General features: G+C 54.1%; 101 protein-coding genes, 4 tRNA genes, 1 other RNA gene and 2 pseudogenes (2 of these 108 cut by a window edge). 39 read left to right on the top strand and 69 right to left on the bottom strand.

Annotated elements, in window-relative coordinates:
• Window positions 1-601 carry the 5' portion of a murein transglycosylase A gene (gene mltA, locus JBO43_RS15765; RefSeq protein WP_103946580.1) on the bottom strand. 497 nt of this gene lie to the left of the window's left edge, so only the first 601 of its 1,098 coding nucleotides appear in the window; it begins with the start codon at window positions 599-601; the stop codon falls past the left edge of the window.
• 208 nt (window positions 602-809) lie between these two features.
• On the opposite strand from mltA, the gene JBO43_RS15760 reads away from it, so the two are divergent.
• The 3 genes from JBO43_RS15760 to JBO43_RS15750 all read left to right on the top strand — a co-directional run bounded on the left by JBO43_RS15760 (window position 810) and on the right by JBO43_RS15750 (window position 1,137).
• Window positions 810-886, top strand: a tRNA-Met gene (locus tag JBO43_RS15760).
• Window positions 887-940: 54 nt separating this feature from the next.
• Window positions 941-1,017: transfer RNA gene (locus JBO43_RS15755), tRNA-Met, on the top strand.
• A gap of 43 nt (window positions 1,018-1,060) precedes the next feature.
• Window positions 1,061-1,137: transfer RNA gene (locus tag JBO43_RS15750), tRNA-Met, on the top strand.
• Window positions 1,138-1,228: 91 nt separating this feature from the next.
• Here JBO43_RS15750 and amiC read toward each other — a convergent pair.
• Window positions 1,229-2,482: an N-acetylmuramoyl-L-alanine amidase AmiC gene (amiC, locus tag JBO43_RS15745; RefSeq protein WP_103949221.1), complete on the bottom strand. Its 1,254-nt coding sequence runs from the start codon at window positions 2,480-2,482 to the stop codon at window positions 1,229-1,231.
• A 227-nt stretch (window positions 2,483-2,709) separates the two neighbouring features.
• Between amiC and argA the strand changes: the two genes are divergently transcribed.
• On the top strand, window positions 2,710-4,041 hold the full coding sequence (gene argA, locus JBO43_RS15740; protein ID WP_095283198.1) for an amino-acid N-acetyltransferase: 1,332 nt from the start codon (window positions 2,710-2,712) through the stop codon (window positions 4,039-4,041).
• Window positions 4,042-4,085: 44 nt separating this feature from the next.
• Here argA and recD read toward each other — a convergent pair whose 3' ends face one another.
• From recD to rppH, 12 genes are all read right to left on the bottom strand, one after another.
• Entirely contained in the window at window positions 4,086-5,906 is a 1,821-nt protein-coding gene (gene recD, locus JBO43_RS15735) for an exodeoxyribonuclease V subunit alpha (RefSeq protein WP_202674686.1), read from the bottom strand.
• Window positions 5,903-9,448 carry an exodeoxyribonuclease V subunit beta gene (gene recB, locus JBO43_RS15730; protein ID WP_202674685.1) on the bottom strand — a complete coding sequence of 1,182 codons (3,546 nt, stop codon included), beginning with the start codon at window positions 9,446-9,448 and terminating at the stop codon, window positions 5,903-5,905. The genes recD and recB overlap by 4 nt, the downstream gene beginning before the upstream one ends.
• On the bottom strand, window positions 9,445-12,327 hold the full coding sequence (ptrA, locus tag JBO43_RS15725; RefSeq protein ID WP_202674684.1) for a pitrilysin: 2,883 nt from the start codon (window positions 12,325-12,327) through the stop codon (window positions 9,445-9,447). Before ptrA ends, recB begins: the two co-directional genes overlap by 4 nt.
• Window positions 12,328-12,467: 140 nt before the next feature.
• A complete protein-coding gene (gene recC / locus JBO43_RS15720) occupies window positions 12,468-15,842 on the bottom strand; it encodes an exodeoxyribonuclease V subunit gamma (protein ID WP_202674683.1) in 3,375 nt (1,124 codons plus the stop codon).
• Between the two features lie 12 nt (window positions 15,843-15,854).
• On the bottom strand, window positions 15,855-16,178 hold the full coding sequence (locus JBO43_RS15715) for a prepilin-type N-terminal cleavage/methylation domain-containing protein (protein WP_095283203.1): 324 nt from the start codon (window positions 16,176-16,178) through the stop codon (window positions 15,855-15,857).
• Window positions 16,163-16,564 carry a DUF2509 family protein gene (locus JBO43_RS15710; protein WP_202674682.1) on the bottom strand — a complete coding sequence of 134 codons (402 nt, stop codon included), beginning with the start codon at window positions 16,562-16,564 and terminating at the stop codon, window positions 16,163-16,165. Before JBO43_RS15710 ends, JBO43_RS15715 begins: the two co-directional genes overlap by 16 nt.
• A complete protein-coding gene (locus JBO43_RS15705; protein WP_103949214.1) occupies window positions 16,561-17,121 on the bottom strand; it encodes a prepilin peptidase-dependent protein in 561 nt (186 codons plus the stop codon). The genes JBO43_RS15710 and JBO43_RS15705 overlap by 4 nt, the downstream gene beginning before the upstream one ends.
• Window positions 17,115-17,576, bottom strand: a complete 462-nt coding sequence (locus JBO43_RS15700; RefSeq protein WP_103946586.1) for a prepilin peptidase-dependent protein — start codon at window positions 17,574-17,576, stop codon at window positions 17,115-17,117. The genes JBO43_RS15705 and JBO43_RS15700 overlap by 7 nt, the downstream gene beginning before the upstream one ends.
• A gap of 184 nt (window positions 17,577-17,760) precedes the next feature.
• Complete coding sequence (gene thyA / locus JBO43_RS15695) at window positions 17,761-18,555, bottom strand: thymidylate synthase (RefSeq protein ID WP_202674681.1); 795 nt, start codon at window positions 18,553-18,555, stop codon at window positions 17,761-17,763.
• 6 nt (window positions 18,556-18,561) lie between these two features.
• Complete coding sequence (gene lgt, locus JBO43_RS15690; RefSeq protein WP_095283208.1) at window positions 18,562-19,434, bottom strand: prolipoprotein diacylglyceryl transferase; 873 nt, start codon at window positions 19,432-19,434, stop codon at window positions 18,562-18,564.
• 158 nt (window positions 19,435-19,592) lie between these two features.
• Window positions 19,593-21,839: a phosphoenolpyruvate--protein phosphotransferase gene (gene ptsP / locus JBO43_RS15685; protein WP_202674680.1), complete on the bottom strand. Its 2,247-nt coding sequence runs from the start codon at window positions 21,837-21,839 to the stop codon at window positions 19,593-19,595.
• 12 nt (window positions 21,840-21,851) lie between these two features.
• Window positions 21,852-22,382: an RNA pyrophosphohydrolase gene (rppH, locus tag JBO43_RS15680; protein WP_095283210.1), complete on the bottom strand. Its 531-nt coding sequence runs from the start codon at window positions 22,380-22,382 to the stop codon at window positions 21,852-21,854.
• A gap of 454 nt (window positions 22,383-22,836) precedes the next feature.
• On the opposite strand from rppH, the pseudogene JBO43_RS23010 reads away from it, so the two are divergent.
• The 4 genes and pseudogenes from JBO43_RS23010 to JBO43_RS15660 all read left to right on the top strand — a co-directional run.
• Window positions 22,837-22,914 (top strand): annotated as a pseudogene (locus JBO43_RS23010) (hypothetical protein); the annotation flags it as partial.
• Window positions 22,915-23,066: 152 nt separating this feature from the next.
• On the top strand, window positions 23,067-23,765 hold the full coding sequence (gene mutH, locus JBO43_RS15670; RefSeq protein WP_095283211.1) for a DNA mismatch repair endonuclease MutH: 699 nt from the start codon (window positions 23,067-23,069) through the stop codon (window positions 23,763-23,765).
• Window positions 23,766-23,887: 122 nt separating this feature from the next.
• Window positions 23,888-24,106 carry a YgdI/YgdR family lipoprotein gene (locus JBO43_RS15665; protein ID WP_095283212.1) on the top strand — a complete coding sequence of 73 codons (219 nt, stop codon included), beginning with the start codon at window positions 23,888-23,890 and terminating at the stop codon, window positions 24,104-24,106.
• Between the two features lie 132 nt (window positions 24,107-24,238).
• The gene (locus JBO43_RS15660) at window positions 24,239-25,279 is read left to right on the top strand and encodes an NADP(H)-dependent aldo-keto reductase (protein WP_095283213.1); all 1,041 of its coding nucleotides are present in this window, start codon (window positions 24,239-24,241) and stop codon (window positions 25,277-25,279) included.
• A gap of 101 nt (window positions 25,280-25,380) precedes the next feature.
• Here JBO43_RS15660 and lplT read toward each other — a convergent pair whose 3' ends face one another.
• Together lplT and aas are read right to left on the bottom strand one after the other, a co-directional pair.
• Window positions 25,381-26,574, bottom strand: a complete 1,194-nt coding sequence (lplT, locus tag JBO43_RS15655) for a lysophospholipid transporter LplT (protein ID WP_095283214.1) — start codon at window positions 26,572-26,574, stop codon at window positions 25,381-25,383.
• Window positions 26,567-28,726 (bottom strand): bifunctional acyl-ACP--phospholipid O-acyltransferase/long-chain-fatty-acid--ACP ligase, encoded by a 2,160-nt coding sequence (gene aas, locus JBO43_RS15650; RefSeq protein WP_202674679.1) that lies wholly within the window; start codon window positions 28,724-28,726, stop codon window positions 26,567-26,569. Before aas ends, lplT begins: the two co-directional genes overlap by 8 nt.
• A 625-nt stretch (window positions 28,727-29,351) precedes the next feature.
• On the opposite strand from aas, the gene galR reads away from it, so the two are divergent.
• The gene (galR, locus tag JBO43_RS15645; RefSeq protein ID WP_103949211.1) at window positions 29,352-30,368 is read left to right on the top strand and encodes an HTH-type transcriptional regulator GalR; all 1,017 of its coding nucleotides are present in this window, start codon (window positions 29,352-29,354) and stop codon (window positions 30,366-30,368) included.
• Here the strand turns inward: galR and JBO43_RS15640 are convergent.
• The 4 genes from JBO43_RS15640 to JBO43_RS15625 all read right to left on the bottom strand — a co-directional run bounded on the left by JBO43_RS15640 (window position 30,329) and on the right by JBO43_RS15625 (window position 34,444).
• On the bottom strand, window positions 30,329-30,805 hold the full coding sequence (locus JBO43_RS15640; RefSeq protein ID WP_202674678.1) for a GNAT family N-acetyltransferase: 477 nt from the start codon (window positions 30,803-30,805) through the stop codon (window positions 30,329-30,331). The genes galR and JBO43_RS15640 overlap by 40 nt on opposite strands.
• Window positions 30,802-31,575 (bottom strand): GntR family transcriptional regulator, encoded by a 774-nt coding sequence (locus JBO43_RS15635; RefSeq protein WP_202674677.1) that lies wholly within the window; start codon window positions 31,573-31,575, stop codon window positions 30,802-30,804. Before JBO43_RS15635 ends, JBO43_RS15640 begins: the two co-directional genes overlap by 4 nt.
• 96 nt (window positions 31,576-31,671) lie before the next feature.
• On the bottom strand, window positions 31,672-33,099 hold the full coding sequence (locus tag JBO43_RS15630; RefSeq protein ID WP_202674676.1) for a glycoside hydrolase family 1 protein: 1,428 nt from the start codon (window positions 33,097-33,099) through the stop codon (window positions 31,672-31,674).
• Between the two features lie 7 nt (window positions 33,100-33,106).
• A complete protein-coding gene (locus JBO43_RS15625; RefSeq protein ID WP_095283219.1) occupies window positions 33,107-34,444 on the bottom strand; it encodes a PTS sugar transporter subunit IIC in 1,338 nt (445 codons plus the stop codon).
• A 283-nt stretch (window positions 34,445-34,727) separates the two neighbouring features.
• Between JBO43_RS15625 and JBO43_RS15620 the strand changes: the two genes are divergently transcribed.
• Window positions 34,728-35,744, top strand: a complete 1,017-nt coding sequence (locus tag JBO43_RS15620) for a LacI family DNA-binding transcriptional regulator (RefSeq protein WP_095283220.1) — start codon at window positions 34,728-34,730, stop codon at window positions 35,742-35,744.
• On the opposite strand, the gene lysA is transcribed toward JBO43_RS15620, so the two are convergent.
• A complete protein-coding gene (gene lysA, locus JBO43_RS15615) occupies window positions 35,736-36,998 on the bottom strand; it encodes a diaminopimelate decarboxylase (protein WP_095283221.1) in 1,263 nt (420 codons plus the stop codon). The two genes, JBO43_RS15620 and lysA, sit on opposite strands and share 9 nt — an antisense overlap.
• Window positions 36,999-37,120: 122 nt before the next feature.
• Between lysA and JBO43_RS15610 the strand changes: the two genes are divergently transcribed.
• Window positions 37,121-38,041: a LysR family transcriptional regulator gene (locus JBO43_RS15610; RefSeq protein ID WP_095283222.1), complete on the top strand. Its 921-nt coding sequence runs from the start codon at window positions 37,121-37,123 to the stop codon at window positions 38,039-38,041.
• 4 nt (window positions 38,042-38,045) lie between these two features.
• Here the strand turns inward: JBO43_RS15610 and JBO43_RS15605 are convergent, their stop codons facing one another.
• Window positions 38,046-38,738 carry an aspartate/glutamate racemase gene (locus JBO43_RS15605; protein ID WP_095283223.1) on the bottom strand — a complete coding sequence of 231 codons (693 nt, stop codon included), beginning with the start codon at window positions 38,736-38,738 and terminating at the stop codon, window positions 38,046-38,048.
• A 135-nt stretch (window positions 38,739-38,873) separates the two neighbouring features.
• Here JBO43_RS15605 and JBO43_RS15600 point away from each other — a divergent pair, with 135 nt between their 5' ends.
• On the top strand, window positions 38,874-39,200 hold the full coding sequence (locus tag JBO43_RS15600; RefSeq protein ID WP_202674675.1) for a cupin domain-containing protein: 327 nt from the start codon (window positions 38,874-38,876) through the stop codon (window positions 39,198-39,200).
• Window positions 39,201-39,246: 46 nt separating this feature from the next.
• Here JBO43_RS15600 and wzz(fepE) read toward each other — a convergent pair whose 3' ends face one another.
• Entirely contained in the window at window positions 39,247-40,377 is a 1,131-nt protein-coding gene (gene wzz(fepE), locus JBO43_RS15595; RefSeq protein ID WP_095283225.1) for an LPS O-antigen length regulator Wzz(fepE), read from the bottom strand.
• Between the two features lie 548 nt (window positions 40,378-40,925).
• Between wzz(fepE) and JBO43_RS15590 the strand changes: the two genes are divergently transcribed.
• From JBO43_RS15590 to JBO43_RS15570, 5 genes are all read left to right on the top strand, one after another.
• Window positions 40,926-41,816: a carbohydrate ABC transporter permease gene (locus tag JBO43_RS15590; RefSeq protein WP_095283226.1), complete on the top strand. Its 891-nt coding sequence runs from the start codon at window positions 40,926-40,928 to the stop codon at window positions 41,814-41,816.
• Window positions 41,809-42,711 carry a carbohydrate ABC transporter permease gene (locus JBO43_RS15585; protein ID WP_095283227.1) on the top strand — a complete coding sequence of 301 codons (903 nt, stop codon included), beginning with the start codon at window positions 41,809-41,811 and terminating at the stop codon, window positions 42,709-42,711. Before JBO43_RS15590 ends, JBO43_RS15585 begins: the two co-directional genes overlap by 8 nt.
• A gap of 12 nt (window positions 42,712-42,723) precedes the next feature.
• Window positions 42,724-43,851, top strand: coding sequence for an ABC transporter ATP-binding protein (locus JBO43_RS15580; RefSeq protein ID WP_202674674.1), 1,128 nt, complete (start codon window positions 42,724-42,726; stop codon window positions 43,849-43,851).
• A 15-nt stretch (window positions 43,852-43,866) separates the two neighbouring features.
• Window positions 43,867-45,153 (top strand): ABC transporter substrate-binding protein, encoded by a 1,287-nt coding sequence (locus JBO43_RS15575; RefSeq protein WP_095283229.1) that lies wholly within the window; start codon window positions 43,867-43,869, stop codon window positions 45,151-45,153.
• Between the two features lie 66 nt (window positions 45,154-45,219).
• Window positions 45,220-46,347: an oligogalacturonate lyase family protein gene (locus JBO43_RS15570; RefSeq protein WP_202674673.1), complete on the top strand. Its 1,128-nt coding sequence runs from the start codon at window positions 45,220-45,222 to the stop codon at window positions 46,345-46,347.
• Window positions 46,348-46,502: 155 nt separating this feature from the next.
• On the opposite strand, the gene araE is transcribed toward JBO43_RS15570, so the two are convergent.
• The 3 genes from araE to kduI form a co-directional block, all read right to left on the bottom strand.
• Window positions 46,503-47,918 carry an arabinose-proton symporter AraE gene (araE, locus tag JBO43_RS15565; protein WP_095283231.1) on the bottom strand — a complete coding sequence of 472 codons (1,416 nt, stop codon included), beginning with the start codon at window positions 47,916-47,918 and terminating at the stop codon, window positions 46,503-46,505.
• Window positions 47,919-48,229: 311 nt separating this feature from the next.
• Complete coding sequence (gene kduD / locus JBO43_RS15560; protein WP_095283232.1) at window positions 48,230-48,991, bottom strand: 2-dehydro-3-deoxy-D-gluconate 5-dehydrogenase KduD; 762 nt, start codon at window positions 48,989-48,991, stop codon at window positions 48,230-48,232.
• A 63-nt stretch (window positions 48,992-49,054) separates the two neighbouring features.
• Window positions 49,055-49,891: a 5-dehydro-4-deoxy-D-glucuronate isomerase gene (kduI, locus tag JBO43_RS15555; protein WP_095283233.1), complete on the bottom strand. Its 837-nt coding sequence runs from the start codon at window positions 49,889-49,891 to the stop codon at window positions 49,055-49,057.
• Between the two features lie 417 nt (window positions 49,892-50,308).
• Here kduI and JBO43_RS15550 point away from each other — a divergent pair, with 417 nt between their 5' ends.
• Window positions 50,309-51,484, top strand: a complete 1,176-nt coding sequence (locus JBO43_RS15550; protein ID WP_202674672.1) for an oligogalacturonate lyase family protein — start codon at window positions 50,309-50,311, stop codon at window positions 51,482-51,484.
• 219 nt (window positions 51,485-51,703) lie between these two features.
• Here JBO43_RS15550 and JBO43_RS15545 read toward each other — a convergent pair whose 3' ends face one another.
• The 3 genes from JBO43_RS15545 to JBO43_RS15535 form a co-directional block, all read right to left on the bottom strand.
• A complete protein-coding gene (locus JBO43_RS15545; protein WP_095283235.1) occupies window positions 51,704-52,387 on the bottom strand; it encodes an oligogalacturonate-specific porin KdgM family protein in 684 nt (227 codons plus the stop codon).
• A 328-nt stretch (window positions 52,388-52,715) separates the two neighbouring features.
• On the bottom strand, window positions 52,716-53,894 hold the full coding sequence (locus tag JBO43_RS15540; RefSeq protein WP_103949205.1) for an acetyl-CoA C-acetyltransferase: 1,179 nt from the start codon (window positions 53,892-53,894) through the stop codon (window positions 52,716-52,718).
• A 94-nt stretch (window positions 53,895-53,988) separates the two neighbouring features.
• Window positions 53,989-54,855: a LysR family transcriptional regulator gene (locus tag JBO43_RS15535; protein ID WP_095283237.1), complete on the bottom strand. Its 867-nt coding sequence runs from the start codon at window positions 54,853-54,855 to the stop codon at window positions 53,989-53,991.
• Window positions 54,856-54,958: 103 nt separating this feature from the next.
• Here JBO43_RS15535 and JBO43_RS15530 point away from each other — a divergent pair, with 103 nt between their 5' ends.
• Together JBO43_RS15530 and JBO43_RS15525 are read left to right on the top strand one after the other, a co-directional pair.
• Complete coding sequence (locus JBO43_RS15530; RefSeq protein ID WP_103946597.1) at window positions 54,959-55,417, top strand: multidrug/biocide efflux PACE transporter; 459 nt, start codon at window positions 54,959-54,961, stop codon at window positions 55,415-55,417.
• Window positions 55,418-55,536: 119 nt separating this feature from the next.
• On the top strand, window positions 55,537-56,766 hold the full coding sequence (locus tag JBO43_RS15525) for an amino acid permease (protein ID WP_103946598.1): 1,230 nt from the start codon (window positions 55,537-55,539) through the stop codon (window positions 56,764-56,766).
• A gap of 39 nt (window positions 56,767-56,805) precedes the next feature.
• Here the strand turns inward: JBO43_RS15525 and JBO43_RS15520 are convergent, their stop codons facing one another.
• The 6 genes from JBO43_RS15520 to JBO43_RS15495 all read right to left on the bottom strand — a co-directional run bounded on the left by JBO43_RS15520 (window position 56,806) and on the right by JBO43_RS15495 (window position 63,922).
• On the bottom strand, window positions 56,806-59,019 hold the full coding sequence (locus tag JBO43_RS15520; RefSeq protein ID WP_237730077.1) for a TonB-dependent receptor domain-containing protein: 2,214 nt from the start codon (window positions 59,017-59,019) through the stop codon (window positions 56,806-56,808).
• 10 nt (window positions 59,020-59,029) lie between these two features.
• Window positions 59,030-61,129 (bottom strand): S9 family peptidase, encoded by a 2,100-nt coding sequence (locus JBO43_RS15515; protein WP_202674671.1) that lies wholly within the window; start codon window positions 61,127-61,129, stop codon window positions 59,030-59,032.
• A gap of 17 nt (window positions 61,130-61,146) precedes the next feature.
• On the bottom strand, window positions 61,147-61,917 hold the full coding sequence (locus JBO43_RS15510) for an energy transducer TonB family protein (RefSeq protein ID WP_202674670.1): 771 nt from the start codon (window positions 61,915-61,917) through the stop codon (window positions 61,147-61,149).
• Window positions 61,914-62,768, bottom strand: a complete 855-nt coding sequence (locus JBO43_RS15505; protein WP_202674669.1) for a ChaN family lipoprotein — start codon at window positions 62,766-62,768, stop codon at window positions 61,914-61,916. The genes JBO43_RS15510 and JBO43_RS15505 overlap by 4 nt, the downstream gene beginning before the upstream one ends.
• Before the next feature lie 154 nt (window positions 62,769-62,922).
• On the bottom strand, window positions 62,923-63,447 hold the full coding sequence (locus JBO43_RS15500; protein ID WP_202674668.1) for a GNAT family N-acetyltransferase: 525 nt from the start codon (window positions 63,445-63,447) through the stop codon (window positions 62,923-62,925).
• 10 nt (window positions 63,448-63,457) lie between these two features.
• Complete coding sequence (locus JBO43_RS15495; protein ID WP_095283245.1) at window positions 63,458-63,922, bottom strand: Lrp/AsnC family transcriptional regulator; 465 nt, start codon at window positions 63,920-63,922, stop codon at window positions 63,458-63,460.
• 114 nt (window positions 63,923-64,036) lie between these two features.
• Here JBO43_RS15495 and JBO43_RS15490 point away from each other — a divergent pair, with 114 nt between their 5' ends.
• Entirely contained in the window at window positions 64,037-64,648 is a 612-nt protein-coding gene (locus JBO43_RS15490; protein ID WP_202674667.1) for a LysE family translocator, read from the top strand.
• A gap of 31 nt (window positions 64,649-64,679) precedes the next feature.
• On the opposite strand, the gene JBO43_RS15485 is transcribed toward JBO43_RS15490, so the two are convergent.
• Complete coding sequence (locus tag JBO43_RS15485; protein ID WP_103946605.1) at window positions 64,680-64,952, bottom strand: GNAT family N-acetyltransferase; 273 nt, start codon at window positions 64,950-64,952, stop codon at window positions 64,680-64,682.
• A gap of 10 nt (window positions 64,953-64,962) precedes the next feature.
• Window positions 64,963-65,193: a 4Fe-4S mono-cluster protein YjdI gene (gene yjdI, locus JBO43_RS15480; RefSeq protein WP_095283248.1), complete on the bottom strand. Its 231-nt coding sequence runs from the start codon at window positions 65,191-65,193 to the stop codon at window positions 64,963-64,965.
• Window positions 65,194-65,518: 325 nt separating this feature from the next.
• Here yjdI and JBO43_RS23220 point away from each other — a divergent pair.
• A pseudogene (locus JBO43_RS23220) lies at window positions 65,519-65,956 on the top strand (hypothetical protein); the annotation flags it as partial.
• 295 nt (window positions 65,957-66,251) lie between these two features.
• Window positions 66,252-66,890 carry a hypothetical protein gene (locus JBO43_RS15470; RefSeq protein WP_202674666.1) on the top strand — a complete coding sequence of 213 codons (639 nt, stop codon included), beginning with the start codon at window positions 66,252-66,254 and terminating at the stop codon, window positions 66,888-66,890.
• A gap of 119 nt (window positions 66,891-67,009) precedes the next feature.
• Here the strand turns inward: JBO43_RS15470 and JBO43_RS15465 are convergent.
• Both JBO43_RS15465 and actS read right to left on the bottom strand, forming a co-directional pair.
• A tRNA-Gly gene (locus JBO43_RS15465) sits at window positions 67,010-67,083 on the bottom strand.
• 80 nt (window positions 67,084-67,163) lie between these two features.
• Window positions 67,164-67,907 (bottom strand): amidase activator ActS, encoded by a 744-nt coding sequence (gene actS, locus JBO43_RS15460; RefSeq protein ID WP_269154286.1) that lies wholly within the window; start codon window positions 67,905-67,907, stop codon window positions 67,164-67,166.
• A 159-nt stretch (window positions 67,908-68,066) separates the two neighbouring features.
• Here actS and idi point away from each other — a divergent pair, with 159 nt between their 5' ends.
• Entirely contained in the window at window positions 68,067-68,618 is a 552-nt protein-coding gene (idi, locus tag JBO43_RS15455; protein ID WP_202674665.1) for an isopentenyl-diphosphate Delta-isomerase, read from the top strand.
• Window positions 68,619-68,665: 47 nt separating this feature from the next.
• Here idi and lysS read toward each other — a convergent pair whose 3' ends face one another.
• The 5 genes from lysS to xerD all read right to left on the bottom strand — a co-directional run bounded on the left by lysS (window position 68,666) and on the right by xerD (window position 74,760).
• Window positions 68,666-70,183, bottom strand: coding sequence for a lysine--tRNA ligase (gene lysS / locus JBO43_RS15450; protein ID WP_095283252.1), 1,518 nt, complete (start codon window positions 70,181-70,183; stop codon window positions 68,666-68,668).
• 9 nt (window positions 70,184-70,192) lie between these two features.
• Window positions 70,193-71,291, bottom strand: a protein-coding gene (prfB, locus tag JBO43_RS15445) for a peptide chain release factor 2 (protein ID WP_103946613.1) whose coding sequence is annotated in 2 segments (ribosomal slippage) — window positions 70,193-71,215 and window positions 71,217-71,291 — 1,098 coding nt in all. Because the reading frame shifts where the segments join, the coding sequence is not laid out codon by codon here.
• 90 nt (window positions 71,292-71,381) lie between these two features.
• On the bottom strand, window positions 71,382-73,115 hold the full coding sequence (gene recJ, locus JBO43_RS15440) for a single-stranded-DNA-specific exonuclease RecJ (protein WP_095283253.1): 1,734 nt from the start codon (window positions 73,113-73,115) through the stop codon (window positions 71,382-71,384).
• Between the two features lie 5 nt (window positions 73,116-73,120).
• A complete protein-coding gene (dsbC, locus tag JBO43_RS15435) occupies window positions 73,121-73,834 on the bottom strand; it encodes a bifunctional protein-disulfide isomerase/oxidoreductase DsbC (RefSeq protein ID WP_202674664.1) in 714 nt (237 codons plus the stop codon).
• 29 nt (window positions 73,835-73,863) lie between these two features.
• A complete protein-coding gene (gene xerD, locus JBO43_RS15430; RefSeq protein WP_103949192.1) occupies window positions 73,864-74,760 on the bottom strand; it encodes a site-specific tyrosine recombinase XerD in 897 nt (298 codons plus the stop codon).
• Window positions 74,761-74,860: 100 nt separating this feature from the next.
• Between xerD and fldB the strand changes: the two genes are divergently transcribed.
• Window positions 74,861-75,382 (top strand): flavodoxin FldB, encoded by a 522-nt coding sequence (gene fldB / locus JBO43_RS15425; protein WP_095283256.1) that lies wholly within the window; start codon window positions 74,861-74,863, stop codon window positions 75,380-75,382.
• A gap of 10 nt (window positions 75,383-75,392) precedes the next feature.
• Here fldB and JBO43_RS15420 read toward each other — a convergent pair whose 3' ends face one another.
• Together JBO43_RS15420 and sdhE are read right to left on the bottom strand one after the other, a co-directional pair.
• The gene (locus JBO43_RS15420) at window positions 75,393-75,803 is read right to left on the bottom strand and encodes a protein YgfX (protein ID WP_103946617.1); all 411 of its coding nucleotides are present in this window, start codon (window positions 75,801-75,803) and stop codon (window positions 75,393-75,395) included.
• Window positions 75,784-76,050: an FAD assembly factor SdhE gene (gene sdhE, locus JBO43_RS15415; protein WP_095283258.1), complete on the bottom strand. Its 267-nt coding sequence runs from the start codon at window positions 76,048-76,050 to the stop codon at window positions 75,784-75,786. Before sdhE ends, JBO43_RS15420 begins: the two co-directional genes overlap by 20 nt.
• A gap of 266 nt (window positions 76,051-76,316) precedes the next feature.
• On the opposite strand from sdhE, the gene ygfZ reads away from it, so the two are divergent.
• Complete coding sequence (gene ygfZ / locus JBO43_RS15410) at window positions 76,317-77,297, top strand: tRNA-modifying protein YgfZ (protein ID WP_095283259.1); 981 nt, start codon at window positions 76,317-76,319, stop codon at window positions 77,295-77,297.
• A 132-nt stretch (window positions 77,298-77,429) separates the two neighbouring features.
• On the opposite strand, the gene trhA is transcribed toward ygfZ, so the two are convergent.
• On the bottom strand, window positions 77,430-78,080 hold the full coding sequence (trhA, locus tag JBO43_RS15405; RefSeq protein ID WP_095283260.1) for a PAQR family membrane homeostasis protein TrhA: 651 nt from the start codon (window positions 78,078-78,080) through the stop codon (window positions 77,430-77,432).
• 154 nt (window positions 78,081-78,234) lie between these two features.
• The gene (gene yqfB / locus JBO43_RS15400) at window positions 78,235-78,555 is read right to left on the bottom strand and encodes a N(4)-acetylcytidine aminohydrolase (protein WP_095283261.1); all 321 of its coding nucleotides are present in this window, start codon (window positions 78,553-78,555) and stop codon (window positions 78,235-78,237) included.
• Window positions 78,556-78,607: 52 nt separating this feature from the next.
• On the opposite strand from yqfB, the gene JBO43_RS15395 reads away from it, so the two are divergent.
• A complete protein-coding gene (locus JBO43_RS15395) occupies window positions 78,608-79,339 on the top strand; it encodes a MurR/RpiR family transcriptional regulator (RefSeq protein ID WP_095283262.1) in 732 nt (243 codons plus the stop codon).
• 116 nt (window positions 79,340-79,455) lie between these two features.
• The gene (bglA, locus tag JBO43_RS15390) at window positions 79,456-80,889 is read left to right on the top strand and encodes a 6-phospho-beta-glucosidase BglA (RefSeq protein WP_095283263.1); all 1,434 of its coding nucleotides are present in this window, start codon (window positions 79,456-79,458) and stop codon (window positions 80,887-80,889) included.
• 81 nt (window positions 80,890-80,970) lie between these two features.
• Here bglA and JBO43_RS15385 read toward each other — a convergent pair whose 3' ends face one another.
• The 8 genes from JBO43_RS15385 to JBO43_RS15350 all read right to left on the bottom strand — a co-directional run bounded on the left by JBO43_RS15385 (window position 80,971) and on the right by JBO43_RS15350 (window position 91,045).
• A complete protein-coding gene (locus JBO43_RS15385) occupies window positions 80,971-81,714 on the bottom strand; it encodes an SDR family oxidoreductase (RefSeq protein WP_202674663.1) in 744 nt (247 codons plus the stop codon).
• 70 nt (window positions 81,715-81,784) lie between these two features.
• A complete protein-coding gene (gene gcvP, locus JBO43_RS15380) occupies window positions 81,785-84,658 on the bottom strand; it encodes an aminomethyl-transferring glycine dehydrogenase (protein ID WP_202674662.1) in 2,874 nt (957 codons plus the stop codon).
• Between the two features lie 123 nt (window positions 84,659-84,781).
• The gene (gene gcvH, locus JBO43_RS15375) at window positions 84,782-85,171 is read right to left on the bottom strand and encodes a glycine cleavage system protein GcvH (RefSeq protein ID WP_095283266.1); all 390 of its coding nucleotides are present in this window, start codon (window positions 85,169-85,171) and stop codon (window positions 84,782-84,784) included.
• 25 nt (window positions 85,172-85,196) lie between these two features.
• The gene (gene gcvT, locus JBO43_RS15370; RefSeq protein WP_202674661.1) at window positions 85,197-86,291 is read right to left on the bottom strand and encodes a glycine cleavage system aminomethyltransferase GcvT; all 1,095 of its coding nucleotides are present in this window, start codon (window positions 86,289-86,291) and stop codon (window positions 85,197-85,199) included.
• Between the two features lie 447 nt (window positions 86,292-86,738).
• Complete coding sequence (gene ubiI / locus JBO43_RS15365; protein ID WP_202674660.1) at window positions 86,739-87,941, bottom strand: FAD-dependent 2-octaprenylphenol hydroxylase; 1,203 nt, start codon at window positions 87,939-87,941, stop codon at window positions 86,739-86,741.
• Between the two features lie 11 nt (window positions 87,942-87,952).
• Window positions 87,953-89,131 carry a 2-octaprenyl-6-methoxyphenyl hydroxylase gene (gene ubiH / locus JBO43_RS15360; protein WP_202674659.1) on the bottom strand — a complete coding sequence of 393 codons (1,179 nt, stop codon included), beginning with the start codon at window positions 89,129-89,131 and terminating at the stop codon, window positions 87,953-87,955.
• Window positions 89,128-90,441 carry a Xaa-Pro aminopeptidase gene (gene pepP / locus JBO43_RS15355; RefSeq protein ID WP_103949186.1) on the bottom strand — a complete coding sequence of 438 codons (1,314 nt, stop codon included), beginning with the start codon at window positions 90,439-90,441 and terminating at the stop codon, window positions 89,128-89,130. Before pepP ends, ubiH begins: the two co-directional genes overlap by 4 nt.
• 25 nt (window positions 90,442-90,466) lie before the next feature.
• Window positions 90,467-91,045 (bottom strand): YecA/YgfB family protein, encoded by a 579-nt coding sequence (locus JBO43_RS15350; protein WP_133159632.1) that lies wholly within the window; start codon window positions 91,043-91,045, stop codon window positions 90,467-90,469.
• Between the two features lie 168 nt (window positions 91,046-91,213).
• On the opposite strand from JBO43_RS15350, the gene zapA reads away from it, so the two are divergent.
• The 3 genes from zapA (at window position 91,214) to JBO43_RS15335 (ending at window position 92,389) form a co-directional block, all read left to right on the top strand.
• Window positions 91,214-91,543 carry a cell division protein ZapA gene (gene zapA, locus JBO43_RS15345; RefSeq protein ID WP_015960320.1) on the top strand — a complete coding sequence of 110 codons (330 nt, stop codon included), beginning with the start codon at window positions 91,214-91,216 and terminating at the stop codon, window positions 91,541-91,543.
• Between the two features lie 41 nt (window positions 91,544-91,584).
• Window positions 91,585-91,768: non-coding RNA, 6S RNA (gene ssrS / locus JBO43_RS15340), on the top strand.
• A gap of 24 nt (window positions 91,769-91,792) precedes the next feature.
• Window positions 91,793-92,389, top strand: a complete 597-nt coding sequence (locus JBO43_RS15335; RefSeq protein WP_202674658.1) for a 5-formyltetrahydrofolate cyclo-ligase — start codon at window positions 91,793-91,795, stop codon at window positions 92,387-92,389.
• 105 nt (window positions 92,390-92,494) lie between these two features.
• Here JBO43_RS15335 and serA read toward each other — a convergent pair whose 3' ends face one another.
• Together serA and rpiA are read right to left on the bottom strand one after the other, a co-directional pair.
• Entirely contained in the window at window positions 92,495-93,727 is a 1,233-nt protein-coding gene (gene serA, locus JBO43_RS15330) for a phosphoglycerate dehydrogenase (protein ID WP_095283274.1), read from the bottom strand.
• A gap of 264 nt (window positions 93,728-93,991) precedes the next feature.
• The gene (gene rpiA / locus JBO43_RS15325) at window positions 93,992-94,651 is read right to left on the bottom strand and encodes a ribose-5-phosphate isomerase RpiA (RefSeq protein ID WP_202674657.1); all 660 of its coding nucleotides are present in this window, start codon (window positions 94,649-94,651) and stop codon (window positions 93,992-93,994) included.
• Window positions 94,652-94,839: 188 nt separating this feature from the next.
• On the opposite strand from rpiA, the gene argP reads away from it, so the two are divergent.
• Entirely contained in the window at window positions 94,840-95,733 is an 894-nt protein-coding gene (gene argP / locus JBO43_RS15320; RefSeq protein WP_095283276.1) for a DNA-binding transcriptional regulator ArgP, read from the top strand.
• Between the two features lie 29 nt (window positions 95,734-95,762).
• Here argP and JBO43_RS15315 read toward each other — a convergent pair whose 3' ends face one another.
• Both JBO43_RS15315 and argO read right to left on the bottom strand, forming a co-directional pair.
• A complete protein-coding gene (locus JBO43_RS15315) occupies window positions 95,763-96,506 on the bottom strand; it encodes an oxidative stress defense protein (protein ID WP_103946629.1) in 744 nt (247 codons plus the stop codon).
• A gap of 88 nt (window positions 96,507-96,594) precedes the next feature.
• Complete coding sequence (gene argO / locus JBO43_RS15310) at window positions 96,595-97,230, bottom strand: arginine exporter ArgO (protein WP_095283278.1); 636 nt, start codon at window positions 97,228-97,230, stop codon at window positions 96,595-96,597.
• Window positions 97,231-97,414: 184 nt separating this feature from the next.
• Between argO and dctP the strand changes: the two genes are divergently transcribed.
• Window positions 97,415-98,464, top strand: coding sequence for a TRAP transporter substrate-binding protein DctP (gene dctP, locus JBO43_RS15305; RefSeq protein ID WP_202674656.1), 1,050 nt, complete (start codon window positions 97,415-97,417; stop codon window positions 98,462-98,464).
• Between the two features lie 49 nt (window positions 98,465-98,513).
• Here dctP and JBO43_RS15300 read toward each other — a convergent pair whose 3' ends face one another.
• From JBO43_RS15300 to tkt, 5 genes are all read right to left on the bottom strand, one after another.
• A complete protein-coding gene (locus JBO43_RS15300; protein ID WP_095283280.1) occupies window positions 98,514-99,374 on the bottom strand; it encodes a small-conductance mechanosensitive channel MscS in 861 nt (286 codons plus the stop codon).
• A 187-nt stretch (window positions 99,375-99,561) separates the two neighbouring features.
• Window positions 99,562-100,641 (bottom strand): class II fructose-bisphosphate aldolase, encoded by a 1,080-nt coding sequence (gene fbaA, locus JBO43_RS15295; RefSeq protein WP_095283281.1) that lies wholly within the window; start codon window positions 100,639-100,641, stop codon window positions 99,562-99,564.
• A gap of 92 nt (window positions 100,642-100,733) precedes the next feature.
• Entirely contained in the window at window positions 100,734-101,897 is a 1,164-nt protein-coding gene (gene pgk, locus JBO43_RS15290) for a phosphoglycerate kinase (RefSeq protein ID WP_095283282.1), read from the bottom strand.
• A gap of 49 nt (window positions 101,898-101,946) precedes the next feature.
• Window positions 101,947-102,966: an erythrose-4-phosphate dehydrogenase gene (gene epd / locus JBO43_RS15285; protein ID WP_103946633.1), complete on the bottom strand. Its 1,020-nt coding sequence runs from the start codon at window positions 102,964-102,966 to the stop codon at window positions 101,947-101,949.
• A 392-nt stretch (window positions 102,967-103,358) separates the two neighbouring features.
• A complete protein-coding gene (tkt, locus tag JBO43_RS15280) occupies window positions 103,359-105,353 on the bottom strand; it encodes a transketolase (protein WP_095283284.1) in 1,995 nt (664 codons plus the stop codon).
• Between the two features lie 271 nt (window positions 105,354-105,624).
• On the opposite strand from tkt, the gene loiP reads away from it, so the two are divergent.
• Window positions 105,625-106,383, top strand: a complete 759-nt coding sequence (gene loiP / locus JBO43_RS15275) for a metalloprotease LoiP (RefSeq protein ID WP_095283285.1) — start codon at window positions 105,625-105,627, stop codon at window positions 106,381-106,383.
• 84 nt (window positions 106,384-106,467) lie between these two features.
• Here loiP and speB read toward each other — a convergent pair whose 3' ends face one another.
• The 4 genes from speB to JBO43_RS23290 all read right to left on the bottom strand — a co-directional run bounded on the left by speB (window position 106,468) and on the right by JBO43_RS23290 (window position 109,986).
• Entirely contained in the window at window positions 106,468-107,388 is a 921-nt protein-coding gene (speB, locus tag JBO43_RS15270; RefSeq protein ID WP_002434404.1) for an agmatinase, read from the bottom strand.
• Between the two features lie 241 nt (window positions 107,389-107,629).
• On the bottom strand, window positions 107,630-109,606 hold the full coding sequence (speA, locus tag JBO43_RS15265) for a biosynthetic arginine decarboxylase (RefSeq protein ID WP_103946634.1): 1,977 nt from the start codon (window positions 109,604-109,606) through the stop codon (window positions 107,630-107,632).
• Window positions 109,607-109,614: 8 nt separating this feature from the next.
• Window positions 109,615-109,746 (bottom strand): acid stress response protein YqgB, encoded by a 132-nt coding sequence (gene yqgB, locus JBO43_RS15260; protein ID WP_133159635.1) that lies wholly within the window; start codon window positions 109,744-109,746, stop codon window positions 109,615-109,617.
• Window positions 109,747-109,833: 87 nt separating this feature from the next.
• The gene (locus JBO43_RS23290) at window positions 109,834-109,986 is read right to left on the bottom strand and encodes a small protein YqgG (protein ID WP_456237259.1); all 153 of its coding nucleotides are present in this window, start codon (window positions 109,984-109,986) and stop codon (window positions 109,834-109,836) included.
• A 423-nt stretch (window positions 109,987-110,409) separates the two neighbouring features.
• On the opposite strand from JBO43_RS23290, the gene metK reads away from it, so the two are divergent.
• The 5 genes from metK to rsmE all read left to right on the top strand — a co-directional run.
• On the top strand, window positions 110,410-111,564 hold the full coding sequence (gene metK / locus JBO43_RS15245) for a methionine adenosyltransferase (RefSeq protein ID WP_095283288.1): 1,155 nt from the start codon (window positions 110,410-110,412) through the stop codon (window positions 111,562-111,564).
• Between the two features lie 434 nt (window positions 111,565-111,998).
• Window positions 111,999-113,396 (top strand): sugar porter family MFS transporter, encoded by a 1,398-nt coding sequence (locus tag JBO43_RS15240; protein WP_103946635.1) that lies wholly within the window; start codon window positions 111,999-112,001, stop codon window positions 113,394-113,396.
• 128 nt (window positions 113,397-113,524) lie between these two features.
• The gene (locus JBO43_RS15235) at window positions 113,525-114,022 is read left to right on the top strand and encodes a SprT family zinc-dependent metalloprotease (RefSeq protein WP_103946636.1); all 498 of its coding nucleotides are present in this window, start codon (window positions 113,525-113,527) and stop codon (window positions 114,020-114,022) included.
• Window positions 114,023-114,116: 94 nt separating this feature from the next.
• Entirely contained in the window at window positions 114,117-114,824 is a 708-nt protein-coding gene (endA, locus tag JBO43_RS15230; RefSeq protein WP_095283291.1) for a deoxyribonuclease I, read from the top strand.
• Between the two features lie 52 nt (window positions 114,825-114,876).
• Window positions 114,877-115,343: the 5' portion of a 16S rRNA (uracil(1498)-N(3))-methyltransferase gene (gene rsmE, locus JBO43_RS15225; protein WP_095283292.1), read on the top strand. Its footprint extends 265 nt past the window's final position; only the first 467 of its 732 coding nucleotides appear in the window; it begins with the start codon at window positions 114,877-114,879; the stop codon falls past the right edge of the window.

The following is a 115,343-nucleotide window of genomic DNA, read 5'->3' as shown; positions in this document are numbered from 1 at the left end:
AATAGCTAAAGAAGTTAAGCGGTGTGCCATCACCATAGTCAATGTATCCGCTGCCCTGAACATCCATGATGAAGTTGTCCATCAGCGAGTTGCTGTAGGCCAGAATATAGGTTTCGTTCAGTGCACCGGAATAGATCTCTGCGCGAGACGGTAGACGTCCACGTTTTGGCGGCATACGGTAGATAGGATACTGGAACTCGCCCTGACGGGTATGACGCGCCTGAACCACCGGTGTGTAGTAGCCGGTGAACTGGACGTTACCGTAGTTATCGGCCCCTTCCATCTGCCAGGCGTCAATGCCGTACTGGCGCATGGTGCGCGTATCGCCACCCGCGCGCAGCCAGTCCTGCACTGCGTTATAGACGCTGTTCTGCGAACCGTACAAACGCGGCGATGCGGTGCGAATCTGGTTCACCTGCTCAGCAAAGTCACCCGCATTGATCGGTGCGCCAACGGCATCGGGTTGGTTGACTAAAGAGAAAGGCTGGGAGAATTTCCCGTCTTTATATTGCTGACCACGATCGGTCGGCTTAGAGCTACAGGCCGCAAGAATCGCTACCATTGCGCCCGTCATCAGATACTTCGCCCAACGTCCTTTCATTATATCTCGTCTTAAAGTTGCCCTGAGTCTCTATAAAGAAGATAACAAACCGCTCAGGCTAATGAAATCTGATAGCGCATCCTGAGACAGGTTTTGCGCAATAATCATACGGATAACGCGATGTCGTTCAAATTACGTACTAATTTAGGAATTTATGAGAAAAAGGGTTGCATCAAAAACCTATCCGAGTATAGTGCGCATCCACGGACGCGGGGTGGAGCAGCCTGGTAGCTCGTCGGGCTCATAACCCGAAGGTCGTCAGTTCAAATCTGGCCCCCGCAACCAACTAAAATTTGATGCAGTACTTTCTACGATGTTTTTGCTCAGTGGAAAGACGGACGCGGGGTGGAGCAGCCCGGTAGCTCGTCGGGCTCATAACCCGAAGGTCGTCAGTTCAAATCTGGCCCCCGCAACCAATCAAATTTTAAAGCAGTAGATGTAAAAAAGAAGAAATACGGACGCGGGGTGGAGCAGCCCGGTAGCTCGTCGGGCTCATAACCCGAAGGTCGTCAGTTCAAATCTGGCCCCCGCAACCAATTCTTCGAATCAAAACATTAGACACCCTCAAGGGTGTTTTTTTGTATCTGCAGTTTGTGGATTTGCCGGGCGTTACCCCGGCTGATGACACTACCCTCTTCTGGCCAGCGTCGCGCCATCCGAGAAGTACGCCTTAATTCCCGCCAGAATCGATTCTGCCACTTCCTGCTGGAATTTCGCGGTCTTGAGCTTGCGCTCCTCTTCCACATTACTGATAAACGCCGTTTCGACCAGAATCGACGGAATATCCGGCGCTTTTAGCACCGCAAAACCTGCCTGCTCAACGCTATTCTTGTGCAGCTTATTCACATTCCCGAGTTTCCCCAGCACCGCTTTGCCAAATTTCAGGCTGTCAGTGATGGTCAGCGACTGCACCATATCGAACATGGTGTGATCGACGTAGCGATCGCCGCTTTTGCTCACCCCGCCAATAAGGTCGGAGGCGTTCTGTGAATCTGCCAGCAGTCGGGCCGCCGTACTGGTCGCTCCTTTTGTCGACAGGGCAAAAACGGACGAGCCGCTGGGCTGTCTACTGGTGAAAGCATCGGCGTGGATGGAGACAAACAGGTCGGCACGCTGTTTCTGCGCTTTCGCAACGCGCACTTTCAGCGGAATGAACACGTCTTCATTGCGCGTCATATATGCGCGCATGTTACCTTCTTTATCAATCAACGCCTTCAAACGGCGGCCAATCTGCAGCACCACGTCTTTTTCACGGGTCCGGTATTTCCCAACTGCGCCGGAATCTTCCCCGCCGTGGCCCGGGTCGAGCATTATCACGATCGGACGATCTCGCCCCGCTTTACCGGGCTGCGGACCACTCTGCGCAGGCGGAACCTGCTTTTCGAGGTCGCCTTTATTGTAATCTTCCAGCAAGGCAAGCAATGGGTCCTGAATATCCGTCGCATTTGCCGGATAGAGATCCATTACCAGACGCTCTTTAAAACCGGCCACCGGTGCCAGGGCAAACAGCTGAGGCTTAACGTTCTGCTTAAGCTCAAATACCATGCGCACGGTTTGCGGATCGAACTGGCCAACGCGAGCGGATTTTATGTAAGGATCGTCGCCACGGATCTGCGCCCCCATGCCTTTCAGCACCGAGTTAAGATTCACGCCCTCGATATCCACCACCACACGCTCAGGATTGCTCAACGCAAACTGTTTGTATTTCAGTACCTGATTAGACTCTACCGTCACGCGCGTATAGGTCGAAGACGGCCAGACACGCACCGCCACCACCTGACTGACAGCGGCGAGTGCAACCTGGCTGACGCTAAGCAACCACATCGCCCCAGCCCCTTGTAACAAGCGGCGGCGGCTTATTGTTGATTTGGATCCCGACATGCTTCTCCCGAGCAAGAAAACGAATTAATACACTAAACGTCCAAATTGACCGAAAACTTTAACGAATGACGCATAACCTGTCATCTATAAAAGGGTAAACAATCATGCCCTGACGCACGCATCACTTAATTTTTTCTCAGGTTTGCAGCGATTTTAGGGTTGCGCGCGACGCAATAATCGAATAAAAATACACAAAATACGAATAAACATTCACTGAGGGTTGTGCCGTGGTAAAGGAACGTAGAACCGAACTGGTCCAGGGGTTTCGCCATTCTGTTCCCTACATCAATACCCATCGGGGAAAAACGTTTGTCATCATGCTGGGTGGCGAAGCTATTGAGCATGAGAACTTTTCCAGTATTGTCAATGACATCGGCCTGTTGCACAGCCTGGGTATTCGTCTGGTTGTGGTTTACGGCGCACGCCCGCAGATCGACGCCAATCTCGCGGCACATCACCACGAGCCGATTTATCACAAGCACACCCGCGTGACTGACGCCAAAACCCTGGAGCTGGTTAAGCAAGCCGCCGGGCTTTTGCAACTGGATATCACCGCCCGTCTGTCGATGAGTCTCAACAATACGCCGCTTCAGGGCGCACACATCAATGTCGTCAGCGGAAATTTCATCATCTCCCAGCCGCTGGGCGTGGATGACGGCGTGGATTATTGCCACAGCGGACGTATTCGTCGTATCGATGAAGAGGCGATTCATCGCCAGCTCGATAACGGCGCGATCGTGCTGATGGGCCCGGTAGCCGTCTCCGTCACCGGTGAAAGCTTTAACCTCACTTCAGAAGAAGTCGCGACACAGCTGGCAATCAAACTGAAAGCCGAGAAGATGATCGGCTTCTGCTCCTCTCAGGGCGTATTTAACGAACAAGGGGATATCGTTTCGGAACTCTTCCCTAACGAAGCCCAGGCGCGTGTCGAAGCGCTGGAAGCAGAAGGTGATTACCATTCTGGCACCGTGCGTTTCCTGCGCGGGGCAGTCAAAGCTTGCCGCAGCGGCGTGCGTCGTAGCCACCTGATCAGCTATCAGGAAGATGGCGCATTGCTCCAGGAACTGTTCTCTCGGGACGGTATCGGTACGCAAATTGTGATGGAAAGTGCAGAACAAATTCGTCGCGCAACCATCAACGATATTGGCGGCATTCTGGAACTTATTCGCCCACTGGAGCAGCAAGGGATTTTGGTACGTCGCTCACGTGAACAACTGGAGATGGAAATCGACAAATTCACGATCATTCAGCGCGACAACCTGACCATCGCCTGCGCGGCGCTTTATCCCTTCCCGGAAGAGAAAATCGGTGAGATGGCCTGCGTGGCGGTACATCCTGACTACCGCAGTTCATCACGTGGGGAAGTGCTGCTGGAGCGCGTTGCCGCCCAGGCACGGCAAATCGGCCTGGATAAACTCTTCGTCCTGACGACCCGCAGTATTCACTGGTTCCAGGAACGTGGCTTCACGCCGGTGGATATAGACTTGCTGCCGGAGAGTAAAAAGGAGATGTACAACTATCAGCGCCGTTCAAAAGTGCTGATGGCGGATTTGAGTTAAGCCCTCATTCAACCCCTCTCCCAAAAGGAGAGGGAGTCGAGCAATCAAGCCGATTCAAATACCGCACTTAACCCGCTTCGCCGCTCAGTGCGCGTCGTTACTGCCTGCGCTAAAACGCGCTCGTCGGTATAGAGTGACAGCCTTTTACGCGCACGAGTAATAGCGGTATAAACCAGCTCACGGGTGACAACCGGTGAAATTTGCGCTGGCAGAATCAGTACCGCGTGATCAAACTCTGAACCCTGAGACTTGTGCACCGTCATCGCCCACGCCGTGTCGTGTTCCGGCAGGCGGCTTGGCTGGACCGATTTCACGCTGCCATCCGGCATCTGGAACCAGACGCGCAAGCCCTGCCCGCGATCGAGAGCAATACCAATATCGCCGTTAAAAAGCCCCAGCGTACTGTCGTTGCGAGAGATCATCACCGGGCGGCCTTCATACCAACGTGAGAGCGGCTGGCGAGTGATTTTTCGTTTCTGCGCTAACGCCTGTTCCAGCCTTTCATTCAGACCGGTGACGCCAAACGGGCCTTCACGAAGCGCACATAAAAGCTGATATTCGCCAAAGGCCGCAATCACCGCCTCGGGCGCAGCCTGCTGCTGCACACTCAGCAGAAAACGCTGATATCCCTGCAAGGCATCTTCGAGCATGGCGAGATACTCTTCGCCCGTCTGGAGCGGCTTTTTCTCGATATCATCAAAAGCGCCGCCAAATACCGTACGAATAGCCATGCGATCGCCGCGATTGACGGCTGCGGCGAGCTGGCCGATACCGGAGTCGCTGCCGAATCGATAGCTTTTTTGCAGCAGGCACAAGCTGTCACGTAACGCACCGGCACGCTGCTCAGAATTCCCCTCAATTACGCATCCGGTCAGGTGCGACAACTCCTGCGCACGCGTCATGGTGTAACCCGCGCTGGCATAGTTGCAGATATCCCCCAGCACCGCGCCTGCTTCTACGGAAGCCAGCTGATCGCGATCGCCAAGGAAAATCACGCGGGCATGTGGCGGCAGGGCTTCAATCAGACGCGACATCATCGTCAGATCGATCATCGACGCTTCGTCGACCACCAGCACGTCGAGATGCAGCGGGTTTGTCGCATGATAGCGCAGACGCTGGCTGCCCGGCTGTGCGCCGAGCAAACGGTGTAGCGTACTGGCTTCATGTGGGAACATTTTTCGCTGCGCGTCGTTAAGCGGGAGTTTTTGCAGCGCTCCTCCCAGAGATTCCGTCAACCGCGCTGCCGCTTTCCCCGTTGGGGCAGCCAGCCGAATTCGGCATTTCTGCTCTCCCGACATCTGGATAAGTGCCGCGAGCAGCTTTGCCACGGTGGTCGTTTTACCGGTGCCCGGCCCGCCGGAAATCACCGAAATACGCCGCGTCAGTGCCACCGCCGCCGCCACCTTTTGCCAGTTTATGGTCTCAGAAACACCGAAAAGACTGTTCAGGGTTTGAATCAATAAGGCATCGTCATAGGGCAACGGCTGATTGAATTCATTAAAGAAACGCGCAATCGCCAGCTCATTACACCACATGCGATTGAGGTACAGTCTGTCGTTGCAGAGAATTAAAGGCGTCGGGATATCGCCGTGACTCACGGCGCTTGAGCGCAGTAGCGCGCCCTGCCAGTCCGTCATTTCGCCGAGAAGCGCGAAACACGCCTGTAGCGGCACCGGCATTTTCTCGTCCGGCACCAGACGGGAGAGAGGTAAGCACACGTGGCCTTCACCGGCATCTTTGCTGAGGACAGCGGCGGCCAGCATCACGGCCGCGTCGTCACCGGCGACCATCATCGCGAACTGGGCATCCAGAGGGCGTAACGCGCGCTGCTCTACCGCCTCCAGCAATAATTCCTGCATCGTCATTGGGCCACCTCTTCCGTGCTTGCGGCGAATAATTTGTCCATCTTATCAATCAACAGCGGATCGGGCCGGGTGGTGAAGATCCCCGACTGCGGATCATTCGCGTCCACGCCACGTAAAAACAGATAGATCACGCCGCCAAAATGATCGTCATAGGCGTAATCTGCAATGCGATGACGCAGATAGCGATGCAGCGCCAGGGTGTAAAGCTGATACTGCAAATCGTAGCGGTGCGACTGCATAGCAGCAGCCATCGCGTCTCGGGTATAGGCCTCGCTGTTGTCGCCCAGCCAGTTGGATTTGTAATCCAGCAGGTAATAACGGCCTTCATGACGGAACACTAAATCGATAAAACCCTTCAGCATTCCGCTCACCTGGCGGAAATTAAGCGACGGGCAGTGCCTCGATAAGGGATCATGCTCGCGGATAATCGCATCAAGCGCATCCGCCGTCAGCGGCCCGGCAATCGGGAGATAGAACTCCATTTCGACCTGTTTTTCTTTTGCCGTCAGTTGGCTGAGCGAGATCCCCGATTCGGTAAGTGGAGCCTGTAAAATCGCGGTGACCCACTCGGTCAACACCGGCTGCCAGTGGGCGTCATACCCGCCTTTTTGCAACATCTCCAGCACCCACTCCGGCGAAACCGGCTGCGTAAAATCGAGCGTTTCAAACAGGCTGTGCAGGAAGGTTCCCGGCGATGCGCCGCGCGGAAACTGATGTGGGGTGAGCTCGGGTTCTGCCACCACATCGCCAACGCCGGAGGCGTCCACGTCGAGTTTTGGCATTAAATCCTGGGCGATATTCTGCCCGTGCTGTTGCAACCCGGAATAGCTGGTCACACGCCAGTCATCCCTCAGCGCACGGGTAATCTGCCGCGCGCCTAAATCAGGCACCGATAGCTCCGGCATTTGCCAGCGGGAAAGATCGGGCTGACCGGGAATTTGCAGGGCAATATTGTCGTCGCATAATTCGTCGAGGCACTGGCGCAAACCGGCGGCGTCTTTCGGCTCGCCTTTTTGAATCAGCCGCCCGAGGGCGCTTTGATGGAAATCGCTCTCCCCCGCTTTCTCCCCGCGACGGCGGAACAGCGGCGCAACGCCCAGGCTGCAATGCCAGACGGAACGCGTTAAGGCGACATACAGCAAACGTAAATCTTCCGCCAGACGCTCGGCCTCAGCAAGCTCAACGCTGGCATCAGCTTTACTGAGATCGAGCACTGGTTCGAACGACACGCGATCGTGATAAAACGCCTGATCCTGCGCACGATAGTTGGCAATAAACGGCAGGCAAACCAGCGGATATTCCAGCCCTTTGGACTTGTGAATGGTAACGATTTTCACCAGATGCTTATCGCTTTCGAGGCGCATCTGCTGGCTGGCTGAATTGCTGTTGGGATCGGTGATGTGCTGCGACAGCCAGCGCACCAGCGCATGTTCACTTTCGAGCTGCGATCCCGCTTCCTGTAATAGCTCGCTGATGTGCAAAATATCGGTCAGACGGCGCTCGCCGCCGGCGGTCGCCAGCAAATTTTCCGCAACACGGCGCTGTGCCATCAGCTCACGCAGCATCGCCATCACACCGCGTTTTTGCCAGCGTTCGCGGTAATGAGCAAACTCTTCGACCGCTACATCCCACGCGCTTTCGTTATTATTCAGCGCGTCGATGTCTTGCGCGTTAAGCCCCAGCATGGAACTCGCCAGCGCACTTCGCAACGTGCTCTCGCGCTCGGGCGTCAGCACGGCCTGCAATAGCCACAGCATTTCCTGCGCTTCGAGAGTTTCAAACACGCTGTCGCGATTGGAGAGATAGACCGAAGGTATTGCGAGCTGAGTGAGAGCATCACGAACCAGCGATGCCTCCTGCCGACTGCGCACCAGCACGGTAATGTCTGATGCGCTGACCGCTTTCGACGTGTCGCCTTTCCACAGTAACGCTTCACCCTGCGCACCCGCGCTGAGCCAGTCACGTATCTGCGCGGCGCATTGCTGAGCCATAAAGTTCTGATAGTCGCTAACGCCACAGCCTTCGCCATCCATCAGCCAAAAATTCATCGCGGGCTGAATTTCACCGCGAAATTCAAAGCGCAGCGTGTTGTTTTTCTCAGCCGATCGTACGGAAGAAAAAGGAATGTCCTTGAACATGAATGCTGCATCCATACGCTCAAAAAGCGTATTCACGCTCGTCACCATCCCAGGTGCGGAACGCCAGTTGGTATCCAGCGTATAGTGCGCTTCAACCTCGCTACGGGCCTTCATGTAGGTAAAGATATCCGCGCCGCGAAAAGCGTAGATGGCCTGTTTAGGATCACCAATTAACAGCAGCGCCGTATCAGGCTGCTTGCGCCAGATGCGGCGGAAAATACGGTATTGCTGCGGGTCGGTGTCCTGGAATTCATCAATCATCGCGACCGGGAAGCGAGTGCGGATCGCCGCCGCCAGCGCCTCCCCGTTTTCGCTGCCGAGCGCCGCATCCAGACGGCTCAACATATCGTCAAAGCCCAGCTCGCCACGACGACGTTTCTCACGCGCGACCGTTTCGCGGATTTCCGCCATCGCGCGGGTTATCACCAAATCATTGAGGGTGAGCGGCTGCGCCAGTAGGGTTTCAATCGCCACAAACAGCGGGTGTTCCGGGACCACACCATCAGCTTTGGTGCGCTCCACCAGAAAGCTCTGGGAAAACTTTTCCAGCGCGTCGGGTAACTGATAGCCACGCGTCTCGTCCTGCGCCCAGGCGCTGATTTTTTCGATCCATTTCCCCTGATTTCCGCGATTGAACTTACGTCGGTCAATACCGGAGCTTTCAAGAACAGCGTCGATGTCGGCGACGGAGTCGCACCATTTTTGCTTGAGAGCGGCTATCAGCGAAATGATTTTTTCATGACGTGCAGCCAGCGTTTCATCTGCTGGAGGCGGTGATTTTATCGCAGGCGCTTCACCTTGCAGATAGCGTTCAATAGAGCGTAAAAGTTCTTCCGGCCCTTTCCATAACGCATGCACCGCTTCGGCAATTTCGCGCGGGAGTGGATAGCAATGGCGACGCCAGAAATCCGCGCAGGCCTGGCGGCGCAGTTCGGATTCATCTTCAATCAGTTGTTGTTCAAAAAGCATGCCCGATTCAAACGCATTCAGGCTCAGCATGCGCTGGCAAAAACCGTGAATGGTAAAGACGGCGGCTTCGTCCATTTGACGCTCAGCCAACAACAGCCATTGGGCGGCCTGTTGTTTGTCGATTATCTCTTCAAGCAGGCGAGCGTAAAGGGGGTTATCAGTGGTTTGACGTAAACAGGCGATACGTAATTCGTGGATGTTCAATCGAATTCGCCCGCGCAGCTCGGCGGTCGCCGCTTCGGTAAAGGTGACCACCAGCAGTTGTTCCACGCTGAGCGGGCGCCCAAACGCAGCATTGCCGCCCAGTCCCAGCAATAATCGAAGATACAGGGCGGCAATGGTGAAGGTTTTTCCCGTTCCCGCTGAGGCTTCAATCAATCGTTCACCCTGCAACGGCAAACGTAAGGGATCAAGAGGCTCAGCGGTATCGGTCATTCTTTCTTACTCCAGGGCATTGATTTCTGTAATGCGCTGACGCTCTCCCAGACTTTCCAGCCTTTTGGATTCACGTAATCCACTTTCCCGTTCTGGCTGCCGGAAATCTGAGATAAGCACGCCATGCCTTGCGGCTTCACCACCGCCTGGTGGAAGAAATCGGCAACCTTTTGCGGCGTCAGCAGTTTTATCTCGGCAACTACTTTATCACGTGAATCGAAGGTCAGATTACCCCGGTCGAAATCTTTGCTCAGCTGCGACGCTTCTTCGCCCAGGGTCTGTGGTGCCTGCTGCACCTGCGCGATAACCGCCTGCTGGATTTGAGCAAATTCTTCTGGCGTCATTTTGCGCAGTTTCTCTTCAGCCTGCGGGAAGAATGCCTGATAACGCTGCCACAGATAGGCTGGCTGTTTATCGCTACTTTGCAACAGGAAACCCAGACCCCACTGGCGGCCCACGTTCATTGAGAACGCGAATACGGCATAGCCAAGCTGTTCTTCGGTACGCAACTGATTGTAGAACCACGGCTGGATAATTTGTCCCAGTACCGCACTGTAGGCGGAGCTGGCAAATTCATCGTAGCCAGTAGGGACAAAGACCGCCGCCAGCGCCGAATCCGTGCTGCTGCCCGCTTTTTCGAAGATCACATTCTGCTGTTTATCCACCAGCACATCCTGGTTACGGCACCACTCGTTGCCGTTCGCACCCAGCTGTTTGCGGACATTCTGAGCAAGCGTTTTAGCCTGATCTTCGCTCATATTGCCCACAATCAGGAACTCTGGACGTGAGTGAGTTTTCAGCGCCGAGCGGTAATTCATCACCTCTTTCAGAGTGATTGATGGCAGCAGTGCGCGGCGCGTTTCACGCTGGAAGTACGGAATTTGCGACATCATCTGTACAGGCATAATCGCCTGATCGAACGCTTTGCCTTTTTCCGCCGAATCCATCATCTGCGCATACCAGGATTTAGCCTGTTCAAGCTGTTCTTCGGTCGGCGTATAGCTGAAATAGCCTTCGAGCAGCGCCTGGAAAAGCTGCGGTAAACGCTGCGTGTAACCGTTGGCGTTGACCATTAATCCGTTATTCGCGTTGGTGGAGAAACTGATCCCACCCACGGCGGCCTGGTTGCTGAGCTGGTCCAGCGCGATGCCGGCCAGATAGTCATTCAGCGCAAACATGACCTGGTTTTTAGCGCTATCCATCGCCTGCGGATTACGCAGCACGACGCTAACATCCGCTTTTGGCTCGCTGGCAAAATAGCGGCTTGGGGTATATACCACGCGCAGAGTGGGTTCGTTGATAATCAGTTCCGGGTGCGGGTATTCCTTCGCAGACTTAATCAGCGTGAAATCATCGGGTATGTACGGATTCAGTTCAGGTAATTTCAACGCAATTTTCCCGGACTCTTTCTGCCAGTCAGAGAAGGTTTGTTCGCTGATTTTATTTACCTGATAAGGCGCATCAACAAAGTAAGCGGTTTTGTTATGCGGCTCTTTCGGGCTGATATACCAGATACGCGCGTTTTGCGGGGTCATCATCGCCAGACGCGCTTTGATGGCGTCGGCATCATATTGATCGGCAATGTTCACTGCATCGAGGGTATGTTCTACCGGAACGCGGATCATGGTATCCGCCAGCCATTCAACGTAGTCCATATCGCGGGTAATCGACGGATAACGGAAGTCGAGATCCAGCACATGGGCCAGTTCGTCAAAGTAGCTTTTATCGACGCCTTTATCACGCAACAGGGACAGATAGCTAAAAATCGCTGCTACCACTTCATCGCGGTGCGCGAGGCCTTTATCGGTGAGGGTTGCCGAGATAGCTAAAACGCCGCTGTTGCCATTGACGACCGGATCGGAGTCCGCACGAATACCCTCTACCAGCCCCTGTTTTTGCAGCCAGTCCGAGAGCGTGCCTGGACTGCGATTGCCGATCAGATAAGTGACCAGTTCGTCCGTTTTGCTGCGGAACTGTTTGGTGTTGTTATCAATACGGAATTCAACGCGCAGCACTTTGCGCGGCATCGCAGGCACATAGTGAATGATGATGCCTTTTTGCTCATCCGTGACCACAGGCGTTGTAATCTCGGGCTGTTCAATATTTTTGTTCGGCACACGGCCGTATGTTTGCGCAGCAATGCGCGCCAGTTCAGGCAGCGGCTTATTGCTGTACACCACGGCTTTCATCAGGTTGGCAGAGTAGTATTTGTCGCGAAATGCGTGCAAGGCATCGAGAACCGGACTGTTGGGCTTATCACTCAGCGTTTCCAGATTACCGCCGGAAAAACGCGAGCCAGGGTGCGCGGGGTTGATCGTTTCGGCGCTGACCTGAGCCATACGCATACCGTCTCGCGTGCGCGCCATTGTCAGCTCGGCATTAACGGCGTTACGTTCACGATCGGCATACTTTTTATCAAGCAGTGGCGATGCGATAGCGTCAGCCAGACGGTCGACCGCTCCTTCCAGCGCATCATTTTCGACTTCAAGATAAAACGCAGTGCGGTATGGCGCGGTGCTGGCATTGTGGCTGCCGCCGTGCATTTTGAGGAATTCGGAAAGGCTATCCGGCTGTGGGTATTTTTTGGAGCCCATCAGCGTCATGTGTTCGAGATAATGGGCAAGTCCCGGATGTGAATCGGGATCTTCCAGCGATCCTACCGGCACCACCAGCGCAGAGAGCGACTTAACCGCCTGCGGATCGGAAACCAGCAACACGGTCATTCCATTATCAAGGCGAATAGCCTGATACTGGCGGGTATCTTTTTCGCTCTTACGGATTGTGTCCTGAACGGGTTGCCAACCGGTGTCTGCCTGAGTGAGGGGAGCCCAGAGGGCGACAAACAAAACAAACGCTTTCAACAAGGTGCTGCCTGGCATTCACTACCTCTTCATCACGGCTACATCATTAACAATTTGCGTGCTGGGCCAGCCAGCATCTCTTTATGTTGATACATCAGTCCGTGACAAGACGGGCATAATAAATGAACGCCTTCATCTGCGCAATTTTTATACAATCATCAGGACTGATTAAATTTAAACAAAGGTAACAGATAGCGCTCGGCCTCGTGCGTAATGGCATCGAAATGTTCCGGCGCCAGCGTTCTCCATAAACGCTGATACCAGACATCATCACCCTCTCCACGCACCATCATATTCCCTTCGTACGCCTGTAAAAACTTGCTGCGTGCTTTTTGCAGCGTGGCGTCATCCGTTAACATGGCATCATTCTGCGCGTCGTAACAGGTTTTTATCCATGCTCCCCCACTTTCTGGCAGCAACAGCAGTGGTTTGTTCATCCCCTGCCGATAACCTTCAATGAACAGTTCCAGATACCCAAGGGCCTGCTCAGAGGACATCTGCGGGAATCGCCATTCTCCGTCTTTACGCACAAACAAACGGCTTTCACCTTCGTAACCACACGCCATGTAGACAAGATGTTCGAGCCAGAGTTGCAAACCTTGTGAAACGCTGAGCATCGCTGGACGCCAGCGCAAAAGTCCATCCTGCTGCACCTGCTGTAACCAGCCCGTTAGCTGAATACCGTTGCATGTCAGATCGATTTCAAGACTCTTACCCGGCTGTCGGCACTCCACTACCCGGTTAGCCAGGGCCTGCATCTCCTGACACTGCATGTCCCAGGCGATTTCCCCAAATGCGCCGTAGGGTAGCTGCCCCGCAGCCCGATAGCGACGGAACAACGTTTGGGCGCTTTCCCCTTCGACCAGTGCATTGAGCAGCTGTTGATTGAGCTGATAGCGGTTTAATCCGTCGAGAGTGAAAGGTTCTGCATCCGGAATTTCACTCTCTTCTGAGCGGAAGCTCACCTGCAATCGCTGCTGGAAAAAAGCGCGTACTGGGTGCGCCCAAAACCGTTGCAACTGCTCAAAGGTGAGCGTTTCGATCGGAAGAGGCTCAAGCTCCTGAATGAAATCCGTATGGGCTTGCCCCTCTTTCCTCGCGGCGGGGAGCCATTCACGCGCATAGCTTTGCTGTTCGTCGTCGACATAGTTGGTCGGATCGAACGGCATACGGCTGTGGAGATGCGTGATATGTTTTTTTACCCGCTGCTCGCTTTCATCGCAATTCCGCTCTTCATCACCGGGCAGATAGTGGCTTTGCCCAATGTAATCCACCAGCTCTTGCACCAGTACTGATGGGAAGCGCTCACTGTTATCCTGAATGGAATGCCCGATATAGCTGATATAAAGCTTTTGCTGGGCCGAGATAAGCGCCTCCAGGAAGAGGTAGCGGTCGTCGTCGCGTCGGCTACGATCGCCGCGCTTTGGCTGATGACTCATGAGATCGAAGCCCAGCGGCGCAAGGGCGCGTGGATAAACGCCGTCATTCATCCCCAGCAGGCAAACCACCTTGAACGGAATCGAACGCATCGGCATTAAGGTACAAATATTGACAGGCCCTGCGAGGAAGCGCTGGCTAATACGTTCCTGGTCCAGGCGCTGCGTCAGCTCATCGCGAAGCAGTGACAAGGGAATGGCTTCACCATAATGTGACGAAATGCCCTCATCAATAATCGCCTGCCATTGCTGCTCAATAAGCGCCATTGCGGCTTCAGTGTCTGTATCGGGCAGGAAAAAATCATTCAGCATTTCCCGGCACAACGGCTGCCACGCTTCCAGAGTGCGGGGTTGCATCAGCTCACGCCGCCAGCGGTTTAGCTGCATTAAAAGTGATGCCAGATGGCCGACCAGTTCGGCAATCAGCCCGGATGATTCATCGTAAGGCAGGACGTCGTTCCACTCTCCCTGATGACTTTCCATCGCATACCCGAGCAGCATACGCGTCAGGCCAAACTGCCAGGTGTGTTGACCGGTTGGCGGGAGTTCGAATTCCTGAACGTTGTCATCGTCGATACCCCAGCGAACGCCAGATTCATTCACCCACTGGCGCAGATAGCGCAGTCCTTCTTCATCGATATTAAAGCGGGCGGCCAGCACCGGGACATCCAGAAGCGCCAGTACGTCTTCAGAAATAAAGCGACTGTCCGGCAGAGCAAGCAGGCTGAGAAAGGCCTGCAAAGCCGGATGTGACTGGCGTGCCCGACGGTCAGAAACGGCGTACGGGAGGTAGCGATCGCCAGTGGCACTGCCGAATACGGCCTGAATAAACGGACTGTAGCTGTCGATATCCGCCACCATGACCACAATATCGCGCGGCGTCAGTTCAGGGCAGTCCTGCAGCATCGCCAGCAATTTGTCATGAAGTACTTCGACTTCGCGCTGCGGGCTGTGACATACATGCACGGTAACGCTGCGATCCTCAGGATCCAGTCGTCGTTTTTTGTCGCTGCGAGCAAATTCCTCTGCGGTTATACCCGCGATGGCGCGATTATCAAGGTCGAGAATATCGAGCTGTACGTTGTGCAGCAGGCTGTCCGGCGTGATCTCTGCAAAAGCATCCACGTCGCCCTCGCCCGATGAGGAAATATCAGACAGCATGTGGATGTAGTCACGGCCTAGTTTTCCCCAGGAGGCCAGTAGCGGATTTGGTAAGTCCTGGATACCTTCTTCGTCGAAAAGCTGCGCAGCATTATCGCTATCTTTGAAAAGTGGGATGGCGCGGTCTTCAAAGATCCGCCGTCTCTGGCGGGCAACAAGTCGCGCGAGCCATTTAGGGTCCTGAATATCGCCCCAGTAATGGCGACATGGGTTGGTAAACAGAATGTGGATATCGACGTGTTTCCCCAGGGCTTTTAGAGCATTCAGGTAAACCGGTGGTAAAGCTGAAATCCCGCAGATAAACACACGCGACGGCAACCCGGCAGGCGGTTCAGAGGCTGTTTCCAGCGTCGAGATAAAGCGCTCATACAGGTTGGCACGGTGCCACTGCGGTTGCCCCAGTTTTGCCGTATGCTCCACCAGCGCTTTCCACAGCGGTGCTTGCCAGATTTGCGCTTCAGGCAGGCCGTCTACAAGCGCTCCCGCTTCCCATCGTGTCAGCCAATCCGGGCGATAAACCAGATACTGGTCATAAAGGTCCGCAGTACGAGAAGCCAACTGGAACAGTTTGCGTTTATCCGTATCGTCGCTGAGGTAGTGGCGCAACATGGCAAACTCATCGCTCGCCAGCATATCTGGCAGCAGCGACATTAACTTCCAGCTCATGCTTTGTTTGTTAAATTCACTCTTTTTAGGGATTTCTGGCAGAACGCGGACAAACATTTCCCAGATGAAACTTGCCGGGAGTGGGAATTCGATATTTGCCGCAATACCGAACTTTTGCGCCAGGGACATTTGCAGCCACTGAGCCATACCCGTGCTTTGAACCAGCACCATTTCTGGCTCAAAGGGATCGGCTGGGTGTTCACGCTCGACGATAAATTCCATCAGCGCTTCCAGCACATCCAGACGATTTGAGTGATAGACCCTTAACATAAGCGCTCCCGATTACTGGCTAAGCGGGCAATGCAGGTTTGTCATCTGGCCCTGCCGCCCCAAAGGAGAAATAATTGTGACCGTGATGCTGACACATCCCGCCTGCGTTGTCTGCACCCGGTTTACCCGCCAGCCATCAGGTAATGCATCAGCCGACAATTGCGCCTGATTCCAGGCATAGTGCCATAGCTGGCGATACTGATTGAAAACACTAAAACGCAGTGCCAGCGCCCGATGATATCCGGACAGCGCAGTGATTATTATCACCAGCAGCATCATGGCTAACAGCACTTCCATCAGACTAAAACCCCTTTGGCGGACTAAGGAAGTTGACACAGTGCAGCCTCCTTCAGTGGGCAGAAGTCGCTCCAGCCGTGTGGGGAGAAAACCACTCTCCCCTCCTGGATGGCTCCACCACGCCATAACAAAAGCTCGCTGCTACCCGCGATCAGCAGGACGCGATTGTCTCCGAGTACTTTCAGGCAGACACGTCCTTGCAACGCCTGACGGCACTGGATGTCGGGTACTGTTGGCCAGAGTTGGTTCCGCCCCCACTCCAGCGCGGACTGTGTCATGGCATGTTGTAAAATTGACCGACGTTCACTGCTGACTATCCGAGCAAAGGCATCGAGCTGTTGATTAAGGCCGGTCAGAATCAGCGTGCCGATCACAAGCAGCAACAGGACCAGTGCAAGCGATGACATCCCAAGCTGACGCTTCACAGGTTGAATCCCGTTACACGCCAGGTTGCCTGAAATGGCTCGTTGAGCCGGCCTGGTGTGGCCGCGGCCAGTTCGATATCTAGCTCAGGCGAGAAACCGGGATGCTCGGTTTTGCTTACTGAGAATCGTGTCACCCAGAGGCTTTCAGGCTCGGTCAGTTTTTCCCAGCCTTTGCCCTCGCAGCTTGTAGCCCCACGCTGAGTTTCAAGCGCCCCACCTTCCAGGCGAAACCCCGTTTGTTCGGCTTCTGACGAAGGCGTTGTTTCCCAGCGACCATTACTGTTGGCGTCCCATTGCACAATCACGCAACTTCCCTGCCTACCTATCGTCAGCGCCAGCCCCTGGCAAAGCCCGCTACAAAATCCGGCCCTTTGAAGTTGTTTACCTAAAGCATTGACTCTCAGCCAGACCTCCTCTTCCAGCCTTTGCTGTTGTCCCTGCATCAACATCGCGCGCTGTAATCCCGGCAGAAAACGCGCGGTGCTGAGCAGCAAAATACTGCTGATCGCCATAGCAATAAGCACCTCTGTTAGCGAGAAACCGCGCTGATTTAGCATGTTCCCTTCCCTGTGCTGTTGCACATCCTGATGCGCCCAGTGTTCGAAACGATAACGAGCCATTCCCCCGCCGGGCTTTTGATGCGTATTCGCCCAGGCCAGGCAGTATCTCGTAACCCATAAAACGCGAGCGAAGGCGTTAGCTCCGCAATGATGACCTCCGGCCATTGCCGCTTGAGAACAAGATAATTGCCTGTCTGACAATCCGTGATTTTCGTCGTCAGCAGACACCAGCTTTCACCGTCATTTTTCAACATGATGAGATGCTCCCGGTTATGCCCATTGGCGTCATAGCGCAACTGTACGAGGTAATCCCGTACCTGGAGTGCGGTTTGCCAGAGGCGCTGCTGATGTTGCCAGCTTTGCCAGCCAGACAACCCTGTCGCGCTGAGAATTACGACAAGCAAAATTGCCATCAGGGTTTCGATGAGCGTAAAGCCGAGTTCTGTTTTCATGCCAGCAGTGTGGCGAGGCTGGCGAGAAAAAACGAATGGATAAATAGGAAGTTACGAGGCGCTTTCAGAGAAGTATTCTCCGTTGCATAACGTTGCAAATACGCTGGATAGAGGCTCGTAAAAGCTAAATTCAGGCAAAAAAAACCGGCGCTAAAAAGCACCGGCTGTGTGAGGATGGGTCTTATCAGATAGCGACAGGAGCTTTAATACCAGGATGCGGGTCGTAGCCTTCAATCTCGAAATCGTCGAAGCGGTAGTCGAAAAGGGATTCCGGCTTACGCTTGATAACCAGCTTCGGCAACGCACGCGGTTCGCGGGTCAGCTGAAGGTGCGTCTGTTCCATGTGATTGCTGTAAAGGTGGGTATCACCACCGGTCCAGACAAAATCACCGACCTCAAGATCGCACTGCTGCGCCATCATATGTACCAGTAGGGCGTAGCTGGCGATGTTAAACGGCAGACCGAGGAACACATCGCAAGAGCGCTGGTAAAGCTGGCAAGACAGCTTGCCGTCAGCCACATAGAACTGGAAGAAAGCATGGCAAGGCGCCAATGCCATTTTGTCCAGCTCGCCGACGTTCCAGGCTGAGACGATAATCCGACGCGAGTCGGGATCGTTTTTCAGCTGGTTCAATACCGTGGTGATTTGGTCGATATGACGGCCATCTGGCGTTGGCCACGCGCGCCATTGTTTTCCGTACACCGGGCCCAGATTGCCGTTTTCATCTGCCCATTCGTCCCAGATAGAGACGTTGTTTTCGTGCAGATACGCCACATTGGTATCACCTTGCAAGAACCAGAGCAGTTCATGAATGATCGAGCGCAAATGACAGCGCTTGGTTGTCACCAGTGGAAAACCTTCCTGCAGGTTAAAGCGCATCTGGTGGCCAAAAATGGAGAGCGTTCCGGTGCCGGTACGATCGTTTTTTGGCGTGCCCTCATCAAGCACTTTTTTCATCAGTTCAAGATACTGTTTCATGGTTCCTCAGGAAAGCTGTTGCTGTGGACGACGATACGCCCAAATCATCATGATGACACCCGCGACAATCATTGGGATAGAGAGAATCTGCCCCATGCTGATGTACTGTACCCATTCGCCGGTGAACTGCTGATCCGGCTGGCGGAAGAATTCAACGATGATACGGAACGCGCCATAGCCAATCAGGAACAGACCAGAGACCGACCCCATCGGACGCGGTTTGCGAATATAGAGATTCAGAATGATGAACAGTACAACGCCTTCCAGGGCCAGCTCATACAGCTGGGACATGTGGCGCGGCAGCGAGCCGTAGGTGTCGAAGATAGACTGCCATTCAGGGTGCGACGGCAGCAGCGCGATGTCTTCAGCACGTGAGTTCGGGAACAGCATCGTCCAGGAGACGCTCGGGTCCACACGGCCCCACAATTCACCGTTAATAAAGTTACCCAGACGCCCAGCGCCAAGGCCAAACGGGATCAGCGGAGCAATAAAATCAGCCACCTGGAAGAAGTTGCGTTTGGTGCGTTTGGCGAAAATCACCATCACCAGGATCACACCGATTAGGCCGCCGTGGAAGGACATGCCGCCGTCCCATACGCGGAACAGATAGAGTGGATCGTTTAAGAAGATTGGGAAGTTGTAGAACAGCACATAGCCGATACGCCCGCCAAGGAACACGCCGAGGAAGCCTGCATACAGCAAGTTTTCAACTTCGTTTTTGGTCCATCCGCTGCCCGGACGGCCGGCACGGCGGCCCGCAAGCCACATGGCAAAGATGAAGCCCACCAGGTACATAAGACCGTACCAGTGAAGTGCAACGGGACCAACTGAGAAAATGACCGGATCAAATTCCGGAAAATGCAGATAACCACTGTTCATCTGTCACCACAAGATGTTGTTATTCCGCTGAAAGTGGACAGCGAAAAAGAGACGCGCGCAGGGTTAACCAACGCTCCAAAGTTGCGAATCATAGCACAAGGCAGGCGCGGAGGTTGCGCCTCACTTGTAAAAGATTCGTATAGGGAATGGGGCAAAACCTAGCGGCCACCACGGATTAAACCGCCCATACCGCGACGTTCCATAAACGCGGCAACCTGATGACGGACTTCCGTCGCCAGCTGTGCCTCAAGGCTGCGTTTTGCCAGCTCCTGCGCATCTTCAATTTCGATATGACGCAGCAGGTATTTCACGCGCGCCACCGAGCGGCCGTTCATCGACAGATGGTGGAAGCCAAGACCAATCAGGATCGCCACACACATGGAGTCCCCGGCCATTTCGCCGCACAGCCGCAGGTCGATGCCGTACAGTTCAGCGTCACGGGCAATCATCGCCAGCGCGCGCAGCATGCCGGGATGGAGGCTATCGTAAATACTCGCCACACGTGTGTTGTTACGATCAACCGCCAGAATGTACTGCGTCAGGTCGTTAGTGCCGACCGAGATGAAGTCTACTCGGGTTGCCAGCTGTGGCAGCATAAAGACCATCGAAGGGACTTCGAGCATCACGCCCAGACGCGGTTTTGGGATCGCATAACCGATCATCTCTTCCACTTCGCGGCCAGCACGCTCGATGAGTCGACGCGCCTCGTCGATTTCGTCGAGACTGGTGACCATCGGCAGGAGAATACTGAGATTGCCCGTGGCTGCATTCGCACGCAGCATAGCGCGCACCTGCACCAGGAAAATCTCCGGCTGATCGAGCGTAATACGAATCCCACGCCAGCCCAGACATGGGTTTTCTTCACTGATCGGCATGTACGGCAGCTGTTTATCGGCCCCCACATCCAGCGTTCGCAGGGTGACCGGTTTGTCGTTAAACATCTGCAGCATCCCCTGATACTGCGCCACCTGCTCCTCCTCGGAAGGGAAGCCGCTTTGCAACATAAAAGGAATTTCAGTGCGATACAGACCAATACCGTCGATGCGACTACCAAGTTTCTCTTCATGGGCCGGGCTGAGGCCCGCGTTGAGCATAACCTTAACTCGCTCGCCGCTTTTCAGCTGCGCAGGCAGGTCAACGTCGTCTTCGGCAAGACGGCTGAGTTCGTTTTCTTCGCTGATTAAGCGCTGATATTCCTGCAACAGCACTGGTTCGGGATCGACCAGCAACTCGCCGCGATAACCATCCACCACCAGGGTGCGTCGTTGCAGGACTGAAGGCTGAATATCGGCCCCCATGACGGTAGGAATACCCAGCGCACGCACCATAATGGCCGCGTGAGAGTTGGCCGCACCGTCGCGTACCACCACGCCCGCCAGTCGGTCATGCGGCAGTTCAGCAAGTGTGGTGGCCGACAGTTCATCGGCGACCAATACAAAGCGTTTTGGCCAGGCATTTTCGCCCTGAATGGTATCGTCGAGATGGAACAGCAAACGCTGGCCCAGGCTACGCAGATCGCCCGCGCGCTCTTTCAGATAGCCATCCGTCAGTGCGGCAAACTGCTCGGCAAAGCGCTCGATAACTTTTTTGACCGCCCATTCGGCCACCGAACCTTTGTCCACTTCGGCAAAGAGCTCGCGTCGCAGGCGGGCATCGGACAGCAGGTGCGAATAAAGGTCAAAAATCGCCGCCGTCTCTTTCTGTGCACCGGCGGCGAATCGCTTGCTGTAGCGGCGGAACTCGTTCGAGGCTTCTTCCAGCGCACTGGTTAAACGTTCGCGTTCAAGGGCCGCATCCAGCGTGGAGGCTTCATACACCTGCTCCATCAGCGGTAGCGTAGCGTCCATCCAGCCTTCAGCAATAGCAACACCCGGTGACGCCGGGAGCGCACGGATACGCGTTTGGCGATACTGACCGAACAGCGCCGCTAACTGAGACTGGGAAAGGATCGCCGCCATTTGCGTGGCCAGCGTAACGAGGAACGACTCTTCGCTTTCATCGAATTGCCGCAGCTCGCGCTGCTGCACCACCAGCACACCCAGAAGCTGACGGCGCTGAATGATCGGCACGCCAAGGAACGCGCGAAAGCGCTCTTCTTTAACAGACGGGATGTATTTAAAGCTGGGGTGTTTTTGCGCATCGGCAAGGTTGATAGGTTCCGCAAGCCGTCCAACGAGGCCTACGATCCCTTCGTCAAACGCGAGCGCAACGGTGCGGCCACGCGGTTTTTTTAACCCACGGGTCGCCATAAGGTAATAACAGCGTCGATCGTGGTCGGCCAAATACACCGAACAAACTTCGGTTTCCATCGCAAGACAGATGTCGGTTACCAGAATATCCAGCGCCTCATTGAGGCGCGGAGCACTGGCAACCTTTTCGACTATTTCTCGCAAGCGGGTGAGCATGATTTGCGTTGCTTAACCTCTTTTACGTCGCCAGGCAGGTGTGCTTTGCGGTTTAGGAGGGGCCTCCTGAAACGCAATCACCACACTTGCAAATTCTTTCATCACCCTGCGGTAAACATCGCGCTTAAACGACACGACCTGACGAACGGGATACCAGTAGCTCACCCAGCGCCAGCCATCGAACTCTGGCGTACTGCTGGTTTGCATATTGATTTCCGAATCGTTGCTCACCAACTGCAGAAGAAACCATTTCTGTTTCTGGCCGATACAAACCGGCTTTGTGTCCCAACGCACCAAACGTTTCGGTAACTTGTAACGCAACCAGTTGCGGGTCGAAGCCAGGATGCGAACATCTTTTCGGCTTAAGCCGACTTCTTCGAACAGCTCCCGATACATCGCTTGTTCTGGGGACTCTCCAGGATTGATCCCGCCTTGCGGGAATTGCCAGGAGTGCTGACCATACCGTCTTGCCCACATAACCTGGCCCTGACGATTACAAATTACGATACCTACGTTCGGGCGGTAGCCATCGTCATCAATCACCGGACTACCTCAAACTAAACCTTATATATGATCGATTGTTTCATACTCCTGAGAGGCGGTAAACCACTCTCTTGCAGGCCTGTGAACGAATAACATTTGAATAACTCACAATTTTCACTCAAGTTATAAACAGACGACCTCGCCGGAAGGCCATTTTATTCACTTTTTCTGTGGATATCCTTGTGAAGAAGTATGGAATTACCGCTGGACAACATTTCTGGCTGATAATTGCCACCCAAAATAGAATAGCGACAACATGTTATATTTCATTGCATTAGACGCCAATTATTGTGCATTGCGTTCCATAACGTGATGATCATCACACAAGAGATCCTGACACTGATGAAAGATCGAGCAGCGTCGGTTTTATCCACAGATTGTGCCAATAACTTAGACACAAATTGTGTGAAAATTCGATTTTCGCCGCGCGTCAAGGCTGTAAATCGAAACAGTAGTGGGGGTTATTCCCAGTTATCCCACTTTTCTGTGGATAACATGGTGTAAGATCCTGTTCATTGTCAGTGACCAGTTTTGAACAACCTTATTTACCTGTTCTCAGACATGCGCAGATTCGTCCTAAAAAACTCTATAAATCATTGACCTGCCATAACGCCGCAGAAATAGTTAAACTCTATCCACAAGGTCTGTTTTTACAGTTCATTTTTTAATCAAAGGCTTATATTTATGCTTTCGCTGGTCCCTCTCACCTCTCCACCCGCGACTGAAGAGCAATTGTTGCAGCAGGCGCAGTGCGTCGCGGGGTATTCACTCGGAGAACTGGCCGCGATGGCTGGCTTGCCCATACCGAAGGATCTTAAACGGGATAAGGGCTGGATCGGCGTACTTCTGGAACGCTGGCTGGGCGCGAGTGCAGGCAGTAAACCCGAGCAGGATTTTGCCGCGCTGGGCGTTGAGCTAAAGACCATTCCCATTGATGGCCAGGGTAAACCGCTGGAAACCACTTTTGTTTGCGTCGCCCCATTAACCGGTAATACCGGCGTAACCTGGGAAACGAGCCACGTGCGGCACAAACTCAAGCGCGTTTTATGGGTGCCGATTGAAGGCGAAAGAAGCATTCCTCTTGCAGAACGTCGTGTAGGTTCACCGCTGCTATGGAGCCCTGACGAAGAGGAAGAACGGCAGCTTTCGCAGGACTGGGAGGAATTAATGGATATGATCGTGCTTGGGCAAGTGGAGCGCATTACTGCACGCCACGGCGAAGTGATGCAGTTACGCCCAAAAGCGGCCAACAGCAAGGCGCTGACGGAGGCGATCGGCGCGCATGGCGAACCCATCCTTACACTGCCACGCGGCTTTTATTTGAAAAAGAACTTTACCGGCGCATTGCTGGCTCGCCACTTTTTGCTGAAAACCTCTTTTTAGGCGAAGTTTGAACTGAATCAAACATAATCCACTGCTATTTAAGATTTTACTGCTTCCCCCTAACGAATTCTCGGGTTATTACTACACTATGATGTGATACGAGCCAGGTGAGGATGATAACGATGAAAAAATGGGCAGTGATAATCTCAGCGGTCGGTTTAGCGTTTGCTGTTTCAGGTTGTAGTAGCGATTACGTCATGGCGACAAAAGATGGTCGAATGATACTGACTGACGGCAAACCCGAAGTCGATGACGATACCGGACTGGTCAGCTACAGCGATCAGCAGGGTAATAAAATGCAAATTAATCGCGACGAAGTTTCACAAATTATCGAAAGATAAACAGATAAAGGTCAGTCGCTTACTGGCCTTTTTGATTTTTCTCTTCCCCTTTTGCTTCCCCTCTGCCATGTTTATATTCCTTTGTCGGGAAGTTCCTGACGCCTCCATTTTTTACAGTAAAGGAAACCGGCTATGCATTATCACCGTATCCCCCACAGCACTCTGGAGATAAGCCAACTGGGGTTAGGCACGATGACATTCGGTGAACAAAACAGCGAAGCCGATGCCCATGCGCAACTTGATTACGCCATCAGCCAGGGAATCAACCTGATTGACGTGGCAGAAATGTATCCCGTGCCACCGCGCCCGGAAACTCAGGGCCTGACCGAAACCTACGTTGGCAACTGGCTGGCAAAAAGCGGCAACCGCGAAAAACTCGTTTTGGCATCGAAAGTCAGCGGCCCGTCGCGTAATAACGACGCGGGCATTCGCCCGAATCAGATTCTGGATCGCAAAAATATTCGTGCCGCACTGGATGCCAGCCTGCAGCGTCTACAAACTGATTATCTCGATTTATACCAGGTTCACTGGCCGCAGCGCCCGACTAACTGCTTTGGCAAGCTCGGCTATACCTGGAGCGACAGCGCGCCAGTGGTGACGCTGCTTGAAACGCTGGAAGCCCTGACCGAATGCCAGCGCGCCGGTAAAATTCGCTACATTGGCGTCTCAAACGAAACGGCATTTGGCGTGATGCGCTATTTGCATCTGGCAGATAAACACGATCTGCCGCGCATTGTGACCATTCAAAACCCCTACAGCCTGGTTAACCGCAGCTATGAAGTTGGCCTGGCCGAAGTCACTCAGTATGAAGGTGTCGAGCTGCTGGCTTATTCCTGCCTGGGCTTTGGCACGCTGACTGGCAAATACCTCAACGGTGCTAAACCGGCGGGTGCGCGTAATACGCTGTTTAGCCGCTTTACCCGTTACAGCGGCGAGCAGACGCAGAAAGCCGTCGCGGCGTATGTCGATATTGCAAAACGTCACGGCCTGGACCCTGCGCAGATGGCATTAGCCTTTGTGCGTCGTCAACCTTTCGTAGCCAGCACTCTTCTGGGCGCGACGACAATGGAGCAGTTGAAGACCAACGTTGAAAGCTTCCATCTGGAGTTAAGCGAAGAGGTGTTAGCGGAGATTGAAGCGGTGCATCAGGTTTATACCTATCCGGCACCGTAATACGCAGTCATGCCCGGTGGCGCTACGCTTACCGGGCCTACGATGCGTGAATGTTTTGATTTTGTAGGCCGGGTAAGGCAAAGCCACCACCCGGCAATTCGTTACCGGCGACGCTGCCAGAGCCATAGCCCGGCAATCGCCAGCGCAAACAGCGTACCAAATCCCACGCCAATGCCCACCACCGGCAGCCCCGCTTTGACCGCCAGCGAGTAAAGCCCCAGCATGAGCAACATGGCGGTGTTTTCACCGAGATTCTGCACCGCAATCGCGTTACCCGCGCCCACTGTCTGTTTGCCACGCTCCTGCAGAAGGGCGTTCAACGGCACGACGAAGAAACCACCCAGCATACCAATCAGGATCAGCAGCACGTAAGCCGGTAGCAGCGCATGTTGCAGGGAGAAGAACAGCACGCCGACGCCTATCAAAATGCCTGCGGGCATACAGCGCGCGACGGTTTCAAGCGTGACCAGCTTCGCCGCCGCACCCGCCCCGACCACAATACCCACAGCCACCATCGCATTCAGATACGTTGGCGTAGCATTATCGGTAATTCCCAGCGCTGTTGGCACCCACAGCACCAGCAGGAAACGCAGCGTCACGCCAGCCCCCCAGAACATGCTGGTCCCCATCAGCGAGAAACGCGTTTCGCCGTTACGCCACAGCACGCGGCAGGCATTGAAGAAGCTGGCCGTCATAGGCGTAAAGCGCCAGGATTGCCCCGGACGGGCCACTGGCAGCGTAGGGATAAACAGGTTTGCCACCACCGCGCCCGCGTACACCAGCGCGCACACGCCGAGCGCTGCCAGCACATGCCAGTCTGCCAACACGCCGCCCGCAACGGAACCTAAGAGAATCGCCGCAATGGTCGAGGATTCCATCAGACCGTTGGCTTTCACCAGCTTGTCGCCAGTGGTCAGCTCGCCCAGAATGCCGTACTTCGCCGGGGAATAAGCTGCCGCGCCGATCCCCACCAGTGTGTAGCCAATAAACGGGTTAAAGCCAAAACAGATACTCGCCGCGCCCAGCAGTTTGAGGCTGTTGGCAAACATCATCACCCGACCTTTCGGGAAACTGTCCGCCACCTGCCCAACAAACGGCGCGAAAATGATGTAAGCGCCCACAAACACCATTTGCAGGATCGGCTGACTCCAGTCCGGGTAGAACTCGGCTTTCAGCAGCGCCAGCGTGGCAAACAGCAACGCGTTATCACCAAACGCCGACAGGAACTGGGCGCTGGTCACCGCCATCATGCCCTTCGACCACAAGGAAGTGTTAGTGTGTACTGACTCACGCATTATGCTGTTCCGCCTCATCAACCATGCCTTTCAGCGCGACAAAATCGGGTTTACCACTGCCCAGCACCGGCAACTGTTTCAGATAACGAATATCGCGCGGCACGGCCAACTCTGGAATGCCATGCTCACGAGCATAGTGCAGAAGGTGTTCGCGTTTGAGATCGCTGTCGGTGGTAAAGAGCACCAGCGCTTCACCTTTGCTGGCATCACTCTTGATCGCCGTGGCATGCATTTTGTCAGCCGAGACCGCCGTCGCCAGCTGTTCCACCATTTCCAGCGAAACCATCTCCCCGGCAATTTTGGCAAAGCGTTTAGCTCGCCCTTTGATTTGTACAAAGCCCTGCTCATCAAAACGCACGATATCGCCGGTGTCATACCAGCCAGTTTCCACTTCGCCCTGCGCATTCTCCGCCGTCGGTGCTTCGAGCACACCTGGGTTTTCCACCCGCAGATAGCCGTTCATCACGTTCGGCCCTTTGAGCTGTAAACGACCGCCGTCTTCAATACCCGGCACCGCCAGCAGGCGTGCATCCATCCCCGGCAAAATGCGCCCGACCGTATTGGGCTTCGCGGCCATCGGTACGTTAATCGACACCACAGGCGCACACTCCGTTACGCCGTAGCCCTCAAGAATGCGCAGACCAAATTTGTCTTGCCAGATTTGTCGGGTACTGTCCTGCAGTTTTTCCGCCCCCGCCACCACGTAACGCACGCGGAAGAAATCATAGGGATTAGCGAAGCGCGCGTAGTTGCCAAGGAAGGTTGACGTCCCGAAAAGCACCGTACAGTTGCGGTCATAGACCAGCTCCGGCACGATGCGATAGTGCAGCGGGCTGGGATAAAGGAACACTTCCGCGCCCGTAAACAGCGGCGTGAACAGTCCGACCGTCAGGCCGAAAGAGTGGAAAAGCGGCAGCGCCGACATAAAGCGGTCGTTAGCGGTGAAGTCCGCAATGGTTTTGATCTGCTCGACGTTTGCCAGAATGCTTTTATGAGAATGGACAACGCCCTTCGGATGGCCTTCAGAGCCCGAGGTGAACAAAATAATGGCCGCATCTTCCGGCTGTTGTTTCACCTGCGCCAGATACGGCGCCAGCAGATGGGCAAAAATCCACAGCTTATCGGCGAGGGTGACGTCAGCTTTCAGATCTTCCAGGAATACCCAACGCACCTGCTTGAGCTGTTCCGGCAGATGCCAGAGCTTGCCCTTATCGAGGAACTTGCGCGAGGTGAAAATCGTTTTGATCTCAGCCGCCGTTATCGCACTGGTCAGCCCTTTGACGCCCGCCGTGTAGTTCATCATCGCCGGGATTCGCCCGCGCGAAACGGCCCCGAAAATTACCGCCGCGCTGATCCCTGCGTTAGGTAACATCAGACCAATTTTTTCCCCCTGCTGGCTATATTTTTCCAGAATACGGCCAACAAACAGCGTCTTGGTCAGCAGCTTGCGGTAGGTGTCCGGGATAAAGTTGATGTCTTCGACGCAGTTTTTCTTCGCGCCAAAACGATCCTGCGCAGAGAGCAACGCTTCATATAAGGTTTCGCGTGGGCGCACGGCCATACGCGCTTCCATCATGATTTGATGGAGCATTTCACCCGCCATTTTACGGCGATCCCGCGCACGCGGTGCTTCAGGCATCGGCAGCGTTGTCGGCGGCAGAATGTGGAGTGTGATTTGCGGGAACAGACGTTGTTTCACCAGCCCTTTAAGGCGGCTGAAATACGTCAGCTCTGCGCCTTCGATCCGCAGCGGCACCACGGTAGCTTTGGATTTTGCCGCAACAAAACCCGCGCCGTCGTAGATTTTCATCAGCGAGCCGGTCACGGTGAGACGTCCTTCCGGGAAAATAACGACCGGACGCCCCTGTTCAATCAGGCGCACCAGATGTTTGATCATCATTGGTTTGGTGGGATCGAGCGGAACAAAATCAATCAGCGGCGCAAGGCACCGCATAAACCATTTCTGGCTAATCGAGCTGTAGACCGCAAATACCGGGCGACCAGGCAGGAAAAGCGCCAGCAAAACGCCGTCGATAAAGGAAACATGGTTTGGGGTAATGAGCACACGATCGCCGTTCAGTGACTGAGTGTCACCCGTCAGGCGGACGCGAAAGAGGATACGAAACAAGGTGCGGAAGAACCCGAATAGCATTTCAACTCCCTTTGCCTGTTAATTTTTAGGGTTACGCTAAATTGTGGCAGATTACACGAGAAGTGCAGGCGGGAGGAGTGATAGCGTATTTCAGGCGAAAAAAAACCTGCGCATCCGCGCAGGCTGGTGCAAGAGATGAGTACGAAACCGTACTAAGAATTCTCACCAATCAATACCTCTGGGATCTTGATTGTGGCTGCTGGCTACCCGCTTCGCCAGTGGGAAAACGCAAGCGATTGAGCCTAAGTGCAACCAGGTGTGAATATTCTCGATTGCTGTTACAGATTGAAGTTACAGACAAAAAAAACCTGCGTATGGACGCAGGTTGGTGTAATTCGTGTTAATCAACCGGAGCTGATTTCACCTATCAATACCTCTGGGATCTCGACTGTAGCAATCTGTTCACATTCTCCACCAGCGGACAATCGCAACAGCCTGCCGCAAAGTGTAACTAAAGGTTCAATTTGACATTATTCTGACACGCTTATCCGTGTAACGATTACACTGATTTCCCATGTTCTGCGTCACGTTTGTGACTGGCTTTCGGCGGCTGCCCTTGAACACGCCTCGCTTTTCCGCAACACTGTTGTGTGTGTAACCGCTTACCCCTAAAAGAAGGTATTAAATGGCGACAATTAAGGATGTGGCCCGTCTGTCTGGTGTTTCTGTAGCGACCGTTTCTCGCGTCATTAACAATTCACCGAAAGCCAGCGACGCTTCCCGTCAGGCCGTGCAGAGTGCAATGGAAACTCTGAACTATCATCCCAACGCCAACGCGCGCGCACTGGCGCAACAATCGACTGAAACCGTCGGGTTAGTGGTCGGCGACGTTTCTGACCCCTTTTTCGGGGCGATGGTAAAAGCAGTAGAACAGGTGGCGTACCAGACCGGTAATTTTTTGCTGATTGGCAATGGCTACCACAACGAACAAAAAGAGCGTCAGGCCATTGAACAGCTGATCCGTCATCGCTGTGCGGCGCTGGTGGTTCACGCAAAAGTGCTGCCCGATGAAGAACTGCTGCATCTGATGAAGCAAATCCCCGGCATGGTGTTGATTAACCGCATAATTCCTGGCTATGAAAAACGCTGTGTGGCCCTTGACGATCGCTACGGTGCCTGGCTTGCCACGCGACATCTGATTCAGCAGGGCCATACGCGCATTGGCTACCTGTGTTCAAACCATCAGATTTCCGACGCCGAAGACAGGCTGCGCGGCTATTACGACGCCCTGCGTGAAAGCGGCCTGCCGTGCAACGATCGTCTGGTGACGTACGGTGAGCCGGACGAGAGCGGCGGCGAGCAAGCGATGACGGAATTGCTAGGACGTGGACGTAATTTTACTGCCGTGGCTTGTTATAACGACTCGATGGCCGCTGGTGCAATGGGTGTGCTTAACGATAATGGCATCGACGTACCGGCCGAAATTTCATTGATTGGCTTTGATGATGTACTGGTGGCTCGCTACGTGCGCCCGCGCCTGACCACCGTGCGATATCCTATCGTAACAATGGCGACGCAGGCTGCCGAACTGGCGCTAGCGCTCGCCGACAAACGTCCACCGCCGGATATCACTCATCTGTTCAGCCCAACGCTGGTCCGCCGTCACTCGGTAGTGACACCTGCGGAGTCGGTCAGCGAATAGCGATACAGATGGACGGTTTTATTCGGGTATTCCAGCGCATCGCCGATGTACTGCCAGCCATAGCGTTCGTAAAAGTCGCGGCAGGCGGACCAGAGATGTAGCTCGGAATATCCGGCCTTCGCGGCGTACGCCATCACATGTTCCTGCAATTGCCCGGCCAGACCTTTTCCGCGCGCGGCAACGTCTACGTAGAGCGCGGCCAGCCACGGGAACAGATCCTGACGCGTTATCAAGTCACAGCGCCATAATCCCACGGTTCCTAGCAGCTGTTCGCCGTCGACCGCCACAAACGTCAGCGGCAACGCGTCCGGTTTTTGGCTGTGCTCGATGACGCTGGCAAAAAACTCACGCGGTAATCCGTCGCCAAATTCTTGCCACAGCCAGTCGGTGACACGCTCAGCGTGATGGGGAACGGTATAAAGCGGAAGGATTTTCACACCAGTTTCCCCTGAAAGAGAGGAACCGATTCAAAAAGATAGCCGTCGAAATCCGGCGCATCTTCGTCGGACAATTCCAGCAGACTTTTTTTGACGTTTTCCAGGTGCTGGAACATAGCTTGCCACGCGCCCATCACGTCACGGCGACGCAGGGCTGCCAGAATGGTCTGGCGATCGCCGAGCCATTTCAGGCGATACGCCCGGCTGGCGATATGAACGTTAAATTGCTGCCACAGCGGGCTGCTGTCCATGTGATGCCAGACGCTCTCGACGGTCGCCAGCAGCATTTGATTTTGCGTCGCCCCGGCCAGCACCAGATGGAACATCTTGTTGTTATCCTGGCTGTTATCGTCAGCGGCAATCGCGCGTTGTTCCTGCTCGATGATGCGGCGCAGGTTGTCGATATCCGCGCGGTTCGCCATTTTCGCGGCAAAGGCCGCAATGTTGCTTTCGAGCAGTTGGCGCGCCTGCAAAATTTCAAACGGGCCGACGTCGCTGTTTAAGAAGCGCTCCTCCTCGTTTTCGTGCTCTTCCGGGATACGCATCACGTACACGCCGGACCCCTGGCGAATATCCACGGTGCCCTGCAACTCCAGCATGAGTAAGGCTTCACGCACAATGGTGCGGCTGACGCCGTAAGTCTCGGCAATATTGCGCTCAGGCGGTAGACGTGATCCCACAGGATAGTGACCTTCGATGATTTGCGTGCGCAGATCATCGCCAATTTCCTGATACTGTTTTTTCTCTGGCGGAACGACGGCCTTCTCCACGATTTCACCTGTACTGACGGTTAAGTTGACGCGCGGGCCGGGCATCCTCCCGGCCAGTTTTGCGGCTATTTTACCAGACTCAGCTTCGTTATAAGCCTATTTCCATTCATCATCGACGGTGAGCGTCAATGTCCGTTCATCGCGCAGCTGGCGGAACCACGTGGCCGATTTTTTCGCTTTGCGAGCGCGGTTATCAGCCAAATCGATTTCAATTAAGCCGTAACGATTTTTAAAGGCGTTCATCGGTGAGACGTTGTCGGTAAACGACCACAGCATGTAGCCGTGGCAGTTCGCCCCCTCTTCGCATGCCAGCAGCGTGTAGTAAAGGTGCTCACTGATAAAATTGATCCGGTAATCGTCGGCAATCACGCCGTCGTTGCCCCTGAACTGCCCTTCGTTTTCCACGCCCATCCCACTCTCCGCCACAAACCACGGAATGTTGCGATACGCATTTTTGATGCGCATCGCCATGTCGTAAATAATCTTAGGGTAGATTTCCCAGCCGCGTGAGGCGTTCATTTTGCGCCCCGGCAGCTCGAACGGTTCGTAGTAGTACGCCGGATGGAAAGGCGTTTGTGGGTGCCAGGCCCGCGACGGGGCTTTTACGCGATGCGGGTAATAAAGGTTAATCCCCAGCTCGTCGACGGTGTTTTCGGCAATCAGCGCCAGCTCTTCCGCGCTGTATTCCCACGCAACCTGATGCTCCTCCAGCAGGGTAAATAACGCCTGTGGATAGCGCCCGTGGACCAGCGGGTCGAGGAATACGCGGTTGTAGAACAGATCGTAAATCTCGGCAGCACGCACATCGTGCGGGGCCTTAGAGCGAGGATAGGTCACTTCAGGATTAAGAATGCAGCCCACCGTCCCCCGGTAGCCTTTCTCGTGGAACAGCTTCACCACTTTCGCCGTTGCCAGCACTTTGTGATGGTTCCACTGCATCCAGTTGCCGGTGTTTTGCTCGTACGGCCAGCGCAGGGCGTCGAGATAGACGCGCGTTTGCACCACAATCGGCTCGTTAAAGGTGAACCAGCGTGTTACTTTGCCGTGGTAGCGTGCGAACACCTTTTCGGCGTAGCGCACAAACAGTTCGACCACCTGCTTCGAGGCCCAGCCGCCGTAAGTTTCCAGCAGCACGCCCGGCAGCTCGTAGTGTTCCAGGCAGATCATTGGCTCAATGCCCTGACGGTGCATTTCGTCGAACAGCGCGTCGTAGTAAGCCGCGTATTCTTCATCGACGGTGACGTTTTCGTAATCGATTAAAAACCGAGACCAGTTGATGGAAGTGCGGTAATGCGTCAGCCCGGCTTGTTTCATCAGCGCCACGTCTTCGCGAAAGCGGTTGATAAAATCGGTCGCCACCGCCGGGCCATAGCCGTTATGCCAGACGTGGCGATCGTTTTTGTACCAGAGATCGATCCACGAATCCTGGCCCTCTTTTTTGCCGCTCCAGCCTTCCGTTTGCCAGGCCGATGCGGCAGCACCCAGAATAAAATCCTGCGGTATCGTAATCTGTTTTGTGCTCATAACGTCCTCACGCGTTGTTGGTCGCCTGTTGACTTTGTGCCAGCAGGGCCGCTTGTTCCGCGCGACGTGAGGCGATCCTCACAAACGGCAGATAAATGAGAATGGCGGTAATAATACAAATCCCCTGGGTGATCACCGCGCCCATCGAGCCCGCCGTCGAGAGCCAGGCGTTAATCAGCGGCGGCGTGGTCCACGGCACCATCACTACCGCTTTTCCGGCAAAACCGGTCACCGTAGCGAAATAACCAATCGAGCCAGTCACCAGCGGGGTGATGATGAACGGGATCGCCAGAATCGGGTTGAGCATGATTGGCATACCGAAGATCACCGGCTCGTTGATGTTGAACAGCCCCGGCCCGATGGAGAGCTTGGCGATCTCGCGCATCTCTTTACGTTTGGTGCCGATCATCACCGCAATCAGCAGGCCAATCGTCAAACCCGATCCGCCAATGCTCATATACACATCCCAGAACGGCATGGTGATGATGTTGGGGATCTCCTTCCCCTGCTCGAAGGCGCTCATGTTGACGGTGATCGCGCCGAGCAGCAGCGGCTCGCGGATCGGTTTGATCATCTGATTACCGTGGATGCCGATCACCCAGAAAAGTTGGGCGACGAACATCAGCAGCAGAATGCCCGGCAGGCTCTGCACCACGCGCTCGAGCGGTTGTTGCACCACCTGATAAACCGCGTCATACAGGTACATGCCAGTCAGCTGATGGAAGATAAAACCAAAGGTCGCAATGGCGGTGGTGGTGATGATCGCCGGGATCAGCGCCGAGAAGGACGCAGCGACGTTGGGCGGCACCGTATCGGGCATTTTAATTTTCAGCCCAGGGCGATTCTCCAGCCAGCAGTAAATCTCAACGGACAGAATGGCGATGAACATGCCGAGGAACAGGCTGCGGGTGTCCGAGAACTGGCGCAGCAGCACGTCTTTCACCACGTGCATCTGACCGTCGACCATCATTTCAACGGTGGTGGGTGTGACGCAGATAAAACAGATCACCGCCAGCAGGCCGGGAAACAGCGATTTGATACCGTTGATTCGCCCTAGCTCAATACCAATCAAAAACACCGCGCCGATGTTAAGGAAGTTCAGCGTGGCGTAGTTGATCGCGCCGGTGATCGGCTTTAGCGCGGCCAGAAACGACAGCGATTGAAAGCTGGCGAGACCGTTTTTCGGGTCCAGCACCATGTTGGAAATCAATACCGAGAACGCGCCTACGATGATGACCGGCATTAAGGTAATGAAGGCGGATTTAATCGCCATGATGTAGCGATAGCTGTTGAATTTGGTGGCGAAACTGCCCAGAGAGTCGATCAGTTTTTCCTGTAATGCCATAAGGTCATACCTCAGTAAAGGGGCTTTTATAGCGAGAATAAGGTGTACAGCCGGATACGATTGGCATACCAAAAATAGCTTCACGTCGTTCCTGGTTCTGTGATTGAACTCTCAATGCAGCCAGAGGTATTCCAAATCATGATTTTTCACCACTTTGGTATGCCACTTACCCCGTTTTATGCTGAACCGTGATCCCGACAGGGATTTTCCGCGTCCCGCCTCGCTTATGCGCCTGAGGGTCTGTGATAAACTGCGGGCGATTACGTGAATGCAGGAATGTCTAATGGCAACAATGCTGGATGTCTCATTACGCGCGGGCGTGTCGAAAGCCACCGTGTCGCGCGTGCTGAATGGCACAGGTCAGGTCAAAGAGAGTACGCGTCAGCAGGTGTTTAACGCGATGGAAGAGCTGGGCTATCGCCCGAATTTTCTCGCGCAATCGCTGGCGAATCAGACCAGCAACAGCATTGGTCTGGTGGTGTCGACGTTTGACGGTTTTTACTTCGGTCGTCTGCTACAACAGGCCTCGCGCCAGACCGAAACGCACGGCAAACAGCTGATTGTGACCGATGGGCACGACGCGCCCGAGCGCGAAGAGCAGGCGGTGCAAATGCTGGCTGACAGGCAGTGTGACGCCATCGTGCTGTACACGCGTTATATGAGTGAGAAGGCGATCATGAAGCTGATCAACAGCGTGAAAATGCCGCTGGTGGTGATTAACCGTGACGTCAGCCTGGCGCGTGACCGCTGTGTGTTCTTCGAGCAGCAGGACTCCGCGTTTAAAGCCGTGGATTATCTGGTCAGCCAGGGCCATCGGGAGATCGCCTGTATTACGGTCCCGATTCATACGCCAACGGGCAAAGCACGCCTGATGGGTTATCGCCAGGCGCTGGAGAAACACGGCATTGCCTGGGACGATCGACGGGTGAAGTATGGTGATGCAGGGATGACGCGGGGTTATGAACTGTGCAATGAACTGCTTCGCGAGAAAGTGCCTTTTACTGCCCTGTTTGCCTGTAACGATGATATGGCGCTCGGATCGTCCAAAGCGCTGCATCAGGCCGGGCTGCATATTCCGCAGGATATTTCGCTGTTTGGTTTTGACGATGCGCCGAGCGCGAAATGGCTGGAGCCCGCCCTCTCCACCGTCTATTTGCCGATCGACAATATGATCGTGACGGCTATCGATCAGGCAGTTCGGCTGGCAAACCACCAGCCGATCGAGACGATCCCGCCGTTTACCGGCACGCTGATGCTGCGCGATTCGGTAACGACAGGTCCGTATTACACCTCAAAATAGCTCGAGTGCGAGCAGTTCCTGAATGGTCTGGCGACGACGAATCAGTCGCGCCACGCCATTATCAAACAGCACTTCTGGCAGCAGCGGACGGCTATTGTAGTTCGATGACATTGACGCACCGTAAGCGCCCGTATCGTGCAGCACCAGATAATCACCCGGTTGAACGTCAGGCAGCGCGCGGGTTTCCACTTTGCCGCCCTCCTGCTGAGTAAACACATCACCCGATTCGCACAGCGGCCCGGCCACCACGGTTTCAACCAGCGGAGCCTGCGTCAGGTCGCGACCATCCGCCGCCAGCGCGGTAATGTGGTGATAGCTACCGTACATGGCCGGTCGCATCAGATCGTTAAATCCGGCGTCCACCAGCACGAAGTGGCGGCTACCCATCTCTTTCACGCTACGCACCTGCGTCACCAGCACGCCGGACTCTGCCACCAGGAATCGTCCCGGTTCGATTTCCAGTTTGACCGCATGGCCCAGATGAGCGGCAATTTTATCGCGCGCCGCGCTCCACAGACCGTAATAGTGATCGGTGTCGATTGCCTCTTCTCCTGGGCGGTACGGAATCGACAAACCGCCACCGGCGGAGATCGCCTCCAGATCCTGACCGAATTCGACAACCTGACGCACCATCGCGCCGCACACCTGCTCAAGATGGCCATAATCGACGCCGGAGCCGATGTGCATGTGAATGCCTACCAGCGTCAGGTTGTAGCGTTGTAAAACTTCCAGAGCCGCAGGCAGATCGGCATACCAGATGCCGTGTTTGCTGTTTTCACCGCCGGTGTTGGTTTTCTGGCTATGACCATGACCAAACCCAGGATTCACGCGCAGCCACACGCGATGGCCCGGCGAGACTTGTCCCAGCTGTTCCAGCATATCCACGGAGCCAGCATTCACCGGAATTTTCAGCTCATGCACGCGAGAAAGCGTCGCGCTATCAATCATATCGGCGGTAAAGACAATCGCGTCACCGTCAGTCTTCGGGTCATACCCTGCCGCCAGCGCGCGTTCGATTTCCCCCAGCGAAACGGAATCCACTTTGACGCCCTGCTCGCGCATCAGGCGCAGAATATGAATATTCGAGCAGGCCTTTTGCGCAAAGCGCACCACGTCAAACTGATGCAAAGCCGCAATTTTTTCACGCACGATCTGCGCGTCGTAAACCCAGACCGGGCAACCAAACTCGGCGGGCAAGCGCAGTAAGTTCTCGGCATTCAAATCGGTATCGGTGCTGTTCAGCGGGCGTGGCATGGTTTTCTCCGGGTGACGTCATTTTTTAACATTACGCCACAGCACGAAGAGAATAAAAAATATCGTTTTATCGATAGTCTATGCAAAAATGATATGGATTGAAGTTAAAGAACAGGTGCCCTATGCCCGCCGTTAACCTACGCCATATCGAGATTTTTCACGCGGTGATGACTACCGGTAATCTGACCGAAGCTGCGCAGATGCTTCACACCTCACAGCCGACGGTCAGCCGTGAGTTGGCCCGCTTTGAGAAAGTGCTTGGTTTAACGCTGTTTGAGCGCACGCGCGGAAGACTGCATCCAACGGTACAAGGATTGCGGTTGTTCGAGGAAGTTCAGCGCTCGTGGTACGGCCTGGATCGCATCGTCAGCGCGGCCGAGAGTTTGCGGGAATTCCGCCAGGGCGAGCTGTCGATTGTCTGCCTGCCGGTATTTTCGCAGTCACTTCTGCCGCAACTGATTCAGCCGTTTCTCGCCCGCTATCCCGACGTCAACCTCACCATTGTGCCGCAGGAATCGCCCTTGCTCGAAGAGTGGCTCTCGGCGCAGCGTCACGATTTAGGGCTGACCGAAACGCTGGCGACGCCTGCGGGGACGGAGCGCACCGAACTGCTGTCGCTGGATGAAGTCTGCGTCTTACCGGAAGGCCACCGTCTCGCCAGTAAAAGTGTGCTGACACCTGCGGATTTTCATGGCGAAAACTATATTAGCCTGTCGCAAACTGACAGCTATCGGCAGCTTCTGGATACGCTGTTCCTGGAACATCAGGTGAAACGCCGGATGGTGGTCGAGACCCACAGCGCGGCGTCCATCTGCGCGATGGTGCGCGCAGGCGTGGGGATTGCGGTGGTAAACCCGCTCACGGCGCTGGACTACTCGGGTAGCGGGATCGTTATCCGCCGCTTCAGTATTTCTGTCCCTTTCACCGTGAGCCTGATTCGCCCGCTGCATCGCCCGGTCTCAGCGCTGGTTCAGGCGTTTACGGAACATCTGGTGGCCCATTCTCATCAGCTGGCGCAGCGCTTGCCGGAGCAGGAAAACTAACGCCTCACGACAGCATAAATTCGACCGCGTCGGTGGCATGGATCGCCGTGGTATCGAACACTGGGAGCGCACTTTCATTGGCCGGAACCAGCAGGCCAATCTCCGTGCAGCCGAAGATCACCCCTTCCGCGCCCTGTTTCGCCAGCTTGTCGATCACGCTGAGATAATAGTGGCGCGAGGCATCGCTGAACGTCCCAAGGCACAGTTCTTCAAAGATAATCTGGTTGATGCGCGCCCGGTCCGTTTCATCAGGAGTCAGGCTTTCAATACCGAACTGCGATTCAAGACGGCCGCGATAGAAATCTTGCTCCATTGTGTAGCGTGTACCCAGCAGCGCGACGCGTTTCATCCCGCTGGCAGTTATCGCTCGTCCGGTGGCATCAGCGATGTGCAGGAACGGCAGCGAGCAGCTTTCCTCAATCTGTGACGCCACTTTGTGCATGGTGTTAGTACAGAGCAGAATACCTTCAGCCCCCGCTCGCGCCAGCCCCAGCGCCGCCTGCGCCAGAATTTCACCCGCTTTGTCCCATTCACCGCTGGCCTGGCAGGCCTCGATTTCGTGGAAATCCACGCTATGCAGTAAAAGGCTGGCGGAATGCAGGCCGCCGAGACGTTGTTTGATGCCTTCATTAATCAGGCGATAATAAGGAATGGTGGATTCCCAGCTCATTCCGCCCAGCAGACCGATCGTTTTCATTTTTTCTCCTTTTCTCGTCCCCCCAGTGAAGCAAACTTGTGATCCTGTTTCCAGTTATTTGGCTTGCCGTTTCCTTTTTACCCTTCGTGATATAAATTAATTAAAACAATGTTTCACTATGAGGACGGGACAACGATGTTTATTTTCCACAAAGAGACGCGGCTTGAGGATCTGGGCAATGGCGTGACGCGTCGTATTCTGGCGCACGACGGCAAAATGATGGCGGTAGAAGTTAACTTTGAACAGGGCGCGATCGGCCCGATGCACAACCATCCGCACGAACAGCTGACCTACGTCCTGTCCGGCGAATTTGAATTTACGATTGGCGATAAGAAACACGTAGTAACGGCAGGAGACACGCTTTACAAAGAGCCACACGTGATGCACGGCTGCGTGTGCCTGAAGCCAGGTACGCTGTTGGATACATTTACGCCGGTGCGTGAAGATTTTTTGAAGTCATGAGTTGAAGTAAAAAGGGCGAGTTTTCACCCGCCCTGACTCATCTGTATTAATCCGCTGCCAGAAGAGGTTCGGAAATCGGCGTGCGCGACTTCATTGCCTCACGCAGGAGAATAGTGCCACAGGCAAAAATCCCCCCTAAAAGTGCAGCCAGAATAACGATCAGGGATTTGCCCGGCCCATCTTTTTTCACTGGGACAGACGGTGAAAGCTGATATTTGAACGGCTCGAAACTCACATCGCCGACGGAGAGCTTTTGCAACTGCGCCAGATGATATTCACGATTCTGAAAATCGGCATTCATCTCGGCCACATCTTTCAAGGATTTCTCGATCTGCAGCTTCTGCGCAATGCCGTCAGCGCCCAGTGCAACGGAATAGTCAGGGTCATCTTTGACCGCCTGGCCGTTGCTGTAGACCGGTTTTTTGATCCCTGCTGCATTCGCCACTTCCAGCGAATAATTGAGACGCTGAAGATTCGTGTTGTGAATGTTAGTCAGTCGGACTTTGTCCAGAGCCAGACGCTCTTTCTCCATCTGCGTTTTCAATGCCAGCGAGTTACGCACGTTAAGCATCGTCTCTTTTTCAACAATCGCAGAGATGTAATCGATGTATCCTTTCAGCACGATCTGAGCTTCTTCGGCCGTTTGGGCAGTAAAACTCAATGTCCACGACGCGAAGGGAGTTTGCTCAGCATTTTTGGGCGCCTTATCGTCAGTGGCTTTCATTCTGTCCGCGATATTAACCACCGCGCGGTGCAAATCAAGAGCATCAATTTGCGCATCTTTTAGCTGCCCCATCACGTACGGTGATGACTTCAAGTATTCTTCCAGCAGCGTCTGAGACTTAAACTTTTTGATAAACAGATTAAAAACGTCGTCGCGCTTTACGCTGATATCCACGTCCAGCACCTGGAGTGCCCCCAGCATTTTCCGGACGTCGCTCCACTGTGTTTGCTCAGCGGAAGTCACCACGGCCTGGCTGGTCCACTTCTGCGGCAGAAGATACGACACAATGACGCCTGCAAGGGCAAAAGCAACAACAATAGCAACAATGCGTTTTCTAGCGGCAAACAAGACTTCGAGCAACCCAAGAAGGTCAATCTCTTTCTGGGCACCTGGCGGGGGTGCATAGCGGGGAAATTGCAGTTCCGTGCTTTTTTTAAGATCCATGGCTGGCATATTCGTTCTTCTGTTTTATGTTGCAGTAAAAACCTGTCAGGAGCAGTTAAGGCGGGAGAATGATACAAGAAAACAAGAATTATCTGAATGCTATATGTCTTAAAACGGACTATTGGCTACAAATTTTAGTAGTTAGTGATTCTTATTATCCACATGCTACAAAGAAGCCTTCCTGAAGGCGTACTCACGTTCTGCTTCTCCCTATCCCCCCGGCTCTGAGCCAAAAATGCCAGCCACCTCACCTTATTGAAACAGCGTTTCGACAGCGATCACATTTCCACCATTAATAGAATGACGCAGAAACAAATAGCAATAAAATAAATTAAAACGATGTTTTACAAATCAAGAACAACGGTTCGTGTGTTTTTGAAACTCAAACCAGACGCGTCTGAGAGTAACCATAAAACATCTTAAAAATCAGAAGGTAAATGGAGTAGTCGTCGTGCGAAGCACACCAAACACACGCTTCCCCGTTTCGTAAAAGAGGCGCGGGCAGCAGCATTACCAGCAGATTCCGTTTTAAACCATTGATTGCCAGGTAGGTATGTATGAATGAAAACAAAATGCTGGGGCTAGCGTGGATATCACCCTACATCATCGGGTTGATAATCTTTACCGCGTTTCCCTTTGTCTCATCGTTCTTTCTCAGTTTTACTGATTACGATCTGATGAGTCCGCCGGTTTTTAACGGCATTGAGAATTACCGCTACATGTTTACCGAAGATACCCTCTTCTGGAAATCCATGGGCGTCACCTTTGCGTATGTATTCTTAACCATTCCGCTAAAACTGGCCTTTGCGCTGGGGATTGCGTTTGTTCTGAACTTTAAATTACGCGGCATTGGATTCTTCCGAACCGCCTATTACATTCCCTCCATCCTCGGCAGCTCCGTCGCCATTGCCGTTTTATGGCGTGCGCTGTTTGCGATTGACGGCCTGCTGAACAGCTTTATCGGCGTGTTCGGCCTGGACCCGGTGAACTGGCTCGGTGAGCCTTCTCTGGCGCTGATGTCCGTCACCTTGCTGCGCGTCTGGCAGTTTGGTTCGGCGATGGTTATCTTCCTGGCCGCACTGCAAAACGTACCGCAGTCTCAGTATGAAGCAGCGATGATCGACGGCGCTTCTAAATGGCAGATGTTCATGAAAGTGACCGTGCCACTGATTACGCCGGTGATCTTCTTTAACTTCATTATGCAGACCACCCAGGCGTTCCAGGAATTTACCGGACCGTACGTGATAACGGGCGGTGGACCAACCTACTCGACCTATCTGTTCTCGCTCTACATCTACGACACCGCCTTCAAATACTTTGATATGGGCTATGGCGCGGCACTGGCCTGGGTCTTGTTCCTGGTCGTCGCGGTCTTTGCCGCCATCGCCTTTAAGTCTTCGAAATACTGGGTGTTCTACTCCGCCGATAAGGGAGGCAAAAATGGCTGATATTCAGGAACTCTCCACGGCGAGAAGCATCGCGGAACGCGAGGTGGCTCGCACGCTGCGCAAAGAGAAGATCAACGCCAGCATTCGCTATGTGATCCTGCTGTTCGTTGGCCTGCTGATGCTCTATCCGCTGGTGTGGATGTTCTCGGCGTCGTTCAAACCGAACCACGAAATCTTCACCACCCTGAGCCTGTGGCCCGCACACGCCACCTGGGACGGCTTCATTAACGGCTGGAAAACCGGCACCGAATACAATTTCGGTCATTACATGCTGAACACTTTTAAGTATGTGATCCCAAAAGTGATTCTGACCATTATCTCCTCCACCATCGTGGCGTACGGCTTTGCTCGCTTCGAGATCCCGTGGAAGAAATTCTGGTTCGCCACGCTCATCACCACCATGCTGCTGCCGAGCACAGTCCTGCTGATCCCGCAGTACCTGATGTTCCGCGAAATGGGCATGTTGAACAGCTATATGCCGCTGTACCTGCCGCTGGCGTTTGCTACTCAGGGGTTCTTCGTCTTCATGCTGATTCAGTTCCTGCGCGGTGTTCCGCGTGACATGGAAGAAGCCGCGCAGATCGACGGTTGTAACTCGATTCAGGTGCTGTGGTACGTGGTGGTGCCGATTCTGAAACCGGCCATTATCTCCGTCGCTCTGTTCCAGTTTATGTGGTCAATGAACGACTTTATCGGGCCGCTGATTTATGTCTACAGCGTGGATAAATACCCGATTGCACTGGCTCTGAAAATGTCCATCGACGTCACCGAAGGTGCACCGTGGAACGAAATTCTGGCAATGGCGAGCATCTCCATTCTGCCATCCATCATTGTCTTCTTCCTGGCACAGCGCTACTTCGTACAGGGCGTAACCAGCAGCGGAATTAAAGGTTAAGAGGGAAATATCATGGCTGAAGTTATTTTCAACAAACTGGAAAAGGTCTACTCCAACGGCTTCAAAGCGGTACATGCTATCGACCTGAAAATCGCTGAAGGGGAATTTATGGTGATCGTCGGGCCATCCGGCTGCGCCAAATCCACCACCCTGCGTATGCTCGCGGGACTGGAAACCATCAGCGGCGGCGAAGTGCGTATCGGCGAGAAGATCGTCAACAATCTCGCGCCAAAAGAGCGTGGAATTGCGATGGTGTTCCAGAACTATGCGCTCTACCCGCACATGACCGTGCGTGAAAACCTGGCCTTCGGCCTGAAGCTGAGCAAGATGCCGAAAGACCAGATTGAAGCACAGGTAAATGAAGCGGCGAAAATCCTTGAGCTTGATGAGCTGCTCGACCGTCTGCCGCGCCAGCTCTCCGGTGGTCAGGCTCAGCGTGTGGCTGTCGGTCGCGCGATTGTGAAAAAGCCCGACGTGTTCCTGTTCGACGAACCGCTCTCTAACCTTGATGCCAAGCTGCGCGCCTCGATGCGCATCCGTATTTCGGACCTGCATAAGCAGCTGAAAAAATCCGGTAAACCGGCAACCACTGTCTACGTGACGCACGATCAGACGGAAGCGATGACTATGGGCGACCGCATCTGCGTGATGAAACTCGGCCACATCATGCAGGTGGATACCCCGGACAACCTGTATCACAAACCGAAAAACATGTTCGTGGCGGGCTTTATCGGCGCGCCAGAGATGAATATTCGCGCCACCAAACTGGTCGATCAGCAGGGCCGCCTGGCACTGAGCATCGGCAATGAAACCATGCCGTTAAGCGAAACGCTGCACGACAAAGTGATCGGCCATCAGGCGCAAGACACTTTCTACGGCATTCGCCCTGAATTTGTGTCGGTATCCGATGAGCCATTCGCCGAAGGCAGCTGCAGCGGTGATCTGGTACGTGTGGAAAATATGGGACACGAGTTCTTCATGTACCTGAAGGTGTCAGATTACGAACTGACGGCCCGCATTCCTTCCGATGAAGCTAAACCCATGATTGATAAAGGACTTCATCGTAAGGTGTATTTTAAGTTTGATATGAATAAGTGCCACATTTTTGACGCAAAAACTGAACTGAACATCTCAATCTAACTGGAGTTTATAAGAATGAAAAAAGTGCTTTTAAGCGCAGCAATCTCCGCTACCCTGGGTCTTACTGCTTTGCCATCGATGGCGCAAGATGTTGATTTACGTATGTCCTGGTGGGGTGGTAATGGCCGCCATCAGGTCACACTGAAAGCGTTAGAAGAGTTCCACAAACAGAATCCGGACATCACCGTCAAAGCCGAATACACCGGCTGGGACGGCCACCTGTCGCGTCTGACCACCCAGATTGCAGGCGGCACTGAGCCTGACGTGATGCAGACTAACTGGAACTGGCTGCCGATTTTCTCGAAAACCGGCGACGGCTTCTACGATCTGAACAAAATGAAGGATGTGATCGATCTGTCGCAATTCGATGCGAAAGAGCTTCAGTCCACCACGGTTAACGGCAAACTGAACGGTATTCCTATCTCCGTTACCGCGCGCGTATTCTATTTTAACGACGAGACCTGGAAACAAGCGGGCGTTGATTACCCGAAAACCTGGGATGAGTTAAAGGCAGCCGGTAAAGCATTCGAGAGCAAATTGGGTAAACAGTATTATCCAGTGGTTCTGGAACATCAAGACACCCTGGCGTTGCTGAATTCTTACATGATTCAGAAATACAACATTCCAGCGGTGGACGAAAAAGCCAAGAAATTCTCCTACAGCAAAGAGCAGTGGGTGGAATTCTTCCAGACTTACAAAGATCTGGTGGATAGCCACGTGATGCCTGACACCAAATACTATGCGTCCTTCGGCAAGAGCAACATGTACGAAATGAAGCCGTGGATCCAGGGTGAATGGGGCGGCACTTACATGTGGAACTCCACCATCAATAAATATTCCGACAACCTGAAGCCACCAGCAAAACTGGCGCTGGGTAACTACCCAATGCTGCCAGGTGCAACGGATGCGGGCCTGTTCTTTAAACCGGCGCAGATGCTCTCCATCGGTAAATCGAGCAAAAACCCGGAAGCGGCAGCCAAAGTGATTAACTTCCTGCTGAACAGCAAAGAAGGTGTGGATACGTTGGGCCTGGAGCGCGGCGTGCCATTGAGCAAAGTGGCGGTAAAATACCTGACGGAAGACGGCACCATCAAAGAGAACGATCCGGCGGTTGCGGGCCTGCGTCTGGCGCAGTCTCTGCCAGCCAAACTCTCCGTGTCGCCATACTTTGACGATCCACAGATCGTTGCGCAGTTCGGCACCTCTTTGCAATACATCGACTACGGCCAGAAATCCGTGGAAGAGACGGCAACTGACTTCCAGCGTCAGGCTGAACGTATTCTGAAACGCGCGATGCGCTAATTCCATTGCCCTACCCTACCCTGCTACTTCCGGTGGCAGGGTATTTTTTTATCCGGAGAACACGCTATGAAAGGCAAAATCATCCCGCTAAATTTTCGCACGCGCCAGGACAGTGTAACGGGGCACGAGGTGATACGGATGACGCCCCCGCACATCATTTGTCATCGTAACTACTTCTATCAAAAATGTTTTACCCAGGACGGCAGCAAAATTGTCTTCGGCGGCGCGTTCGAAGGCCACTGGAACTATTACCTGCTGGATATCGAAAAGCAGCAGGCCACCCAGCTCACCGACGGAGCGGGCGATAACACTTTTGGCGGTTTCTTATCAGATGACGATAAATCGCTGTGGTACGTAAAGAACAACCGTGAACTTCGTTGTGTAAATCTGGAAAACTACGAAGAGCAGATTGTGTATGAGGTGGATGGCGATTGGGTGGCGTACGGCACCTGGGTCGCAAATTCAGATTGCACAAAACTGGTTGGCATCGAAATTAAAAAGAGCGACTGGCAGCCGCTCACCGACTGGGGTAAATTCCGCGCGTTTTACTTTACCCAACCCGAATGCCGCCTGATTAATATCGATCTGCGCACCGGCAAGCAGCAGGTGATTTTGCAGGAGAAACGCTGGCTGGGGCATCCAATCTATCGCCCATTTGACGACAGTACCGTGGCGTTTTGCCACGAAGGCCCACGCGATGCGATCGACGCTCGAATGTGGCTCATCAATCCCGATGGCAGCGGCCTGCGTAAAGTGCGTCAGCACGCGCCGGGTGAGAGTTTTACCCATGAGTTTTGGGTACCGGATGGTTCCGCGCTCTATTACGTCGCGCATAAAGAGAACGATCCGCAGCGCTATCTTTTCAGCGCCGATCCGCAGACCCTGGATAATCGTCAGTTGATGGCAATCCCGCCCTGTTCGCACCTGATGAGTAACCACGACGGGTCGCTGATTGTCGGCGACGGCGCTCCGCATAATACCGGTGATATCAGCCTGAACGACCCGTTTATCTGGGTGTTTGATATTCGGGCGGGAACGCAAACGGCGATTTGCCAGCACAACTCCAGCTGGAAAGTGCTGGACGGTGACCGCCAGGTGACGCATCCGCATCCATCGTTTTCGCCGGACAATCAGTGGGTGCTGTATACGTCGGATGAGGAAGGGATGCCGGCGTTGTATCTGGCGCGGGTTTGAATTTGTGCGGTCTGGAGCCCTCACCCTAACCCTCTCCCACAGGGAGAGGGAACTGCATTGTGCGGTTTTCACCCTCTCCCACAGGGAGGGGGGACTGCATTGTGCGGTTTTCACCCTCTCCCCTTTTGGGAGAGGGCCGGGGTGAGGGGAAAATATTACACGCCAATATTTCTTAACTTCTCTCCCGCCATCAGCTTGCGCTCAATATGTTCCAGGGTGACGTTTTTAGTTTCAGGAATCAGCCAGAATGTGATGCCGATAAACGCCACATTCAGCACCGTATAGAGCCAGAAAGTTCCCGCCGCGCCGATGGAGTCGAGCAGCGTCAGGAAAGTCGCGCCAATAATCATGTTCGACACCCAGTTGGTGGTGGTCGAACAGGTGATACCAAAATCACGGCACTTCAGGGGCTGAATTTCCGAGCACAAAATCCATACCACCGGCGCGGCACTCATCGCATAGCCCGCGATACACATCATCGTCATCCCGACGGAAAGCCACGAAAGACTGCTGGACGCCGTACCGTTATCGAACTGCATCAGGCAATAGCCGAGGATCAGCGTCCCGAGCGCCATCACGCTAAAGCCAATTTTCAGCGCCGGTTTACGCCCAGCTTTATCGACGGTAAAGACGGCGATAAAGGTAGCAAACATAAAGGTCAGGCCCACCACCAGCGTGGCGATCATCTGCTGCTCGGTGGTGGTAAATCCGGCCATTTTGAAGATGCGCGGCGCGTAATACATGATGATGTTCATCCCGGTAAACTGCTGCATTGCCTGCAACAACATGCCGAGGAACACCGCGCGGCGCACATTGCGGTTGGCTTTAAACAGCGACCAGCCGCCCTGCTTCAGCTTCAGGCTTTCACGAATTTCGTTGAGTTCTTCGCGGGCTTTTTCCGAGGTATCACGCAGCATGCGGAGCACCTCTTCCGCCTCGACGTGACGCCCTTTTTGCGCCAGCCAGCGCGGGCTATTGGGCAGAAAAATCACCAGCACCATCAACACGACCGCGGGCAACGCCAGCACGCCCAGCATCGCACGCCAGTTGCCGCTGTAGCTGAAATACGTATCCGACAGGAATGCCAGAACGATCCCGAGCGTCACCATCAGCTGATACATGCTAATCATTTTGCCGCGCACGTTTTCGCTCGCCATTTCTGAGAGATAAAGCGGCGCAGTGTAGGATGCAATCCCCACCGCCACACCCAACAGCACGCGGGAAAGCAGCAAAGCCTCGATGCCCGTCGCAAACGCGGAACCGAGCGAACCGGCGACAAACAGGACTGCACCGACCATCAGGCTGTATTTTCGCCCGAGCCGGAACGAGAGCCAGCCGTTGAACAGTGCGCCCAGCGCTGCGCCAAGCATCATGCTGCTCACTACCCACTCTTGCAAACGACTGCTGAGCGTAAAGTGGTCGGTAATAAACGGCAGCGCACCGGCGATCACGCCGATATCCAGCCCAAACAGCAAACCGGCTACCGCAGCTGAAATAGAGACGAACTGGTTCATTCTGCGGGTATCGCGTAGCGCGCGGGGCATAAAGGTAGAGTCATTAATCGAGGTCATAATTTCCTGCCTGAACAGCGAAAGACGTTGTATGAAATTACGAGAAACCCAGAAAAAGTGTCAGGCTGTAAAACGCGAAGTTATGGATTATATGGCTGGGCAGTAGCGATCTGTGATGGACATTACAATTTCAACTCAGAGTAAATAACCACCATTTATTGTTAATGCTTTAATTTATAAGCCATAAAATTGTGATGCATATCCATACTGGCTTTTCACTATGGATTTTATGACTTTATGAATATGGACAAGGCGATTTTGAGCCAAAAAAAACCTCTGCACCAGGCAGAGGTTTCTTCAAAGAGCGTGAATTAACGCGCCAGCCAGCCGCCATCGACCGCAACGGTGTAGCCGTTGATGTAGTCAGATGCCGGAGAAGCCAAGAACACAATCGGCCCCATCAGATCGCTTGGCAGACCCCAGCGACCCGCCGGGATGCGATCCAGAATTTCCGCGCTACGCGCTTCGTCCGCACGCAGCTGCTGGGTGTTGTTGGTCGCCATGTAGCCCGGCGCAATCGCGTTGACGTTGATGTTGTGCTTGGCCCACTCGTTCGCCAGCAGACGGGTCACGCCCATCACCGCACTTTTTGATGCAGTGTAAGACGGTACGCGGATGCCGCCCTGGAAGGAGAGCATCGACGCGATATTAATGATCTTGCCGCCGTTACCCTGGGCGATAAAGTGCTTCGCCGCCGCCTGAGACATGAAGAACACGCTCTTGATGTTCAGGTTCATTACGTCGTCCCAGTCGCGCTCGCTGAAATTGATCGCGTCTTCGCGACGAATCAGACCCGCGTTGTTAACCAGCACATCGATATGACCAAATTCTGCCACAGCGCGGTCCAGCAATTCAGGGATCACATCGATTTTACGCAGGTCAGCGGTCAGGCTCAGGAAGCGACGGCCCAGCGCGGTGACGCGCTCGATGGTTTCAGTAGGTTCAACAATGTTGATCCCGACGATGTCGCAGCCCGCTTCCGCGAGACCCAGCGCCATACCCTGGCCCAGACCGGTGTCACACCCAGTGACGACCGCTACTTTACCCTGCAGAGAAAATGAATCCAGAATCATGTTTGTTCCTTAATCTTTCAGAGCCTGTCACGAACAGGCAGGTTTATGCTCAACTGCCCGCGACTAGCGCAGATCCTTAACAGCGACGTGGTCCATATCATCGAAGACCTGGTTTTCACCGACCATACCCCAAATGAAGGTATAGGCTTTGGTACCAACACCGGAGTGAATGGACCAGCTTGGCGAAATGACCGCCTGCTCGTTTTGCATCACGATATGGCGCGTCTCTTGTGGCTGCCCCATCATGTGAAACACGCAGGCGTCTTCGTCCATATTGAAATAGAAGTACACTTCCATGCGGCGCTCATGGGTATGGCACGGCATGGTGTTCCACAGATTGCCCGGGTCGAGTTCGGTCAGGCCCATGCTGAGCTGGCAGGTTTCCAGTACATCGGGAACGAAGTATTTGTTGATGGTGCGGCGGTTACTGGTGAGATTGTCACCCAGGGTGACCGGCGCGACGTCCGCAGGCGTCACTTTTTTGGTCGGATAAGCGGTATGAGCCGGGGCGCAGTTGTAGTAAAACTTCGCCGGCTTGCTGCTATCAATGCTGGCGAACACCACTTCCTGCGCGCCTTTTCCGACATACAGCGCATCGCGGTGGCCAATTTCAAAACACTGGCCGTCAACCGTAATAGTGCCTGGTCCGCCGATGTTAATCACACCCAGCTCGCGACGCTCCAGGAAATAGCTCACGCCCAGCTGTTTGCCCACTTCGCCGCCCACGGAGACGGTTTTGCTGGCTGGCATAATGCCGCCGACGATGATGCGGTCGATGTGGCTGTACACCATGGTGTACTCATCAGCAACAAACACCTTCTCAACTAAAAACTCATCGCGCAGCCCCTGAGTATCCAGTGTTTTAGCGTGCGCGCTGTGGATGCTTTGTCTGACGTCCACATTTACCTCCAGAATTGATCGTGCCCGAGGGCCAGGATATTTAACGAAACAACGTTCCGTTTTCTCGATGGGCACATAGTATCCGCTGCGAAATGGGTTTTCAATTACATTTAAAACGTTGTTTCACTTTTTCTGCATCTTAATGACAGAAGTGTAGTTTGGATCACGATTGTTGAGAGTTGACGCCGCCGCAGAGGGCAAAGAAGAGAAAACAGCGCAGAACATTTATCATAGTAAACAATATATTATAAAACCTTTAAGTTTTGACAGCAGAGAAAACATTCGCGGTTCAAAATCAAAGATAATCATCACTCCAGACAATTAATCTTACAAAGTGCGCCATCAGTCACACACATTGAAACGATGTTTTGATAATTTATCACTCAGTTTTTAACTTATCTCATCAAGGAGCGCATTATGGCTAAAGGTATGCGGGTCAAGCTGAACTATGACGTCAGCCGCGATCCGGATACAGGCGTGGAAATTACCCGCCTGACCCCACCGGAAGTAACGTGTCACCGTAACTACTTTTATCAGAAGTGCTTCTTTAATGATGGCAGTCACCTGCTGTTTGCTGGGGAGTTCGACGGCAACTGGAACTACTACCTGCTGGATCTGAAAAAAGCCGAAGCGGTGCAGTTGACGGAAGGCGCGGGTGACAACACCTTTGGCGGTTTTCTGTCGCCGGACGATAAGTCCCTCTACTATGTCAAAAACGATCGTACTCTGCTGGAAGTGAATCTCGAGACGCTGGCCGAGCGCGAAGTTTATCGCGTCTCTGACGAATGGGTCGGGTACGGCACATGGGTCGCCAACAGCGATTGCACCAAACTGGTGGGAATTGAGATCGCAAAAAGTGACTGGACGCCGCTGAACGACTGGAAGATTTTCCATGACTTCTTCCATAAAGGGCCGCATTGCCGCCTGCTGCGCGTAGATCTAAAAACTGGCGCAAGCGCGACCATTCATGAAGAGAAAAACTGGCTCGGCCACCCGATTTATCGTCCATTCGACGACAATACCGTCGCCTTCTGCCACGAAGGACCGCACGATCTGGTTGATGCGCGAATGTGGATGGTGAACGAAGACGGTAGTCATGTGCGCAAAGTGAAAGAGCACGCCGAGGGCGAAAGCTGCACACACGAGTTCTGGGTGCCAAACGGCTCCGCACTGGTGTATGTCTCTTATCTTAAAGGCCAACAAGGCCGCACCATTTACAGCTTCAACCCGGATACCGGGATCAACGAAGCGGTGATGCAAATGCCAGCGTGTTCGCATTTGATGAGCAACTTCGACGGCACTCTATTTGTCGGCGACGGTTCGGGTACGCCGGTGGACGTAAAAGACACCAGCGGGTATACGATCGATAACGATCCTTACCTGTACGCCTTTGATGTGGCGAAAAAAGCGCACTTCCGTATCGCCCGCCATGATACTTCCTGGGCTACTGTGGCAAACAGCCGCCAGGTAACCCATCCGCATCCATCCTTTACCCCGGATGATAAAGCGGTTCTGTTCAGTTCGGATAAAGACGGCAAACCGGCTCTCTATATCGCGAAACTCCCCGAGCAACCTGTAATGTTGCAAGCATGATTTAGTTAGTGTTTCTGTAACTGGCCTTGCCCTCCTCCTGGAGGGCTTTTTTTTTGGCGAATTTGACTTGTTTTGTAGGCCCGATAAGCGAAGCGCCATCGGGCGCTTTTGCCGGGCGGCGCTGCGCTTGCACCGGCCTACAAAACAGGTTTGATATGAACGAAAAAAACCGGCTCACAATGGAGCCGGTTTTTTCCCGGAGGTACTGCTTATTATTTTTTAGAAGGAATACGCCACACCTAAACGGAAACGGGTCTGACGCTCGTCGGTATCTTTCACGCCCACGTTGCCCACTTCCACATACGGTGCCCAGTTTTTATCCCATTTGTAGGCCAGCTTGGCATTATATTCGTTGGAATAATCTTTATTATTATTACGAATCATCCCTTCTGAACTCTTCGCATAAACATAATTCAGCTCGGTACGGAAATCACCCATCACCCAGCCTACCCACGCATCGCCACGGTTGACTTTATCGTCATCTTTATTTGAGCTTGATGGGTAGCGGGTATATTCATAACGATAACGGGCGGCGACATAGAAGCCACTGTCGAAGCTATATTGCAAATGAAGATTCGGTTTATAAATGGTACGACTGTCATTACTTTCGATGGTAAAGGCTGGTGTTAACGCAATATTGTCAGTGGCTTTCCAGCGCCAGCTAATCTGGTCTTCATGGCCGTTTCCGACGACATCAGCAAACGGCTGATCCTGTTTATCGCCACCTGATTTCCATTTCGCTTCAACGGAGAACCCTAAGCCATTGGCGAAGCGGTGTGACACGGATACACGGTCGGCGTTAGAGCCGCTGTCGATGTATTCATGACGTAAGTCAACGGTAACAGCCTGAGCTGCAAAAGACGCACCAACGAGAGAAGCAAGGACCAGAGATTTCTTAAACATGCAAAAACCCTCAAGTAAATAAAATGATGTTTCGTTTTTATGAAATTGCATTTTATTTTTTAACTAACGATATTTTAGTGATCGAGATCGTAATTATTTGTTTCAATTTTTTTGGCAAAGATCGACGTGACACCCATCAACAAACGCAGGGCATTAAAAGGGAATTTCAGGTTTAAGATCACATAAAGAGGGTATTTGATCAGAACACGAAGTTTTTGGATTTAACTGGAGCCTTTAGAATCATCTGATAAGCGTAAAAATAGATTTCAGACAGATACAAAAAAGCCTCCAATAAGGAGGCTTTGTAAAAAATGTTATTTTTTGCGGACTATCTTTCGATGGCTAACGCCACGCCTTGCCCGCCGCCAATGCATAGCGTCGCTAATCCTCTGCGCGCGTTACGTTTGGTCATTTCATGCACCAAAGAGACCAAAATACGGCAACCGGATGCACCAATCGGGTGGCCGAGCGCAATCGCGCCGCCGTTGACGTTCACCCGGCTCGGGTCCCATTCCAGCATTTTCCCGACCGAAATCGCCTGCGCAGCAAAGGCTTCATTCACTTCGATCAGATCCACTTCGCTAAGCTGCCAGCCCGCGCGTTCCAGGCAGCGACGCGTAGCATAGACCGGTGCGATCCCCATCAGGGCAGGATCGACTCCGACGCTGGCAAAAGCTTTAATCCGCGCCAGCACCGGAAGATTGAGTTCTTCGGCTTTGCTTTCGCTCATCATCATTACCGCCGCCGCGCCGTCGTTGATCGAGGAAGCGTTACCGGCGGTCACCGATCCCAGCATTTCAAAAGCGGGATTGAGCTTCGCCAGCCCTTCTGCACTTGCGTCGGTGCGCGGCTGTTCATCGGTATCAACAATCAACAGCTCGCCGTTGTTGCGCAGCGTATTCACCGGGACAATTTCATCGCGAAAACGCCCGGAATCGATCGCGGCGCGTGCTTTTTGCTGAGAGCTGAGCGCGTAGGCGTCCTGCAATTCGCGGCTGATGCCATATTCACGCGCCAGATTTTCCGCCGTCACGCCCATATGGTAATCGTTGAACGCATCCCACAGGCCGTCGTGTACCAGACTGTCGAGCAGTTGGCTGTTACCGAGCTGTGCGCCAGTTCGGCTGTCGGTGAGAACGTGCGGCGCGCGGCTCATGTTCTCCTGGCCGCCGGCGATGATCACGTCGGCCTCTCCGCACTGAATCGCCTGCGTCGCCAGATGCAGCGCTTTCAGTCCCGAACCGCAGACGTCGTTGATGGTGATCGCCGAGACCGTATTCGGCAGCCCGCCTTTCAGCGCCGCCTGACGCGCAGGGTTTTGCCCGGCGCCCGCCGTCAGCACCTGGCCGAGGATCACTTCATCTATTTCATGGGCGGCAATTCCACTGCGTTCGACCAGGGCTTTTACGACCACGCTCCCCAGTTCCACCGCCGAGTGGCGTGCCAAAGCCCCCTGAAAACAGCCGATAGCCGTACGCAACGCACCCACTATCACGACATCTTTCATCTCTACCTCTGCGCAAAATGACACCGCTGATAGTAGATGCATTGTTATCAACAATTAACGTAATTGTTTAAAAAAAGTGAGTTTTGTCACAGGATTAACGCGCGTCCTGCAGATACTGTCGCAGCCAGCTTCCGGCGACGCCTGGCGGGCTGCGTTTGTTCCACAGAAGATCGATAGCAACCGAGCGCGGCCAGCCGGGAACGTTGATTTGCACCAGACTTTTGGCGGCGGCGAACTCCTCCACCAGCGCACAGGGCAGTGCACACCAGCCGAAGCCCTGCACCGCCATGCTCAGAAGCAACAGATAGTTAGGCGCGGACCAGATCGGGCCGCGCACGTGGGTGGTTTCGCGTTCCAGATAGGTACTGAGCTGCAGCTCGCGCCAGCCGTGCAGCTCATCGACTTCCACCCTTCCCTGAGCCGCTAACGGATGGTTCGTCGCCACGTAGATTGCCATCTGGGTTTGCATCGGCAGGCGAATCACGCCGATGCCGGTGGGATAAACGTCGCGTGCCTCCGTAAGGCCAATCTGCGCGCGCTCTTTTTGCAGCAGATCGATAACGTCCTCTTCCTCGCCAATCAGGCACTCAAACTCCGTGTGCGGGAAACGCTTGTCGAATTGGATCATCAGATCCTCCAGCACGTCCGGGTTGAGCGTGTCCGAAAGGACGAAGGTCAGCCGGGCTTCGGTCTGCGCCGTCAGCGAAACTGCCAGCTCATCCAGACGCGCACTGGCGGCCAGAATCGACTGCACATAACCCAGCACCTGTTCGCCCTGCTCGGTTAAAACCGGCTGCCGCGCGGAGCGGTCAAACAGCGCAAAACCGAGATCGGCTTCCAGATTGGCAATCGCGGTGCTGACGGTGGACTGGCTTTTGCGCAGGCGTCGCGCGGCGGCCGAGAATGAACCGGTCGCGACGGTTTCAACAAATGCAGACAAAGCTTCAGGAGAGTAGCGCATGAAGTATCTATTTTATCGATGGATAGTATCTTTTATATATCACAAATAACGATAAAAATAGGCGCCATCAACGCCCATTCCGGCGAATTCATGAGGTCAGGTTATGCAACACGATGTACACAAACGAAAACTGCCGGAGCGCATCTTCCACGCGGTGTGCTTCGAGGGGATTGCGACGGCGATCCTGGCCCCGACAGCCGCCTGGTTAATGCAGCGTTCGGTGATGGAAATGGGCGGTTTAACCATCATTCTGGCGACGACGGCGATGGTCTGGAATATTATTTATAACTTTGGTTTTGACCGTTTCTGGCCGGTTCACCGCGTCACCCGTACCGCGAAAGTGCGTGCCTTCCATGCTCTGGGCTTTGAATGCGGCTTTATTGTGATCGGGGTGTCGATCGTCTCGGCGGTGCTCGGCGTGACGCTGCTACAGGCATTCACCCTGGAAATAGGTTTCTTCCTGTTCTTCCTGCCGTACACCATGTTCTATAACTGGGCGTACGACACCCTGCGCGAGAAATTTATCAAGCGACGCCAGCAACGACGCGCCCTGGCGAACTGATCCCCCTCTGGCCGGAAGCTTCTTCCGGCCCCTTCCCGCGACGTCAACTGCGCCTTCCATGCATAATTATGGTAAATTACGCTTCTTTTTGTTCGTTTTATAGTTGATACGTTGCTCTAATGTCGAAAATTTGGTCAAAAGAAGAGACTCTCTGGAGTTTCGCCCTCTATGGTACTGCCGTGGGCGCAGGAACGCTGTTCTTGCCCATTCAGCTCGGCTCCGCAGGCGCGATTGTCCTGCTGATTACGGCCCTCGTGGCTTATCCATTAACCTACTGGCCGCACAAAGCGCTGGCCCAGTTTATCCTGTCGTCGAACGCCAAAGGCAGTGAAGGGATCACCAGCGCGGTGACGCACTACTACGGCAAAAAGATCGGCAATCTGATCACCACGCTCTACTTTGTCGCCTTCTTTGTGGTGGTGCTGATTTACGCCGTGGCGATCACCAACTCGATCACTGAACAGCTGGCGAAGCATCTGACTGTCGACACTACCGTGCGCGTGCTGGTGAGTCTCGGCGTGGTGATGGTGCTGAATCTGATCTTCCTGACCGGCCGCCACGTCACTATCAAGGTAATGGGGTTCCTGGTCTTCCCGCTGATCGCCTACTTCCTGTTTGTGTCGCTGTACCTCACCACCAGCTGGCAGCCGTCGCTATTGACCAGCCAGATGGCATTTGATCAGCACACGCTGCACCAGGTATGGATTTCTATTCCAGTGATGGTTTTCGCTTTTAGCCATACGCCGATCATCTCTACGTTTGCCGTCGACAGACGCGAAAAGTACGGCGATGCGGCAATGGGTAAATGCAAAAAAATCATGAAGGTCGCGTACCTGATCATTTGCCTGAGCGTGCTGTTCTTTGTCTTCAGCTGCCTCCTGTCGATTCCGCCGTCGTACATCGTGGCGGCCAAAGAGGAAGGCGTAACGATTCTCTCTGCGCTCTCGATGATGCCGTCCTCCCCCGCCTGGCTGGGTATTTCCGGGATTGCGGTGGCGATTGTGGCAATGTCGAAATCGTTCCTCGGCACCTATTTTGGGGTGATTGAAGGGGCGACGGAGATCGTCAAATCGTCGCTGAATCAGGTGGGCATCAAGAAGAGCCGCGCCTTTAACCGCGCCCTGTCGATCATGGCGGTGTCGTTCATTACGTTTGTGGTGTGCTTTATCAACCCGAACGCAATTTCGATGATTTACGCCATCAGCGGGCCGCTGATCGCCATGATTTTGTTCATCATGCCGACGCTTTCTACGTACCTCATTCCGGCGCTCAAACCGTATCGCTCTTTCGGCAATCTGCTGACGCTGATCGTCGGCGTGCTGTGCGTGTCGGTGATGTTTGTCGGCTAAAAAAACGGTGTTCAGCTCCCTGCTGAACACCGTCCTTCATCAGAAACGAATCTCCCCGCCAAAGACCCAGGTACGACCGCGCGCCGTGGTGGTAACCGAGGACGATCCTTCATTTTCCATGCCGTTCTGGTTCATGCGGTTCAGCGCATCAGGGTAGTTTTTGTCGGTGACGTTTTGCACGCTCAAGCGCAGCTTCACATCATCCGTCAGCTGATATGAACTGTAGAGATCGATGACCGTCGGGATATTCGGCATCTCGTCTTTATTCATGGTGTTGGTGTTTTCATCCGGCCAGGTGCTTAAACGCTTGGTTTTGCCGGTGAATTTAAACAGGCTGCCGACCACCAGCTTTTGATCGAACATGCGCCCGCCAACGTCCAGCGTTGCGTAGCTGTCCGGTAAATCACTCAGGTCGTCATACGAAAAACTGGTGCTGCTGCTGGCAATCGACGTCGGTTGATTGGTGTGTTGCTTGCTCCATGTCAGGTTAACGTAGGCATATCCGATGTCATACCCCGCCTCGATTTCGTAACCCCGGGACGTGACCGGTGACGTAGTGTTGACGTAAATATTGGCGTTAAAGCCGCCGGAAGAGTTATCGATATCCTTGCAGCGCGACCCGTCGTAGCAAAGGAAGAAAGACTCGCTGTTAATGTAATCCTTAATCCGCGACTCGTACGCCAGCGCTTTCAGGTGGAACGAATCCTGTTCGCTCAGCAGCCCCTCTTTGTTGAGGTTGAAACCTGCCTGCCAGGTATCGGCCTTTTCCGGTTTCAGGAACGGGTTCATGGATGCTCCCCCCTCATTTGCGAAGAACACCTCCTGCACGTTAGGCGCACGAGACGAACGGCTCCAGCTGACAAATGGCTGCAGCCACGGCGTAACCTGCGCGGAAAGTGTCACTGACGGGTTCAGCGCTTTGTCGTCCAAATCGAGATTCGCTTCGCCCTGCGGGAAACATTTCTCGTTATCCGCGCAGGCCGGTTTGAAACCCTGCACCTGGCTGCGGGTGTAGTTCAAATTCAAATCGAGCTGGTAGATGCTCTTATTTAAGGTTAAACCGGTGTAGAGCGATGCAATCTTTTGCTTACCGGACGGCGAGAACGCGTTGCGGTCAGTTTCGTTATCCTGTTCAAAGCCACGCGTATAGCGGGTGTCCATCAGCTTGCCGCCCAAAAGATACTCAACATCAACGCTCGCCCAGGTAAAGCGGCTGGTGTTGCTCACATCTACGGCGTTTGATTTGTTGGTGGTGGAAGCGTTGCTGAAGTTATACAGCGACTCAATCTGATAGTTTTGATTGCCACGACTGGTACTCGCCAGCACGTTGAAATCAATCAGTTCGGACAGCGGCGAATAGTTGTAGCGCAGGTAGTAATCATCGCTGGTGATATCGCGGCGTGTGAAGGTGTTCTGGTAATTACGTCCGGCGAACTCGATATGGTTGTACTGGTCGGGATTGAAATCCACTTTATACAGCTGGGAGCGCGGTTCCTGGCGCATATAGTTCGTGTCTTCGCCCATAAAATCCTTGCTGCTCTGACCACCGCCGTTTTCATAGGTGGCGTAGGTCCGAGTGCCGCTGATCCCTACCAGCGCTCCAAGCATTCCGCCGTTATCAAAGGGATCGGTTTTGCCCGCCACCGCCACCATTCCGGTGCGTCCCAGCCCGTTATCGCCGACGGAGAAACGGGATAACACGCCGGTCTGGCGTCCTTCTTTAACCAGATCGTCAATACCAATGGTGCGCATATTGGCGCTACCGGCCAGGGCATTGACTCCTTGCGAACCCGCACTGCTGCCGCGCGACACATCCACTTCTGCGAGGAAGTTAGGATCAATCAACACGCCCGCGCTGTTGCTCGGCCCAAAGTGATAGCTGCTGGGCGCCATGCCGTAAAAGGTCTGCGTCACGCCATCGACCATTGTATTGACGCGCCCCAGCCCGCTCATCCCACGGATGTTGACGTTAACCGTACCCTGCAGCGGATCGATCTGCGTATAGGTTCCGGCCATGCTGCGAAGCGACGCGTCGATACTTTGCAGATTCTCATTCAGTGTGCGCGAACTGTACGCGCCTGGGCGCGTGTAAGTATCCGCCGACGAGCCCGGATGATTGGTTTCGGCCTGGGCGTTATCCGTAATGGTCAATGTCGAAAATACCGATTCCCCTTCATTCTCAGCGGAGAAGGTAGTACCGGGAGCAATAAGACATCCTGTCAGCAAATAGCCAACCTTGTGTGAACTTCTCAAAATAAACCCCTTATTTATTTTTCTGGCTATCAACAAAAATGAGGAAACTAAATGCCTGAGCAGAATCCTCAAGACGGGAATAACGACCGCTGCGACCGCTATGCCCGGAATTCATATTGACGCTGAGCAGCTGAAGAGTATTTTTATCCGTATTAGCCGCACGCAAACGCGCGACATATTTCGCTGCTTCCCAGTAAGGAACGCGGGAGTCATATAGCCCGGTGGTCACCAGCATGGTGGGATAAGCTTGCGAATGAATATTGTCGTACGGGCTCCATGCTTTTATGGCAGCATATTCCACCGGAACGTTGGGATTGCCCCACTCGCTATATTCCTGCTGCGTTAATGGCAGAGATTTATCCAGCATGGTGTTGAGCACATCGACAAACGGCACCTGCAACACTACCGCGCGGAATAACTCAGGCGCCTGATTGACCGCTCCCGCCAGCAGTAAACCGCCCGCGCTGCCGCCCATTCCATAAACCCTATCCGCAGCGCCATAGCCTTGTTTCACCAGACCGCGCGTGGCGTCGATCAGATCGTTAAAGCTATTCTGCTTATGCTCTTTTTTGCCCGCCAGATACCAGGCAACTCCTTTCTCTCCGCCACCGCGCACGTGCGCCAGAGCAAAGACAAAACCGCGATCCAGCAGGCTCATGCGCGGTGCGCTGAACGCTGCGTCGAGGCTCATCCCGTACGCGCCGTAGCCATACACCAGCAGTGGATTATGGCCCTGATTAAAGCGGTCTTTGCGCCAGATAAGGGACACCGGAACCCTCTCGCCATCCCGCGCTTTAACATAAATCAGCCTGCTGGTGTAAGTGCCCGCTACCAGCCCCGGCACAGCTTTCTGGTGAGTCAACGTGCTTTTCCCGCTCTCGAGATCCCACTGGTAATAGCCGAGCGGAGTGTCGAGAGACGAGTAGATATAGTTAAATACTGTGGCGTTTCCGTCGCCGTTGCTGCCGGTGCGGGCCATATAGGTTGGGTCAGGGAAGCTCAGTTCCTGCCACTGCTGGCTGGCAAAACCGAGTTTTCGATAGTGTGTTTTACCGTCATAACGTTGGGAAACCACCACCGCCCGGGCAAACAGGGTAAAACCCTCCAGCTCTTTTTCGCTGTCGGGAGCCAGCACGCTTTGCCAGTTTTCATTAACCTTCGCGCGATAAAGGGCAAAGTTTTTGCTCTCATGATTGCTGCGGATATAAAAATAGCCGTTTGCGTGATCGGCATAATATTCCGTGCCTGTCGCGCGTGGGCGTAATAACTTCACAGGCGCTTGCGAATCCTCTAATGAGAGATAACGCACCTCGGAAGTGTCATTGGCGCTTGCGGTAATAAGCAGGAACTGCTCGGACGCCGAGCGGGCGATTCCGGTATAAAAGCGCCCGTCATTTTCCTGCCAGACTGTCTGGGCTTTGGCAGTGTTCAGATCGTAACGCATAACCTTATAAGGCGTCTGCGTTTGCGGATGCAATTGAACGTAATAGAGCTGCTTACCGTTATTGCTGAAAACGATATCGTCCGACGCCTGATGAATAGTCGCCTTCAGCCATTGCTTATGTTCAATATCAAACACCGCAATCTGATACTGTCCATCGCCGGTATAATCTTCCGCCACAGCGATAAATCGATTGTCTTCACTGAGGGCGTAACGCCCCAGAGAATAATAGGCTTTTCCCTCGCTGCGGGTGACCGTATCAATCACGGTTTCCCAGACGGTTTCGCCATCCTTTTTACGCATAATTTGCGGAAAATTAGCCTGAGCCGAATACTCAGATTTATACAGATAATTATGCTGACGTACCGGCTGAGCATAATTGTCCTGTACTTGACGAGACTGCATCTCCTGATAAACCTGGGTTTTCAACTCTTTCCATTGCGCGGAGACCTGTTCAGTATAGGTATTTTCCTGGCGCAGATAATTGAGCACACTTTCATTCTGACGGGAATCATCACGCAGCCAGGCGTAATTATCCTGACGTGTATCGCCGTGGTTTTCCGAGACCTGAGAAACCTTATTCGCAACCGGTGCTTGTGGCAGATTTTGGGCAATAGCGCCCTGTGCCGTTAGCAGAACGCTAAAAGCCATAAACCCAAGGTATTTCATTTTTCGTCCTTTAAAATCTAAATCCTGAGCAAATTAAACTCGACGGGCAAAGTGACTTTGTGGATGCCGTTACGCAATAATTCCGCTGGTGGTTGCGGAAGCGGCTGCGCTTTTTGCAGTGCGGCCAGCGCCGCCCTGTCGAGCGACAGCGTGCCGGAGGAATCCACCAGTTGGCTGGCGACGATTTCCCCCCGGTTGTTCACGCTAAAAGCGATGGTTGCCGTGCCCGTACGTTTGCGCTTGCGAGCATCTTCCGGATAGTTGCGCATCCGGTTAATTTTGCCTTTCACCAGCGATTCCCAGTTGATCTTACTGCTGCTGATTCGGGTGGAATCCGTATCCAGCGGCGCGGCGTTTCGCTGGCTGACAATCGCCTGTACCGGCGGGGCCGCACGGCTAGTCACCGTCGCGTTCCCCTTCTCAGCACGCTCCTGTTGCGGTGCCTTTTTCTTCTCCGGTTTTTTGACACTCTTTTGCACCGGCTTGTGAGCGGCCATGTGCAGCTCAGCTTCTTCCACCGTGGGCAGCTTTGGCATTTCTTTAAGCTGCGGCGTCTCTTCGGTACTCATCTCTTCCACCTTACGCTGCTGGCTGATGCCCGGCGGCAGCGTCGGCAGAATGAGGGAAACTTCCAGTTCAGGCGAGTAGTTCACCATCACCGCCGCGGGTGAGGCGATCGGCGGTGGCGAGGTGAAATGCAGCATAAACGCCAGTGCCACAGTCAGATGCGCCAGGACGCTAACGACAGCACCTTTGCCCCAGGAAGGGTGAATATCTACGGCTGTCATTTTTTAATGGCCGGAACTGACCAAATGTAATCGGCCTGTTTCGCGCTGAGGGCCGCCCCTTCGGTCGTCAGCATCACCACAATGGGGGCCTGACCGTTGAGATCCTGCAGATGCAGCGGGACGCCAACATCCTTAGCCGCGTGATATCCCCCGACAAACATCAGCGCGGGTTTTAGCGCATTAAGAAGCTGCTGCGCCATAAAGCGATCGCGGTTTTGCTGAATCGCCACCATTGCCGTTAGCTGTTCGGGCGCAATTTCGCCCCCGTGCATCAGATAAATAATGGCGGACAGCGCATTGCGAACTGTTTTTTGCGAACTGTGCTCACCCGCCGGGAAAACGGGTTGTTTATAGATAGCGTTCACCTGAGCACGGGGAATATTGGCGGCCAGCAGCGGATAATCGCCCATCAACGCCGTCTTCGTCAGTTCGCCATACAGCGGCCACGGCCAGCCTGGATTCCAGCGCAGGGATTCCTGAATGCGTTGATCGCGCATCGAGGCTCCGCCCCTCAGCGCCTTTTGGACTTCATCAACGGCGGGCTGTTGATCGGCGGTAATCATTTCCATCAGCACGCTGCCCTGCGGGCGTTTGCTTTGCAGATTTTGCAGCAGCCACAGCTCAATGGTGTGATGCGCAACGTTGGTGTGCTCTTCGCCCACAATGACCTGCGGTGTGCGACTCAGAATCGTGAGTAATTCTTCTGGCGTGAGCGTTGCCCCTGTTTGCGCATTTTTAATCTGCGTGGCCGAAGGCAGTTGCGCTGTTGTCGGCTTAGCGCTTTGACAGGCAGTTAAGACCAGAGAGCTGATTAACAGCAGAGATACCGTAATAAACTTTAAATTTTTCATAATAATTAATCAGTTACCTTCTATTATGAAGGTTTCACCCGTTTTATCGTGTAAACAACGAGCAAACATTAATGCTAATGATAATTAATATCAAGATCATTAGCATTAACAATTAATTATCGTACTAACTAACAGGTCTTTTACATACAATGACTTATGTCAAACTGATGGAATAGAGGACATGGCGCGCCAGCGGATGTTCGGCAGGTAAAGCAGGATGTAAAAACTCACCGCGCTTTTCCATGCCCAGACGCTGCATCAGTTGTTCAGAAGGGAGATTGTGAATTGTGGTAAATGAAACCACTTCGTCGAGGTGTAATTCATTCGCTGCATATGTGAGGCAGGCCGTTGCTGCTTCTTGCGCAAGGCCCTGATGCCAGAATGATTTCGCCAGACGCCAGCCGATTTCAATACAGGGTGAAAAGGGAAATTTATCCGGCTGCGGATGCAAACCGACGCACCCGACAAATTCGCCGGATTCTGTTAATTCAACGGCCCAAAATCCCCAGCCGCGTTCGGTAATACCCTCGCGGAATCGCGCGACAAGCGTGTCACTTTCTTCGCGCGTTAAGGTTGCGGGGAAAAATCGCATCGCCTCGGGATCGCCGTTAAGATCCGCGAAAGGGGCAAGATCGGCTGATGACCACTGTCGGAGAGTCAGTCGTGGCGTCTTAATCATCGTATTATCCTTATTTTAGGGTTTCCAGCGGGAACGGTCTGTCCTGCACCACTGTTTTCATCACCAGCGTCGATCGCAGATGCTGCACCCCCGGCATTGCCGACAATTTGTCATCGTAGAGTTTCTGGAACGCAGATAGATCGCGAGTGACCACGTGCATCAAATAATCAGGATCGCCGAACAAGCGCTGCGCGAGCACGATCTGTGGAATCTCTTCCACGGCGGCTTCAAAGGCGCTAACGGCTTTCTTGTCGCCCTCTTTTAACGTCGCAAAGACGATGGCCACAAAATTGAAACCCATTTTAGTCGGGTCCAGATTCGCGCGATATCCGGTAATCGCGCCGCTTTGTTCCAGCGCCCGTACGCGCCGGTGACACGGTGAAAGGCTTAAATTGACGCGCTCTGCCAGTTCGGTCAACGACAAACGCCCATCCCGCTGTAGCTCAGCAAGAATTTTTCGATCTATGCTATCCATTTGGAAGATTTTCTCATTATCACTCTTCTTTCAGCATAACATTGGAAGCTCATTTCGCCCTGATGTCGATATTCTTTCTTTCCATTAAATACATTTGTGAAGGGTGTTACGGGAATGGAAATGAGTATTGTCGTCGGGTTCTGGGTAGTCTCTTTTCTGTTAATCATCACCCCAGGTGCCGACTGGGCTTATGCCATTAGCGCGGGAATCAACGGACGCCGGGTGATCCCGGCGGTGATGGGATTGATGTCTGGCCATTTGCTGGCGACGGTGATTGTGGTCGCTGGAGTTGGGGTGTTGATCGCCGGACATCCGCTGGCGCTTTCACTGCTGACCGTTTCAGGTGCGCTTTATTTACTGTGGCTGGGTGTCACGATTTTACGCCATCCGGCGACGGTCAATGCAGGCGATCAGCAGACGGGAAGCTGGAACAGATGGGCGATTAAAGGGTTGTGTATTAGCGGGCTTAATCCAAAAGTATTTCTGCTGTTTTTGGCTCTACTCCCGCAATTCACCGATCCTAAAGGCAGCTGGTCGGTGCCTCTGCAAATGTCGGCGCTGGCTGTGATGCACTTGTTCACCTGCACGTTAATCTATTTGCTGGTGGGCTACGGCTCGCGGGCAATCTTAGCCACCCGCCCGCAAGCCGCGCGCAGAGTCAGCATCGCCTCCGGAGGAATAATGGTGGTGATATCACTGCTCCTGATTTACGGGCAGTTCAGATAACAAAACACCGGCAGAAGCCGGTGTTTTGTTTTCAGGCGCGGATATCATCATATTCGCGCGTTTTATCAAACTCGTGTTTAGCGAAGGGACACAGCGGGATAACCTTGCGGTTTTCAGCGCGCATTTTTTCGACGACTTTCGCCACCAGCTGTTTGCCCACGCCCTGCCCTTTCAGGCTCTCGTCCACATCGGTATGTTCGATAATGCTCAGATGCTCGCCGGTCGGAACAAATACAATTTCGGCAACCTGATTCCCCTGCGCATCATTGACGTAGAACTTATTGTGGCCTTCCAGAATATTCATGGTTCCTCGCTTATTTTTGGCGATACTTCAGCGCACCGCTCGGGCAGGTATCAATCACTCTCTTGACCGTATCGACATCCACTTCATCCGGGATGATCCACGGCTTACGTTTCAGATTAAACAGCTTGCTGCTGCCACGCACGCAGTTTCCTGAGTGCTGGCACATGCCCGTGTTGAAGTAGACATCAATCTTTTCCCCGGTATACGCCCGGTATCCCGCTTCCAGTAAATCCTTATCCATGACATTGCCTCTGTTATTTTTATACGTTCGGAATAAGCATAGCGCTGATAGAAACAAGGAGCTATCTCTCTACCGTTTCGCAGAACTCTACGGGGTTGTGGATGTTGTCACTGGGCCAAACTGCGCGGTGAAAAAGAAACACATGGACGCACATCTCAGGGATAATCCCCCCTTAATTTACGTAGGTATCCATTAAAACTCACGCTCTGTTCGTGATATTTAAAACCAAGTGATTATCATGCAGTGAGAAACACCGCAGAGGTGAAATTTAGGAAATTTTGACATGTTAAAAACACAGCTTAAGCAAACAGAACTCATTTGCAAGATGATGTTAGGTGCTACGATCCTTGCAACCTCAACCGCCTCCTATGCTCTTGAAAATATCGATCAACTGGCAACAAGAATCGGCATGGATAATTTTCGGGAAGCGATTAAAAAAGGGGATCGTAACGCCTATAAAAGTCTCCCAGCAAAAGGTTACAAAAACGGTTTAACCGGCCTGCTGATTAAAACAGGGACTTATGTTAATCCTGAATATAGCTTTGCCGATTGCGACACCGATACCGTTATCGTTTCAGTACAGGAAAGAAAAACGCTTCCCGGTTGTCGGATTTCATTAAAGCTGGCGACTAAAGATGCTGACGGCAGTTATCACGATAATGGCATCCGCATTGAATATGGGATTACCACCGGTTCTAAAAAGTTTGTCGCCAATAATTCCGCATGGGCGCAACACGCCATTGCAGGTGACAAGGTTCTGGAAACCTCACTGAAGCGAGACGCCAACGACTCCGTTTGCACCATGTGGTCAACGCTTGCGAAGAATATGGCGACCGGGCGAGATGAACATACCCCAATGTCCGTGTACGACCAGCGATTTGAATCACTTAGAGGCAAACCAGGCATCTCGGAAGAGAACATTACATTCTCGCACCACTTAACCCACTATGTTTATCAGGATATGGCTGATAAATCCCCTCAGGAAGTTGAAGCCCTGGTTTATCAGACCTGTCAGGCAGGTATGTAATAGTTCATTTGCGATTCTGGCGACGAATGTCATGAATATTAAATCATTATTCAGTTTGTTTATTTTACTTAGTTCTCCCCTTGCTACTTTCGCAGCTAATACGGAAGAACTCAGTCAAAAGTTAGATGAAGGTTATCGTTACGCGTGTAACGCCACCCAAACAGGTGAAGCGGCTAGCGCATCCTATCAACTTGAAAACTATAGAATGCTATTCACGGGTACCCAGGCTGTGGTTGGTTTTAGCCAAATTATGCACGATGAGATAGACAATATTGTGGCTGGTTTCTTTAAAAATGGAATGATTCAAGGGAACACCAGCACTGCGGCATGCGAAACCCCGCAAGACCTGCTGGCAACAGCGACACGAGCGGTTTATACCCGGCAAGTTAAATTAACGCTGGCGTCTAATTTTGATGATGTTCGCTTTAGCCAATATGCCAGTGAGGCTTACCCAATATTTGATTCGATAATTGCGGCTGAAATTAGCGAAGAAGAAGCCAAGAGCTCGATAAATAAGATTGCTAATAATGCAATCATTAACAATGAAGATGCTGCTGCCGTCAGTAATGCAACTAATGCCATGAAAGCCGTCGCTGAAGTTCTCGTATCCGTCAGAAACGATAAGGAGCTTGAGCAGTTCTTATCGGACTATATCAGGAAACACAAGTAACCAAGCCGAAGGATGCTGCAATTTTCGAATAATGAATGACCCCTTTGCAAGAGCATTGCGAGAGCCGTCGCGTGTATTGCGTGAAGAAAAGATGAGAGATGAATAGTTGAGGGAAGATCTGGAGCGGGCGAAGGGAATCGAACCCTCGTATAGAGCTTGGGAAGCTCTCGTTCTACCATTGAACTACGCCCGCTTTGAGGTGCGTAAGGCATTATAGACCTTACGCTTGTTCGCACAAGCCTCAAGACAGCTAACCGGTGATTTATTAACCGCTTAGCATTTCGGTTTACTGCCCTGTGCCGGAAGGTAGCGCTGAGGATCGATAGCGGTAGCGCGGTAGCGAATCTGGAAATGCAGCGCGACCGTACTGGCTCCGGTGCTACCCATCGTCGCGATCTTCTGTCCGGCCTTCACGTTTTGTCCGTTGTTCACCAGCAGCGTATCGTTATGCGCATACGCGGTGATGTAGTCTTCGCCGTGTTTAATCATGATCAGATTGCCGTAACCGCGCAATTGATCTCCCACGTAAACCACCTTGCCTGTACCCGATGCGTAAACGGGTGTGCCGCGTGCTGCTGCGATATCAATGCCTTTGTTACCCCCTTCTGAGGTGGAGTACGGTGCAATCACTTTACCGCTGGCAGGCCATACCCAGCAGCGTTGTCCGACCGGTGGCCATGACGATTGCGGCACCGCGTAAGACGGCGTCACTTTGGCCGTTTTGCCTTTGGATGAGGATTTTTTGCCTGACGAGCTGCTGCCATTGACCTTGAGCTTTTGCCCGATTTCAATGGTGTACGGCGGCGATATGCCGTTCATACGTGCCAGATCGCGCACGCTGGTGCCAGTCATGCGGGAAATTTTGGAGAGAGTATCCCCGCGCTGGACGGTATATACCGAGCCGCTGTAGCTTCCATCAGAGCCTGATTTACTGCCCGAGCACCCTGCCAACATTAACGTTAGCATCAGGCAAAACAGGGCAATCAGGGGATTTCTTGTCAGGCTTCCTGCAAACAAAGCGGCTCCTCGGTCAGCGTAAATGGCGTCCTATGATAGCAGCCTGAAATCTGTTGCCAATCTTTGCTGTAAAGTCTCTTTGTGGCGCAGGGAGCCACCCCACCAGTCAAAGAGTGCGATATAATGTCACCATCCCGTCGTTCGGGTACTGGAGTCGGAATGAGCACACAAGAACACGTCATTTTGGTTAACGACCAGGGAGAGGTCATCGGCACTCAGGAAAAGTACGCCGCCCACACAACGCATACCCCGCTGCATCTGGCTTTCTCATCGTGGTTGTTTAACGCCCAGGGTGAATGCCTCGTCACCCGCCGCGCATTGAGTAAAAAAGCCTGGCCCGGCGTCTGGACCAACTCCGTCTGTGGTCACCCACAAACCGGCGAAAGTACCGAGCACGCACTTGTTCGCCGCTGCAGGTATGAAATCGGTGCTGAAATTGCCCATCTGACACCTGTTGCTATGGATTTTCGTTACTGCGAAACCGACCCTTCTGGGATCGTCGAAAACGAAATTTGCCCTGTGTATGCGGCAAAGCTCGTCGGCACGCTGACCCTCAATCCTGATGAAGTGATGGCAGTGCAGTGGGTTGATCTGGAATCGTTAATCGGTGCAGTCGAGGCTACGCCGTGGGCATTTAGCCCGTGGATGGTTTCCCAGGTTGCCCTCGCGCAGGAAAAGCTCAGGCAATTTGCCCTCGAATCCAAGCCATAAAAAAAGCCCCGACGCGCAAACGCCGGGGCTTTTTGTCACTCAGTGACTTATTTTACCGGACGCATCGCCGGGAACAGGATCACGTCACGGATGGTGTGGCTGTTGGTGAACAGCATCACCATACGGTCGATACCAATACCCAGACCTGCGGTCGGTGGTAAACCGTGCTCCAGCGCGGTGACGTAGTCTTCGTCGAAGAACATCGCTTCGTCGTCGCCCGCTTCTTTCGCGTTAACCTGATCCTGGAAACGCTGCGCCTGATCCTGCGCATCGTTCAGCTCGCTAAATCCATTACCGATTTCACGGCCACCGATGAAGAACTCAAAGCGGTCGGTGATTTCCGGGTTTTCGTCGTTACGACGTGCCAGCGGAGACACTTCAGCCGGGTATTCGGTGATGAAGGTTGGCTGAATCAGGTGCGCTTCGGCCACTTCTTCGAAGATCTCGGTCACGATACGGCCCAGACCCCAGCTCTTCTCAACTTTGATACCGATGCTTGCAGCAATCGCTTTCGCAGAATCGAAGTTATCCAGGTCAGCCATATTGGTCTCTGGACGGTATTTCTTGATAGCCTCGCGCATGGTCAGTTTGACGAACGGCTTACCAAAGTCGAACACCTCTTCGCCGTAAGGCACTTCAGTGGTGCCGAGAATATCGTGTGCCAGGGTACGGAACAGAGACTCGGTCAGTTCGATCAGATCTTTGTAATCCGCATACGCCATATAGAGTTCCATCATGGTGAACTCTGGGTTATGACGCACGGAGATGCCTTCGTTACGGAAGTTACGGTTGATTTCGAACACACGCTCAAAACCGCCAACCACCAGACGCTTCAGGTACAGTTCCGGCGCGATACGCAGGTACATGTCCAGATCCAGCGCGTTGTGATGGGTGATGAACGGACGGGCAGACGCGCCGCCTGGGATCACCTGCATCATTGGCGTTTCGACTTCCATAAAATCACGGCCAACCATGAACTGACGGATGCCCGCCATAATCTGGGAACGGATTTTGAAGGTTTTGCGGGATTCATCATTAGAGATGAGATCCAGGTAGCGCTGACGATAACGCGCTTCCTGATCCTGCAGACCGTGGAACTTATCCGGCAGCGGACGCAGTGCTTTAGTCAGCAGACGCAGTTCGGTACAGTGAATGGACAGCTCGCCGGTTTTCGTCTTGAACAGCTTGCCTTTCGCACCCAGGATATCGCCCAGGTCCCACTTCTTGAATTGCTCGTTGTAGATGCCTTCTGGCAGATCGTCACGGGAAACGTACAGCTGAATACGGCCACCGACGTCCTGTAACGTCACGAAAGACGCTTTACCCATCACACGACGGGTCATCATGCGGCCTGCAACGGACACTTCAACGTTCAGCGCTTCCAGCTCTTCGTTTTCTTTCGCGTCAAAGTCAGCGTGCAGCTGATCTGAGGTATGGTCGCGACGAAAATCGTTCGGGAATGGGATACCCTGCTCACGCAGCGCAGCCAGCTTCTCGCGGCGGGTTTTCAGTTCGTTATTAAGATCGACTACCGCGTCAGTGCCCTGTGCTTGTTGTTCAGACATGTTGGTTCCTCATAACCCTGCTTTCAAACTTGCTTCGATAAATTGGTCCAGGCTGCCGTCCAGCACCGCTTGCGTGTTACGGGTTTCAACCCCGGTACGCAAGTCTTTGATACGGGAGTCATCAAGGACGTAAGAACGAATCTGGCTGCCCCAGCCGATGTCAGATTTGTTATCTTCCATCACCTGTTTCTCAGCATTCTTCTTCTGCATTTCCAGTTCATAAAGCTTCGCTTTCATCTGCTTCATGGCCTGGTCTTTGTTCTTATGCTGCGAACGGTCGTTCTGGCACTGCGTTACCGTATTGGTCGGGAGGTGGGTAATACGCACCGCCGATTCTGTACGGTTAACGTGCTGACCACCCGCACCGGATGCGCGATAAACGTCGATGCGCAGATCGGCCGGATTGATTTCGATATCAATATCTTCATCCACTTCCGGATAGACAAACGCAGAGCTGAAAGAGGTATGACGACGACCACCGGAATCGAATGGGCTCTTACGTACCAGGCGGTGAACGCCGGTTTCGGTACGCAGCCAGCCGTAAGCGTAATCACCAATAATCTTGATGGTGATGGATTTGAGACCCGCCACTTCACCTTCAGACTCTTCGATGATTTCGGTTTTGAAGCCGCGCGCTTCTGCCCAACGCAGATACATACGCGCCAGCATGCTCGCCCAGTCCTGCGCTTCTGTACCGCCAGAACCGGCCTGGATGTCGAGATAGCAGTCGGCGCTGTCGTACTCGCCAGAGAACATACGGCGGAATTCGAGCTGCGCTAGTTTCTCTTCCAGCACGTCGAGTTCAGCGATGGTTTCGTTAAAGGTTTCTTCGTCGTCGGCTTCGACGGCTAATTCCAGCAGACCGGAAACATCTTCCAGCCCCTGAGTCATTTGATCCAGCGTTTCAACGATGGCTTCGAGGGAGGAACGCTCTTTACCCAGCGCCTGTGCGCGTTCAGGTTCGTTCCAGACGTCGGGCTGTTCCAGCTCGGCGTTTACTTCTTCAAGACGCTCTTTCTTGGCATCATAGTCAAAGATACCCCCGAAGAACGTTGGAACGTTCGGTGAGGTCTTGAATGCGGTTTTTTACCGGATTAATTTCAAACATGGTCTGTTTTCTTTATTGGACTAGTCAAAATGCGGTGATAAGAGCGGGATTGTACCCAATCCACGCCCTTTTTTATAGAGAATAGTGCCGCTAAATTGGCCAGATATGATCGATGATAATCTGCAAACTGCGATTACCGCGAAACTCGTTAATATCCAGTTTGTAGGCCAGTTCAACTTCACGCACACCGCTATCCGGCCAGATGGCGGTGTCGACGTTAAAGGCGATTCCATCCAGCAGCGGGCCACCGTTCACCGGCTCGACCATCACCTTCAGGTGACGCTCCCCCACCAGACGCTGTTGCAGAAGGCGGAATCGACCGTCGAACAGCGGCTCCGGGAACATCTGCCCCCATGGACCGGCATCGCGCAGCATCTGCGCGACTTCCATCGTCATCTCCGCGCCAGACAGCGCGCCATCAGAGACCACTTCGCCCTGCAGTAACGCCGGGTCCAGCCAGTCGGTAACCAGCTCGCTGAAAAGCCGCTGAAACTCGTCGAATTTCGCCTCTTCTAGCGATAAACCAGCCGCCATCGCGTGGCCGCCGAATTTGATCATCAGCCCAGGATAGAGTGTGTCCAGACGCTCCAGTGCATCGCGCATGTGCAGCCCTTGAATGGAACGACCCGAGCCTTTAAGCGTACCGTCGCCCGCCGGGGCAAAGGCAATCACCGGACGGTGAAAACGCTCTTTGATGCGCGACGCCAGAATCCCGACCACGCCCTGATGCCACTCCGGGTGGTACATCGCCAGGCCGCCGGGCAGCGTGTCGGTGCTGCGCTCAAGTTTTTCGCACAGAGTCAGGGCTTCAGCCTGCATCCCTTGCTCGATCTCCTTGCGCGTCTGATTCAGCGCGTCGAGTTCATTGGCTAACACGCGGGCTTCGCCGATATTGTCGCAGAGCAGCAGCGCCACCCCGACGGACATATCATCCAGTCGCCCTGCCGCATTGAGACGCGGGCCAAGGGCAAACCCGAGGTCACTTGCCGCGAGTTTAAGCGGGTCACGATTAGAGATTTCGAGCAGCGCTTTAATCCCCGGACGGCATTTCCCCGCACGAATCCTGCCCAGCCCTTGCCAGGTCAGAATGCGGTTATTGGTGTCGAGCGGCACCACGTCTGCCACCGTGCCGAGCGCGACTAAATCGAGATATTCGGCAAGATTAGGAACTGCAATTCCGCGCGCCTCGAACCAGCCTTTATCGCGCAGCAACGCACGCAGGGCCAGCATCAGATAAAACGCTACGCCTACGCCCGCAAGCGATTTCGAGGGGAAATCGCAGTCGCGCAGGTTCGGGTTAATGATGGCTTCAGCCGCTGGCAGCGTGTCGCCGGGCAAATGGTGATCGGTGACCACGACCGGGATCCCAAGCTGATGCGCCCGATCGACGCCAGAATGAGATGAGATCCCGTTATCAACCGTCAGGATCAACTGCGCCCCGCGAGCGTGAGCTTGATCGACCACTTCCGGGCTGAGGCCGTAACCGTCTTCAAAACGGTTCGGCACCAGATAGGTGACGTTATCGCAGCCCAACGCGCGCAGGCTGAGGACGCTTAGAGCGGTGCTGGTCGCGCCATCGGCGTCGAAATCACCGACTACGACAATCCGCGTGCCTTCGCGCAGTGCGTCATAGAGAATTTCCGTCGCTTTTTCGATGCCACTGAGCTGCTGCCAGGGCAGCATCCCTTTGACGCTGCGCTCCAGCTCTGTGGCCGCGCGAACGCCGCGCCCGGCGTATAAACGGCGCAGGAGCGGAGAAAGATCGGCAGGTAAATCAACGCTTTCATCCACCTCGCGGCGGCGTAATGTTGTGTTGGCTTTCACGCGAATTATTTACCGCCAGTCTGTTTCTGGTGCGCGTCGAGGAACTCTTTCATCTCTTTCGGCCCCTGGTAGCCCGGCACGACGTAGCCGTTGCTCAGCACGATAGCCGGGGTTCCGGTCACACCAAACTGCACGCCCAGCGCATAGTGATTGGCAATGTCGATATCGCAGGAGGCGGGTTTCACGCCCTTGCCGTTCATCGCGTCATCAAAGGCTTTATTGCGGTCTTTGGCACACCAGATGGCTTTCATGTCCTGCTCTGGCTGGCTCTGCACGCCCGCACGTGGGAACGCCAGATAACGCACGGTGATTCCGAGCGCGTTGTAGTCTTTCATCTCTTCATGCAGCTTGTGACAGTAGCCGCAGGTGATATCGGTGAACACCGTAATCACGTGTTTTTCCTGCGCTGCTTTGTAGACGATCATCTCTTTTTCCAGCGCGTTCAGGTTTTTCATCAGCAGCTGGTTAGTCACGTTCACCGGTTGCGCGCCGCTGACATCGTACATCGGGCCTTGAATGAAGTGCTTGCCGTCTTCAGTGACATACAACACGCCGCTGTTGGTCAGCACGGTTTTCATTCCGGCAACCGGTGCTGGCTGAATATCCGTACTGGCCACGCCGAGTTTCGCCAGCGATTGTTTGATCGCAGCATCATCTGCATGGGCAAAACCGGTAAAAGAAGCGGCCAGCAGGGAGAACAGCACTAAAGATTTTTTCATTTTCAATCCTATCACTATTTTATCGGCACTCACGCTCGTGGGTGGTGCTGTTGGTGTAGCTGTCGCAAGCGTTCTGTTGCTACATGAGTGTAGATTTGCGTCGTCGAAAGATCGCTGTGCCCAAGTAGCATCTGCACCACGCGCAAATCGGCGCCATGATTCAGAAGATGCGTCGCAAAGGCGTGACGCAGAACGTGCGGCGAAAGTTTTTCACTGTCGATGCCCGCCAGTGTGGCGTAATGTTTAATGCGATGCCAGAAGGTTTGTCGCGTCATCTGCTGCGCGCGCTGGCTCGGGAACAGAACATCAATCGACACGCCGTTCAGCAGCCACGGTCTTCCGTGTTCCAGGTAATTCTCAACCCAGTACACCGCCTCTTCGCCAAGCGGCACCAGCCGTTCCTTATTCCCTTTACCAATCACCCGCACCACGCCCTGACGCAGGCTGATGTCGCTCATCGTCAAACCGACCAGTTCCGACACGCGCAGCCCGGTGGCATACAACACTTCAAGCATGGCTTTATCGCGTAACTCCAGCGGCAGGTCAACCGCCGGGGACTGCAACAGGCGATCGACCTGCGCTTCGCTGAGATCTTTCGGCAAACGCTGCGGCAGCTTAGGCGACGCCAGCAGTGCGCTGGGATCGTCAGCGCGAAGCTTCTCGCGATACATATGCTGGAACAGCCGACGCATTGCACTTAGCAAGCGCGCGGAACTGGTGGCTTTATAGCCGCCGTCCATGCGTTCGGCCAGCAGTGCCTGCAGATCGTCGCTTTGCGCCTGTTCCAGAGACAAGTCTCGATGGGCGAGCCACTCCACCAGCATGGTCAAATCGCGTCGGTAAGCGCTGAGCGTATTCTCCGCCAGATTCTTTTCCAGCCACAGCGCATCGAGAAATTGTTCGATGAGGGCGAGATCCTTTTCCACGTCTGCTCCTGTGATTCTGCCATCGGCCATTATGACGTAATGGTACAGGTTTCTGGTACACTACGCCTAAAGTCAAAGCAAGTATTGAGAAGTTTACGCGATGAATATTGGTCTGTTTTATGGTTCCAGCACCTGCTACACCGAGATGGCCGCGGAGAAAATTCGCGACATTATTGGCCCGGAACTGGTGACTCTGCACAATCTGAAAGACGACGCGCCCACAGAGATGGAGCAGTACGACGTTCTGATTCTTGGCATTCCGACCTGGGATTTTGGTGAATTACAGGAAGACTGGGAAGCCATCTGGGATCAGCTGGACTCGCTTAATCTTGAAGGCAAAATCATTGCGCTGTACGGCATGGGCGACCAGCTGGGTTATGGCGAATGGTTCCTCGACGCGCTCGGTATGCTGCACGATAAACTCGCCCCGAAAGGCGTCACCTTTATCGGCTACTGGCCGACAGAAGGCTACGAATTTACAAGTCAAAAACCGATCATCGCGGATGGCCAGCTGTTTGTCGGACTGGCGCTGGATGAAACCAACCAGTACGACTTAAGCGAAGAGCGCCTACAAAACTGGTGCGAGCAAATTCTGGGCGAAATGGCGGAAAAGTTTAGCTAATTCCCTGGCATCACGGCGTCGGCTGTTGCTGCATCACCATCCGACGCAAATCTCGCCACTCGTTCGCATCCATACTGTCTGCTGACAGCCACAAATGCTGGCAACGTGCCCCTTCCTCTTTGCGCAGACGGAACATCATCCCCGAGTTTAACATCCAGGGCGTGCCGACGATCTCCCACTCTTTGCCCTGCCAGCGCAAGCGCGAATCCATCAGCAGTTTGATTTCACCCTGACGGGAATTGATACGTCGCTGGCTGCGCACGCTGTCGAACACCACTAGCGACAGTAACAGCATCCAGAGCGGCGTATAGCTAAGAGGCCACGGCATCAGCAAAATAAAAGCTGCGACAATGCCGTGGAGCAAAAGAGACATCCACTGTGAGCGCCACGAGACGCGCAGATCAGATTGCCACAGGACCACGTTCCCGATTCCGTGTTTGAATTAATTGCACCATCCGCTGCAACTCGGTGTCGGCGGGTTTGCCGTGATTCATCAGCCAGTTGAATAAATCAGGATCGTCACTCTCCAGCAGGCGGATAAACAGACGCTTATCATCATCGCTTAAGCTGTCGTACTCATACTCGAAGAAGGGCATGACGGAAATATCAAGTTCACGCATGCCGCGACGGCACGCCCAGTGGATACGGGCCTTGTTGTTAATGTCCATGTCGATTTCCTGCTAAACGTTTCTTCTACCTCTAAGAGGGACGATTTCTAGTGTAACGTGTTTTTTGCTGTTTCATTACTGGAATATCAGCAACTGGAAGCACGCTTCCAGAATAATCCCTGCAATCAAAGGGGATTACTCTGTTCTGCGTGGCGCTACGCAGAACGGCGATAAGGCACAATTGGGCTGCTGAAAGCGCTTGCAATGACTACAGTCTCTTTTACCATTAGGCATTACCGAAGCGTTATGCAATTCAGGACATCATTATGGCTTTTAACCCATTTCCTCCTCGCCAGCCCGTCGCCTCCGCGCGTCTGCCGCTGACGCTGATTTCTCTTGATGACTGGGCGCTGGCGACCCTCGTCGGTGCAGATGCCGAAAAATATCTGCAGGGCCAGGTGACCGCAGACGTAAGCCAGATGACTGAGCACCAGCATCTGCTGGCGGCGCATTGCGATCCGAAAGGTAAGATGTGGAGCAATCTACGTCTTTTCCGCCGTCAGGACGGTTTCGCCCTGATTGAACGCCGCAGTCTGCGCGATGCGCAGCTGACTGAACTGAAGAAATACGCGGTGTTTTCCAAAGTCACCATCGCTGCGGATGACGAGCATGTTCTGTTAGGCGTGGCTGGTTTCCAGGCACGCGCCGCGCTGAAAAACCTGTTCAGCGAACTACCGGATGCCGAGAAACAGCTGGTCAGCGAAGGCGCAACTTCGATTCTGTGGTTTGAGCAACCTGCCGAGCGCTTCCTGCTGGTCACCGACGTGGCTACCGCAGAGCGCGTCACGGAAGCCCTGCGCGGTGAAGCGCAGCTGAACAACAGCCAGCAGTGGTTAGCCCTGAACATTGAAGCCGGATTAGCGGTTATTGATGCAGCCAACAGCGCGCAGTTTATCCCGCAGGCGACAAACCTGCAGGCGCTGGGCGGCATCAGTTTTAAGAAAGGCTGCTACACCGGTCAGGAGATGGTGGCGCGGGCCAAATTCCGTGGGGCTAATAAACGCGCCCTGTGGTATCTGGCAGGCCATGCCAGCCGCGTACCAGAAGCCGGGGAAGATCTCGAACTGAAGATGGGCGACAACTGGCGTCGTACCGGCACCATTTTAGCTGCCGTTCAGCTGGACGATGGTCGTCTGCTGGTGCAGGTAGTAATGAATAACGACATGGAGCCGGACAGCGTATTCCGCGTGCGTGACGATGCCGGCACCTTGAGCATTGAACCCCTGCCGTATTCGTTAGAAGAGTAGTTTTAGTTGGTAGGAATCGCCGGGTGGCGGAAGGTAAAAGCAAAACGGTAACCCTTGGGTTACCGTTTTTAGTTTTTGCCCCCTCTCCCCGTGGGAGAGGGTTGGGGTGAGGTCATCAGGCCGCACCCGCTATCAAACGTACAAATAAATCGCCAGGAAATGACACACGCTGCCGCCTAACACAAAGCCGTGCCAGATGGCATGGTTGTACGGAATGCGTTTACAGACGTAAAAAATCACGCCGAGGGAATAGACAATCCCGCCCACCGCCAGCAGCGTCACGCCGCCCGCCGCCAGTTTCACCGCCAGCTGATAAACCACAATCAGCGACAGCCAGCCCATCGTCAGATAGGTCACTAACGACAGCACTTTAAAGCGATGCGCAATGGTCAGTTTAAATAAGATCCCGAGCAGCGCCAGGCTCCAGATGACAATCATCAGCCCGCGCGACAGCGGAGAGTTTAATCCCACCAGTAAAAATGGGGTGTAGGTCCCGGCAATCAAGAGATAGATAGCGCAATGGTCGAATTTCTTGAGCCATCGTTTTGCCCGCTGATGCGGAATGGCATGGTAAAGCGTCGAGGCGAGAAAAAGCAGGATCATGCTTCCGCCGTACAGACTGTAGCTGGTGATCGCCATCGCATTCGCGTTGGTGTCTATCGCCTGAACCAGCAGCAACACCAGGCCCACGATGCCAAAAACAAGGCCAATACCGTGGCTGATACTGTTGGCTACTTCCTCGGCCAGTGAATATCCCTGCGCAGTAAATGGTTTGCTAACCATAAGAGGACTCCGGGAGAACATAAGATCATGATGTATCGCCTGACTATGCTAACTGAGAATGATTCCAGTGAACACCTGTTAGCTAAAATAAATCCAACTTCAGGATTAGTCCTTAAAAATCATTATTTTGAGTTATATTTTCACCTAACAGATGTTAGTCAGAGTGAAGGCATTTAAAATCAATCACATAAAATTGCGATTGATTCGGGTAGATCTCCGCAATCACCTCTTTAAGCGCCGCAAGGGACATATTCTCCTGCTGTGCGTGCTTTTCCGTCAGCGTATCCAGCGTCACTGTCGAGGTTCCCACCACTTCGATGGTGCAAAACCAGGCGTCGTCCTCGAAGCGCCCGACGCGCAAAATATCGCCGGTTTTAAAATGCGATTCAGACTCGTCACGGATAGTAATGGTTTTGCGCCCGGCCAGAATGTCGTCCTGGAAACGCTGAAAAAAAGTGATGTCGTTAGGCTGCATGTTATTATTCCCTTTAGATGAAGTCTGATGAGTGAGTTTAGCCACTGTGAGCATGTTCTCCCATTCCGCCATTGCCAGTCTCAACAATCTTGAGATGATGGTCTACAACTATGTCATTAAAAACCGTGACAAAGTGACCTATATGACCATCCGCGAGCTGGCGGATGCGGCGGGTGTGTCTACCACCACAGTGCTACGTTTTTGTCGCAAGCTGAACTGCGATGGCTATTCCGAATTCCGCGTGCGCTTTAAATTATATCTGGAACAAAACGAACCCCAGCAGGCGAATTTTGGCACCAGTGAAATTATCAGTTTCTTTAAAAGCGTCAATAATGAAGAGTTTGACGCTTTATTAGATAACGCCGTCGATATTATATTATCCTCCGAGCGAATTATATTTGTTGGCGCGGGCACCTCCGGATCGTTGGCGAAATATGGCGCACGATTCTTCTCTAATATCGGAAAATTCAGTAACCATATCGACGACCCTTATTTCCCGGTAACCAACGATATGGCGAAAAATGCGCTGGCGATTGTGCTGTCCGTTTCGGGCGAAACCGAAGAGATCCTGCGCTTCGCCAGCCAGTTCAGCCTGCACCACTGCAAGGTTCTATCCATCACCAGCCACGAGCATTCTCGCCTGGCCAAGCTGGCCGATTTTAATCTCTCCTGGCATGTTCCTCAAACCCGCATCGGCGGAGTCTACGATATTACGACGCAGATCCCGGTTATTTATATTCTCGAATCTATCGGGCGAAAACTGGCGAAGAAACTGGCGGAATAAAACGCCCTGTTTTTTTGATGTAACATATTACATTATCGCCAAATTGTTATATCGTGACATTTAATTGTGCTTTGCTAGACTCGAAAACAATAGATCATAAGACGAGAGTAGCAAACATGAAAAAACTCACCTTACCAAAAGATTTTTTATGGGGCGGCGCGGTGGCGGCGCACCAGGTTGAAGGCGGCTGGAATAAAGGCGGCAAAGGCCCAAGCATTTGCGACGTGCTGACCGGCGGCGCGCATGGCGTACCGCGCGAAATCACTCAGGAAGTGATTGAAGGGAAATACTATCCCAACCACGAAGCCGTCGACTTCCACGGCCATTACAAAGAAGACATCAAACTGTTTGCCGAGATGGGCTTCAAATGTTTCCGTACCTCTATCGCCTGGACGCGTATCTTCCCGAAAGGCGATGAAACTCAGCCGAATGAAGAAGGGCTGAAGTTCTACGACGACATGTTTGATGAACTGCTGAAGTACAACATTGAGCCGGTCATCACCCTCTCCCACTTCGAAATGCCGCTGCACCTGGTGCAAGAATACGGCGGCTGGACCAACCGCAAAGTGGTGGATTTCTTCGTCCGTTTCTCGGAAGTGGTTTTCGAGCGCTATAAGAGCAAGGTCAAATACTGGATGACCTTCAACGAAATCAACAACCAGCGTAACTGGCGCGCCCCACTGTTCGGGTATTGCTGCTCCGGCGTGGTCTACACCGAACATGAAAACCCGGAAGAGACCATGTACCAGGTGCTGCATCACCAGTTCGTTGCCAGCGCTCTGGCGGTAAAAGCCGCGCGTCGCATCAACCCGGAAATGAAAGTCGGTTGTATGCTGGCGATGGTGGCGCTCTATCCGTTCTCCTGCAAGCCAGAAGACGTGATGTTTGCCCAGGAATCCATGCGTGAGCGTTATGTCTTTACCGATGTTCAGCTACGCGGCTACTACCCAAGCTACGTCCTGAACGAGTGGGAGCGCCGTGGCTTTACCATCCATATGGAGGCGGGCGACGAGCAGATCCTGCGTGAAGGCACCTGCGATTACTTAGGTTTCAGCTACTACATGACCAACGCCGTCAAAGCCGAAGGCGGCACCGGCGACGCCATTTCGGGCTTCGAAGGCAGCGTGCCGAACCCGCACGTGAAAGCCTCCGACTGGGGCTGGCAGATTGACCCGGTTGGCCTGCGCTATGCCCTGTGCGAGCTGTACGAACGTTACCAAAAACCGCTGTTTATCGTGGAAAACGGCTTTGGCGCTTACGATAAAGTCGAAGAAGACGGCAGCATCAACGATGACTACCGTATCGATTATCTGCGTGCGCACGTGGAAGAGATGATGAAAGCGGTCACCTATGATGGTGTGGATCTGATGGGTTATACCCCGTGGGGCTGCATCGACTGCGTCTCGTTCACTACCGGCCAGTACAGCAAACGCTACGGCTTTATCTATGTGAACAAGCACGACGACGGTACGGGCGATATGTCTCGCTCCCGTAAGAAGAGCTTTAACTGGTATAAAGAAGTGATTGCCAGCAACGGCGAGAACATCTAAACCGACTGCCCGGTGGCGCTTCCCTTGCACCGGCCTACAGTCTCGTAGGCCCGGTAAGCGCAGCGCCACCGGGCATTAACACTATTTCCCGCCTGCCAGCTCAAGAAAACTCCCCGTCACATACGACGCTTTTTCGCTAAGTAACCAGACGATAGCTTGCGCGACCTCTTCCGGCTGTCCGCCGCGCTGCATCGGTAATGCGGATTTCACCCGGTCCACTCGCCCTGGCTCACCGCCTGACGCATGAATATCGGTATAAATCAGTCCAGGGCGCACACAGTTCACACGAATGCCCTGCGCCGCTACTTCCAGCGCGAGGCCCGTTGTCAGCGAATCCACCGCCCCTTTAGACGCAGCATAATCGACGTATTCGCCCGGTGCGCCCAGACGCGATGCCGCCGACGAGACATTCACAATCGCCCCACCTTTGCCGTTATGTTTAAACGACATGCGCTTCACCGCTTCGCGACAGCAGAGGAAATAGCCCGTGACGTTGGTTGCGAGCACGCGGTTGATACGCTCGGCGGAGAGATTCTCGATGGTGCTCTGCTCAAACAAAATCCCGGCATTGTTCACCAGCGCCGTTAACGGTTCGCCCTCGCGGTCGATGCTGTTAAACATCGCCAGCACTTGAGATTCGTCGCTGATATCCGCGCGCACGGCAAACGCCCTGCCGCCCGCCTCGATAATATGATTGATCACATCCGTCGCGGCCTTGATGTTGTGGTGATAGTTCACCGCCACGGTGTACCCTTCTTGCGCTAGCTGTAGCGCCGTCGCTTTGCCAATGCCCCGGCTGGCGCCGGTGACCAGTGCGATTGCCATTGATTTTCTCCCAATAAAAAAGCCGGGTGGCGGCTACGCCTTACCCGGCCTACTGTTCAGAGCTTAAGTATTACTGATATTCGCTCATTGGCACGCAAGAACAGAACAAATTACGATCGCCGTATACGTCATCGAGACGCTTCACGGTCGGCCAGTACTTGTTCGCCACGCCTGCCGGGAAGACCGCCAGCTCACGGGTATAACCGTGACTCCACTCCGCCACCAGCTCGTTCTGGGTATGCGGGGCGTTCACCAGCGGGTTATCTTCCAGTGGCCATTCGCCCTGTTTCACACGGTCGATTTCACCGCGGATCGCCAGCATTGCGTCGATAAAGCGGTCCAGCTCAACTTTGCTTTCCGATTCGGTCGGCTCAACCATCAGCGTACCCGCCACCGGGAAGGACATGGTTGGCGCGTGGAAACCGTAGTCGATCAGACGTTTGGCAATATCCAGCTCGCTGATCCCAGTCTCGTCTTTTAGCGGGCGAATATCGAGAATACATTCGTGCGCCACGCGACCGTCACGACCGGTGTAGAGCACCGGATAGGCGTCTTTCAGGCGTGTGGCGATGTAGTTCGCATTCAGGATCGCCACCTGGCTCGCCTGTTTCAATCCTTCCGCGCCCATCATGCGGATGTACATCCAGCTGATTGGCAGAATAGACGCACTGCCGAACGGTGCCGCAGAGACCGCACCCTGACGGGTCAACATGCCTTCAATCTGCACCACGCTGTGGCCTGGAACGAACGGAGCCAGATGCGCTTTCACGCCGATAGGGCCCATACCCGGGCCGCCACCGCCGTGCGGAATGCAGAAGGTTTTATGCAGATTCAGGTGCGATACGTCCGCGCCGATAAAGCCCGGAGAGGTGATTCCCACTTGGGCGTTCATGTTCGCACCGTCGAGGTAAACCTGACCGCCGAACTGATGCACCACTTCGCACACTTCACGGATCGTCTCTTCATAGACGCCGTGAGTGGACGGGTAAGTCACCATGATGCAGGAGAGTTTCTCGCCCGCCTGTTCGGCTTTCGCACGCAGATCGGCAAGATCGATGTTGCCATTTTTATCGCAGGCCACGACCACCACTTCCATTCCCGCCATCTGCGCAGATGCTGGGTTAGTGCCGTGAGCGGAGCTTGGAATCAGGCAGATATCGCGATGCCCTTCGTTGCGGCTTTCGTGATAGTGACGGATCGCCAGCAGGCCCGCGTATTCCCCCTGCGCACCCGAGTTCGGCTGCATGCAAAGTGCGTCGTAGCCGGTCAGTTTCACCAGCCAGTCTGAAAGCTGACCGATCATCTGATGATAGCCTTCCGCCTGATCTGCCGGGCAGAACGGGTGAAGTTCAGAGAACTCAGGCCAGGTAATCGGGATCATTTCCGCGGCGGCATTGAGCTTCATGGTGCAGGAGCCGAGCGGGATCATCGCCTGATTCAGCGCCAGATCTTTGCGCTCCAGAGAGTGCATGTAGCGCATCATCTCGGTTTCGCTGTGATAGCGGTTAAACACCGGATGGGTCAGGACAGCGTCGTCACGCAGCATGCTTTCCTGAATCGAGCGGCTGTCGTGCGCCACGTCTTTATCCAGAGAATCGACGTCCAGACCGTGGGCATCGCCCAGCAGAACGTTGAACAGCGTCTGGATATCCTCGCGGGACGTGGTTTCGTTCAGAGTGATGCCAACCGCGTTCAGAATATCGCTGCGCAGGTTAATTTCTGCGGCTTCGGCGCGAGCCAGCACGCCAGCTTTATCAGCCACTTCCACACACAGGGTGTCAAAGTAGTGCGCATGGCGCAGCTTCAGCCCTTTCTGCTGCAAACCGGCCGCCAGAATATCGGCGAAACGGTGAATACGGGTGGCGATGCGTTTCAGGCCTACCGGACCGTGGAACACCGCATACAGACTGGCGATGTTGGCCAGCAGCACCTGAGAAGTACAGATGTTGGAGTTCGCTTTCTCGCGGCGGATGTGTTGCTCGCGAGTCTGCATCGCCATGCGCAGCGCGGTATTGCCAGCGGCGTCTTTCGACACGCCGATAATACGGCCAGGCATGGAGCGTTTGAATTCATCTTTCGCCGCGAAGAACGCCGCGTGCGGGCCGCCATAGCCCATCGGCACGCCAAAGCGTTGCGCAGAGCCGAAGACAATGTCCGCGCCCTGTTTGCCTGGAGCGGTGAGCAGCACCAGCGCCATGAAATCAGCGGCGACGCTGACCACAATTTTGCGGGATTTCAGTTCAGCGATCAGGCTGGTGTAATCATGGACTTCACCGGTGGTACCGACCTGCTGCAACAGCACGCCGAACACATCCTGATGATCCAGCACTTTTTCAGCGTCATCAACAATTACGTCAAAGCCGAAGGTTTCCGCACGGGTACGGACCACGTCCAGGGTCTGCGGATGAACATCGGCAGCCACGAAGAAGCGGTTAGCGTTTTTCAGCTTGCTGACGCGCTTCGCCATCGCCATCGCTTCGGCGGCGGCGGTCGCTTCATCGAGCAGAGAAGCAGAGGCGATATCCAGACCGGTCAGATCCAGCGTCACCTGCTGGAAGTTCAGCAGCGCTTCCAGACGACCCTGAGACACTTCTGGCTGATAAGGGGTGTAGGCGGTGTACCAGCCTGGATTTTCCAGCATGTTGCGCAGGATAACTGGCGGTAACTGCACAGGGGTGTAGCCCATGCCAATGTAAGACTTAAAGCGCTTGTTGAGGCCGGCAATCGCCTTCAGCTCTGTCAGCGCGGCGTATTCAGTGGTCGCATCACCCACCTGCGGCGGTGTGGCGAGCTGAATGTCTTTGGGCACGATCTGGCCGATCAGTGCGTTTAACGAATCCGCGCCAACTGTCTTCAGCATCTCCTGCTGTTGCTGAGCATCCGGCCCAATGTGACGTTCAATGAAAGCGCCACGGTTTTCAAGCTGGCTTAAAGTCTGTGTCATGAGCGATGGTTCCTGAGCTTGCGGTGATATTAGGATCCCCTCTCCCTTTGGGAGAGGGTTAGGGTGAGGGGAAGTTTGCGCCCTCACCCCTGCCCTCTCCCAAAGGGAGAGGGTGAAAAGCAATTACTCGTCTTCTAACAGTGCTGCGTACGCGGTCGCATCCAGCAGCGCTTCAACTTCTGCTTCATCGTTGGCTTTGATTTTGAAAATCCAGCCACCGGTGTACGGCTCGCTGTTGACCAGCTCCGGGGAGTCGCTCAGTGCATCGTTTACCGCTACGATTTCGCCACCGACCGGGGCATAGATGTCAGAAGCCGCTTTCACAGACTCTGCCACGGCGCAATCATCGCCCGCGCTCACGGTCGCGCCGACGTCTGGCAGGTCAACAAACACCATGTCACCCAGCAGCTCTTGCGCGTGCTCGGTGATACCCACGGTGTAAGTCCCGTCAGATTCTTTACGCAGCCATTCGTGTTCTTTGCTGTATTTCAGTTCTGCTGGCACATTGCTCATTGGAATTCTCCTGATAATAAATTGATTAGGCGACCGACTTACCGGCGCGAACAAAAATCGGTTTAGTCACGCTGACCGGCATTTCACGGTTGCGGATCTGCACCACGGCAGTCTCGCCAATTCCGGCCGGGACGCGCGCCAGCGCAATGCTGTAGCCCAGCGTCGGTGAGAAGGTCCCGCTGGTGATCACACCTTCATGAAGATTGCCGCTGGCATCGGTGAAGCGCACTGGCAGTTCATTACGCAGCACGCCTTTCTCTTTCATCACCAGGCCGACCAACTGCTCGGTGCCTTTCTCGCGCTGCAGTTCCAGCGCTTCACGACCAATGAAATCACGGTCTGCCGGTTCCCACGCGATGGTCCAGCCCATATTGGCCGCCAGCGGAGAGACGCCTTCATCCATCTCCTGACCGTACAAATTCATCCCGGCTTCCAGACGCAGCGTGTCACGCGCCCCCAGACCGGCCGGTTTTACGCCTGCTTCAACCAGCGCACGCCAGAAGTCAGCGGCTTTCTCGTTCGGCATCGCAATTTCGTAGCCCGCTTCACCGGTGTATCCGGTGGTGGCGATAAACAGATCGCCTGCCTGCACGCCGAAGAACGGCTTCATGCCTTCTACAGCTTTACGCTGTTCATCGCTGAACAGAGATGCGGCTTTGGCCTGCGCGTTTGGCCCCTGCACGGCGATCAGGGAAAGATCGTCGCGAACGGTGATATCAACGGCATATTTGGCGGCGTGTTCGGAAATCCAGGAAAGGTCTTTTTCGCGGGTGGCGGAGTTAACAACGAGGCGGAAGAAATCTTCAGTGAAGTAATAAACGATCAGGTCATCAATCACGCCGCCGGAGGCATTGAGCATCCCGGTATAGAGCGCTTTGCCTGGCGTCTTGAGCTTTGCAACGTCGTTCGCCAACAGATAACGCAGAAACTCCCTGGTGCGACTGCCGCGTAAATCGACGATGGTCATGTGGGAGACATCGAACATCCCGGCGTCGGTGCGCACTGCATGGTGCTCATCGATTTGCGAGCCGTAGTGCAGCGGCATCATCCAACCGTGGAAATCGACCATGCGCGCGCCGCATAACGTGTGTTGTTCGTACAAAGGAGTCTGTTGAGCCATCTTGTCCTCGTTGATTAAGCAGTGCAGGGCAATCTTGCGTTTCGCGCGAAATTTCTTACCACGAAACCCGGCGTCGGCATCACTGCAGGACGTCGACGCAAACGTTCTCTTTTCCCTGAAGTTACCACCGAACCCGGCGATTAACCATAAGGTAAAACGGGTCATCACATTAGCTTATGACCAAAAAACGCTAAAAAGCCTACAGAGTTATTCACTGGCAAAATGCGATTTACCCCGCATAAAATTAACTTAAATTTCACAATATTTAGCACAGGCTGATATTTCCTGCGGAAAAACGCGCCTATTTTCCGTCATGAAAAAAATGCGACATTAGATAATATAATGCGAAAAGAGGCGTGAAATTAGAATATTTCAAACGAGGGAAACATCCCGGCACAAAGGCCGGGAGAGGAAAGTGTGATGGGGGTCTAATTTAACGTTTTGTGCTTAACGCAGCCACTCGGGGAGATCGTTTAAGCCCATCGCCTGACGCAGAAGTTGTGGTTTAACGCCGGGAAGCGTGTCCGCCAGTTTCAGACCAACGTCGCGCAGCAGTTTTTTCGCCGGATTGTTTCCGGCAAACAGCTCGCGAAAGCCCTGCATCCCCGCCAGCATCATCGCCGCGCTGTGTTTACGACTGCGCTCGTAACGTCGCAGATAAAGATGCTGACCAATATCCTTGCCCTGGCGGTGCAGACGACGCAGTTCGTCGATAAGTTCTGCGGCATCCATAAAGCCCAGATTGACGCCCTGCCCGGCCAGCGGGTGAATGGTGTGCGCCGCGTCGCCTACCAGCGCCATTCGGTGCGAGGCAAACTGGCGCGCATAGCGCCCGGTCAGCGGGAACAGCTGGCGCTCACTTTCAAGCGAGCACAGTCCGAGACGGTTATCAAAAGCCATGCACAGCGCCTGATTGAACTCCTCAGGGGTGGCGGCTTCCATCTGCTGCGCCTTTTCCGGCACCAGCGACCAGACGATAGAGCAAAGATGCGGATCGCTTAACGGCAGAAACGCCAGGATACCATCGTTGTGGAAAATCTGCCGCGCCACGCCGCCGTGTGGCTCAGTCGTGCGGATCGTCGCTACCAGCGCGTGGTGGCGGTAATCCCAGAAGGTCAGCGGGATATCGGCTTTATTGCGCAGCCACGAGTTGGCACCATCGGCGCCCACCACCAGCCGCGCGGTCAGCATGTCGCCGCTTTGCAGGGTCAGAAAGGCTTCGTTTTCGCCCCAGGCAATCTGCTGAATTTGAGCGGGAGCCATCAGCGTGACGTCTGAACAGGCTTGCGCTTTGCGCCACAGGGCGTGGTGGATCACCGCATTCTCGACGATGTGGCCGAGATGGCTGTATCCCATGCTTTCATCGTCAAAGGCGATATGGCCGAAGCTGTCTTTGTCCCACACTTCCATGCCGTGATAGCAGCTGGCGCGAAACGCCGTGATATCAGACCAGACGCCAAGATGGGCTAACAGCTTTTCACTGGCGGCGTTGATGGCCGACACGCGAAGCTCTGGCGGTGCGTCCTGCGAAACAGGTTGCGGCGGTTTATTCTCAAGCACCGCCACGCGCAGGCCACTGCCCTGTAAACCGCAGGCCAGGGCCAGCCCCACCATTCCGCCGCCAACAATGGCAACATCAACATTCTGCACTTAGTAACTCCTTAACGAGCGACCCAACCGAGGGTTCGCTGCGCCAGCACGTCGCGTGCCGGAATGAATAGTTCCATCGCCATCAGCCCCGCGTTGCGCCCGGCTACCAGCGGCGCCCAGCGATTCGCGAACAGATGCACCAGACCGTCGGTCACGCCGATGGTGGCCTCTTTATCTGCCTGACGGCGTTTCTGATACTGACAAAGCACGGAATACGCGCCGCAATCTTCACTGTCCTGCCATGCCTGCGCCAGCGTTTCCGCCAGGCTCATGACGTCGCGTAAGCCTAAATTAAATCCTTGCCCGGCAATAGGATGCAGCGTCTGCGCCGCATTGCCGACTAACGCCAGGCGATGAGAAACTGACTGCGACGCGGTGGTCAGCGCTAACGGATACGCTGCGCGTTTTCCAGCGTGGGTGATGCGTCCTAAACGCCAGCCGAAGGCTTTTTGCAGCTCGTTGCAAAAACGCGTATCTGACCAGGCCATGACGTCATCCATCGCGTCTACTGCGTGGCACCAGACCAGCGAGCTGCGACCATCAGACATCGGCAGCATCGCCAGCGGGCCGTGTTCGGTAAAACGTTCAAAGGCGCGCCCCTGATGGGCCACTGCGGTCGAAACGTTGGCAATCACTGCCGCCTGACCGTAAGGCTGTTGCCGCCATTCGATCCCGCACTGAGTCGCCAGCGCGGAACGGGAACCGTCTGCGGCAACCAGCAATTTTCCGGCCAGCACATCGCCGTTATCCAGCGTGACGCTCACGCCCTCTGCACTGCGGGTGAAACTGGCGACGCGCGCCGGACAGTGCAACGTCACGCCAGGCGCATCCTGCAATAAACGGAACAGGCGCTGCCCGACGTCGTGCAGTTCGACCACCTGCCCGAGGGCATCAATGTGGTAATCCTGCGCATCGAGTGTGACAAAACCGGCATGGCCGCGATCGCTGACGTGAACGGTATTAATGGAGGTTGCGCACTCGGCAATTGCTTGCCAGATACCCAGCCGCGACAGGTGCTGACAGGTGCCCTGCGCCAGCGCAATCGCGCGGGAGTCAAAGCCTGGATGTTCCGTTGTCTGTGGCGCGACGGCCTCGACCAGATGAACCGGGAGCTGGCCGCGCGTCAGCTGTGAAATCGCCAGGGCGAGCGTCGCGCCCGCCATGCCGCCGCCAACGATTACCACGCTCATGCGCGTGCCGCCGCCATCAGGGCTTCGATCTCATCGGCTTTTTTAACGACAGACGCCGTCAGGTTTTCGTTGCCGCTTTCGGTGATCACAATGTCGTCTTCGATACGAATACCAATCCCGCGATATTCGGCAGGGACGTCCGCATCCGGCGCGATATACAGACCCGGTTCGACAGTTAACACCATGCCCGGCTCAAGGGTGCGCGAGCGATCTGCGCCGTAGCCTCCGACATCGTGCACATCCAGCCCCAGCCAGTGGCTGAGACCGTGCATAAAGAACGCACGATGGGCGTTGTCGGCAATCAGCTCTTCCAGGTCTCCCTTCAGAATGCCGAGTTTTACCAGACCGTTGACCATGATACGGATCACCGAACCGGTCACTTCCTGAATAGAAGTACCCGGACGGAACAGGGTCAGCGCCGTTTCCAGTGATTCGAGAACAATGTCGTAAACCGCGCGCTGTGCCGGGCTGAATTGGCCATTCACCGGGAAAGTGCGGGTGATGTCACCCGCGTAACCGCGGTATTCACATCCCGCATCGATCAGCACTAAATCGCCGTCGCGCAGTTCGCTCTCATTTTCGGTGTAATGCAGAATGCAGCCGTTTTCGCCACCGCCGACAATGGTGTTGTAGGACGGGAAACGTGCTCCGTGGCGATTGAACTCATGCAGAATTTCGCCTTCGAGCTGATACTCAAACATCCCCGGATGGCATTTTTCCATTGCACGGGTGTGGGCCAGGGCGCTGATTTCGCCCGCGCGGCGCATCACATCCAGCTCTTCCGGCGATTTAAACAGGCGCATTTCATGCACCAGCGGACGCCAGTCCGTGATGGACGCAGGCGCAGAAAGATTCTGACGCGAGCCTTTACGCAGTTTATCCAGCGCGGTAAACACCAGTTCATCGGCGTATTTGTATTCGCCCTGAGCGTGATAGACCATGTCCAGACCGTTGAGCAGTTGATAGAGCTGCTCATCGATTTCGCTAAAGGCCAGTGCGCGTTCGACGCCGAGTTTTTCCGGCGCGGCGTCTTGCCCTAAGCGGCGGCCAAACCAGATTTCGGCGGTGAGATCGCGAACACGGTTAAAGAGAACGCTGTGGTTGTGGGTGTCATCGCTTTTAATCAGCACCAGCACCGCTTCTGGCTCGTTAAACCCGGTGAAGTACCAGAAATCGCTGCTCTGGCGATAAGGATATTCGCTGTCGTTGCTGCGCGTGGCTTCCGGTGCGGCAAAAATCAGTGCCGCGCTGCCCGGTTGCATGTTGGCTAACAGCGCCTGACGGCGGCGAAGATACTCCTGCTGAGTCATGACACCCTCCTGTGCGTTCTTTTTGTTAATGTAAGGTCGGTTTGCGTACTTCCGGTGCTGTCAGCTGCGAGCGAGTAAAGGTGTCGTGACATAACAATGCTGCCACGCGAACGTACTCGATAATCTCTTCAACGGACATTTCCAGCTCTTCCTGGTCTTCGTCTTCGTCGTAGCCCAGCTGGGCGATATTGCGCAGATCGTCGATGGCCTCACCCGCTTCACCGGTCACTTTATCAAGTTTCGGCTGCGTGACGCCGAGGCCCAGCAGATAGTGGTTTACCCAGCCCGCCAGCGCATCGGCGCGATCAAAGACGCTAACATCGTCGCCATCAGGCAGATAAAGCTGAAAAAGGAAACCGTCATCCTCCAGAGAGTCGCTGGTCGCCGAGTGCATTTTGCGCAGCGCTTCCGCCAGTTCGTGACCAAAGGCCAGGCCTTCGTTCGTCAGGTCGTGAAGCAGCGGCTGCCAAGAGCTGTCGCTGTTTCCGCCGCACAGCATGCCACTGATCAGACCGTGCATTTCAGCAGGGGTCAAACCCACGCCCTGCTGGTTAAGTAACTGGCTTACTTCGTTGTAACCAGGCATTTCGTTCTGTATAGACATGCGCATTCGTCATCGTTGGGAGGAATATTCATGATATGCTACCACTTTGGACACTGGAGATACCAGAAAAGGGCTTGTATCTTCATATCATGGTAGCTATAGTGTCGCCCCTTCGCAGCCCCCAGGGCCGTGAGCGAAGGTCGCGCAGTCAATCAGCAGGAAGGTGGCATGTCTGCACAACCCGTCGATCTCCAGATTTTTGGCCGTTCGCTGCGAGTGAATTGTCCGCCTGAGCAAAGAGATGCTTTGAGCCAGGCTGCGGACGATTTGAATCAGCGGTTGCAAGATCTAAAAGAACGCACTAGAGTCACAAATACTGAGCAGTTGGTTTTCATCGCCGCGTTGAACATCAGCTATGAATTAACTCAGGAAAAAGCGAAGACCCGCGACTACGCGGCGAGCATGGAGCAACGCATTAAAATGCTCCAGCAGACCATCGAACAAGCGTTGCTTGATCAGGGTCGCACTCCCGAAAGACCGGGACAAAAGTTTGAATAACACTTTGCAGTTGACTATGGTAGAGTGACTGTGAAGACAAAATTTCTCTGAGATGTTCGCAAGCGGGCCAGTCCCCTGAGCCGATATTTCATACCACAAGAATGTGGCGCTCCATGGTCGGTGAGCATGCTCGGTTCGTCCGAGAAGCCTTAAGACTATGACGACACATTCACCTTGAACCAAGGGTTCAAGGGTTACAGCCTGCGGCGGCATCTCGGAGATTCCCCTTCTTTACTACCTTCAAGCATCATGACTCAATTTCCTGAAGTCCCTGCTTCCCGACAAGACATCCGTCAGCTAATCCGTAAAACTCGTCGAGCGCTTTCGCCCGAACAACAAGCTCATTTCGCACAAACTGCTGCCGCCCGTATGATGGCCTATCCGCCCGTCGTGATGGCGCGTACGGTTGCCCTGTTTCTGTCGTTTGATGGTGAGCTTGATACCCAACCGCTGCTCGAACAACTCTGGCGCGCCGGAAAAAAAGTCTATTTGCCGGTGCTGCACCCGTTCAGTCCGGGCAATCTGCTGTTCTTGCACTACCATCCGCACAGCGAACTGGTGGTGAACCGCCTGAAAATCACCGAACCTAAACTCGATGTGCGCGACGTTCTGCCCTTGCAGGATTTAGACGTGCTGATTACGCCACTGGTGGCTTTTGATGAGAGCGGTCAGCGTCTGGGGATGGGCGGCGGATTTTACGATCGCACGCTGCAGAACTGGCAGCAGTACGGTGTGCAGCCGGTGGGTTATGCCCATGATTGTCAGGGTGTAAAAGCGCTGCCGGTGGAGAAATGGGATATTCCGCTGCCTGCGGTAGTGACGCCATCGAAAGTGTGGGAGTGGTGAAATAATAAAGCCGGGTGGCGGCTACGCCTTACCCGGCCTACAAAGCCACGATTAACCTGTAGGTCGGGAAAGCGACAGCGCCACCCGACACATCAAACCGCAGAATTAGTACAACAGACGCGCGCGAATCGTGCCTGGAATCGCCTTCATGCTCAGCAGCGCTTTCTCCGCCACATCGTCATCCGCTTCGATATCAATCACCACGTAGCCCATCTGCGAGTTGGTTTGCAGGTACTGCGCGGCAATGTTGACGCTCTGCTCGGCGAAAATCTGGTTAATCGCCGTCAACACGCCAGGACGGTTCTCGTGGATGTGCAGCAGACGACGACCGCCGTGCAGCGGCAGAGACACTTCCGGGAAGTTCACCGCAGACAGCGTAGAACCGTTATCGGAATATTTGCTCAGTTTGCCCGCCACTTCCAGACCGATGTTTTCCTGCGCTTCCTGAGTCGAGCCGCCAATGTGCGGCGTCAGGATCACGTTGTCGAATTCACACAGCGGAGAGGTGAACGGATCGGTGTTGGTCGCCGGCTCCGTCGGGAAGACGTCGATAGCCGCGCCCGCCAGATGCTTACTGCGCAGGGCCTCGCACAGGGCAGGAATATCTACCACCGTACCGCGCGCGGCGTTGATCAGCAGCGAACCCGGCTTCATCAGCGCCAGCTCTTCTGCACCCATCATGTTTTTGGTAGAGGCGTTTTCTGGCACATGCAGGCTTACCACATCGCTCATGTTGAGCAGATCGGACAGATGCTGAACCTGGGTCGCATTACCCAGCGGCAGTTTGTTTTCGATATCGTAGAAGAAGACGTTCATCCCGAGAGATTCCGCCAGAATACCGAGCTGCGTACCGATATGGCCGTAGCCGATGATCCCCAGCTTTTTACCGCGCGCTTCAAACGAGCCAGAGGCCAGTTTGTTCCACACGCCACGGTGGGCTTTGGCGTTGGCTTCAGGAATGCCGCGCAGCAGGAGCAGCAACTCGCCAATCACTAACTCCGCCACGGAACGGGTGTTGGAGAACGGCGCGTTAAAGACCGGTACGCCGCGTTTGGCCGCCGCATTCAGATCCACCTGGTTGGTCCCGATGCAGAAACAACCGATCGCCACCAGCTTCTCCGCGCAGGCAATAACGTCTTCAGTCAGATGGGTACGGGATCGCAGGCCGATAAAGTGGGCATCACGGATGGATTCTTTCAGCTGCTCTGTGTCCAGCGCGCCTTTGTGGAATTCGATGTTGGTGTAACCTGCTGCACGAAGGTTATCCAGTGCTTTCTGATGCACCCCTTCGACGAGCAGAAACTTAATCTTGTCTTTTTCCAGTGATACCTTTGCCATTTACCCGACCCTGTTTTGTCTGAACTGATGTTGTGCTGGATTTAAATCCGCTCTAGCCAACATATCAAAAAAAACTATTGCAGCAATATGAACGTTTGCGTCGGCACTCTGAAGAAAAGTCATCCAGAGCGAAATGTCAGAGGAAAATGCTGTGGTTAATCAGGAAAGCGGCAGGATCGTCAGATCAGGCGAAAAAACGTGACACAAGTCACCGAATTTGGCTTTTGAAAAATATTTAGCGGGGGGAGTGCTCCCCCCGTCAGATCATTTTACGATGGTTTTCACGCCATCGGCGGTGCCGATAAGCGCCACATCCGCGCCACGGTTGGCGAAAAGCCCTACGGTCACGACGCCTGGGATCGCGTTAATGGCATTTTCCATTGCTACCGCGTCCAGAATTTCCAGATTGTGAACGTCGAGGATCACGTTACCGTTGTCCGTCACGACGCCCTGACGGTATTCCGGGCGACCACCCAGCTTCACCAACTGGCGAGCGACTGCGCTGCGCGCCATCGGGATCACTTCTACCGGCAGTGGGAAACTGCCCAGGATATCCACCTGTTTTGAAGAATCCGCGATACAGATAAACTTATCCGCCACGGAAGCAATGATCTTCTCGCGCGTAAGCGCCGCGCCGCCGCCTTTGATCATCTGCATATGGCCGTTGATCTCATCGGCACCATCAACGTAAATCCCCAGACGATCCACTTCGTTCAGATCGAAGACAGTAATGCCGAGGCTTTTCAGCTTTTCCGTGGAGGCATCAGAGCTGGATACCGCGCCCTCGATCTGCCCTTTCATCGTACCGAGCGCATCAATAAAGTGTGCGGCGGTCGAGCCAGTCCCTACACCAACAATAGTGTCGGGTTGTACGTACTGGAGAGCGGCCCATCCTACTGCTTTTTTCAGTTCATCCTGCGTCATGATCTTTTGCCTGTGGTGTGAAAACTCAGGGCGCATTATAGAACAGGCAGGCGGGGAATGTCCCTGTGACCGGTGTCACATTAACGAGCAAAGCTCTGACAGATCCGATGTGGTCGGAATTGGTCTGTCACAAAGGTAAATTTGTGTCATAGTGCAGAATCAGCAAAATTCAGGAGTACTGCCCCGCAATGAAACGTCCGGACTACAGAACACTACAGGCGCTTGATGCCGTCATTCGTGAACGAGGTTTTGAGCGCGCGGCGCAAAAGCTGTGCATCACTCAATCCGCCGTGTCACAGCGAATCAAACAGCTTGAAAATATGTTCGGACAACCGCTGCTGGTACGTACGGTTCCGCCACGTCCGACGGAGCAAGGGCAGAAGCTGCTCGCCCTGCTGCGTCAGGTTGAGCTACTGGAAGAAGAGTGGCTGGGCGATGAACAGACTGGCTCCACACCATTGCTGCTGTCGCTGGCGGTGAACGCCGACAGTCTGGCAACCTGGCTGCTGCCTGCTCTTTCCACTGTTCTGGCTGACTCACCGATTCGCCTCAACTTGCAGGTGGAAGATGAAACCCGTACTCAGGAGCGTCTGCGTCGCGGCGAAGTGGTGGGTGCCGTCAGTATCCAGCCGCAGGCATTGCCAAGCTGTCTGGTCGATCAACTGGGTGCGCTCGATTATCTGTTCGTTGGCTCAAAAGAGTTCGCCGACAAGTATTTCCCGAATGGTGTCACCCGCGCCGCGCTGCTGAAAGCGCCCGCTGTGGCGTTCGACCATCTCGACGATATGCATCAGGCATTTTTACAGCAGAACTTCGACCTGCCGCCGGGCAGCGTGCCGTGTCATATCGTGAACTCGTCGGAAGCCTTCGTGCAGCTTGCGCGTCAGGGAACCACCTGCTGCATGATTCCGCATTTGCAGATTGAGAAAGAGTTGAAGAGCGGTGAGCTTATCGACTTAACGCCGGGGCTGTATCAGCGTCGGATGTTGTACTGGCACCGATTTGCGCCGGAAAGCCGCATGATGCGCAACGTCACCGATGCACTGCTGGCTTACGGCCATAAGGTGTTAAGGCAGGATTAAAAAAAAGCCGGGCTTCCCCGGCTTTTTCATTATTGTTGTGCAGGTGCTGGTGCCGTTTGCTGGCCCTGTGCAGGCTCAAGCTGGAACACCACATCAACCTGATCGTCGAACTGAATGGTCGGCTGCTCGTAGGTTTCCTGTGCGGAAGCCGGTGCAGCATCCGCCTTCATCATACGAACCATCGGGCTTGGCTGATAGTTAGAGACGTGGTAGCGCACGCTATACACAGGGCCGAGCTTCGATTTGAAGCCAGATGCCAGTTGCTCAGCCTGACGCACGGCATCGTCAATCGCCGCTTTACGCGCTTCGTCTTTGTATTTCTCTGGTTGCGCAACGCCCAGCGACACGGAACGGATTTCGTTCAGCCCCGCTTTCAGCGCGCCATCTAACAACGAGTTCAGCTTGTCCAGCTGACGCAGCGTGACTTCAACGGTACGCACCGCGCGGTAACCTTTCAGAATACTTTTGCCATTCTGATAGTCGTAATCCGGCTGAGTGCGCAGATTCGCGGAGTTAATGTCCTTTTTCGCAACGCCGTTCTGCTCAAGGAAAGAGAGATATTGCGCAACGCGATCGTCAGCCTGTTTCTTAGCTGACGCCGCATCTTTTGCCGCGACGTTCACTTCAATCGCCAGCGTTGCAACATCGGGAACCGCATCCACGCTTGCGGTACCGGAAGTGACAATGTGCGGACCATTTGGCAATTCGTTTGCCTGTACCGACACTGCGCTTAAACCTACTAATGCCGCCAGGGCCATCACTTTAAACTTCACTGTTATTCCTCCATGTTGCGAAGTGCCCACCGAAGGGCGCATGCCAGCAAGCTTAGCGCGTCTGTTTCAGTTGTCCATAAGACAACGCTTAGTTGAACAATACCTGCACGTGATTAATCCCCTCTTTCGCCAGCTGGGAGGCGATAATCCACATCACCACACCGACCAGAGTATTAATGATTCGCTGTGCTTTGGCAGTACGTAAACGCGGAGCGAGCCAGGCGGCCAGGATCGCCAGACCGAAGAACCACAGGAAAGACGCGCTTACCGTTCCCAGAGCAAACCAGCGTTTGGGTTCAACATCGAGTTGACCGCCGAGGCTGCCCAGCACCACAAAAGTATCCAGGTAGACGTGCGGATTAAGCCAGGTCACCGCCAGCATGGTGGCAATAATCTTCCAGCGCCCCTGCTTCATCACTTCGGCGCTGGCCAGTTCGAGATTACTGCTCATGGCAGTTTTCAGTGCGCCGAAACCGTACCACAGCAGGAATGCCACTCCGCCCCAGGTCACCAGCGCCAGCAGCCAGGGGGATTGCATCAGCAGTGCGCTGCCGCCAAAAATCCCGGCGCAAATCAGCACTAAATCGCTGACGGCGCAGAGCATCGCAATCATTAAATGATATTGACGGCGAATCCCCTGGTTCATGACGAATGCATTCTGAGGACCGAGCGGAAGGATCATGGCTGCGCCAAGCACAAGACCTTGAAAATAATAAGATAACATGGAAAATAATCTCACAGGATTGTCGTTACGGCAGACTATACTGCGAGATCTTCATTAGAGGAAATTGATAATTTTAATCCCTAATAAGTATGGCTAATAGTAGCGGATTGGGATTCCGACAAACGTTTTCATTGAGGATTTAGCGTATGCTGGAGGTACCAGCAACCGTACCAAAGGAATGGATATGAAGCATAACGCGAAGGCTTTACTCTTCTGTGCCGGATGGGTCGTTGCCAGTGTGTGGGCCGCCACCGCCAGCGCGACCACAACGTTGCGCTATACGGATCATGAACCGTACGGAAACATGCGCACCCGGCTCATCAAAGAGACCTTTTTTAGAGCGATTGAGACCGAATCGATCGGCCGCCTGAAAATCGAGGCGCACTGGAACGGCGAGCTCTCCACCAGCTATGACGCCTTGAAGACGATTAGCCGGGGCGATGTCGCGGATATCGGGATTGTAGTTCCCGAATACACGCCAGACCTGCTCCCGCGACACCAGATTTTCAAGAGCTTCCCTCTCGGGCCCGCCAGCGGTAATGCGCAGGTGGCGACGTTTCGGCGCATTTTCAGTGAGTATCGCCAGTTCGACAACGAGCTGGAAAAAAATAACCTCGTTAACCTGCAATTTTTCCTCGGCTATCCGGTCGGTTTTTTTACCACCCAACCCAACGTCAAACTGGATCAGCTGAACGGCAGCAAATGGCGAACTGCCAGCTTTTGGCATCAGTCATTTTTACGCAACGCGGGTGGCGTGCCGGTGAGTATGCCGTGGAATGACAAAATCACCGACGCGCTGGCAGAGGGGCAACTTGATGGCCTGATGGTTAACCTCGACAGCGGGCACGATATTCATGCCGAGCGTGCAGCTCCGCATATTCAGCTCTCCCCTTCCCTGTGGCTCGGGCACGTTTATCTTCTGGTGATGAATAAAACGGTGTGGGATGGTCTCGACGTGAAGGATCGCGGTGCCATCAAACGGGCAGCCGCCGCGACGCAAAGACGTCTCGGGGCAGCGCAAGACGCGAATCTGCTTGAGATGGTAAACCAGATGAAAAAAGATGGCGCATCCATTCACTACCTGACGAATCAGGAGCTGGAAGCCTGGCAAACCGCCACCGGATATCAGCAGATTCAGGCTGAATGGGTGACTCAGCAGGAAGATAAAGGGATAACGGATGCGGGCCTGCTGATGAAGGGTGTCAGCACCATTGTTAACGACGTCATAAGATAAAAAAACGCCCACCGGGTTCTCCCAGCGGGCGTTGTCTTTCCGGGCGGATTTACTCGCTCGCGTTTTCTTTCACACGCTTGAAGTTCACGTCCATCTGCGGATACGGGAAGCTGATACCGTTGGCATCAAACTCACGTTTAATACGCTCCAGCACGTCCCAGTAAACGTTCTGCAGGTCACCGCTTTTGCTCCAGATGCGCACCACGAAATTGATCGACGACGCCCCCAGCTCATTCAGACGCACGGTCATTTCGCGGTCTTTGATGATGCGCTCATCCGACTCAATGATGCGGGTGAGCAGCGCTTTAACCTGATCAATATCAGAATCGTATGCGACGCTAATCAACAGTTCGTTGCGACGTACCGGCTCGCGGGAGAAGTTAATAATATTCCCGGCGATAATTTTCCCGTTTGGCACCACCACAATACGGCCATCAACGGTGCGCAGGGTGGTGGAGAAAATCTGCACCTGCAGTACGGTTCCGGCAATGCCACCTAAATCAACATATTCACCGGAGCGGAACGGACGGAAGGTCACCAGCAGCACGCCTGCCGCCAGGTTTGAGAGAGAACCCTGCAGGGCCAGACCGATAGCCAGACCGGCAGCACCGAGTACTGCGATGACGGAAGCCGTCTGCACTCCGACGCGTCCCAGCGCAGCAATAAGCGTAAAGGCAATAATGCCGTAGCGCACCAGCGCAGAGAGGAAATCGGCTACCGTGGCGTCAATCTGACGCGCACGCATCACGCGGTTGATCGCATTGGACACCACGCGTGCCACGATCATCCCGACGATAATAATCGCAATTGCTGCCACGATGTTTACCGCATAACTCAGCAGTAGCGCCTGGTTGCGCACCAGCCAGGTGCCTGCGTTATTAATGCCATCTACTACACCGAGATCATCCATTCATTCTTCCTTTTCTAATCCAGACAAAAAAATCCATCTCACTTGGGAGACAGGCAGGTTAGTAAAGGGTAAACAAAAAGCGCGGATTATGCCAAACAGATCACAAAATCCGCCAATGCAGCCCGTTGAAAAGGCATTAAAAAAGGCCCGCAAATGCGGACCTCTTTAGCGCTAAAAGCAGCTCAAATTACAGAACGTCAACCGCGTTCAGTTCTTTGAATGCCTGCTCCAGACGGGTGATCATAGAAGTCTGGGCAGAACGCAGCCATACGCGTGGATCGTAGTATTTCTTGTTCGGCTGGTCTTCGCCTTTCGGGTTGCCCAGCTGACCTTGCAGGTAAGCTTCGTTGGTTTTGTAGTACTGCAGGATGCCGTCCCAGGTTGCCCATTGGGTATCGGTATCGATGTTCATTTTAACTACACCGTAGCTTACGGAATCTTTGATTTCCTGAGCAGAAGAACCGGAACCGCCGTGGAAGACGAAGTTCAGGCTGTTGTGCGGCAGGTTGTGTTTCTTAGAAACGTATTCCTGAGAATCGCGCAGGATAGTCGGAGTCAGAACCACGTTACCTGGCTTGTAAACGCCGTGTACGTTACCGAAAGATGCCGCGATGGTGAAACGTGGGCTGATTTTGCTCAGCTCGGTGTACGCGTAATCAACGTCTTCTGGCTGGGTGTACAGTGCAGAAGCGTCCATGTGGCTGTTGTCCACGCCGTCTTCTTCACCGCCGGTGCAACCCAGTTCGATTTCCAGGGTCATGTCCATTTTGGACATACGCGCCAGGTATTTGGAGCAGATTTCGATGTTTTCGTGCAGTGACTCTTCGGACAGGTCGATCATGTGGGAAGAGAACAGTGGCTTACCGGTCGCTGCGAAGTGTTTTTCGCCAGCGTCCAGCAGACCGTCGATCCACGGCAGCAGTTTCTTTGCGCAGTGGTCGGTATGCAGGATAACTGGAACACCGTAGTGCTCAGCCATCTGGTGTACGTGATGCGCACCAGAGATTGCGCCCAGGATTGCTGCGCCCTGAGGAACGTCAGTTTTCACGCCTTTACCGGCGATGAATGCTGCGCCACCGTTAGAGAACTGGACGATGACCGGCGCTTTAACTTTTGCAGCGGTTTCCAGTACGGCGTTAATGGAGTCGGTACCCACGCAGTTAACTGCTGGCAGAGCAAAGTTGTTCTCTTTAGCTACCTGGAACACTTTCTGAACGTCATCACCAGTGATCACGCCAGGTTTTACGAAATCAAAAATTTTAGACATGTTACGTAGTCCTGTATCTTCGGCCGTTAGAAAAGGTGCGAGCTCTAATAAGCACGCTGAAATTTGGGCAGGTTTCCCTGCCCATGAATGGCTTACTTCTTAGCGCGCTCTTCGAGCATAGCTACTGCTGGCAGAACTTTGCCTTCCACGAATTCGAGGAATGCGCCGCCACCAGTGGAGATGTAGGAGATTTTGTCGGAAATACCGAACAGGTCGATTGCCGCCAGAGTATCGCCGCCGCCTGCGATGGAGAACGCTTCGCTGTCTGCGATTGCGTTAGCCACGATTTCAGTGCCTTTGCGGAAGTTCGGGAATTCGAACACGCCAACCGGGCCATTCCACAGAATGGTTTTCGCATTTTTCAGGATATCAGCCAGTTTCTGTGCAGAAACGTCACCCAGATCCAGAATCTGCTCTTCATCTTTGATGTCGTTAACAGATTTCAGGGTAGCCGCTGCAGTTTCAGAGAACTCAGTTGCCACGCGAACGTCCGTTGGGACTGGGATATCACAAGTGGTCAGCAGACGTTTTGCTTCGTCAACCAGGTCCGCTTCGTACAGGGATTTACCCACGTTGTGGCCTTGAGCAGCAACGAAGGTGTTCGCGATACCACCGCCAACAATCAGCTGGTCAGCGATTTTAGACAGGGAATCCAGAACGGTCAGTTTGGTAGAAACTTTAGAGCCACCAACGATAGCAACCATTGGACGCGCTGGTTCTTTCAGTGCTTTACCCAGTGCTTCCAGTTCGTCTGCCAGCAGTGGACCTGCGCAAGCGACGTCTGCGAATTTACCGATACCGTGGGTAGAAGCCTGTGCACGGTGAGCTGTACCGAATGCATCCATTACGAATACGTCGCACAGGGCAGCGTATTTCTTGGAGAGTGCTTCGTCGTCTTTCTTCTCGCCTTTGTTGAAGCGAACGTTTTCCAGAACAACCAGTTCACCTGCCGCCACTTCAACGCCGTCCAGGTAGTCTTTAACCAGACGTACCGGGTTAGACAGTTTGTCTTTCAGGTAGTTAACAACCGGCAGCAGAGAGAATTCTTCGTTGTACTCGCCTTCGGTCGGACGACCCAGGTGAGAGGTTACCATCACTTTCGCACCCTGTTTCAGTGCCAGTTCGATGGTTGGCAGAGAAGCACGAATACGTGCGTCGCTGGTCACTTTGCCATCTTTAACAGGTACGTTCAGATCGGCACGGATGAAAACGCGTTTACCTGCCAGATCCAGATCGGTCATCTTAATTACAGACATGGTGAATCCTCTCGTTGATTCTTAAAGTTTTGCATGCGCACTTTGCGCCCTACCTGAAACCTTGTGCGGCCATGGCTAACGTGGTGTCGAGCATCCGGTTAGCAAAGCCCCATTCATTATCGCACCACACCAGCGTTTTGATGAGGTGGGCACCGCTGACCCGCGTCTGTGTACCATCGACAATGGCACTGTGCGGATCGTGGTTAAAATCTACTGAGACCAACGGTAATTCCGTATAGTCAACTATACCATGAAATGTACCCTGTGCCGCTTTTTGCAACAACAGGTTGACTTCATTAGCTTTTACCGGTTTCTTCACGGTAACACTGAGGTCAATCGCGGTGACATTTATGGTCGGCACGCGGACCGCAATGGCTTCAAATCGATCGTTAAACTGAGGGAAAATACGGGTGATCCCAGCCGCCAGTTTCGTATCCACCGGAATGATTGACTGACTCGCCGCGCGCGTGCGACGTAAGTCCGGGTGATACGCGTCGATAACCTGCTGATCGTGCATGGCGGAGTGAATCGTGGTGACTGTGCCCGATTCAATGCCATAAGCATCGTCTAGCAGTTTGATGACCGGAATAATGCAGTTTGTGGTGCAGGAGGCGTTGGAGACGATACGGTGTTCAGCTTGCAGCTCAAGATGGTTCACACCGTAGACGACGGTTGCGTCGAGGTCGTGACCACCGGGATGGGAAAACAGCACTTTCTTCGCGCCTGCTGCCAGATGCGCCTCGCCGTGTTCGCGATTGCCGTACACGCCGGTACAATCAAGCACCACATCCACACCCAACTCACGCCACGGCAGCGCTTCAATGCTGCGCTCATGCAGGACGCGAATCACATCATCGCCGACGAACAGTTGCTCTCTTTCCTGGCGAACATCCCAGGCAAAGCGCCCATGGCTGGTATCGTATTTCAACAAATGCGCCATACCCGCCGCGTCTGCCAGTTCATTGACAGCCACTACGGTGATTTCCGCCCGACGTCCGGATTCATATAAAGCACGAACCACGTTACGTCCGATGCGACCAAAGCCATTAATCGCTACGCGTACGGTCATAGGTCTCCTGCAAGGCTATCCCTGAGTTTGAAGTGGCTGAAAGAGTAATCCAGCTACGCTCAGAGGGGAATCCTTGCCTGTCACAAACTGCGACTGATTGGTCAATTGTCGAACATTTAATCGACTGAAACGCTTCAGCAAGAATAAGCGAAACGGGGAATAAAAGGAACGTTCGCCCGGAGCAATAAGCCAGCTATATGACATACGTCACATTTTCAATGGAATAATTCACAGGGATGTTACATGAATCAGGAATAGCGGATACAAAAAAACCGGGTGGAGGGAAAAGCAAAACGGTAACCCATAGGTTACCGTTTTTGATGTTTGCGCCCTCTCCCGTGGGAGAGAGTTGGGGTGAGGGCATCAGGCCGCACACACCCCATAAGCGGCGATTACAGCAGTTCTTTCGCTTTCGCGACCACGTTCTCAACGGTGAAGCCGAACTCTTCGAACAGCAGTTCTGCAGGTGCAGACTCGCCGAAGGTGGTCATACCGACGATAGCGCCGTTCAGGCCCACGTATTTGAACCAGTAGTCAGCGATACCCGCTTCCACTGCAACGCGTGCAGACACGGCTTTCGGCAGTACGGATTCACGGTAAGCGGCATCCTGCTTGTCGAACGCGTCGGTAGACGGCATGGAGACCACGCGCGCTTTCACGCCTTCGGCAGACAGTTTATCCCATGCAGCAACCGCCAGTTCAACTTCGGAACCGGTAGCGATGATGATCAGCTGCGGCTGCGAACCTGCGCAATCTTTCAGCACGTAACCACCGCGAGCGATGTTCGCCAGCTGCTCTTCGGTACGGTCCTGCTGTGCCAGGTTCTGACGGGAGAGGATCAGCGCGGTAGGACCGTCCTGACGCTCAACGCCATATTTCCACGCAACCGCGGACTCAACCTGATCACATGGACGCCATGTGGACATGTTCGGGGTCACACGCAGAGACGCGACCTGCTCAACCGGCTGGTGAGTCGGACCATCTTCACCCAGACCGATAGAGTCGTGGGTGTAGACCATCACCTGACGCTGTTTCATCAGCGCAGCCATACGCACGGCGTTACGTGCATATTCCACAAACATCAGGAAGGTAGAGGTGTACGGCAGGAAACCACCGTGCAGGGAAATACCGTTGGCAATCGCGGTCATACCGAATTCACGCACACCGTAATGGATGTAGTTACCGGCGGTATCTTCGTTAATCGCTTTAGAGCCAGACCAGATGGTCAGGTTAGACGGTGCCAGGTCAGCAGAGCCGCCGAGGAATTCTGGCAGCAGCGGACCAAACGCTTCGATCGCATTCTGAGACGCTTTACGGCTGGCGATTTTCGCAGGGTTAGCCTGCAGTTTGGCGATGATTTCGTTCGCTTTCGCTGCGAAATCTTCCGGCATGTCACCTTTCATACGACGGGTGAATTCAGCCGCTTCCTGAGGGAAGGCTTTCGCGTAAGCAGCGAATTTCTCGTTCCAGACGGACTCTTTAGCCTGGCCTGCTTCTTTCGCATCCCACTGAGCGTAGATCTCAGACGGGATTTCAAACGGCGCGTATTTCCAACCCAGCTGTTCGCGGGTCAGTGCAATTTCTGCGTCGCCCAGCGGTGCGCCGTGAGAATCGTGGGTACCGGCTTTGTTTGGAGAACCGAAACCGATGATGGTTTTGCACATCAGCAGGGATGGTTTGTCAGTCACAGCGCGCGCTTCTTCTACTGCGCGTTTGATCGCAGCAGCATCGTGGCCATCAACGCCACGTACAACGTGCCAGCCGTAGGCTTCGAAACGTTTAGCAGTGTCGTCAGTGAACCAGCCTTCAACGTGACCATCGATGGAGATACCGTTGTCATCGTAGAACGCAACCAGTTTGCCCAGTTTCAGGGTACCGGCCAGGGAGCACACTTCGTGAGAAATGCCTTCCATCATACAGCCGTCGCCCATGAAGGCGTAGGTGAAGTGGTCAACGATGTCGTGGCCTGGACGGTTGAACTGTGCCGCCAGCGTTTTCTCTGCAATCGCCATACCGACCGCGTTCGCAATACCCTGACCCAGCGGACCGGTAGTGGTCTCAACGCCAGCGGTGTAACCCACTTCCGGGTGACCTGGAGTTTTGGAATGCAGCTGGCGGAAGTTTTTCAGCTCTTCGATTGGCAGCGCATAACCTGTGAGGTGCAACAGGCTATAGATCAGCATAGAGCCGTGGCCGTTAGACAGTACGAAACGGTCACGGTCAGCCCAGGACGGGTTCTGAGGGTTATGGTTCAGGAAATCACGCCACAGGACTTCGGCAATGTCAGCCATACCCATAGGGGCACCCGGGTGACCGGATTTGGCTTTCTGTACTGCGTCCATGCTCAGCGCACGAATAGCATTAGCAAGCTCTTTACGTGAGGACATTTTAACTCCAGATCGGACTGTTAAAGGCCGTGCCCTTGACGACAGCGCGTTTTGGGCTATGCCAGAAAAAAGTGCCAACAATGTAACCCAAGCGACAAAGCATGTACATGGAGCATTCTTTTGCCGTTTAAGAAATCTCTGGATCATGCTCGCATGTTGCGCAATCTACTCGCCCGGGCCTCCAGATATTCCTTATACTTAGCTCGACTGCGGCTTCGCTGCCGGAGCATTTTTCAGACTTTTTTCAGTTAACGAGTACGGAAGCAACATCATGAAAATGCGTGCAATAGTGCTGGCCCTGGGTACGACGCTGCTGCTGAGCGGCTGTCAGAATATGGATTCAAACGGTCTGATGAGCTCTGGAGCAGAGGCTTTTCAGGCCTATTCCCTGAGCGATGCGCAGGTCAAAGCCTTGAGCGATCAGGCGTGCAAAGACATGGACGCTAAAGCGACCATCGCCCCCGCCAGTAGCACTTACGCACAGCGTCTGAACAAGATTGCCGCTGCGCTCGGCGATAACATCAACGGTCAGCCGGTGAACTACAAAGTCTACATGGCGAAAGATGTGAACGCGTTTGCGATGGCTAACGGCTGCATCCGCGTCTACAGCGGCCTGATGGATATGATGACGGATAACGAAGTCGAAGCGGTGATCGGCCACGAAATGGGCCACGTCGCGCTCGGTCACGTGAAGAAAGGAATGCAGGTGGCGCTCGGCACCAACGCCGTGCGTGCGGCGGCGGCCTCTGCGGGCGGTATCGTCGGCAGCCTGTCGCAATCCCAGTTGGGCGATGTGGGCGAAAAACTGGTGAACTCCCAGTTCTCCCAGCGTCAGGAATCCGAAGCCGATGACTACTCTTACGATCTGTTGCGCAAACGCGGCATCAATCCTTCAGGCTTAGCGACCAGCTTTGAGAAACTGGCAAAACTGGAAGAAGGCCGTCAAAGCTCGATGTTTGACGATCACCCGGCTTCCGCTGAACGCGCGCAGCACATCCGCGATCGCATGGCGGCAGACGGCATTAAATAAAAAAGCCGGGTGGCGGCTAACGCCTTACCCGGCCTACAAGATTAGCATGCCCGGCAAGTGCTACGCCGCCGGGCAATTTCTTGATTACTCGCCTTTTTTGGCTGCCTGGATGTACAGCATTTCCAGCGCCAGCGTCGCCGCTGCCAGAGCGGTGATCTCAGACTGATCGTAAGCAGGCGCCACTTCCACGACGTCCATCCCCACGATGTTCAGATCTTTCAGACCGCGAACCAGTTTGATTGCACGATCAGACGTCAGACCGCCAATCACCGGCGTACCGGTACCCGGTGCAAACGCAGGGTCCAGACAGTCGATGTCAAAGGTCAGATACACCGGCATATCGCCCACGATCTGCTTCACCTGAGCGATGATATCGTCCACGCCGCGATCGTTGACCTGGCAGGCGTCCAGCACCGTGAAGCCGTTGTCTTTGTCGAATTCAGTACGAATCCCGATCTGCACCGAATGGTTCGGATCGATCAGCCCTTCGTTCGGCGCGGTATAGAACATAGTGCCGTGGTCAAACTCGCAGCCGTTCGCGTAGGTGTCGGTGTGGGCATCAAAATGCACCAGTGCCATTTTACCGAAATGTTTCGCGTGGGCGCGCAGCAGCGGCAGCGTCACGAAGTGGTCACCGCCGAAAGAGAGCATGCGCTTACCGGCAGCCAGCAGTTTCTCAGCATGGGCCTGCAGTTTTTCGCTCATCTCACGCGCGTCGCCGAAGGCATACACCAGGTCGCCGCAGTCGACGACGTTCAGGCGCTCGCGCATATCGAAGTTCCACGGGAAGCGGTTGTGTTCCCAGGCCAGGTTAGTGGAAACCTGACGGATCGCCGCCGGGCCGTGACGGCCACCGGCACGACCCGAAGTCGCCATATCAAACGGAACGCCAGTAATCACCCAGTCAGCGTCGCTGTCGTACGGCTGGAAGTTCATCGGAAGACGTAAAAAACCAAACGCGTTAGATACCAGAGAGTTGTCGTACTGATGACCTAAAGTGCTCATGTCCTGACCTCGTGTAGAGTCGATACAAGAAAATAGATGAAAAAAAATCCCCTCCGCGTCGTTAAACCCGACGAGGAAGGGATTGATTCGGAAACTGCATATTGGAGCGAATTATCGCCGTTAATTCGTACAGGTTCAAGGGAGTTTCACGCTCTGTTGCCCTCACCCCATCCCTCTCCCACGAGGAGAGGGGGTCATATTCCCTCTCCCCGTGGGAGAGGGTTAGGGTGAGGGGACAACATTACTCGTCTTCCAGATAGGTGTACCCGTACAGACCCGCTTCAAACTCTTCCAGGAACTGCTGTTGCAGTCCGGCGTCCAGATCGGTGTTTTTCACCTGATCGCGGAATTGAGTCAGCAGTTTTTTCGGATCCAGCTGCACGTATTCCAGCATATCCGCCACGGTGTCGCCCTCGTCGGAAAGCTCCACTTCGACGTTGCCGTCAGGGAAGACAAACACGTCCACCGCTTCGGTATCCCCGAACAGGTTATGCATGTTGCCCAAAATTTCCTGATACGCGCCGACCATAAAGAAGCCCAGCATTGGCGGGTTCTCTGGGTCATATTCCGGCATCGGCATAGTGGTGGCAATCCCGTCGCCGTCCACGTAATGATCGATAGCCCCGTCGGAATCACAGGTGATATCCAGCAGCACCGCACGACGTTCCGGCGCGTGATTCAGCCCTTCCAGCGGCAGAACCGGGAACAGCTGATCGATACCCCAGGCATCCGGCATCGACTGGAACAGGGAGAAGTTGACGTAAATCTTATCCGCCATACGTTCCTGGAGTTCGTCGATAATCGGACGGTGCGCACGGTTGCTCGGGTCGAGCTGTTTCTGCACTTCATGACACATGTTCAGATACAACTGCTCTGCCCAGGCGCGTTCCTGCAGGCTGAAGGTGCCCGATGAATAACCGACGTGAATGTCGTGCAGATCCATCTGGCTATCGTGCAGCCATTCGCGCAGTGAACGACGGTTGCCCGGTTCATGCATTTCCTGCCAGGTTTCCCACATGTTTTGCAGAGCACGTGGCGCATCTTCCTGCGGCGGGGTCGCTTCGGTATTTTCGCTGCGCTCCACGCCGATGATGTTAGAGACCAGCACCGTGTGGTGCGCAGTCACCGCGCGGCCAGATTCGGTGATTACCGTCGGATGCGGCAAACCGTTCTCTTCGCAGGCATCGCCAATCGCCCAGATAATGTTGTTGGCGTATTCGTTCAGGCCGTAGTTCACGGAGCAGTCAGACTGCGAGCGCGTCCCTTCATAGTCCACGCCCAGACCGCCGCCCACATCGAAGCACTCGATGTTCACGCCCAGCTTATGCAGCTCAACGTAGAAACGCGCGGATTCACGTACGCCCGTGGCGATATCGCGAATGTTGGCCATCTGCGAACCGAGGTGGAAGTGCAGCAGCTGGATGCTGTCCAGACGACCGCGCTCGCGCAGCATTTCCACCAGCTGCAGAACCTGACCTGCCGCCAGACCAAATTTGGATTTTTCGCCGCCAGAGGACTGCCATTTCCCGGAGCCCTGGGACGCCAGACGCGCACGCACACCGAGGCGCGGTACCACGTTCAGACGTTCAGCTTCTTCCAGCACGATAGCGATTTCAGTCATCTTCTCGATAACCAGATAGACCTTGTGGCCCATCTTCTCGCCAATCAGCGCCAGACGAATATATTCGCGGTCTTTATAGCCGTTACAGACAATCACCGAACGCGTCATACCTGCGTGCGCCAGTACCGCCATCAGTTCCGCTTTAGAACCGGCTTCCAGACCCAGTGGTTCACCGGAGTGGATCAGGGATTCAATGACGCGACGATGCTGGTTGACCTTAATCGGATAGACCAGGAAGTAGTCGCCCTTGTAACCATAGGACTCACGCGCACGTTTGAACGCGGCGTTGATGGAGCGCAAACGGTGTTGCAGGATCTGCGGGAAGCAAAACAGTGCTGGCAGACGTTGGCCCTGCGCTTCGCGCGCTTTCACCAGTTTGGCGAGATCCACACGAGCTTCCGGTACGTCAGGATCCGGGCAAACGCTGATGTGGCCCAGTTCGTTGACGTCGTAGTAGTTATTACCCCACCAGGCAATATTGTATGTGCGCAGCATCTTGCTGGCCTCTTCGGAGCTCATCGCAACCTCCTGCATAGAACGTAGTACACCCTGTTCGCCCGCTGACGAAGGCGAAACTGAAGACATGTCGTCAGACATAGCGAACCTCAACTCTTTGTATTAAGTGTAAAACAGTTGACTACTATCGCAGTGTCACACCGCGATAACAACCCATAAACGGCCCCGTCTTCCAGCAGAGTGTGCTGAAATTCAGACCGTGCGACCGGTTTCTTATTCATATCATTGTAAAACACGTAACCGAACTCTGTATGACAAGGTTCGGCGAAACCACGAGATAACTCCTGAATTAACAAGAGCGCCCTTGTTCAGTTTTCACCAAGCGGATGACCGGCCCTGGAATCCTGAGAAGCACCGAAATGGGTATAACATCGGCAGGTTTGCAGATTAGAAATGCGGATTGCGGGAAACAGACGCACGCCAGAACGGCGTAACTGAGTTAGCGGAAAACGTTGGTTCATTATCGGGTATCACCTCCACGGCCGCCTTCAGAAGACGGACCTCAAGCCAAAGCTAAGTATTCACTGCTCAACCCGGCTGGAAGTGGCGACACGATGACATCATCGAGCGCTTTTTTGTATGAGCCGCGCGCCGCGTTTTATACCCACATAACTCCCAAAATGCAAAATATAAATGCGCACCTTGCCAGCACCGTCAGGAAAAATTTCCACCTGCGTTTTTAGCACAATGAGAGCGGGGTCAAAAAAAACTGGAAATCGGGCGAAGAAGTGACCTAAAATAGCCGTCCAGATGTTAATCCATCTATACTGATTAACACTCAGACTGCCGGTTTTATTTACCTGCTGGTCTTGGTAGAATCGTCTTCTACGGCCATTGCGCACAGCAGTTTGAGCTTACCAAATACTCCTTAGGTGAAATATAACATGGCAAAACACCTGTTTACGTCCGAGTCTGTATCAGAAGGGCATCCTGATAAAATCGCTGACCAAATCTCCGATGCAGTGCTGGATGCGATCCTGGAACAGGATCCTAAAGCGCGCGTGGCGTGCGAAACCTATGTCAAAACTGGCATGGTTCTGGTGGGTGGTGAGATCACCACCAGTGCATGGGTTGATATCGAAGAGATCACCCGTAATACCGTGCGTGAAATCGGCTACGTGCATTCTGATATGGGCTTTGATGCCAACTCTTGCGCCGTTTTGAGCGCGATTGGCAAACAGTCCCCGGACATCAACCAGGGCGTTGATCGTACCGATCCGCTTGAGCAAGGTGCTGGCGACCAGGGCCTGATGTTTGGCTATGCGACCAACGAAACCGACGTTCTTATGCCTGCGCCAATCACTTACGCTCACCGTCTGGTGCAGCGTCAGGCAGAAGTGCGTAAAAACGGCACGCTGCCGTGGCTGCGCCCGGATGCAAAAAGCCAGATCACTTTCCAGTATGATGACGGCAAAATCGTCGGTATCGACGCGGTTGTACTGTCGACTCAGCACTCCGAAGACGTTGCGCTGAAAACGCTGCAGGAAGCGGTGATGGAAGAGATCATCAAGCCCGTTCTGCCTGCAGAATGGCTGAATGCCTCTACCAAATACCACATCAACCCGACTGGCCGTTTTGTGATCGGTGGCCCAATGGGCGACTGCGGTCTGACCGGTCGTAAAATCATCGTTGATACCTACGGCGGCATGGCGCGTCACGGTGGCGGCGCGTTCTCCGGTAAAGATCCGTCTAAAGTTGACCGTTCTGCGGCGTACGCGGCGCGTTATGTGGCGAAAAACATCGTCGCTGCGGGTCTGGCCGATCGCTGTGAGATCCAGGTTTCCTACGCTATCGGCGTGGCAGAACCGACGTCCATCATGGTCGAAACTTTCGGTACCGAGAAGATCTCTACCGAACAGCTGACTCTGCTGGTGCGCGAGTTCTTCGACCTGCGTCCATACGGCCTGATCCAGATGCTGGATCTGCTGCACCCAATCTACAAAGAAACCGCAGCATACGGTCACTTTGGTCGCGAACATTTCCCATGGGAAAAAACCGACAAAGCCGCTCTGCTGCGTGAAGCTGCCGGCCTGAAGTAATCGACCGATAGCGTTTGAAAAGGCCAGCCTCGTGCTGGCCTTTTGCATTTCTGTGCGCTGCCTTTGTCGGGTGGCGCTACGCTTACCCGACCTACGAGCTACGGTTTTGTAGGTCGGGTAAGGCGTAGCCGCCACCCGACAAAAACCACCAAATGAAACCGCTTACACCACCCTCTACAGACCTTCATTTCAGATTAATCTCTTTGCATGTTTTGCCTTCATCTGCTGTTACATTTCATTTCAGTTAAGTCTGAAACTGCGCCAAACGGGATGCTTATCAACAGAATTAACACTATATTTTCATAGCTTTAATAATACTGACAGTTTGCATCGAGTGTAACCGATTACACCAACGTGAGATATGTCACATATTTTTACGTCGTACTCACCTACCCTTTACATTGATAAAATTGATAACCCAACTGGAGGGCATAATGCCTGACAATAAAAAACAGGGGCGTACGTCCAACAAGGCGATGACATTCTTTGTCTGCTTCCTCGCAGCCCTGGCAGGACTTCTTTTCGGCCTGGATATCGGCGTCATTGCCGGTGCTTTACCCTTCATCACCGATGAATTCCAGATTAGCCCGCACACCCAGGAATGGGTGGTGAGCTCCATGATGTTCGGTGCCGCCGTAGGTGCCGTCGGGAGCGGCTGGCTCTCCTATCGCCTCGGGCGTAAAAAGAGCCTGATGATCGGCGCGATTCTGTTTGTTGCCGGTTCACTGTGCTCCGCCGCTGCGCCTAACGTCGAAGTGCTGATTATCTCCCGCGTGCTGCTCGGTCTGGCGGTCGGCGTGGCGTCGTATACCGCCCCGCTTTATCTGTCGGAAATTGCCCCGGAGAAAATTCGCGGCAGCATGATCTCCATGTACCAGCTGATGATCACCATCGGTATCCTCGGCGCATACCTGTCTGATACCGCGTTCAGTTACAGCGGCGAATGGCGCTGGATGCTGGGTGTGATTATCATCCCGGCGATTTTGCTGCTGATCGGCGTCTTCTTCCTGCCTGACAGCCCGCGCTGGTATGCCGCCAAACGCCGCTTCCACGACGCGGAACGCGTGCTGATGCGCCTGCGTGATACCAGTGCCGAAGCCAAACACGAGCTCGATGAAATCCGCGAAAGCCTGAAGGTCAAACAGACCGGCTGGGCGCTGTTTAAAGAGAACAGCAACTTCCGTCGCGCGGTCTTCCTCGGCGTACTACTCCAGGTGATGCAACAGTTCACCGGGATGAACGTCATCATGTACTACGCGCCGAAAATCTTTGAACTGGCGGGCTACACCAACACCACCGAACAGATGTGGGGGACGGTGATCGTCGGTCTGACCAACGTGCTGGCAACCTTTATCGCCATCGGTCTGGTCGACCGCTGGGGTCGTAAACCGACGCTAACCTTAGGCTTCCTGGTGATGGCTGTCGGGATGGGCGTGCTGGGCACCATGATGCATGTGGGCATTCACTCCGCGACCGCGCAGTACTTTGCCGTGGGGATGCTGCTGATGTTTATCGTCGGTTTTGCGATGAGTGCCGGTCCGCTGATTTGGGTCCTGTGTTCCGAAATTCAGCCGCTGAAAGGGCGTGATTTCGGTATCACCTGCTCAACCGCGACCAACTGGATCGCCAACATGATCGTCGGCGCAACTTTCCTGACCATGCTCAATACGCTCGGCAACGCCAACACCTTCTGGGTGTACGGCGGTCTGAACCTGTTCTTTATTGTTCTGACTCTGTGGCTGGTTCCTGAAACTAAACACGTTTCTCTGGAACATATCGAACGTAACCTGATGAAAGGCCGTCCGCTGCGCGAGATTGGCGCCAGCAACTAAGGACCCTGCCCGGCGGCGCAAGCTTGCCGGGCCTACTGTTGCTCTGAACGTAGGCCCGTGCAAGCGCAGCGCCCCGGGCAAAACCTCTCGCTTGCACTCCACCTTTTAGCACTTTATCCTCTGCCCCTATGAAAACCCCACGCCTTCCCATCGCCCTCCAGCAAGCCGTCATGCACGCTTTGCGGGATAAACTCGCACAAGCCAACCTGAAGCTTGGGCGAAACTATCCTGAACCTAAAGTGGTCTATCAGCAGCGCGGCACCTCGGCAGGCACCGCCTGGCTTGAATCATACGAAATTCGCCTCAATCCGGTACTGATGATGGAAAACCAGCAGGCGTTTATCGACGAAGTGGTCCCGCACGAGTTGGCGCACTTACTGGTGTGGAAACACTTTGGCCGCGTGGCACCGCACGGCAAAGAGTGGAAATGGATGATGGAAGCCGTACTCGGCGTTCCCGCGCGGCGCACGCACCAGTTCGAGCTGGAATCGGTACGACGTAACACCTTCTCCTATCGCTGTCAGTGCCAGCAGCATCAGCTGACTGTTCGCCGTCACAATCGCGTGGTGCGCGGTGAAGCCACCTACCGTTGTGTCAAATGCGGTGAACCACTGGTTGCTGAATAATCAATTGAACAATCAGGAACTTTCCTGATCTGACTGATTGCATACTGGAACATCTTTCGCTACGTTGCGGGCTCGTTTTGACACGGAGTTCGAGATGTCCCGTAATTATTCTTCCGCTGTCGCTCTGCTGGCGACAGTTCTCACAGGCCCTGTGCTGGCCGACGGTATCAACAGTTTTTCTCAGGCCAAGGCCGCAGGCGTCAAAGTGAACGCCGATGCGCCAGGTGATTTCTATTGCGGCTGCAAAATTAACTGGCAGGGCAAAAAAGGGGTCGTTGACCTCGAATCGTGCGGCTACAAAGTGCGTAAAAACGAAAATCGCGCCAACCGCATCGAATGGGAACACGTAGTTCCGGCATGGCAGTTTGGCCATCAGCGCCAGTGCTGGCAGGACGGCGGGCGTAAAAACTGCGCTAAAGACCCAATCTATCGCCAGATAGAAAGTGACATGCACAACTTGCAACCCGCTGTGGGCGAAGTGAATGGCGACCGCGCCAACTTCATGTACAGCCAGTGGAACGGCGGTGAAGGCCAGTACGGCCAGTGCGGAATGAAGGTCGATTTCAAAGAGAAAGTTGCCGAGCCGCCGGCCCGTGCGCGCGGCAGCATCGCTCGCACCTACTTCTATATGCGCGATCGCTACGAGCTGAATCTCTCTCGCCAACAAACCCAGCTTTTTAACGCCTGGGATAAACAGTATCCGGTTACCGACTGGGAATGCGAGCGCGATAGCCGCATCGCCAAAGTTCAGGGGAATCACAACCCGTATGTGCAGCGGGCTTGCCAGGCGCAAAAGAGCTAACCTACACTAGCGGCAATTGGTTTATACCGCACTTTATATGGAATTTTTGACTATGCGCATCCCTCGCATTTATCACCCGGAATTGATTGCCGCTGGCAGCGAAATTGCTCTTTGTGACGAAGCCGCTAACCACGTTGGTCGCGTACTGCGCATGGGCGCGGGCCAGGCGATACAGCTTTTTGATGGCAGCAATCAGGTTTTCGACGCCGAAATCACCCGCGCCGATAAAAAGAGCGTGCAGGTTAACGTCCTGCGCGGTGAAGTGGATGACCGGGAATCCCCGCTGCATATCCATCTGGGCCAGGTGATGTCGCGCGGCGAAAAGATGGAGTTCACTATCCAGAAATCGATCGAACTAGGTGTAAGCCTCATTACGCCACTTTTTTCTGAACGCTGTGGCGTTAAACTGGATGCTGAACGTCTGAACAAAAAGATTCAGCAGTGGCAGAAGATTGCCATCGCCGCGTGCGAACAGTGCGGTCGCAACCGTATTCCGGAGATCCGCCCGCCGATGGATTT

The sequence above is a fragment of the Lelliottia jeotgali genome, from assembly GCF_016771845.1.
GTDB lineage: Bacteria > Pseudomonadota > Gammaproteobacteria > Enterobacterales > Enterobacteriaceae > Enterobacter > Enterobacter jeotgali.
The sequence above is the reverse complement of the archived record's forward strand: the minus strand, read 5'-3'. Positions and strand labels throughout refer to the sequence as shown.

Excerpts from the sequence above, each read along its gene's own strand:
- amiC (WP_103949221.1), bottom strand. The coding sequence starts at position 2,482 with ATGTCGGGATCCAAATCAACAATAAGCCGCCGCCGCTTGTTACAAGGG.
- recD (WP_202674686.1), bottom strand. The coding sequence starts at position 5,906 with ATGACGATGCAGGAATTATTGCTGGAGGCGGTAGAGCAGCGCGCGTTA.
- recB (WP_202674685.1), bottom strand. The coding sequence starts at position 9,448 with ATGACCGATACCGCTGAGCCTCTTGATCCCTTACGTTTGCCGTTGCAG.
- ptrA (WP_202674684.1), bottom strand. The coding sequence starts at position 12,327 with ATGCCAGGCAGCACCTTGTTGAAAGCGTTTGTTTTGTTTGTCGCCCTC.
- recC (WP_202674683.1), bottom strand. The coding sequence starts at position 15,842 with ATGTTAAGGGTCTATCACTCAAATCGTCTGGATGTGCTGGAAGCGCTG.
- JBO43_RS15705 (WP_103949214.1), bottom strand. The coding sequence starts at position 17,121 with ATGCTAAATCAGCGCGGTTTCTCGCTAACAGAGGTGCTTATTGCTATG.
- JBO43_RS15700 (WP_103946586.1), bottom strand. The coding sequence starts at position 17,576 with ATGAAAACAGAACTCGGCTTTACGCTCATCGAAACCCTGATGGCAATT.
- thyA (WP_202674681.1), bottom strand. The coding sequence starts at position 18,555 with ATGAAACAGTATCTTGAACTGATGAAAAAAGTGCTTGATGAGGGCACG.
- lgt (WP_095283208.1), bottom strand. The coding sequence starts at position 19,434 with ATGAACAGTGGTTATCTGCATTTTCCGGAATTTGATCCGGTCATTTTC.
- ptsP (WP_202674680.1), bottom strand. The coding sequence starts at position 21,839 with ATGCTCACCCGCTTGCGAGAAATAGTCGAAAAGGTTGCCAGTGCTCCG.
- mutH (WP_095283211.1), top strand. The coding sequence starts at position 23,067 with ATGCTTTCGCTGGTCCCTCTCACCTCTCCACCCGCGACTGAAGAGCAA.
- JBO43_RS15665 (WP_095283212.1), top strand. The coding sequence starts at position 23,888 with ATGAAAAAATGGGCAGTGATAATCTCAGCGGTCGGTTTAGCGTTTGCT.
- JBO43_RS15660 (WP_095283213.1), top strand. The coding sequence starts at position 24,239 with ATGCATTATCACCGTATCCCCCACAGCACTCTGGAGATAAGCCAACTG.
- lplT (WP_095283214.1), bottom strand. The coding sequence starts at position 26,574 with ATGCGTGAGTCAGTACACACTAACACTTCCTTGTGGTCGAAGGGCATG.
- aas (WP_202674679.1), bottom strand. The coding sequence starts at position 28,726 with ATGCTATTCGGGTTCTTCCGCACCTTGTTTCGTATCCTCTTTCGCGTC.
- galR (WP_103949211.1), top strand. The coding sequence starts at position 29,352 with ATGGCGACAATTAAGGATGTGGCCCGTCTGTCTGGTGTTTCTGTAGCG.
- JBO43_RS15630 (WP_202674676.1), bottom strand. The coding sequence starts at position 33,099 with ATGAGCACAAAACAGATTACGATACCGCAGGATTTTATTCTGGGTGCT.
- JBO43_RS15625 (WP_095283219.1), bottom strand. The coding sequence starts at position 34,444 with ATGGCATTACAGGAAAAACTGATCGACTCTCTGGGCAGTTTCGCCACC.
- JBO43_RS15620 (WP_095283220.1), top strand. The coding sequence starts at position 34,728 with ATGGCAACAATGCTGGATGTCTCATTACGCGCGGGCGTGTCGAAAGCC.
- lysA (WP_095283221.1), bottom strand. The coding sequence starts at position 36,998 with ATGCCACGCCCGCTGAACAGCACCGATACCGATTTGAATGCCGAGAAC.
- JBO43_RS15610 (WP_095283222.1), top strand. The coding sequence starts at position 37,121 with ATGCCCGCCGTTAACCTACGCCATATCGAGATTTTTCACGCGGTGATG.
- JBO43_RS15605 (WP_095283223.1), bottom strand. The coding sequence starts at position 38,738 with ATGAAAACGATCGGTCTGCTGGGCGGAATGAGCTGGGAATCCACCATT.
- JBO43_RS15600 (WP_202674675.1), top strand. The coding sequence starts at position 38,874 with ATGTTTATTTTCCACAAAGAGACGCGGCTTGAGGATCTGGGCAATGGC.
- JBO43_RS15590 (WP_095283226.1), top strand. The coding sequence starts at position 40,926 with ATGAATGAAAACAAAATGCTGGGGCTAGCGTGGATATCACCCTACATC.
- JBO43_RS15585 (WP_095283227.1), top strand. The coding sequence starts at position 41,809 with ATGGCTGATATTCAGGAACTCTCCACGGCGAGAAGCATCGCGGAACGC.
- JBO43_RS15580 (WP_202674674.1), top strand. The coding sequence starts at position 42,724 with ATGGCTGAAGTTATTTTCAACAAACTGGAAAAGGTCTACTCCAACGGC.
- JBO43_RS15575 (WP_095283229.1), top strand. The coding sequence starts at position 43,867 with ATGAAAAAAGTGCTTTTAAGCGCAGCAATCTCCGCTACCCTGGGTCTT.
- JBO43_RS15570 (WP_202674673.1), top strand. The coding sequence starts at position 45,220 with ATGAAAGGCAAAATCATCCCGCTAAATTTTCGCACGCGCCAGGACAGT.
- araE (WP_095283231.1), bottom strand. The coding sequence starts at position 47,918 with ATGACCTCGATTAATGACTCTACCTTTATGCCCCGCGCGCTACGCGAT.
- kduD (WP_095283232.1), bottom strand. The coding sequence starts at position 48,991 with ATGATTCTGGATTCATTTTCTCTGCAGGGTAAAGTAGCGGTCGTCACT.
- JBO43_RS15550 (WP_202674672.1), top strand. The coding sequence starts at position 50,309 with ATGGCTAAAGGTATGCGGGTCAAGCTGAACTATGACGTCAGCCGCGAT.
- JBO43_RS15545 (WP_095283235.1), bottom strand. The coding sequence starts at position 52,387 with ATGTTTAAGAAATCTCTGGTCCTTGCTTCTCTCGTTGGTGCGTCTTTT.
- JBO43_RS15540 (WP_103949205.1), bottom strand. The coding sequence starts at position 53,894 with ATGAAAGATGTCGTGATAGTGGGTGCGTTGCGTACGGCTATCGGCTGT.
- JBO43_RS15535 (WP_095283237.1), bottom strand. The coding sequence starts at position 54,855 with ATGCGCTACTCTCCTGAAGCTTTGTCTGCATTTGTTGAAACCGTCGCG.
- JBO43_RS15530 (WP_103946597.1), top strand. The coding sequence starts at position 54,959 with ATGCAACACGATGTACACAAACGAAAACTGCCGGAGCGCATCTTCCAC.
- JBO43_RS15525 (WP_103946598.1), top strand. The coding sequence starts at position 55,537 with ATGTCGAAAATTTGGTCAAAAGAAGAGACTCTCTGGAGTTTCGCCCTC.
- JBO43_RS15515 (WP_202674671.1), bottom strand. The coding sequence starts at position 61,129 with ATGAAATACCTTGGGTTTATGGCTTTTAGCGTTCTGCTAACGGCACAG.
- JBO43_RS15510 (WP_202674670.1), bottom strand. The coding sequence starts at position 61,917 with ATGACAGCCGTAGATATTCACCCTTCCTGGGGCAAAGGTGCTGTCGTT.
- JBO43_RS15505 (WP_202674669.1), bottom strand. The coding sequence starts at position 62,768 with ATGAAAAATTTAAAGTTTATTACGGTATCTCTGCTGTTAATCAGCTCT.
- JBO43_RS15500 (WP_202674668.1), bottom strand. The coding sequence starts at position 63,447 with ATGATTAAGACGCCACGACTGACTCTCCGACAGTGGTCATCAGCCGAT.
- JBO43_RS15495 (WP_095283245.1), bottom strand. The coding sequence starts at position 63,922 with ATGGATAGCATAGATCGAAAAATTCTTGCTGAGCTACAGCGGGATGGG.
- JBO43_RS15490 (WP_202674667.1), top strand. The coding sequence starts at position 64,037 with ATGGAAATGAGTATTGTCGTCGGGTTCTGGGTAGTCTCTTTTCTGTTA.
- JBO43_RS15485 (WP_103946605.1), bottom strand. The coding sequence starts at position 64,952 with ATGAATATTCTGGAAGGCCACAATAAGTTCTACGTCAATGATGCGCAG.
- yjdI (WP_095283248.1), bottom strand. The coding sequence starts at position 65,193 with ATGGATAAGGATTTACTGGAAGCGGGATACCGGGCGTATACCGGGGAA.
- JBO43_RS15470 (WP_202674666.1), top strand. The coding sequence starts at position 66,252 with ATGAATATTAAATCATTATTCAGTTTGTTTATTTTACTTAGTTCTCCC.
- idi (WP_202674665.1), top strand. The coding sequence starts at position 68,067 with ATGAGCACACAAGAACACGTCATTTTGGTTAACGACCAGGGAGAGGTC.
- lysS (WP_095283252.1), bottom strand. The coding sequence starts at position 70,183 with ATGTCTGAACAACAAGCACAGGGCACTGACGCGGTAGTCGATCTTAAT.
- dsbC (WP_202674664.1), bottom strand. The coding sequence starts at position 73,834 with ATGAAAAAATCTTTAGTGCTGTTCTCCCTGCTGGCCGCTTCTTTTACC.
- fldB (WP_095283256.1), top strand. The coding sequence starts at position 74,861 with ATGAATATTGGTCTGTTTTATGGTTCCAGCACCTGCTACACCGAGATG.
- sdhE (WP_095283258.1), bottom strand. The coding sequence starts at position 76,050 with ATGGACATTAACAACAAGGCCCGTATCCACTGGGCGTGCCGTCGCGGC.
- ygfZ (WP_095283259.1), top strand. The coding sequence starts at position 76,317 with ATGGCTTTTAACCCATTTCCTCCTCGCCAGCCCGTCGCCTCCGCGCGT.
- trhA (WP_095283260.1), bottom strand. The coding sequence starts at position 78,080 with ATGGTTAGCAAACCATTTACTGCGCAGGGATATTCACTGGCCGAGGAA.
- yqfB (WP_095283261.1), bottom strand. The coding sequence starts at position 78,555 with ATGCAGCCTAACGACATCACTTTTTTTCAGCGTTTCCAGGACGACATT.
- JBO43_RS15395 (WP_095283262.1), top strand. The coding sequence starts at position 78,608 with ATGTTCTCCCATTCCGCCATTGCCAGTCTCAACAATCTTGAGATGATG.
- bglA (WP_095283263.1), top strand. The coding sequence starts at position 79,456 with ATGAAAAAACTCACCTTACCAAAAGATTTTTTATGGGGCGGCGCGGTG.
- JBO43_RS15385 (WP_202674663.1), bottom strand. The coding sequence starts at position 81,714 with ATGGCAATCGCACTGGTCACCGGCGCCAGCCGGGGCATTGGCAAAGCG.
- gcvP (WP_202674662.1), bottom strand. The coding sequence starts at position 84,658 with ATGACACAGACTTTAAGCCAGCTTGAAAACCGTGGCGCTTTCATTGAA.
- gcvH (WP_095283266.1), bottom strand. The coding sequence starts at position 85,171 with ATGAGCAATGTGCCAGCAGAACTGAAATACAGCAAAGAACACGAATGG.
- gcvT (WP_202674661.1), bottom strand. The coding sequence starts at position 86,291 with ATGGCTCAACAGACTCCTTTGTACGAACAACACACGTTATGCGGCGCG.
- ubiH (WP_202674659.1), bottom strand. The coding sequence starts at position 89,131 with ATGAGCGTGGTAATCGTTGGCGGCGGCATGGCGGGCGCGACGCTCGCC.
- pepP (WP_103949186.1), bottom strand. The coding sequence starts at position 90,441 with ATGACTCAGCAGGAGTATCTTCGCCGCCGTCAGGCGCTGTTAGCCAAC.
- JBO43_RS15350 (WP_133159632.1), bottom strand. The coding sequence starts at position 91,045 with ATGTCTATACAGAACGAAATGCCTGGTTACAACGAAGTAAGCCAGTTA.
- zapA (WP_015960320.1), top strand. The coding sequence starts at position 91,214 with ATGTCTGCACAACCCGTCGATCTCCAGATTTTTGGCCGTTCGCTGCGA.
- JBO43_RS15335 (WP_202674658.1), top strand. The coding sequence starts at position 91,793 with ATGACTCAATTTCCTGAAGTCCCTGCTTCCCGACAAGACATCCGTCAG.
- serA (WP_095283274.1), bottom strand. The coding sequence starts at position 93,727 with ATGGCAAAGGTATCACTGGAAAAAGACAAGATTAAGTTTCTGCTCGTC.
- rpiA (WP_202674657.1), bottom strand. The coding sequence starts at position 94,651 with ATGACGCAGGATGAACTGAAAAAAGCAGTAGGATGGGCCGCTCTCCAG.
- argP (WP_095283276.1), top strand. The coding sequence starts at position 94,840 with ATGAAACGTCCGGACTACAGAACACTACAGGCGCTTGATGCCGTCATT.
- argO (WP_095283278.1), bottom strand. The coding sequence starts at position 97,230 with ATGTTATCTTATTATTTTCAAGGTCTTGTGCTTGGCGCAGCCATGATC.
- dctP (WP_202674656.1), top strand. The coding sequence starts at position 97,415 with ATGAAGCATAACGCGAAGGCTTTACTCTTCTGTGCCGGATGGGTCGTT.
- JBO43_RS15300 (WP_095283280.1), bottom strand. The coding sequence starts at position 99,374 with ATGGATGATCTCGGTGTAGTAGATGGCATTAATAACGCAGGCACCTGG.
- fbaA (WP_095283281.1), bottom strand. The coding sequence starts at position 100,641 with ATGTCTAAAATTTTTGATTTCGTAAAACCTGGCGTGATCACTGGTGAT.
- pgk (WP_095283282.1), bottom strand. The coding sequence starts at position 101,897 with ATGTCTGTAATTAAGATGACCGATCTGGATCTGGCAGGTAAACGCGTT.
- epd (WP_103946633.1), bottom strand. The coding sequence starts at position 102,966 with ATGACCGTACGCGTAGCGATTAATGGCTTTGGTCGCATCGGACGTAAC.
- tkt (WP_095283284.1), bottom strand. The coding sequence starts at position 105,353 with ATGTCCTCACGTAAAGAGCTTGCTAATGCTATTCGTGCGCTGAGCATG.
- loiP (WP_095283285.1), top strand. The coding sequence starts at position 105,625 with ATGAAAATGCGTGCAATAGTGCTGGCCCTGGGTACGACGCTGCTGCTG.
- speB (WP_002434404.1), bottom strand. The coding sequence starts at position 107,388 with ATGAGCACTTTAGGTCATCAGTACGACAACTCTCTGGTATCTAACGCG.
- speA (WP_103946634.1), bottom strand. The coding sequence starts at position 109,606 with ATGTCTGACGACATGTCTTCAGTTTCGCCTTCGTCAGCGGGCGAACAG.
- yqgB (WP_133159635.1), bottom strand. The coding sequence starts at position 109,746 with ATGAATAAGAAACCGGTCGCACGGTCTGAATTTCAGCACACTCTGCTG.
- JBO43_RS23290 (WP_456237259.1), bottom strand. The coding sequence starts at position 109,986 with ATGAACCAACGTTTTCCGCTAACTCAGTTACGCCGTTCTGGCGTGCGT.
- metK (WP_095283288.1), top strand. The coding sequence starts at position 110,410 with ATGGCAAAACACCTGTTTACGTCCGAGTCTGTATCAGAAGGGCATCCT.
- JBO43_RS15240 (WP_103946635.1), top strand. The coding sequence starts at position 111,999 with ATGCCTGACAATAAAAAACAGGGGCGTACGTCCAACAAGGCGATGACA.
- JBO43_RS15235 (WP_103946636.1), top strand. The coding sequence starts at position 113,525 with ATGAAAACCCCACGCCTTCCCATCGCCCTCCAGCAAGCCGTCATGCAC.
- endA (WP_095283291.1), top strand. The coding sequence starts at position 114,117 with ATGTCCCGTAATTATTCTTCCGCTGTCGCTCTGCTGGCGACAGTTCTC.